Raw genomic sequence first — 114,094 nt, 5'->3', positions numbered from 1 at the left:
CAATCGGATCAAGGTCATCAAACGGATGGCTTACGGCTACCGGGACAGCGAATTCTTCTTCATGAAGATCAAGAATGACTTTCCCGGCAATCCGTGAAGAACCTTTTTTTTACTCCTGCAGTTGCAGGTTGGCCTGCTGGCGCAAGGTCGCGCCCAGGAAGTAGGCCGGTGCACGCCAACGTGACAGCACCATCAGAACGATCCCCAGCGCCGAGATGATCGCCGCGATCACGAACACCAGACCAAGCCCGGCGACGTGCGAGCCGCTGCCGAAGTCCGGCGACGCGCTGTCGATTGCGGTGCGCACGAAGATGATCGACAGGATCACGCCCCCCACCAGCGGGCACAGGCCGCGCATGAAGAAGTGACGCAGGCTGCCGAACAGGCTGTGGCGGAAGTACCAGACACAGGCATAGGCCGTCAGCGAGTAGTAGAAGCAGATCATCATGCCCAGCGCGGTGATGGTGTCAGCCAGCACGTTCTCGCTCAGGGTACGCATGGTCACGTAGAACAGACCAGCAGCGACACCGGCGCAGATGGTGGCATAGCGCGGGGTCTGCGAGCGCGGGCAGACGCTGGCAAAGCGTTGCGGCACGGCACCGTAGTAACCCATCGCGAGCAGGGTCCGCGCCGGCGACACGAAGGTCGACTGCAAGGACGCGGCGGTGCTCGCCAGCACGGCGATGGACATCAGGATCGCCAACGGCCCCATGACCGGGCCGGCCAGGTGTGCGAAGACGTTCTCCTGGATACGCGGATTGCCCAGGCCCAGGCCGACATCGCTGATCCCAGCGAACTGCAGGGTGGCGATGGCGGTAACCAAGTACAGACCCAGGATCAGCAACACCGTCCAGGTGGCCGCCTTGCCCGGGACTTCGTCACTGCCGATCGACTCTTCGCTCACGGTCAGGCACACGTCCCAACCCCAGAAGATGAAGATCGACAACGACAAGCCTGCGGCGAACGCCGAGAACGACTCCACGCCAAACGGGTTGAACCAGGCCAGGTCGAATGCCAGCGGTGGCGGTGCGGTGGTCTCGCTGAAGGCGGCGAACGCAAAGCCGATCAGCACCAGCAACTGCAAAGCCACCAGGCCATACTGCACGGTCATCGTCGTGCCCATGCCGCGGCAGCAGATCCACACCGCCAGGGCGATGAACACACAACAGGTGGCGATGTTCACCAGCAAGTTGTCCGCCAATGCCGCCAGCTCCTGCTGGCCGGTGATCTGCGCAATGAAGAGGTAGAAGAAATCGACGGCCACACCCGCCAGGTTGGACAACACGATGGTGGTGGCCACGACCAGCCCCCAACCACCGATCCAGCCGATCATCGGCCCGAAGGCCCGTGCCGACCAGGTAAACGAGGTGCCACTGTCCGGCTCCGCGGCATTGAGCTCGCGATAGCCCAGCGCGACCAGCAACATGGGCAAGAAGCCAACGATGAAAACGGCGGGAAGGTGGGCGCCCACCTCACGCACGGTGGGGCCAAGGGCACCGGTCAGGGTGTAGACAGGTGCAATCGTGGAGATGCCCAGTACCACGCTGGCCAGCAGGCCCAAACGGCCTTTTGCCAGGCCTTTGCTGGCGCGCTGGGTGTTGCCTGCGTCGGTCGCCACATCGGGTGGGCGGCCGGCTTCGGTGTATTCGCTCATGAGTCTTTGCCGTAACTATTGGTATTGTTTTCACGGACCTTGCGAACAAGGCCCGCTTTCACTCATTGAAAGCTGTTGCAGGGAGCGGGTCATCCAAGACCTTCGGGTAACGTCAGAGTGTTTTCTGGCGTGAACCCTCCCGTGCAGCGTGGGCAATGCAGGCCTCACGGAATGCCTGGAACAGGCTCCGCGAGACCGGGTTTTCGGCGAAACGCCATTCCGGGTGCCACTGCACGCCGAGCACGAAACCCGGCGCATCAGGCATGGACACCGCTTCGATCAGGCCATCCGGGGCCCGTGCCTCGACGCGCAGGCCAGGGGCCAAACGGTCGATGCCCTGGCTGTGCAGCGAGTTGACCTCGAACTGCTCAGCCAGGCCCAAGCGCTCGAACAGCCCTCCCGGCGCAACGCCGACGGGGTGTCGAGGGCTGTATTGCACCTCAAGCGGTGCATCCTCAGGTTCTCGGTGGTCCAGGTAGCCGGGCAGCTCCTGCACGCGCTGGTGCAGGGTGCCGCCGAGGGCGACGTTCAGTTCCTGGAAACCACGGCAGATACAGAACACCGGAATACCGGCGGCAATGGCTGCCTGCAGCAACGGCAAGGTCAGGCGGTCACGCGCGACGTCGTGCCGGGTCCCTTCCACGCTGGGGGCGCCATTGTAATGATGCGGCTCGACATTAGAAGGCGAGCCGGTAAAAAGAATGCCATCGAGCCGAGCCAGCAGCGCCTGTGTATCGCTGCCGCCGTCACGGGCCGGCAAGATCAGCGGCAGCCCCGCGAAGCCGGCCGCCTCCACGTACTTGTCGCCCACTGTGTGCGACGAGTTCTTCCCCTCCTGCTGGCGGCAGGCGCTGACACCGATCAGAGGGACCGCATTTGCGCTCATGGGCTTATACCGTGTGCAGGTACCAGTTGTACTCGAGGTCGGAGATCGACACTTCGAACTCGGCCAGCTCGCTTTCCTTGCAGGCCACGAAGATATCGATGTAGTCCGGGCTGATGTATTGGTTGAGGACTTCGCTGTCGTCCAGCGCACGCAAGGCGTCGCGCAGGTTGTTCGGCAGGCTCTGTTCCAACTGCTCGTACGAGTTGCCTTCGATCGGCTCACCCGGCTCGACCTGGTTGGTCAGACCGTGATGGATGCCAGCCAGGATGGCGGCGAGCATCAGGTACGGGTTGGCGTCGGCGCCAGCCACGCGGTGCTCGATGCGCACGTTCTCGCTGCTGTCGGTCGGCACACGCAGGGCGACGGTGCGGTTGTCCAGGCCCCAGCTCGGTGCGTTCGGCACGTAGAACTGCGCGCCGAATCGGCGGTAGGAGTTGATGTTCGGGCAGAGGAACGCCATCGATGCCGGCATGGTTTCCAGCACACCGCCAATGGCGTGGCGCAACGCATCGCTCTGGAGCGGGTCTTCGTTGGCGAAGATGTTCTTGCCGGTCTTCTTGTCCAGCAGCGAGATGTGCACGTGCAGGCCGTTGCCCGCCTGGCCCGGGTAGGGCTTGGCCATGAAGGTGGTGTCCATTTCATGGTCGTAGGCGATGTTCTTGATCAAGCGCTTGAGCAGGATCGCGTAGTCACAAGCCTTGAGTGGGTCGGCGACGTGATGCAGGTTGACCTCGAACTGGGCCGGGGCACTTTCCTTGACGATGGCGTCGGCCGGAATGCCTTGCTCCTTGGCCGCTTCCAGCATGTCCTGCAGGCAGTCGGCGTACTCGTCCAGATCGTCGATCAGGTACACCTGGGTCGACTGCGGACGCTTACCGGAGATCGGTGAGCGCGGTGGCTGTGGGCGACCGTTGAGGTTGTCCTGGTCGATCAGGTAGAACTCGAGCTCGAAGGCTGCGCAGATATCCAGGCCCAGTTCGTCGAACTTGGCGATCACCTGGCGCAGCACTTCACGCGGGTCGGCGAAGAACGGGGCGCCGTCCAGCTCATGCATGGTCATCAGCAGTTGGGCGGTAGGGCGCTTCTGCCAAGGCTCGTCGGACAAAGTGCCAGGGATCGGGTAGCAGATGCGGTCGGCATCGCCGATGTCCAGGCCAAGGCCAGTGCTCTCCACGGTCGAACCGTTGATATCCAGGGCAAACAACGACGCCGGCAGATTGATGCCTTTCTCGTAGACCTTGTGCAGGCTGGCGCGCTCGATGCGCTTGCCGCGTACCACACCGTTCATGTCGGAAATCAGCAGATCGACGAACTGCGTGTCCGGATGAGCCTCTAGGAATTCATTCATCTCGCTGGAAGAACTGGCGCACGGGATTACCGACGTCATGGCTGTACATCCTTTGATTCGGGGCGGCGATGTGGAGGGAGGCTGCTGGCGCCTCGCGGGCGGCGATGGTTGCTACTGTTGTTCTTTTCACTGTCCCATCGTGGGGATAGGGTGCGACCCGGTGTGCATTGATTCCCGGGGGCCGTTCCACTATAAAATGGCCTCAACGCAACAGACATTGGCATTTCGGCAAGCAGAGCGTGCATCGATGCAATATCAGATTACCCATGCCGACCTTTCCCTGGTCCTGGCCCTGGAACGTGGTCGCTCGCTGGCCAAAGCCGCCGAACTGCTCAAGGTAGACGTCTCGACGGTGTTTCGCTCGATTCGCCGACTGGAGTCGGCGCTGGGCACGGCGCTGTTCGTCAAGAGCCGCAAAGGCTACCTGCCCACCGACACCGCCCAGGCCCTGGCAGAGCAGGCCGAGCGCGCCGAGCAGGCGCTCGATGCCGCGCGCATCGCCCTGACCAGCGGGGAACAGGTGGTCAGCGGTACCGTTCGTCTGACCTGCACCGAAGCCGTGATGCACAGCCTGCTATTGCCAGCGCTGGCCGACTTCATGTCGAACTACCCTGCTTTGTCGCTGGAACTGGGCACCTCCAACACGTTCGCCAACCTCAGCCGACGCGATGCCGACATCGCCCTGCGTCTGACCAACACACCGCCCGAGCACCTTGTCGGCCGCTGCCTGGGCTCCACGTCCTACGTGGTCTGCGGCCAGCCTCAGTGGCGCGAACGCCTGGGCGAGTCGCACAACAGCGTACCGTGGATCGCCCCGGACGATTCGATGCAGGACCACCCCACGGTGGTCTGGCGCAACCAGCAGTACCCAGGCCTGAATCCACGCTACCAGTGCAGCAGCATGTCGACCATCGCTCAGCTCGTGAGCACCGGCCTGGGCGTGGCGGCGTTGCCGGACTACATGGTCGACGCGCTGCCTGAGGTCGAGGCCCTGAGCGGCCCCCTGCCCGGCTGCGACACCCAGCTGTGGCTGCTGACCCGCCCGGATTGCCGGGCCCTGCGCTCGGTACAGACGCTGTTCGAAGAACTGACCCCACGTCTTCGCGACGCCATGTTGTGAGAACGCGCCACGCAGGCTTGTGTCCAGTCACGGCCTCCCGTTATCGTCAGACTCAAGCGTGCCGGTGTCTGCTCCGGCGCTTTCGCGGGTAAACCCGCACCCACAAAAGACAGCGCCGCGTCTCTATGGGGTTACCCGCGAAGCAGCCAACACAGCCCCGACAGACCACCACCTGACAAAACAGCGCTTCCCTATTGGCTGGTGATTTTTTAAACTATCGAGTCCGCCTGCCCACTCTGGGCTGCACGCCTAACGCATTTGCTACTGAGGAAGACCATGGCCCGCGTAACTGTTGAAGACTGCCTGGAACACGTGGATAACCGCTTTGAGCTGGTCATGCTCTCGACCAAGCGCGCCCGTCAGCTGGCCACCGGCGGCAAAGAGCCGCGCGTTGCATGGGAAAACGACAAGCCGACCGTCGTCGCCCTGCGCGAAATCGCTGAAGGTATCGTCACTCCTGAGTTCATCGCCGCCGAAGAGATCGTCACCGAAGATCCGGTCTTCGCAGCGTTCGAGGACGAGAACAACGAGGCTGTCTGATCCATGCCCGGTCGACATCGTGCGGCACAAGGCCTTCTCCCTCGGCCGGAGGTGAATCCATGCCGGGTATAGAAGCCCTCGCCGAACGGCTGTCGACCTACCTCGGCCCCGACCAGGTCAATCTGGTCCGCCGGGCCTATTTCTACGCCGAACAGGCGCACGATGGTCAACGCCGCCGTAGCGGCGAGCCCTACGTGACCCACCCGCTGGCCGTGGCCAGCATCCTGGCCGACATGCACATGGACCATCAGAGCCTGATGGCCGCTATGCTGCACGATGTGATCGAAGACACCGGCATCGCCAAGGAAGCCCTCTGCCAGCAATTCGGCGAGACTGTCGCCGAGCTGGTCGACGGGGTCAGCAAGCTGACCCAGATGAACTTCGAGACCAAGGCCGAAGCCCAGGCCGAAAACTTCCAGAAGATGGCCATGGCCATGGCCCGCGACATCCGCGTGATCCTGGTCAAACTGGCCGACCGCCTGCACAACATGCGCACCCTGGAAGTGCTCTCTGGCGAAAAACGCCGGCGCATCGCCAAGGAAACCCTCGAGATCTACGCCCCCATCGCCAACCGGCTGGGCATGCACAACGTGCGTGTGGAGTTCGAAGACCTCGGCTTCAAGGCGATGCACCCGATGCGCTCCTCGCTGATCCACCGCGCGGTCAAGAGCGCCCGTGGCAACCGCAAGGAGATCGTCGCCAAGATCGAGCAGTCGCTGGCCAACTGCCTGGCTGCGGATGGCATCGAAGGCGAGGTCAGCGGCCGGCAGAAACACCTCTATGGCATCTACAAGAAGATGCGCGGCAAGCGCCGCGCCTTCAACGAGATCATGGACGTGTATGCCTTCCGCATCATCGTCGACAAGGTCGACACCTGCTACCGCGTGCTCGGCGCCGTACACAACCTGTACAAGCCACTGCCCGGTCGCTTCAAGGACTACATCGCGATTCCCAAGGCCAACGGCTACCAGTCCCTGCATACGACGCTGTTCGGCATGCATGGCGTACCCATCGAGATCCAGATCCGCACCCGCGAAATGGAAGAGATGGCCAACAACGGGATCGCTGCGCACTGGCTGTACAAGTCAAACGAGGATGAACAGCCCAAGGGCAACCATGCCCGCGCCCGCCAGTGGGTCAAGGGCATCCTCGAGCTGCAGCAGCGTGCCGGCAACTCCCTGGAGTTCATCGAAAGCGTCAAGATCGACCTCTTCCCGGACGAGGTCTACGTCTTCACGCCCAAGGGCCGGATCATGGAGCTGCCCAAAGGTTCCACCGCCGTCGACTTCGCTTACGCGGTGCACACCGACGTCGGCAACAGTTGCATCGCCTGCCGTATCAATCGCCGCCTGGCGCCGCTGTCCGAACCGCTGCAAAGCGGCTCGACGGTGGAAATCGTCAGCGCGCCGGGTGCCCGCCCGAACCCCGCATGGCTCAACTTCGTGGTCACCGGCAAGGCGCGCACGCATATTCGCCATGCACTCAAGCAACAGCGCCGGTCCGAGTCGATCAGCCTGGGTGAACGCCTGCTGAACAAGGTCCTCACCGGCTTCGACAGCAGCCTGGAGAAGATTCCGCCGGAGCGCATCCAGTCGATTCTCAGCGAGTACCGCCTGGAGCTGCTCGAGGATCTGCTCGAAGACATCGGCCTGGGCAATCGCATGGCCTACGTCGTGGCCCGTCGCCTGTTGTCCGCCGAAGGCGAGCAACTGCCCGCACCGGAAGGCCCGCTGGCCATCCGCGGCACCGAAGGCCTGGTGCTCAGCTATGCCAAGTGCTGCACCCCGATCCCGGGTGACCCGATCGTCGGCCACTTGTCGGCGGGCAAAGGCATGGTCGTGCACCTGGAGAACTGCCGCAACATCAGTGAAATCCGCCACAACCCGGAAAAATGCGTGCAGCTTTCCTGGGCCAAGGACATCACCGGTGAGTTCAATGTCGAACTGCGAGTCGAGCTGGAGCACCAGCGTGGCCTGATCGCCCTGCTGGCCAGCAGCGTCAACGCCGCCGACGGCAATATCGAAAAAATCAGCATGGACGAACGCGACGGCCGTATCAGCGTGGTCCAACTGGTGGTCAGCGTGCGCGATCGCGTGCACCTGGCCCGCGTGATCAAGAAGTTGCGTACCCTGACCGGCGTGGTCCGCATCACCCGCATGCGTACGTAGTCCGTCAACCAAGGAGTCATCATGACCAAGACCGTCATCAACAGCGACAAGGCCCCAGCCGCCATCGGCACCTACTCCCAGGCGATCAAGGCCGGCAATACCGTATACATGTCCGGCCAGATCCCGCTGGACCCGAAAACCATGGAACTGGTCGAAGGCTTCGAAGCCCAGACCGTCCAGGTCTTCGAGAACCTCAAGGCCGTTGCCGAGGCCGCTGGCGGTTCGTTCAAGGACATCGTCAAGCTGAACATCTTCCTCACCGACCTGAGCCACTTCGCCAAGGTCAACGAGATCATGGGTCGTTACTTCGAGCAGCCTTACCCAGCGCGCGCCGCTATCGGCGTTGCCGCTCTGCCGAAAGGCTCCCAGGTCGAGATGGACGCGATCCTGGTCATCGAGTGATGCCTCCGGTGGCGGGCGCCATGCCCGTCACCTTCCCTGCCCCAAGGTTTTACACCATGCGCCATGCCCTGCCCCTTGCACTGGCAGCCCTGCTCCTGGGCGGCTGTGCCAGTCACAAACCCGAAGACTACAACGGCACCTGGATCAACCAGGACGCCATCGATGCCGCCGACGGTGGCAGCCTGCACGAGGCCCTGAGCAAAAAGGGGCCGGTTCTCGAATGGAAAATCGACACCGCCAACCAGCAAGCCAGCTACAGCAACGGCTTCGAGGCAGTCGATGGTTACCTGAGCGCGAAAGAAGACCAGTGGCAGGCCAGCTTCACCGGCGGCCAGACCGAGCAACTGAGCCTAAGTGGCGACAAACTGCGCGTCACCTCGCAAACCGGCGACAAACAGACCTTCGTGAAAGCGCCGGCGGCTCCCGCCAATGCACCACTTGGCGGCAGCTTTGAAAAGGCGCTGTATACCGCCTATCTGGGCGGCGAATGGAAGATCGTCGAGGGCCCGGGCAAAGGTGCAACGGTGCGCTTCGCCGACAACGGCAGCGTGACCGGCCTGCCCAACCTCGATCGCTATGCCCTGTGCCTGGCGGGCGATTGCGCCGACATGGGCGGCGGCAATGACAGCCTGTGGCTGGAGCGCAACCAGCGCGGCGCGCCGTGGGTATTCAAGCGCGATGGCGACACGCTGGAGATCCTTCAAGCGGTCAATCGTGCCCAGCCAGACGAAAAGCCACAGCTGGCGCCGGGTGCGCGGCAGTGGGTGCTTGAGCGCGACTGATACAACCCCGCAAACCCTCTCCCGCAGGTTCTTCGGTGTCCTCGACAACACCGCAGTACCTGTGGGGTTCAGCTGCAACAGGCCCAAGGCAGCCTAGCAAGAAGCTGCTCCGATAAAGGCCTAACCCTTCAAGATCGCGGCATACCCTTCCTTGTAGCTTGGATACTGCGGTGCCCACCCCAGCGCACGTGCCCGCGCATTGCTGCAGCGCTTGCTGCCGGTGCGCCGCACGCGTTGCTCGTCCGACCACTCACTTACACCCATGTACTCACGCAACCAGCCAACGACCGAGGCCAAGGGCGCAGGGTCGTCGTCGACGCCGATATAGCAGTCGTCCAGCGCCTCACCCCGGGCATCGGCTTGCAGCAGGAACGCGATCAGCCCCGCGGCATCCTCGGCGTGGATGCGATTACCGTACAGCGGTGGCGCCTCGGCCACGCGGTAGCCCTGGCGCACCTGGCTTAGCAGCCATTCGCGCCCCGGCCCATAGATGCCGGTCAGACGAACGATGGTTGCTGGCAGCCCACTGTGCAGCGCCAACTGCTCGGCCTCCAGCATTACCCGCCCCGAATAGCCTAGGGGCTCGGTGGCCGCACGCTCGTCGATCCATTCGCCATCGGCCTGCCCATACACGCTGCTGCTGGACACGAACACTATCCGCCGTGGCCGTTGCCCACGTTCCGCCAGCCAACCCAGCACATGGCGCAACCCTTCGACATAAGCGGCCTGGTAGCCAGCCTCATCGTGCTGGCTGGCGGCCACGCAATACACCAGGTAATCAGGCGAACGTGCAGGCCAGGCTGCAGGAATGGCCGCCTCGGACAGATCGGCGGCAACCGGCAGCACCCCCGCAGGCAACTGCCCAACCGAACGTCGCAGCCCACTGACCTGCCAGCCATGGTCGAGCAGCTGGCGAGCTAAGCGACCGCCGACATCACCACAACCCACGATCATTACGGACGGTTCTGACATCTCTCAACTCCCTGCGCCAATGGTCACGCTAGCCGGACTAATCGATAGGCGGCTAGACGATGGTTAAAAAAGGCAACATTATTACTTCTGCTAACAAGAATTACTTGCAATAATGGCGCCCTATTCTGTTCTCGGCCTGCCTCGAGGCCTTGGAGAACGTCACCTCATTTTCTTCATCAGGTCCGGCCAGCATGACACGTACTCAACCCTCCGCTTCGCCAACCACATCGCGCGCATGGCGCGCCATCGCCGCGCTGACCCTCAGCCTGGTGCTGGCCCCAGCCGCCATGGCCGATGAGCCTGCCACCCCGGCCACCAATACCCCGGCCGCGGCGACCGCACCAGCAGCACCTGCCGCCCCGGCCGCGGCCGGTGAAGCCCAGACCCCCGCCGATGCTGCCAATGCTCAGGCACCTGCGGACGAAAACGTTCAGGCCCTGGTCGAAGACACTTCCCTGGGCATGGCCCACGACCTGTCCCCTTGGGGCATGTACAAGAACGCCGACGTGGTCGTCAAAGCCGTGATGATCGGCCTGGCCATCGCCTCGCTGATCACCTGGACCATCTGGATCGCCAAGGGCTTCGAGCTGATGGGCGCCAAGCGTCGCCTGCGTGGCGAGATCGCCCTGCTGAAGAAAGCCGCCAGCCTCAAGGATGCCAGCGACGTCGCCAACAAGGCAGGCACCCTGGCCCACACCTTGGTCCATGATGCGCTGGACGAAATGCGCCTCTCGGCCAATGCCCGCGAGAAGGAAGGCATCAAAGAGCGTGTCAGCTTCCGCCTGGAGCGTCTGGTCGCCGCCAGCGGCCGCAGCATGAGCACCGGCACCGGCGTCCTCGCCACCATCGGCTCCACCGCGCCCTTCGTCGGTCTGTTCGGTACCGTCTGGGGCATCATGAACAGCTTCATCGGCATCGCCAAGACCCAAACCACCAACCTGGCCGTAGTCGCCCCCGGCATCGCCGAAGCCCTGCTGGCCACCGCCCTGGGCCTGGTCGCGGCTATTCCGGCCGTGGTCATCTACAACGTCTTCGCCCGCTCCATCGCCGGCTATAAGGCCCAGGTTTCCGATGCCTCGGCCCAGGTACTGCTGCTGGTCAGCCGCGACCTGGACCACCAGGGTGGCGAGCGTGTCGCCCCGCACATGGTGAAAGTGGGGTAAGCCATGGGCCTGCATCTCAACGAAGGTGGCGACGATCTCGCCGAAAACCACGAAATCAACGTCACGCCTTTCATCGACGTCATGCTGGTGCTGCTGATCATCTTCATGGTTGCAGCCCCCCTGGCTACCGTCGACATCAAGGTCGACTTGCCCGCCTCGACCGCCAAGCCGGCGCCGAGGCCCGAGAAGCCGGTGTTCGTCAGCGTCAAGACCGACAAGAAGCTCTATGTCGGTGATGACGAGGTGGCCCAGCGTGAACAGCTCGGCGCGATGCTCGACGCCAAGACCAAGGGCGACAAGGAAACCACGATCTTCTTCCAGGCCGACAAGGGTGTTGATTACGGCGACCTGATGGAAGTCATGAACACCATGCGCGCCGCCGGCTACCTCAAGGTCGGCCTGGTCGGTCTCGAAACGGCAGCCAAGCAATGACAACGACACGGTCCAACCTGGCGCGCTACGGCGTCAGCCTGGCGATCGTGCTGGGCGTGCACGTACTGGCAGTGCTGCTGACCCTGAACTGGTCGGTGCCCCAGGCCGTGGAACTGCCGCCGGCGGCCATGATGGTCGAGCTGGCGCCGCTGCCCGCACCGGCGCCACCACCACCGCCCAAGGCCGCACCACAGCCGCCAGCACCGGTTGAAGAACCGCCGCTGCCCAAGCTGGTGGAAGCGCCCAAGCCGAAGATCGCCATCCCCAAGCCACCCAAGCCCAAGGCCAAGCCTCAACCGCCCAAGCCTGAGAAACAGCCCGAGCCGCCAAAGGATCTGCCACCGGCCAAGGAACAAGTCGCGGACACGCCGCCAAGCAACACACCACCGCAAAAATCGGCGGCACCGGCACCGAGCATCGCGTCCAACAGCAATGCCCTGCCGACCTGGCAGAGCGACTTGCTGCGTCACCTGGCCAAGTACAAGCGGTACCCGGAAGACGCTCGCCGCCGAGGCCTGCAAGGGATCAACCGGCTGCGCTTCGTGGTCGATGCCGAGGGCAAGGTGCTGTCGTTCGCGCTGGCCGGTGGTTCGGGCAGCGCAGCGCTGGATCGGGCGACCCTGGAGATGATCCGCCGGGCGCAGCCAGTACCCAAGCCGCCGAAGGAATTGCTGAACAATGGTCAGATCGAAGTCGTGGCGCCGTTCGTCTACTCGCTGGACCGTCGCTGATACTTTTGTTTCTGTCACAAAACAGCAAGTCTGATAACGTGCGTCTATCGATTGCAGCCGCTATGCTGGGGCCGCAACTTCATGGACGCACGTTATGACCCTCACAGAATTACGCTACATCGTCACACTCGCCCAGGAGCAGCATTTCGGCCACGCTGCCGAGCGTTGCCATGTCAGCCAGCCGACCCTGTCGGTCGGTGTGAAGAAACTCGAGGACGAGCTTGGCGTGCTGATCTTCGAGCGCAGCAAGAGCGCGGTGCGCCTGACCCCGGTCGGCGAAAGCATCGTCGCCCAGGCGCAGAAGGTCCTGGAGCAGGCCCAGGGTATTCGCGAACTCGCCCAGGCCGGCAAGAACCAGCTCACCGCGCCGCTCAAAGTCGGTGCCATCTATACCGTCGGTCCCTACCTCTTCCCGCACCTCATTCCGCAGTTGCACCGGGTCGCCCCGCAGATGCCGCTGTACATCGAGGAGAACTTCACTCACGTACTGCGCGAGAAGCTGCGCAACGGCGAGCTGGACGCCGTGATCATCGCCCTGCCGTTCAACGAGGCTGACGTACTGACGCTGCCGCTGTACGACGAGCCGTTCTACGCGCTGATGCCCGCCGATCACCCCTGGACCGCCAAGAAGACCATCGACACGGCCATGCTCAATGACAAGAGCCTGCTGCTGCTCGGCGAAGGTCACTGCTTCCGCGACCAGGTACTGGAGGCCTGCCCGACCATCAACAAGGGTGGCGAAGGCTCCAAGCACACCACGGTCGAGTCCAGCTCGCTGGAAACCATCCGCCACATGGTCGCCTCCGGCCTTGGCGTGTCGATCCTGCCGCTCTCGGCCGTACACAGCCACCATTACGCCCCGGGCGTGATCGAAGTGCGCCCGCTCACGGCGCCTTCGCCATTCCGCACCGTGGCCATCGCCTGGCGCGCCAGCTTCCCGCGGCCCAAGGCCATCGAGATCCTCGCCGACTCGATTCGCCTCTGCTCGGTAGCCAAGCCGCCTGCGGAAAAATCGGCCTGACCCATGACCGAGCTGTCGACTGTCCCGGTGACCACCCTCAAGGGTGTCGGCGACGCCATGGCCGAGAAGCTGGCCAAGGTCGGTCTGGAAAATCTTCAGGACCTGCTGTTCCACCTGCCGCTGCGCTACCAGGACCGCACCCGCGTGGTGCCGATCGGAGCCTTGCGCCCGGGCCAGGATGCGGTGATCGAAGGGGTGGTCAGCGGCGCCGACGTGACCATGGGCAAGCGCCGCAGCCTGGTGGTGCGCCTGGGAGACGGCACCGGCGTGCTGAGCCTGCGCTTCTACCACTTCAGCAATGCCCAGAAAGAAGGCCTCAAGCGTGGCACCCATTTGCGCTGCTATGGCGAGGCCCGCCCCGGTGCCTCAGGGCTTGAGATCTATCACCCGGAGTACCGCGCGCTCAATGGCAGCGAACCCGCGCCGCCCGTCGAACAGACCCTGACGCCCATCTACCCGAGCACCGAAGGCCTGACCCAGCAACGCCTGCGCCTGCTGTGCCAGCAGAGCCTGGCCATGCTCGGCCCGCGCAGCCTGCCAGACTGGCTGCCCGACGAATTGGCCCGGGATTACCATCTGGCGCCGCTGGACGATGCGATCCGCTACCTGCACAACCCACCTGCCGACGCTGACCTCGACGAACTCGCCGAAGGCCAGCATTGGGCCCAGCACCGCCTGGCCTTCGAAGAGCTGCTGACCCATCAGCTTTCCCAACAACGCCTGCGTGAGAGCCTGCGCGCCCTGCGGGCCCCGGTGTTGCCCAAGGCCAGCCGCCTGCCGGCGCAGTATCTGGCCAACCTGGGCTTCAGCCCCACCGGCGCGCAGCAGCGCGTCGGCAACGAGATCGCCTACGACCTCAGCCAGCCTGAGCCGATGATGCGTCTGGTTCAGGGCGACGTGGGCGCGGGCAAGACCGTGGTCGCCGCCCTCGCCGCCTTGCAGGCCCTGGAAGCTGGCTATCAGGTGGCCCTGATGGCACCCACCGAGATTCTCGCCGAGCAGCATTACCTGACCTTCAAACGCTGGCTCGAGCCCTTGGGCATCGAGGTGGCCTGGCTGGCCGGCAAGCTCAAGGGCAAGGCCCGCGCCAGCGCCCTGGAACAGATCGCCAGCGGCGTGCCGATGGTGGTCGGTACCCATGCGCTGTTCCAGGAGGAAGTGAAATTCCGCCGCCTGGCCCTGGCGATCATCGACGAGCAACACCGGTTTGGCGTCCAGCAGCGCCTGGCCTTGCGCCAAAAAGGCGTGGACGGCGCGCTGTGCCCGCACCAGTTGATCATGACCGCCACCCCGATTCCTCGCACATTGGCCATGAGTGCCTATGCCGACCTGGACACGTCCATCCTCGACGAACTGCCCCCTGGCCGTACGCCGGTCAACACCGTGCTGGTAGCTGACAGCCGGCGCTTCGAAGTGGTCGAGCGGGTCCGAGCGGCCTGCGCCGAAGGGCGCCAGGCATATTGGGTCTGTACCCTGATCGAAGAGTCGGAGGAGCTGACCTGCCAGGCGGCCGAAAGCACCTTCGAGGAACTGGGCAGCGCCCTGGGCGAGCTACGTGTCGGCCTGATCCATGGGCGCATGAAACCGGTGGAAAAAGCCGCAGTGATGGCCGAGTTCAAGGCCGGCAACCTCCAACTGCTGGTGGCGACTACCGTGATCGAGGTCGGCGTGGACGTCCCCAATGCCAGCCTGATGATCATCGAGAACCCCGAGCGCCTGGGCCTTGCCCAGTTGCACCAGCTACGCGGCCGGGTGGGCCGGGGCAGCGCGGTCAGCCATTGTGTGCTGCTCTATCACCCGCCCCTGTCGCAGATCGGCCGCGAGCGCCTGGGCATCATGCGCGAAACCAACGACGGCTTCGTCATCGCCGAGAAGGACCTGGAGCTGCGCGGCCCCGGCGAAATGCTTGGCACCCGTCAGACCGGCCTGCTGCAGTTCAAGGTCGCCGACCTCATGCGTGACGCGGATCTGCTCCCTGCCGTACGTGACGCAGCCCAGGCCCTGCTGGCCCGTTGGCCCGACCATGTCAGCCCATTGCTGGATCGCTGGCTGCGCCATGGCCAGCAGTATGGACAGGTGTGATACCGATCACGAAATGCACCCAAACCCGCGAGGCTGTTTTGCAGCCTCGCGCTGCCTGAGCCACCATCCACGCATAATGGATCCAGTTATCGCGCCGGATGGTTATACTCCGCGTTTAAAAGAAAACCTTGGACTCAGACCATGACTGAAGTTGCCCTGGATACTTCGACCCCACACGCACCCTCTGTCATTCGGCTGTTGCTCGACAAGCTCGGCGTGCCGTACCGCGAAGTGCCCGAGCATGCACGGCTGCCGGCCGACGCACGAGTCCAGGCCATTCTTCTCGACGACGAAGTCGGCGCCTTGATGGTGCTGTTTCCGCAGAGCCAGTTGCTGGACCTGAACCGCCTGGCCGAACTCACCGGCCGCAAGCTGGTGGCCGTGCCGGTCGCACGCCTCGCGCACATGCTCGACAAGCATGCCCTCAAGACCCTGCCGGGGATCCCGGCACTGACCAGCTACCCGTGCCTCTATGAAGCCAGCCTGCTGAAAGTCGACAACCTGCTGATCCAGTCTGGTGAGCCCGGCTTGCTGCTGGAGATTCCACGCGATGCGTTCAAAGGCATGTTGAACAAAGCCAGCGCAGGCAACTTCGGCGAACAGACCCACGACATCCGCCCCAACCTTGACCGACCGGATGATGACCCCAAGGAAATCACCCAGGCCGTCCAAGCCTTTACCGCACGACGCATCCAGCAACGCCTGGAACAGACCATCGAGATCCCACCGCTGGCGGACACCGCGCAGAAGATCATCAAACTGCGCGTCGACCCCAATGCCAGCATCGATGACATCACCGGCGTCGTGGAAACCGACCCTGCCCTGGCCGCCCAAGTGGTCAGTTGGGCGGCATCGCCTTATTACGCCTCACCCGGCAAGATCCGTTCGGTGGAAGACGCCATCGTTCGCGTGCTGGGCTTCGACCTGGTGATCAACCTCGCCCTGGGCCTGGCGCTGGGCAAGACTTTGAGCCTGCCCAAGGATCACCCGCAGCAAGCCACGCCTTACTGGCAACAGTCGATCTACACCGCCGCGGTGATCGAAGGCCTGACCCGCGCCATGCCTCGGGCCGAACGTCCGGAGGCAGGGCTGACCTACCTTGCGGGCCTTCTGCACAATTTCGGCTATCTGTTGCTGGCGCATGTGTTTCCGCCGCACTTCTCGCTGATCTGCCGCCACCTGGAGGTCAACCCGCACCTGTGCCACACCTATGTGGAGCAACACCTGCTGGGTATCAGCCGCGAACAGATCGGCGCCTGGCTGATGAAGCTGTGGGACATGCCCGAGGAGCTGTGCACGGCGCTGCGCTTCCAGCACGACCCGAGCTATGAGGGTGAGAACTCGGCGTTCCCCAACCTGGTGTGCCTGGCGATTCGCCTGTTGCGCGCACGCGGGATCGGTTCGGGCCCTCAGGAGGAGATTCCCGAGGCTCTGCTGGAACGGCTGAGCCTGACCCGGGAAAAAGCCGACGATGTGGTGAACAAGGTGCTGGAGGCCGAGGCGCTGCTGCGCGAACTGGCCTCGCAGTTCCACGCCCCGCAGTAAACGCACAGCCCTATTCGCGGGCAAACCCGCTCCCACCTGGCCCACGGCAGCCCTGTGGGAGCGGGGTTACCCGCGAAGAAGACACCACCGGGCAAGACCGTTGCTCCCACTCAGGTACAGGCCGAATCAGCCCTTCTTCTTGGGCTTGAGGTATTTCATCAGGCCTTGGAACCAGATGACCAAGGCTGGATTGCCCTTGATCTGAATGCTCTTGTCCTGAATCCCCTGCATGAAGGCCAGTTGCTTGTTGCTGGCCTGGAGCGTCGCGAAACCGTACGCGGCGTCCTTGAAGGCGATGGCGAAGGCCGGCTGCGGGTGCAGGCCCCCTTTGCTGCTGACACGCTCGCCGCTGACGATGAAATGCCGGCCGATCCGACCATCGAGCGTCTGCATCTGGAACACCAGGTCCTTGTCGCGCAATTGTTGCTGGAACGCTGGATTGTTGCGGCTGGCCCTGGCCATCAGCAGGCCCATGGCCCAGAGCAGGAAGCGAAACTTCATCAACACGCCTCGACTAAAAAGTGACTGAGCGGCGCAGTTTATCCTTTTATCGGTCGCGAAATACAAATCTGCTGTTTCGACGATTTTCCTGGCGCCTGAATGCACAACGGGCGCCCAGGGCGCCCGTTTGGATAACCGTTGTTATCGATGAGGGGTCATTTGCCTTTCTTGGCGGGCTTGGCGGGCTGATTGACGCTGTCGCGCAGGTTCTTGCCGGGCTTGAAGGCAACGGTGTTGCTGGCTTTGATCTTGACGGGCTGACCGGTCTGCGGGTTCTTGCCGGTGCGGGCACCACGATGACGTTTTTCAAAAGTACCGAAACCGACCAGGGTGACAGTGTCCTTGTCCAGCGCACCGGTGATGCTGTCGAGGATCGCATTCAAGACCTGGTTGGCCTTTTCCTTGGTCAGGTCGGCCTTTTCGGCGATAACAGCGGCGAGTTCTGGTTTACGCATAGTGAAGCCTCTTGTACGGGATTTCTTGTTGTTATTGCCGTGCCGCTTCGCGAAGCAGCGTTCAAGGCACCGCAGGCTCTAATCTGCGGCAGACGGGAGTGAGGATGGCACGCTCACCGAAGCCGCGCCAGTACTTGGGTGGCCATTGTCGCTTCAAGAACAGGGCATACCCGACAGAGCGCCAGCTATTTACGCCATCAGGGGCGGTAACTGCCGATTCAGCGCCAACTTCTCCATCACCGCCGTCCCGGTCAGCGCGTAGCCCAGCAGTTGGCCGGCAGCATCGTGGCAGAGCACCTTGAGGTCGGCGCCCTGCCCCTCGACCTGCCAAACACCTTCGCGCCCTGGCGGGGGCGGTGAGACCACCAGCGGACAGGCCGGCGTCTTGACGGTCACGGGCATCGGCCCATAGGCGACAGCGGTAGGGTTGCCAGCGAGGGTCTGGGCCAAGGCCCTGGCGCTGGTCATCAAAGGCATGACATAGAGCAGGTTGATACCGTCGACCTCAGCGCAATCACCCAGGGCGAAGATGTTGTCGTGGGACGTGCGCAACTGCCGGTCCACGACCACACCCCGGTTCGTCTGCAGGCCCGCGGCAGCGGCAAGGTCTGTGCGCGGGCGCAACCCGATGGCCGATACCACCAGATCGCAGGCGATCGCCTGGCCATCGGACAGGTGCGCCTGCAGGCCTTGCTCGTCACGCTGCAGGCGGGTCAGCACCGGCCCCAGGTGAAAGCGCACGCCCAGACCTTCCAGGCCCGCCTGCACCGCACCGGCCGCAGCCGGGTGCAGCAGGGTTGGCATCACCTGCTCACAAGGCGCGACCACATCGACTTCGAAGCCGCCAAGGCTCATGTCATTGGCGAACTCGCAACCGATCAGACCCGCACCGAGAATCAGCACTCGGCGCTTGCCTGCTGCTGCGGCGCGAAAGCGCGCGTAGTCCTCGAGGTCATTGATCGGGAAGACCAGCTCGGCCGCATCGCCCTCGATCGGCACCTGCACGGTCTGAGCGCCCCACGCCAGGACCAGATCGCGGTATTCGACCGCCTCTTCACCGATCCACAGGCGCTTGTGGCCTGGGTCGATACCACTGATGGTGGTATGGGTGCGGATCTCGGCCTTGAGCTGCTCGGCCATGGCGCCTGGCTCGGCCATGCACAGGCCATCGGCATCCTTCTGCTTGGCAAAGCCGGTGGAAAGCATGGGCTTGGAGTAGGAGCGGCCGTCGTCGGCGGTGATCAGCAACAACGGCGTGTCGCCGTCGAGCTTGCGAAACTCGCGGGCCAGGTTGTAGCCCGCAAGGCCAGTACCGATGATCACCACAGGGGACGTCATGTCGTGCTCCTCTCGTTGAACAGGGGGTGATCAGCCGATGGCGATCATTTCGAAGTCACTCTTGCCGACACCACAGTCGGGGCACAGCCAGTCTTCCGGCACATCTTCCCAGCGGGTGCCCGGGGCGATGCCGTCGTCCGGCCAGCCTTCGGCCTCGTCGTAGATCAGGCCACAGACAATGCACTGCCACTTCTTCATGGGGTCGTTCCTCGGTACAGACTCAGGCGTTCGTCATAGCGGGCAGCCCCGGGATACCTCGAACCACCGCGAAGGGCTACCGCGCAATTCGTGGGGGCTTTGTACTGGCCCTGCGACCAGTATGCAAGCAGTCGGGGCAATCATGCTAAGCTCGCCGCCTCTCTGGCTGTAACAAGCATACCGACGTGCCGTACGAAACCCCGCAAGCAGCCGCTGTCGCGTGGCTGCCGTATTCACAGCTTGCTGCCGGCATCGAACCGTCGATTCTCGACTGGCTCTTCGACGAAGGCTCCCTGACCCGCCGCCTGACCCACCTCTCCCGCGATCACTTCGCCGTCACCCCGTTGTTCGAGGGCTGGCAGCCCCTGCGTGACGATGAATGCCAAGCCCTGGGCCTGGCGCCTGGGGAGCAAGGCTGGGTGCGCGAAGTCTACCTGCGCGGCCATGGCCAGCCTTGGGTGTTCGCCCGCAGCGTGGCCAGTCGCAGCGCCCTGGAGCGCGGCGGCCTGGATCTCGAGACGTTGGGCAGCCGCTCGCTGGGCGAGCTACTGTTCTGCGATCAGGCCTTCACGCGCCACCCCATCGAAGTCTGTGGTTATCCACAGGCCTGGCTGCCGCCCGAAGCGCGCCATGCCAACTTGTGGGGGCGGCGTTCGCGTTTTGCCCGCGATGGCCTGAACCTGCTGGTGGCCGAGGTGTTCCTGCCGGCCCTGTGGCAAGCGGCCAAGGAGGAAACCCGCTGATGTACCTGCAACTGCTCAAGTCATTCAACCGCCTGCACCCCCGGGCCTGGGACTTCATCCAGCTCAGCCGCATGGACCGTCCGATCGGCATCTACCTGCTGCTGTGGCCCACCCTTTCGGCGGTGTGGATCGCCGGCAACGGCTCACCGACGCTGGCCAACGTGTTGATCTTCGGCCTTGGCGTGGTACTGATGCGCGCCGCCGGCTGCTGCATCAACGACTTCGCCGACCGCAAGGTCGATGGCCATGTCAAACGCACCGCTGACCGGCCGTTGGCCAGTGGCCGGGTGAGGCCTCGCGAAGCCGTGATGCTGTTCGCCATCTTGGTCGGGGTCAGTTTCCTGCTGGTGCTGTGCACCAATGCCCGTACAGTGTGGTTCTCGTTCGGCGCGGTGGCGCTGGCATTCTGTTACCCGTTCATGAAGCGCTACACCTACTACCCCCAGGTAGTGCTGGGCGCGGCCTATTCCTGGGGCATTCCCATGGCGTTCACCGCCGCGGGGGGCGAGCTGCCGGCCAGCGCCTGGCTGCTCTACATCGCCAACTTGCTGTGGACCGTGGGCTATGACACCTACTACGCGATGGTGGACCGCGACGACGACCTGAAGATCGGTGTGAAATCCACGGCGATCCTCTTCGGCGAGGCCGACCGGACGATCATCCTGACCCTGCAGATGCTGTCACTGGGTTGCCTGCTGCTGGCGGGCAGCCGTTTCGACATGGGCGGGTGGTTCCATCTGGGCCTGCTGGCCGCTGCCGTGTGCTTTGTCTGGGAATACTGGTCGACGCGCAAGCTGGACCGGGAATCGTGCTTCAAGGCATTCCTGCACAATCACTGGGCGGGGCTGCTGATCTTCATCGGCGTGGTGCTGGACTACGCGTTGCGCTGAGCCCTGCCCCCTGTGGGAGTGGGTTTACCCGCGAATCGAGAGTGACTGCACCTTCGCATTCGCGGGCAACCCCGCTCCCACAGGTTGTCCAGCATCCTTCAATCAGCTGTACGTTTCAGGGCTTGGCGATATGCCAGACGTCCTTCACACCGTCACCGGTCTTGTCCCCGGCTTTCTTGTCCTTGATGAAGGTGTACAGCGGCTTGCCGTCATAGGCCCACTGCTTGGTCCCGTCATCCCGGGTGACCTGGGTCCATTTGTCCTTGGCGGCCTCGTCCTCGGCCTTGACCATCAGCGGCGGCCAGTTCTTGGCGCACTCGCCGTTGCACATGGATTTGCCATCGGCATCCTTGTCGAAGGTGTAGAGGGTCATGCCAGCATGATCGACCCACATGCCGTCCTTTTCCATTGCGTGGTGGGCCGATGCCACCCCCGGTAGCGCCAGCGCAGCGAAAAGGGCCATCCAGCTCAGCGTATGTCGTGTCATTGGAATCACCATGGTTCGGGGGGTGTAGTGGGTTTACCTACCGCCTGGGCGGCCCGTTAAAGCCTAGTCCAGTCATGGAATGTCGCCAGAATCGCCAATGTCCTGTCACACAGCTGCAATAATTCCGTTATCTAATGCGGGCCAAGACACAGTTCCTGGGAGAGGTTTTAAGCAATGGTTGGCAGAAACATTCTGATCGTCGACGACGAAGCGCCCATTCGCGAGATGATCGCCGTTGCATTGGAAATGGCCGGCTATGACTGCCTGGAGGCCGAAAATTCCCAGCAAGCCCACGCCATCATCGTCGACCGCAAGCCGGACCTCATCCTGCTCGACTGGATGCTGCCTGGCACATCGGGCATCGAGTTGGCCCGTCGCCTGAAGCGCGACGAACTGACCGGCGACATCCCGATCATCATGCTCACCGCCAAGGGTGAAGAAGACAACAAGATCCAGGGCCTGGAAGTCGGCGCCGACGACTACATCACCAAGCCGTTCTCGCCTCGCGAGCTGGTGGCGCGCCTGAAGGCCGTGCTGCGCCGCACTGGCCCGAGCGACAGCGAAGCCCCCATCGAAGTGGGCGGCCTGCTGCTCGATCCGATCAGCCACCGCGTGACCATCGACGGCAAGCCTGCCGAAATGGGCCCCACCGAATACCGCCTGCTGCAGTTCTTCATGACTCACCAGGAGCGCGCCTACACCCGTGGCCAGTTGCTCGACCAAGTCTGGGGCGGCAATGTCTACGTCGAGGAGCGCACCGTCGACGTGCATATCCGTCGCCTGCGCAAGGCGTTGGGTGAAGCCTACGAAAATCTGGTACAAACCGTCCGAGGCACCGGCTACCGCTTCTCGACCAAGAGCTAAGAGCAGCTGAAAGCCTCCAGCCTCAAGCTGCAAGATGAAGCAGGCAGCGTCAGGCCGAAAAATGGACTTAAAGCACCACCGATCCGCTTCTTTTTGCCGCGCGTAGCGTGCAACTTGCAGCCGGATCCGAAGGATCCCCTCAATTGAACCAGAACTGGCACGCGACCCTGATTCGCCACATGCTGCTGCTGATCACCGTCTGCCTGATCGGCGGCTTGGTCAGCGGCTACTACGGCTGGAGCCTGGCCATCGGCCTTGCGCTCTACCTGGGTTGGACCCTCAAGCAACTGCTGCGCCTGCACGATTGGCTGCGCAACCATCAGCCCGACGAAGCCCCGCCCGATGGCTATGGCCTGTGGGGCGAGGTGTTCGACAGCATCTATCACCTGCAACGTCGCGACCAGCGCGTGCGCGGACGCCTGCAGGCGGTGATCGACCGGGTCCAGGAGTCCACTGCGGCCCTGCGCGATGCGGTGATCATGCTCGACAGCGAAGGCAACCTCGAGTGGTGGAACCGCGCTGCCGAAACCCTGCTGGGCTTCAAGACCCCACAGGATGGCGGTCAGCCGGTGACCAATCTGGTACGCCACCCGCGCTTCAAGGAGTACTTCGAGTCGGAGAACTACCTCGAGCCGCTGGAGATCCCCTCCCCGATCAACGACCGCATGCGGGTCCAACTGCACATCACCCGCTATGGCAACAACGAGCACTTGATGTTGGTACGCGACGTCACCCGCATCCATCAGCTCGAGCAGATGCGCAAGGACTTCGTCGCCAACGTCTCCCATGAGCTGCGCACGCCCCTGACGGTCATCACCGGGTATCTGGAAACCCTGCTGGACAACGTCGAGGACGTGAACCCGCGTTGGGGCCGGGCGCTCCAGCAGATGAGCCAGCAAGGCGCGCGCATGCAGACACTGCTCAACGACCTGCTGCTATTGGCCAAGCTCGAGGCCACCGACTACCCCTCCGACAACCAGCCCGTGGCCGTCGAGGCCCTACTGCAATCGATCAAGGGCGACGCTCAGGCGCTGTCCGGCCCACGCAACCAGCGCATCACGCTGGAGGCAGCGCCTGGCGTGCGCCTCAAGGGCAGCGAGTCGGAACTGCGCAGCGCCTTCTCCAACCTGGTGTTCAACGCCGTGAAGTACACCCAGGACGAAGGCAACATCCGCATTCGCTGGTGGGCGGACGAACAAGGCGCCCACCTGTCGGTGCAGGACTCCGGCATCGGCATCGACGCCAAGCACTTGCCACGCCTGACCGAGCGCTTCTACCGGGTCGACTCCAGCCGCGCCTCCAACACCGGCGGTACGGGCCTTGGCCTGGCGATCGTCAAGCATGTACTGCTGCGCCATCGCGCACGTCTGGAAATCAGCAGCGTGCCAGGCCATGGCAGCACCTTCACCTGCCATTTCGCACCCGCTCAGGTGGTGACGAACAAAGCCTGAACGTGGGGTTGCCTGCGAACACCGGTGCATCGGTGCCACACCTGGTTCGCGGGTAAACCCGCTCCACAAGGTGCGTGCCAGGCGTACACGTGGGGTTGCCCGCGACGGGGTGATACCGCGCCCTTTGCTTTTGCAGCTTCAGCCGCTACATTGGATCCCCTGTGCCAGCCAACGCTGGCACTTTTTTTCTTCCTAATTCAAAGACGGACCCTGTAAAAACTCCATCATGGACCCTTCCCCTGGTTTCAGCTTCATCTCCCTTTTTGCCGACTTCGGCATGATTCTCTTTGCCTTCCTTCTGGTGCTGCTCAACGGCTTCTTCGTTGCCGCCGAGTTCGCCATGGTCAAGTTGCGTGCAACCCGCGTCGAATCGATCGCCGAACTGCACGGTTGGCGCGGCAGCATCCTGCGCAAGGTTCACAACCAGCTGGACGCCTACCTGTCGGCCTGCCAGCTGGGCATCACCCTGGCCTCCCTGGGCTTGGGCTGGGTCGGTGAGCCGGCCTTCGCCCACTTGCTCGAGCCGCTGTTGGCTGCAGTGGGGGTCGATACGCCTGAGCTGGTCAAGGCGATCTCGTTCTTCGTCGCCTTCTTCGTGATCTCCTACCTGCACATCGTGGTCGGCGAACTGGCGCCCAAGTCCTGGGCGATCCGCAAACCCGAGCTGCTGTCGCTGTGGACGGCGGTGCCGCTGTACCTGTTCTACTGGATGATGTACCCCGCGATCTACCTGCTCAATGCCAGCGCCAACACCATCCTGCGCATCGCCGGCCAAGGCGAGCCTGGGCCGCATCATGAGCATCACTACAGCCGCGAAGAACTCAAGCTGATCCTGCACTCCAGCCGTGGCCAGGACCCGAGCGACCAAGGCATGCGCGTGCTGGCCTCGGCCGTGGAGATGGGCGAACTGGAAGTGGTCGACTGGGCCAACTCCCGCGAGGACATGGTCAGCCTCGATGCCAAGGCGCCGCTCAAGGAAATCCTGGCGATGTTCCGTCGCCACAAGTTCAGCCGCTACCCGGTCTACGATGCCGAGCGCGAAGAGTTCATCGGCCTGCTGCACATCAAGGATCTGCTGCTGGAGCTGGCCGAGATGGACCACTTCCCTGAGACCCTGGATCTGGACGACCTGGCCCGCCCGCTGGAACGCGTCTCGCGGCACATGCCGCTGTCCCAGTTGCTGGAGCAGTTCCGCAAGGGCGGCGCGCATTTCGTGCTGGTCGAAGAGGCCGACGGCAAGGTGATCGGCTACCTGACCATGGAAGACGTGCTGGAAGTGCTGGTCGGCGACATCCAGGACGAGCACCGCAAGACCGAGCGCGGCATCCTCGCCTACCAGCCGGGCAAGCTGCTGGTACGTGGCGACACGCCGCTGTTCAAGGTCGAGCGACTGCTGGGGGTGGACCTGGACCACATCGAGGCCGAGACCCTGGCGGGGTTGGTCTATGAAACGCTCAAGCGCGTACCCGAGGAAGAGGAAGTGCTGGAAGTCGAAGGCCTGCGCATCATCATCAAGAAGATGAAAGGGCCGAAGATCGTGCTGGCCAAGGTGCTCAAGCTCGTCTGACCAGCCTGGGGCGCTCTGCGCCCCATCGCAGGCTCCCACCGGGATTGCGTCGTACCTAAGACTTACGTGGTCCTGTGGGGGCGGTTGTACCCGCGAAGAATGCAATGCGGTGGATGGCACCGGCTTTGCCGGTGTTCGGACGAAGCCTGCGAAAGGCTGCGACGCAGCCCCAGCGCTATCACGGGTTCCCCGCCGTGAAGTCAGGCATCCCGCCAATCGGCCGGTCGAACTGGTAGGGAATGGACTCCAACGCCAACCCCACGTTGCGCTGCACCACGAAATGTAAATGCGGCCCGCTGCTGTTGCCGGTGTTGCCTGACTTCGCCAACGGCGCCCCCTGCAGCACTCGCTGCCCTTCGCTGACCACCACCGACCCGCGCATCAGATGCAGGTAGACGCCCATGGTGCCGTCCGGGTGCAGGATCCTGACGAAGTTGCCCGCCGGGTTGTTGCCACGGCCTGTCTGGTTGTTCTCGATCTTCACCACCACCCCGCCCCGCGCCGCGACAATCGGCGTGCCCTCAGGCATGGCGATATCCATGGCGTAGCGCCCTTTGGGCCCGAAGTGGCTGAAACGTCCATTCGGGCCCTGGCTCAGGCGGAACGGCCCCCCTCGCCAGGGGAATGGATATTGGAACGCCTGTGGCCGTCGGGCTGGGTCGCCCAAGGCATAGCGCAGTTTCGACTCGTACTTCACCTGCTCGCCGGGCAGTGCCGCCAACACGGTCAGGACCTGGGTCGAACGCGGCGGCACCACACGCCGGACGATCCGTGGCGCGTTACCGCCCTGGGCGTTGGCCAGGCGCTGCAAGCGCAATTCGACCTCCACGGGTGCGAACAGGTCATTACGTGCGAAGAAACGCGTTCCGCCCGCAAAATCCACGGTACGCAAGCGCACCTGGCGCTCCAGGCGCTCGAACATCGGCTCGCGCAGCACGAACGCTTTGGCGCCAGGGCTTGGCTGTTCGGAGTAGGAGACCACACCGTAGGAATCGGTGGTCTTGTAGAGGGTCATGCCCACGCTCGACGCCGAGACCGTGAGCAAGGCACAGAACAGCATCAGACGAGTTGGCATGGCGGTGGCTTTTTGACAGTTATTATGTCTGCAAGCCTAGCAGTCGGATTTCTAAGGGGTATTGCAGTTGGTCGGGAAATGAGCAATTGGCCATCTCTGACGCCTTGCTTCACCGGCCAACACGGGCAACGCCCGCATCCTCCATCGAGGTGGCTGCTTCGCGGGTAAACCCCACAGGGATTGCCCAAGCCTTGAGAGCAGTGCAGTCCCGATGGGCTGGCATAGCCCGCGATGGGCTGCGGGTATTCGCGAGGACGCCACGGAGCAAGTCAGTGGCGCCCCGGACTGGCGATCTAGGCGCCGGGGGTGAAGTGCTTCTGCGCGGTGCCGCGGGCAATCAGGCGCGACAGGTAGTCGAGCTTCTGCGCGTCCTGGTCGACGAACTTGAACGTCAGTTGCAGCCAGTCGCTTTCAGGCTTGGGCTCCAGAGCGGCAATGGCGTGCAGATAGCCATTGAGCCGCGCAACCTCGGCGCTCTCGCCCTGCTCCAGGTCCAGCACCGCGCCCTCTAGCACCTGCGGCAGGGTCGTGCTGCGGCGAACCACCAGCAGCGCTTCCTTGAGGCTAAGGGCCTTGATCACGCAGGGCTGGGTACCGCTGGCCAAACGCAGCTGGCCCTGGCCACGCCCGCTCTGGGATGCGGCGGCGGCGGTCTTGGGCGTCGGGGCATTGATCAGCGGCTTGCCAGGTGCAGGCGCAGCGGCAGCCACCGGCGCCTTGACTGCCTCGGGGCGACCGCCGGTCAAGGCACTGAGCGAGTCATTGGCAAATGCCGAATTGACCCGCGCTGGCGCACTGGCCATCAGGCTGTCGAGCTTGCCAAGCTTGGTCAGGGACTTCTTCACCTTGGTCAGCAGTTGCTCATTGGTGAACGGCTTGCCGACGAAGTCCGAGACGCCGGCCTGGATGGCCTGAATCACGTTTTCCTTGTCACCACGGCTGGTCACCATGATGAACTGCAGGTCCTTGTACTCTGGCTGCTGCCGGCACCAGGTGAGCAGTTCCAGGCCTGACATCTCTGGCATTTCCCAATCGCACAGGACCAGGTCGAACCGCTCCTTGCCCAGCATGGCCATGGCCTTGCGACCGTTGACCGCGTCTTCGATGACCATGCCTGGGAAGGCATTGCGCAGACACTTCCTCACCAGGTCACGAATGAATGGCGCATCATCCACGACCAGCACATTGACCTTACTCATCGATACTCCTCTTGAACCCCGACTAGCATACCGCTGACTGATGGCCATTTGCCAAACCACTGGTCACGCCGGGACTTCTCTGATCATTCGCGGGTGCCTGCTGGCTGCTCGACCGCAAACGAAAACGCCCGGCCGGAGCCGGGCGTCGATGCTCGGAGCAATCTTATTTATCGTCCGATTCGGCCGGAACATTAGCGATTTCAGCATCGTCGCCCGTTTCGCCGAGCACTTCGGCCTTCATGCGCTTGAGGCCCATGTGGCGTACGTCGGTACCGCGCACCAGGTAGATCACCAGTTCCGAGATGTTGCGCGCATGGTCGCCAATACGCTCCAGCGAACGCAGGGCCCAGATCACACTCAGCACGCGGGAAATCGAACGCGGATCTTCCATCATGTAGGTGACCAGCTCGCGCAGTGCTGTCTTGTACTCGCGGTCGATGGTCTTGTCGTACTGGGCCACCGAGAGGGCGAGATCCGCATCGAAGCGGGCAAAGGCATCCAGGGCATCGCGCACCATGTTGCGGACCTGGTCGCCGATGTGGCGCACCTCGACGTAGCCGCGTGGTGACTCGCCTTCCTCGCACAGCTGGATGGCGCGGCGGGCGATCTTGGTCGATTCGTCGCCGATGCGCTCCAGATCGATCACAGACTTGGAGATGCTGATGATCAGACGCAGGTCGGAGGCCGCCGGCTGACGACGGGCGAGGATGCGCACGCACTCCTCGTCGATGTTGCGCTCCATCTGGTTGATCTGCTCGTCGACTTCACGCACTTGCTGGGCCAGGCCCGAGTCTGCCTCGATCAGTGCAGTGACGGCGTCGTTGACCTGCTTCTCGACCAGGCCGCCCATCGCCAGGAGGTGGCTGCGAACCTCCTCGAGCTCGGCGTTGAACTGCTGGGAGATGTGATGGGTAAGGCTTTCTTTGTTGATCATCGTTTCGCTCCGCGAAGAAGCTGCAAGCTTCAAGTAGTTCGTATCGTTCCCTGGCTTTCCGGCCTCGCCTGTACCTGTGGGAGCGGGTTCACCCGCGAAACAGGCACTGCGCTGCAGGGCACCGGCTTGGCCGGTACTCACGGGTAAACCCGCGCCCACAGCGGCCCCAATGCTCCTCAAGAGCAAGGATTAGCCGTAACGACCGGTGATGTAGTCTTCGGTCTGCTTCTTCGCCGGGTTGGTGAACAAGGTGTCGGTATCACCGAATTCGACCAGTTTGCCCATGTACATGAAGGCGGTGTAGTCCGAGACGCGCGCCGCCTGCTGCATGTTGTGGGTCACGATGACGATGGTGTACTTGGATTTCAATTCGTAGATCAGTTCTTCGACCTTCAAGGTCGAGATCGGGTCCAAGGCCGAGCAGGGTTCGTCGAGCAGCAGTACTTCCGGCTCCACGGCGATGGTACGGGCGATGACCAGACGCTGCTGCTGACCACCGGACAGGCCCAGGGCCGAGTCGTGCAGGCGGTCCTTGACTTCATCCCACAAGGCCGCGCCCTTGAGGGCCCACTCGACGGCTTCATCGAGCACGCGTTTTTTGTTGATGCCCTGGATACGCAGGCCATAGACCACGTTTTCATAGATGGTCTTGGGGAACGGGTTAGGCTTCTGGAACACCATGCCGACGCGGCGGCGCAGCTCGGCCACGTCCTCGCCCTTGCGGTAGATGTTGTTGCCATACAGGTTGATCGCGCCCTCGACACGGCAACCGTCGACCAGGTCGTTCATGCGGTTGAAGGTACGCAGCAGGGTCGACTTGCCGCAGCCGGACGGGCCGATGAAAGCGGTCACGCGCTGCTTGGGGATGTTCATCTTCACGTCGTACAGCGCTTGCTTGTCACCGTAGAACAGGGACAGGCCGGGGACTTCGATGGCCACGGTTTCTTCGGCCAGGCGCAGGCTCTGCTTGTCGCGGCCAAGGGCAGACATGTCGATGCCGTGGGCATGAGTTTCGTGTTGCATGTTCTCACTCCATTTGAAGCTGCGAGCTTCAAGCTGCTAGCTGCAAGTTTGGGCAAAGCGGCAATCTGCTTGGAGCTTGCCGCTTATGGCTTAATGCTTAATTAGCTGTCGAGGGCCTTGTACTTCTCGCGCAGGTGGTTACGGATCCACACCGCCGAGAGGTTGAGGGTCGCGATCACCAGCACCAGCAGCAGCGCCGTGGCGTACACCAGCGGCCGCGCGGCCTCGACGTTGGGGCTCTGGAAGCCGACGTCGTAGATGTGGAAGCCCAGGTGCATGATCTTCTGGTCCAAGTGCAGATACGGGTAGTTACCGTCCACCGGCAGCGATGGCGCCAGCTTCACCACACCGACCAGCATCAGCGGCGCCACTTCGCCCGCGGCGCGGGCCACGGCGAGGATCATGCCGGTCATCATGGCCGGGCTGGCCATGGGCAGAACGATCTTCCACAGGGTCTCGGCCTTGGTCGCGCCAAGGGCCAAGGAGCCCTCGCGCACGGTACGCGGGATACGCGCCAGGCCTTCTTCGGTGGCCACGATCACCACCGGCACCGCCAGCAGCGCCAGGGTCAGCGAAGCCCACAGCAGGCCCGGGGTACCAAGGGTCGGAGCCGGCAGGGCCTCAGGGAAGAACAAGCGGTCGATCGAGCCACCCAGCACATAGACGAAGAAGCCCAGGCCGAACACGCCGTAGACGATCGCCGGAACGCCCGCCAGGTTGTTCACCGCGATGCGGATCAGGCGAGTCACCGGGCCCTGCTTGGCGTATTCACGCAGGTAGACCGCCGCCAGTACGCCGAACGGGGTGACGATCACGGCCATGATCAGCGTCATCATCACGGTGCCGAAGATCGCCGGGAAGATACCGCCCTCGGTGTTGGCCTCACGCGGGTCGTCGCTCAGGAACTCCCACACCTTGCTGAAGTACACACCCAGCTTGGTCACGATGGACATGCCGTTGGGCTGGTAGGCGTGTACCACCTTGCTCAGGTTGATCTCCACTTCGCGGCCATTGCCATCGCGAGCCACCAGGCTGTCGCGGGCGAATGCCTGGTGCAGGCCGGTCAGACGCTCCTCGATGGCCTTGTAGCGAGCATTGAGCTCGGCGCGCTCGGCGTCCATGTCCGCCTGGGCGGCGGCGTCCAGCTTGCCGTCCAGCTCCAGTTTGCGAGCGTGCAGACGCAGGCGCTCCAGACCATGGTTGATGGCACCGATGTCTTTCTTTTCCAGCGATTGCAGCTCACGGGCCAACTGGTCGGCACGCTTGAGGCGGGTCTGCAGCTCGGCCCAGGCAGCCGGGCCTTCGGCGACCACACGGCCCTCTTCCTTGACGCTCGCCAGGTAGCCGTAGAAGTTGCCCCATTCGCGGCGTTCCAAGGCGATCAGGTCGGCCGGTTTCTGCTGGTCGACCAGCCAGTCGCCGACCACCCAGGTGAAGTCGCTGCCATTGAGGTCGCGGTTACCCACCTTGACCAGCTCACGGGTCATGAACTCCGGGCCTTCGTCAGGCACCGGCAGGCCGGCACCCTTGAGGCGGGCGCGTGGCACTTCTTCCTTCTGCACCACCTCACCGATGATCACATGATCACCCTGGCCAGGCACCTTGTAGGTGGCCTGGATCAGGTCGGCCGGCCAGAAGTGGCCCAGGCCGCGGACGGCGATCACGGCGAGCAGGCCGACGGTCATGATCACCGCCATGGCGACCGCGCCACCGCTGATCCAGACGCCAGGGGCGCCGCTCTTGAACCAGCCTTTGAGGGAATCCTTTTTCACGGATCTCTACCTTTCTATCAAAGCGACGAGTATTTCTTGCGCAGACGCTGGCGAATCAGCTCGGCCAAGGTGTTCATGATGAAGGTGAACATCAGCAGCACGAGGGCGGCGAGGAACAGCACACGGTAATGGCTGCCACCGACTTCGGATTCGGGCATTTCCACCGCCACGTTGGCGGCCAGGGTGCGCATGCCTTCGAACAGGTTCAGCTCCATGACCGGGGTGTTGCCGGTGGCCATGAGCACGATCATGGTCTCGCCCACCGCACGGCCCATGCCGATCATCAGCGCCGAGAAGATGCCGGGGCTTGCGGTGAGGATGACTACGCGGGTCAGGGTCTGCCAGGGCGTCGCACCCAGGGCCAGCGAGCCCAGGGTCAGGCTGCGCGGCACGCTGAACACGGCGTCTTCGGCGATGGAGTAGATGTTCGGGATCACGGCGAAGCCCATGGCGATGCCGACCACCAGGGCGTTGCGCTGGTCGTAGGTGATCCCCAGATCGTTGGTGATCCACAGGCGCATGTCGCCGCCGAAGAACCAGTTCTCCATGAATGGGCTCATGAACAAGGCGAACCAACCGATCACCAGGATCACCGGGATCAGGATCGCCGCTTCCCAGCCATCCGGGATACGCAGGCGGATCGACTCCGGCAGACGGCTCCAGGCAAAGCCTGCGGCAAGGATGCCGATCGGCAGGATCAACAGCAGGCTGAACACGCCTGGCAGGTGGCCTTCCAAGTATGGTGCCAGGAACAGGCCGGCGAAGAAGCCGAGGATCACCGTCGGCATCGCTTCCATCAGCTCGATGACCGGCTTGACCTTGCGACGCATGCCCGGGGCCATGAAGTAGGCGGTGTAGATCGCGGCGGCAATGGCCAGGGGCGCAGCCAGGATCATCGCGTAGAAGGCAGCCTTAAGGGTGCCGAAGGTCAACGGCGACAGGCTCAGCTTGGGCTCGAAGTCAGTGTTGGAGGCCGTGGACTGCCAGACGTACTTCGGCTCATCGTAGTTCTCATACCAGACCTTGCCCCACAGCGCGCTGAAGGAAACCTCCGGGTGCGGGTTCTTCAGGCTCAGGGGCAACAGCTTGCCGCCTTGCTCGATGATGATGCGGTTGGCACGTGGCGACAGGGCCAGCACACCGGCGCCTTCTGCGACCGGCTCGACCAGCAGGGTGCGGTGGGCAGTGCTGTGGAACACGCCCAGCTTGCCTTCGCTGTCCAGGGCGATGAAGCCCTTGCGGCGCTCTTCAGCATCGATCTGCACGATCGGCGCCTTGCCCAGCTGGAAACTGCGGATCAGCTTGAACCGCGATTCGCCGTCCGGATCGCGGGCCATGAACCACTGGCTCAGGCCACCTTTGGAGTCACCGAAGATCAGCGAGATACCGCCGACCAGCTGAGTGCTGGCGGTGATTTCGGTGTCGCCATCTTCAGACAGCTTGTAGCGCCCGTTCAGGCTCTTGTCGCGCAGGCTGAACACATCGGCGATGGCACGACCGTTGACCACGTACAGCCACTGCTGGCGTGGGTCGACGAAGATGGCCTTCACCGGCTCGGTCATCTGCGGCAGCTCGATGCGGTTCTGCTCGGTGGTGACTTCGCCGGTCATCATATTTTCCTGGCGAGTCAGCTCGGTCACGTGCAGTTGCGAACCGGTGGAGCCGGCCAGCAGCAAGGTGTCGCCGTTGACGTTGACACTCACGTGCTCCAGCGCGCGGCCCTGTGGGTCCAGGGCGAAAGGCGCCTGACCATAGGGGTAGTCGATACCCGCATCGATGGTCTTCTTGTTGTCTGGGTAGGTGATCTTGTAGGTGTGGTGGAACACCAGCGCCTGGCCGTTGGACAGACCCAGGACCACCAGCGGGCTACCCGGCTGGTCGGCGCTGATCGAGGTCACTTGGGTGCCTGCCGGCAGCGGCAAGTCGACGTGCTCGACTTCGTTACCGGTCTTGGCATCGAAGAACAGCGCCTGGCCTTTATCGGAAACACGCATGCCCACGAGGTTCTGCTCCTCGAGGGCGATCATCAGCGGCTTGCCGGCATCCTGTTGCAGCCAGGTCGGCTCCAGCGCCTTCTTGCTGGTCAACTCGGCGCCCTGGAACAGGGGCAGGACCACGTAGGCCAGGTAGAAGAAGATGAGGGTGATGGCTGCCAGCACGGCAAGCCCGCCCACCAGGACATACCAGCGGGTCAGGCGATCCTTCAGCGCACGCAGACGACGCTTGCGTTGCAGCTCGGGCGTATTGAAGTCAATCCGCACGGGGGGAGAATTTTGGGTCATTGTGGAGTTGGCCAGATCATTCATGCGCACACCCTAGCGGTCCCGTATGACAAAAACATGACAATGCAGTGACGCAAAAAAGCCCGCCGCTCAGGAGCCCTGGCTTCGGACGAGGAATTCGTGGAGGAGGCCGGGCATTTGGCACCGGCCTCTTCCTCAGTTACTTATTTCTTTGCAACGTTACCGGCGTGGGACAGGCCCAGGTCAGCCAGGGTCTTGTCGACCACTTTGGCCGGCAGCGGGATGTAGCCGTCCTTCACCACGACCTGCTGGCCAGCCTGGGACAGGACCAGCTTCACGAACTCGGCTTCCAGCGGGGCCAGAGGCTTGTTCGGGGCCTTGTTGACGTAGACGTACAGGAAGCGCGACAGCGGGTAAGTGCCGTTCAGTGCGTTGGCTTCGTTGTCCTCGACGAAGGCGCCGCCTTCTTTCTTGGCCAGAGGCACGGTCTTGACGCTGGCGGTCTTGTAGCCGATGCCCGAGTAGCCGATGCCGTTCAGCGAGCTGCTGATCGACTGCACGACCGAAGCCGAGCCAGGCTGTTCGTTGACGTTAGGCTTGAAGTCGCCTTTGCACAGGGCTTCTTCCTTGAAGTAGCCGTAGGTGCCGGATACCGAGTTGCGGCCGAACAGCTGGATTGGCTTGTTGGCCAGATCGCCGGTCACGCCCACGTCGGCCCAGGTCTTGACGTCGGCTTTGCCGCCGCACAGACGGGTGGAGGAGAAGATGGCGTCGACCTGAGCCATGGTCAGGCCCTTGATCGGGTTGTCCTTGTGGACGAAGACAGCCAGGGCGTCGACGGCGACCGGGATGGCGGTCGGCTTGTAGCCGTACTTCTGCTCGAAGGCCTGCAGCTCGACGTCCTTCATCTTGCGGCTCATCGGGCCGAGGTTGGCGGTGCCTTCGGTCAGCGCGGGTGGCGCGGTGGAAGAGCCGGCAGCCTGGATCTGGATGTTTACGTTCGGGTATTCCTTCTTGTAGGCCTCGGCCCACAGAGTCATCAGGTTCGCCAGGGTATCGGAACCGACGCTGGAGAGGTTGCCCGATACGCCAGTGGTCTTGGTGTAGGTCGGGATTGCAGGATCGACGGCGGCAACCGCATTGGCGGTGGCTACGCCAGCGGCGGCGAACGTGAGGGCCGCCATCAAACGCTTCAGTTTCATGCCTAACTCCTAGCAGGAATATTTGGGGTGTGAGATGGATCGGGCCCAAGTATCTGCAGGCCGCATGAACACTCTATGACTTGAATATGACAATTGGATGAAAGGCCATCACGGTCGCCCGGGATGGCCTTTACAGGATGTTGCGGCACGGGAAGAAGGGGCCTGGGGTAAACCCGCTCGCGCTTTCCGCACGGGCCCTTGGAGCGGGCTCACCCGCGAACAGAGCCGCCGCCGATCAGCGCTTGTTCGCCAGCAGGTACACACCCACCACCAGACCAACGGCACACAGGCAGGCCACGTAATAGGCCGGCGCCATGGGGCTGAACTTGAGCAGCGCGGTAACCACCATCGGCGTCAGCCCGCCAAAGATGGCGTAAGCCAGGTTGTAGGAGAACGACAGGCCACTGAAGCGCACCACCGGCGGGAACGCCTTGACCATCACATAGGGCACCGCGCCGACGATGCCCACGAACAGGCCGGTCAGCGCATACAGCGGGAACAGCAGGTCCGGCCGTGTCGGCAGGCTGTGGTAGAAGGCCCAGGACGACGCCAGCAACGCCAGGCTGCCGACGATGAACACACGCCCGGCGCCGAAGCGATCGGCCAGGCTGCCAGCCCCCACGCAGCCAAAGCTGAGCAGGACGATGGCCAGGCTGTTGGCCTTCAGCGAGTCGGTGGGGCTGACGTGATAGAGGCTCTGCAGCAGCGCCGGGGTCATGAGGATCACCACCACGATGCCCGCCGACAACAGCCAGGTCAGCAGCATCGAGAGAATGATCGCACCACGATGATCCCGCAGCACCGCACGCAGCGGCAGTTCTTCAGCCAGGGCTTTGCGCTGCTGCATTTCGGCGAACACCGGCGTCTCGTGCAGCCAGCGGCGCAGGTACACGGCGAACAGGCCGAACACACCCCCGAGGAGGAATGGAATACGCCAGGCATAGTCCGCCACTTCGTCGGCGCTATAGAGGGTATTGATCAAGGTCGCCACGAGCGAGCCGAGCAGGATGCCCGACGTCAGGCCAGCGGTGAGGGTGCCGCAGGCATAGCCGGTGTTGCGCGCCGGCACATGCTCGGAGACGAATACCCAGGCCCCTGGCACTTCCCCACCAATGGCCGCTCCTTGCACGACACGCATGAGAAGCAAAAGCACCGGCGCCCACAGGCCGATCTGCGCATAGGTCGGCAGCAGGCCCATGACCAGGGTCGGCAGCGCCATCATGAAGATGCTCAGGGTGAACATCTTCTTGCGCCCGAGCAGGTCGCCGAAGTGGGCCATGATGATGCCGCCCAGCGGCCGAGCCAGGTAGCCGGCGGCGAAGATGCCGAAGGTCTGCATCAGGCGCAGCCATTCGGGCATGTCGGCGGGGAAGAACAACTTGCCGACTACCGTGGCAAAGAACACGAAGATGATGAAGTCGTAGAATTCCAGTGCTCCGCCGAGGGCGGACAGTGAAAGGGTCTTGTAGTCACTGCGGGTCAGCGGCCGCGACGGCTGCTCGATACTGCTCTGCACGGAAGTCATGGGATGTTCTCTTATTGGACTTGCAGGCCGTTGGTCATGCGGCTTCTGGCTCAGTAGCCAGCGAAGATAACAAATTGCCGCGTCCGCCTCATAGCGGTACAAAATCCATACAGATATTCACGAATGCGCGGTCGTCGCTGGCTGTGCAGGTCTATATACTGACCGTTCGTAGGAAAAGGTTGAGCAACACGTGGGATGCTGTGCGAAAACGTCGGTCAATGTTGCAGGCGGTTTCGCAGAGTCTCCCTTGGCCGCCCTCCAAAGCGAAATCAGCGTAGTATGTTTCAAGCTGAATCGTTTTCCCGGCGTCCGTCATTTGCGCCAACCAACGAAGCGTCACGGGTCCGAGGCCCCACCGCATGATTGAGCTCGAACAAGAAGATCCTATCCCACAGGGCGACCTGGCCCTTCAGATCACTGCCCTGCCCCGTGAAACCAACGGTTTCGGCGATATTTTCGGCGGTTGGCTGGTCGCCCAGATGGACCTGGCCGGCACCGCCATGGCCAGCCGCGTCGCGGGCGGCCGGGTTGCCACCGTCGCGATCGACCGCATGGCCTTTCTGGTGCCGGTGGCCGTGGGCGCACAGCTTTCTTTCTATACCCAGACCCTCGAGATCGGCCGCAGCTCCATCCAAATGATGGTGGAAGTGTGGAGCGACGACCCGCTGTCCAGCGAATGGCGCAAGGTCACCGAGGCCGTGTTCGTCTTCGTCGCCATCGACGGCAGTGGCCGTACCCGCTCCGTCCCTCGTCGCTGAGCCAGGGGCGCGGTAAACTCGTTGCAAGGCATGAGGTCCAAGGCCTGATATGCACCACGACGAGACAAGCGCATGGCTACCTTCCAGGTCGAAACGGAACAACACGGCGAACTCAACTGCTGGCGTATCACCAGCAATCACGCCGAACTGCTGATCGCCCAACAGGGCGCACAGGTCCTGAGCTACCAGCGGCTGGGCGAACCGCCTCTGCTGTGGCTGAGCGACCAGGCCATCTTCCGCCAGGGCAAGTCCGTGCGCGCCGGAGTACCGGTGTGCTGGCCCTGGTTCGGTAACTTGCAGCGCAACCCGCAGGCCGTGCAGGCCATGTACCACGGCGAACAGGCACCGGCCCATGGTTTGGCGCGCACCCGTGATTGGCAACTGCTGGGTATCGAGGAGGCCGCAGAAGGCCTGCGCATCGAGTTCAGCCTGCCGCAGGCCCTGGGCGATCTGCCCGGCTGGCCCCATGAGGTCGAGCTCAAGCTGCTGATCGAAATGGGTACACAACTGAAGATGACCTTGAGCAGCCTCAACCAGGGCAATGACAGCGTCACCATCAGCCAGGCCCTGCACAGTTACTTCGCGGTCAGCGATGTGCGACAGGCACGGGTCGAGGGTGTGGATAACCTCGGCTACATCGAGACCCTCGCCGACTGGGAACTGCGCCAGCAGCATGGCGCTCTCGGCTTTGCCGGTGAGACCGACCGGATCTACCTGCAGACGCCCGATCTGCTCAAGATTGTCGACCCGCAATGGAACCGGCGCATCACGCTGCACAGCACAGGTTCACGCTCGGCGGTGATCTGGAACCCCTGGACCGAACGTGCCCGGGAGCTGACAGACATGGCGGACGACGGCTGGCAGCGAATGCTGTGCATCGAAACGGCGAATGTGTGGGATGACGCGGTGACCCTGGCGCCGGGGGCGAGTCATTCGCTGAGCGTTACCATCGCCAGTGAAGCACTCTGATCCTTTTCGCGGAAAAACCCGCCACCGGGATTGCGCAAGTCTTCAGAGCGGCGCAATCCCGGTGGGAAGGGGCCGACAAGGCCCTCGTCAGAGGTCCGCGTCCTCCACCACCCTCACCTTCCCTGCCTCCAGCGCATAGGCCGCATCGGCCAGGTCATTGCTGACCTTCTCCACCTTCAACGTGCCACTGACCCACAGCGGCGTGTAGATGTCGTCGATCTTCATCCCTTTGGGATAGCGCACCAGCACCAGCTGGTTGGGCGGTGGCGGTGGCACGTGGATGCAGGCGCCGGGGTATGGCACGAGGAAGAACAAGGTGCTGTTGCCCTTGGCATCGCTCTCCAGCGGCACCGGATAGCCGCCCAGGCGGATCTGTTTGCCGTTCATGGCGGCCACTGTCTTGGTGGAATACATCACCGCGGGCAAACCCTTGGCCTGCTTGAGCCCACCCTTGTCGGTAAAGGTGCCCATGGCTTCGGGAGAGTTGTGATCGATCTCGGGCATCTGCTCGAGCGCCTTCTGGTCCGACTTGGGCATCAGCTCCAGCCAGTCGGTTTCGGGCAGTTCGGCATGGGCCAGCGCGCTGGCCAGGAGCAAGGGAACAAGGAAAAACGCACGCATGAAAATGCTCGGCAACTCAGGTGAATTGCCGAGCATTCTAAACCAGTCATCCGCGTTTCTTGATGAATCCGTAGATCACCAGAAGGATGATGGCTCCGACCAGGGCACCAAAGAAACCTGCGGCCTGCCCCGCCTGGTAGATACCCAGCGCCTGCCCGCCATAGGTTGCGGCCAGGGATCCGGCGATACCTAGAAGAATGGTCATGATCCAGCCCATGCTGTCGTCCCCTGGTTTGAGGAAACGGGCCAGCAGGCCGACGATCAGGCCGATGAAGATGGTTCCAATGATACCCATGGCAATCCCTCTGCTTTGAAGATGGAACAAGCCAAAGCCTAGACAGCACTTTGGCTTGTTGCCATTTCAGAGGGCCTGCACAGGGCAGAGGTTCAATCAGCCGGCGATCAACGCTTCGACGTCGGCGATCTTGGCCTTGAGGGTAGCCATGTCGGCGCAGCGCAGGGTGGCGTGGCCCACCTTGCGGCCGGCCTTGAAGGCCTTGCCGTAGTGGTGCAGGTGGCAGTCATCGATGGCCACGACCTTGTCCACCGCCGGCACTTCGCCGATGAAGTTCAGCATGGCGCTCTCGCCGACCTTGGCAGTCGAGCCCAGTGGCAGGCCGGCAACGGCGCGCAGATGGTTCTCGAACTGGCTGCACTCGGCCCCTTCGATGGTCCAGTGCCCGGAGTTGTGAACCCGCGGAGCGATTTCGTTGGCCTTCAGGCCACCGTCGACCTCGAAGAACTCGAAGGCCATCACGCCCACGTAGTCGAGCTTCTGCAGCACACGACCCACGTAGTCTTCGGCCAGTGCCTGCAGCGGGTGCGCATCGCTCGCCACAGACAGACGCAGGATGCCGCTCTCGTGGGTGTTGTGCACCAGCGGGTAGAAGCGGGTTTCGCCATCACGTCCACGCACGGCCACCAGCGAGACCTCTCCGGTGAACGGCACGAAGCCTTCGAGCAGGCAAGGCACGCTGCCCAGCTCGGCGAAGGTGCCAACGACATCCTCGGCACTGCGCAGGACTTTCTGGCCCTTGCCGTCATAGCCCAGGGTACGGGTCTTGAGCACCGCCGGCAGGCCGATGCTGGCCACGGCAGCGTCCAGGTCTTCCTGGGAGAGGATGTCAGCGAACGCCGGCGTCGGGATGCCCAGGTCGCGGAACATGCTCTTTTCGAATAGGCGGTCACGGGCGATGCGCAGGGCCTCGGCACTGGGGTAGACCGGAACGAACTGCGACAGGAAAGCCACGGTTTCGGCCGGAACGCTTTCGAACTCGAACGTCACCAGGTCGACTTCGTCGGCCAGCTGACGCAGGTGGTCCTGATCGCCGTAGTCGGCGCGCAGGTGCTCGCCCAGGGCTGCCGCGCAGGCATCCGGGGCCGGGTCGAGGAAAGCGAAGTTCATGCCCAGCGGAGTCCCCGCCAAGGCCAGCATGCGGCCGAGCTGGCCACCACCGATTACACCGATCTTCATGTTTATAGCCTCAGGCCTGGCGCGGGTCCGGATTGTCCAGGACGGTTTCGGTCTGCTCCGTGCGGAACTGCTTGAGCGCCGCGTGGTATTGCGGGTACTTGGCACCCAGGATACTGGCCGAGAGCAGCGCCGCGTTGATGGCGCCCGCCTTGCCGATGGCCAAGGTGGCGACCGGCACGCCCGCAGGCATCTGCACGATCGACAGCAGCGAATCGACACCCGAGAGCATCGAGGACTGCACCGGCACGCCCAGGACCGGCAGGTGGGTCTTGGCGGCGCACATGCCTGGCAGGTGGGCAGCACCGCCGGCACCGGCGATGATCACCTCGATGCCGCGGCCTTCGGCCTCTTCGGCATACTGGAACAGCAGATCCGGCGTACGGTGGGCGGAAACCACCTTCACCTCGTAGGGAATGCCGAGTTTTTCCAGCATATCGGCGGTGTGGCTAAGGGTGGACCAATCGGACTTGGAGCCCATGATCACGCCAACCAGTGCACTCATCGTCGAGCCTCTTCGCTTGTGCGCCCTTGGGCGCGTCAAAAAACAACAAGCCACGCGGGACGACCGGCGTGGCTTGTTTGCTGATCATGGCCGGATCGATCCGGCCTGGGGGCCGCGAAGTATAACGTAACGCGAGGCCATCCAGGCACCCCCGGCGACCAACTGTCGGCCTTATTTTTCGGGGCTTTGGCTGACTTTCGAGTCAACAGGTGCGGTCGTCGTGCCGCCCTCCAGTTTGCGCCAGAGCAGACGCACGTTGGCCTTGCGGACCAAGGCACAGCGATAGAGACGAATTTCCAGCGGCACGTGCCACTGGCTGCCCCCGCAGATCACCAGTTCGCCACGCTCCAGCTCGCCGCGCATCGACAACCGCGGCACCCAGGCGATCCCCATGCCTTCAAGGGCCATGCTCTTGAGACTGTCGGCCATGGCCGTTTCATAGACAGTGGTATAGCGCAGGTTGCGCTGGCGCAGCAGCAGGTTGACCGAGCGACCGAGGAAGGCCCCGGCGCTGTAGGCCAGCAACGGCACGCTGCTCTCGCCCTCAAGATCGAACAGCGGCTTGCCGTCGCTGCCCACGGCGCACACTGGCAGCATCTCGGTGGTACCCATGTGCAGCGAGGGGAAGATTTCGGCATCCATCTGCAAGGCCGCATCCGGGTCATAGAACGCCAGCATCAGGTCACAGCCCCCCTCACGCAGGGCATGCACGGCATCGCCCACGTTGGTGGCCACCAGGCGGGTGGCGATGTTCAGACCATCGTTGCGCAACTGGGCCACCCACCGCGGGAAGAACCCCGACGCCAGGGAGTGCGCAGCGGCCACCTGGACGACCTCACCCTGCCCGCCTTCGAGGTGATGTAAATGGCGGAGAACTTCGCTCAACTGGTCGACAACGGTGCGCGCAGTGACCAGAAACAGCTGCCCAGCCTCGGTCAGTTCGATCGGTGTGCGGGAACGATTCACCAAGGTCAGCCCCAGCGCCGCTTCCAGGCTGCGAATGCGCCTGCTGAACGCCGGCTGGGTGACGAAACGGCGCTCCGCCGCCTGGGAAAAACTACGGGTGGCGGCCAGGGCGCTGAAGTCTTCCAGCCACTTGCTTTCGAGGTTCATGAAGCGGGTCTCCCAGCGCGCACCAAAATGGAACACGCTCGTTTGTCAATTGGCGTCACATGAATCGGTATGCCGTTTGTGCATAGGTTAGCGTGCAACAGCATTGGCCGCAAAATCCGGGCAGGCCTAGGATTGGCGGCATTCCGGCAGGTGCCGGGTTTAAATCGAGATGATATCCGTCATGTCCTCCGCTGCATCGTTCCGCGTCGAAAAAGACCTGCTTGGTACCCTTGAAGTCCCTGCCGATGCCTACTACGGCATCCAGACCCTGCGCGCTGCCAACAACTTCCACCTCTCCGGTGTTCCGCTGTCGCACTACCCGAAGCTGGTCGTGGCCCTGGCCATGGTCAAGCAGGCCGCTGCCGACGCCAACCGTGAGCTGGGCCACCTGAGCGATGCCAAACACGCCGCCATCAGCGAGGCCTGCGCCCGTCTGATCCGTGGCGAGTTCCACGACCAGTTCGTTGTGGACATGATCCAAGGTGGTGCGGGTACCTCCACCAACATGAACGCCAACGAAGTCATCGCCAACGTCGCGCTGGAGGTCATGGGCCACCAGAAGGGTGAGTACCAGCACCTGCACCCGAACAACGACGTGAACATGGCGCAGTCGACCAACGACGCCTACCCGACCGCGATCCGCCTGGGTCTGCTGCTGGGTCACGACGCCCTGCTGGCCAGCCTCGACAGCCTGATCCAGGCCTTCGCGGCCAAAGGCAAGGAATTCGACCACGTACTGAAGATGGGTCGTACCCAGCTGCAGGACGCCGTGCCGATGACCCTGGGCCAGGAATTCCGTGCTTTCGCCACCACCATGACCGAAGACCTGCAGCGCCTGCGCTCGCTGGCTCCGGAACTGCTGACCGAAATCAACCTGGGCGGTACCGCCATCGGCACCGGCATCAACGCCGACCCTGGCTACCAAGCTCTGGCCGTGCAGCGCCTGGCGGCCATCAGCGGCCAGCCACTGGTCCCGGCTGCCGACCTGATCGAAGCCACCTCCGACATGGGCGCCTTCGTGCTGTTCTCCGGCATGCTCAAGCGCACCGCGGTCAAGCTGTCGAAGATCTGCAACGACCTGCGCCTGCTGTCCAGCGGCCCGCGCACCGGCATCAACGAGATCAACCTGCCGGCGCGTCAGCCAGGCAGCTCGATCATGCCAGGCAAGGTCAACCCGGTTATTCCGGAAGCCGTCAACCAGGTGGCCTTCGCCATCATGGGCAACGACCTGGCCCTGACCGTCGCCGCCGAAGGTGGCCAGCTGCAGCTGAACGTCATGGAACCGCTGATCGCCTACAAGATCTTCGACTCCATCCGCCTGCTCCAGCGCGCCATGGACATGCTGCGCGAGCACTGCATCGTCGGCATCACTGCCAACGAACAGCGCTGCCGTGAACTGGTCGAGCACTCGATCGGCCTGGTCACCGCACTGAACCCGTACATCGGCTACGAAAACGCCACCCGTATCGCCCGCGTTGCCCTGGAAACCGGCCGCGGCGTACTGGAACTGGTGCGTGAAGAGAAGCTGCTGGACGACGCGATGCTAGACGACATCCTGCGTCCGGAAAACATGATCGCTCCACGTCTGGTTCCGCTGAAGGCATAACCAGGCTGCTGTAAAACGTCTCACCAGGTCGAGGGACTAGACACCTCTCAACCTTTCAAGGGCCCGAGCGCACGCGACGGGCCCTTTTTTTATGCGCAAAACCACAAGGGGCCGCTTCATGGCCTGTGCCGCGAAAGGGCTGCTCAACAGCCCGAAGGACCCAACCGGGCACACAACTTGCTCCATAATGCTCCCCAGCCCCACGGGATACCGAGCATGCTGCACAGCCACCTGACCACCCTCAACGCAGTTTCGCTGATTCTCAAAGTCTTCCAGGAAGAAGGCTGCGACGCCGAGCGGCTGCTTTGCGGCAGCGGCATTGGTGCAGCGGACCTGGGCCATGCCGATGCCCGCATCACGACCCAGCAAGAACTGCAGGTGTGCGCCAATGCCGTGGCCCTTCGCGAAGAGATCGGTCTGGAGCTGGGCCGGCGCATGCATGTGTCGTGCTACGGGATGCTCGGTTACGCCCTGCTCTCCAGTGCCACTTTGGGTGACGCCCTGCGCTTGGCACTGCGCTATCCCGCACTGCTGGGCACAGCCTTTCAGTTGCGCCTGGAGGATGACGGCCAGCGAATCTGGTTCAGCGCCAGCGACTACCAGGACAGCCCGGCGCTGGCGGCCTTCAATGCCGAATTCTGCCTGGTGTCGTTGAAGGTCATCTGCGACGACCTGCTGGGCCGCACCCTGCCGCTGCTCGCGGCGCGCTTCGAGCATCCTCGGCCCGACTACCACGCGCTCTATGCCGATGCGTTCCAGTGCCCCCTGGGTTTCGAGGCCAACGACAATGCCTTTGCCTTCGAGCGCCGCTGGCTCGACATGCCCCTGCCCTTGGCCGATCCCATCACCCACAAGGCCATGGCCGAACGCTGTCGCCAGCTGAACCTGGAGTTCACGGGGCGTCAGGCATGGCTGGGGCGCATTCGCCAACTGCTGATCAAGCAGCTCGACGCCGCCCCCGGGCTCGAAGGCCTGGCCCGCCAGATGAACTGCTCCTCGCGCACTTTGCGCCGGCACCTACAGGCCTTGGGCTGCAGCTACCAGCAGTTGCTCGACGAGCTGCGCTTCGAGCGGGCCAAGCAGCTGCTGGCCGAGGATCAGATGCCGATCTACCGCATCGCCGAGACACTCGGCTTCAGCGAGACCGCAAGCTTTCGCCATGCCTTCCAGCGCTGGAGTGGCGTGGCGCCCAGTCATTTTCGCGGCTGACCGGTGCCGGCCTTCTCGCGGGTAAACCCCCTCCCACAGGTTTTGCGCTGAATTCAAAATCAGCGGGATACCTGCGGATTTACCTCGAACAAGACCACACACCGGACACTGTCTTTGGCCACATCGATCCCCTTTTGGCCGTTTGCGTCGTTCTCCACCGGCACGCCCCCTCACACAATGAGGCACGCCAGTAAACCCGGAGAATAAAAATGCTGACGATCTATTCCGATGATCATCGCCTGCACCACGGCCGCTGCGAGCTTATCGACGGCAAGTTGATGCCTTGCTTCGAGATGCCTTCGCGCGCCGACCATGTCCTGGAGCGAGTCAAGAAGCGCAACCTCGGCCCCGTCGAAGGGCCACGTGATTTTGGCCGCGCACCTTTGCTGCGGGTCCACGGCGCCGACTACCTGGACTTCTTCGAAGGGGCCTGGGCGCGCTGGGCGCAGATGGGCCAGGAAGGTGACCTGCTGCCCTTTACCTGGCCAGCCCGCACGCTGCGCAAGGTCAAGCCGACCGGCCTGCATGGCGAGCTTGGCTACTACAGCTTCGATGCCGGCGCGCCGATCACCGCCGGTACCTGGCAGGCCGCCTACAGCGCCGCCCAAGTCGCCCTCACCGCCCAGGCCGCGATCCAGCAAGGCGCCCATTCGGCATTCGCTCTGTGCCGCCCACCAGGACACCACGCGGCGGCCGAAGTGATGGGTGGCTACTGCTACCTCAACAACGCCGCCATCGCTGCCCAGGCATTCCTTGACCAAGGCCATCGCAAAGTCGCCATCCTCGACGTCGATTACCACCACGGCAACGGCACCCAGGACATCTTCTATCAGCGCGGCGATGTGTTCTTCGCCTCGATCCACGGCGACCCGCAGGATGAGTTCCCGTTCTTCCTGGGTTATGCCGACGAAACCGGCGAAGGCGCAGGCGAAGGCTGCAACATCAACTATCCATTGCCCGCCGGCAGCGACTGGGCCGCCTGGAGCGCGGCCCTCGAAGATGCCTGCCAGCGCATCGATGCCTACGCACCGGACGTGGTGGTGGTGTCCCTGGGTGTGGATACCTTCAAGGATGACCCGATCTCCCAGTTCAAGCTGGACAGCCCGGACTACCTGGAAATGGGCAAGCGTATCGGCCAGCTCGGCAAGCCGACCTTGTTCGTGATGGAAGGTGGCTACGCTGTTGAAGAAATCGGTATCAACGCAGTCAACGTGCTGGAAGGCTTCCAGCATGCCCAGCCAGGAGCCCGGTAATGGTCCGACTCAAGCGTCTGCTAGCCCCGTTCATCGCTGCCACCCTGTTCACCGGTGCCCTCCAGGCCCAGGCCGAACAGCGCACCCTGCGTGTGTACAACTGGTTCGACTACATCACGCCGCAGACCTTGACGGACTTCCAGAAGGACAGCGGCGTCAAGCTGATCTACGACATCTTCGACACCAACGAAGCCCTGGAAGCCAAGCTGCTCACCGGTAACTCAGGCTACGACGTGGTCGTGCCGTCCAACGTGTTCCTTGCCAAACAGATCGAGGCCGGTGTCTTCCAACCCCTGGACCGCGCCAAGTTGCCCAACTGGCAGCACCTGGACCCGGCGCTGATGAAGCTGATCGAAGCCAACGACCCAGGCAACAAGTTCGCCGTGCCGTACATGTACGGCACCGTGCTGATTGGCTTCAACCCGGACAAGGTCAAGGCGGTGCTTGGCGACAAGGCGCCTGTGGACAGCTGGGACCTGATCTTCAAGGAAGAGAACATCGCCAAGCTCAAGCAGTGCGGCGTCGCACTGCTCGACTCGCCGTCGGAGATCCTGCCCCTGGCCTTGCAGTACCTGGGGCTGCCACCGAACAGCGAGAAGCCGGCTGACTACAAGAAAGCCGAGGAGCTGATGCTCAAGATCCGCCCGCACATCACCTACTTCCATTCCTCGAAGTACATGGCCGACATCGCCAACGGCGATATCTGCGTGGCGGTGGGATATTCGGGTAGCTTCTCCCAGGCCGCCAACCGCGCACGCGATGCCAAGAATGGCGTAGTGGTGGACATGCGCCTGCCCAAGGAAGGTGCACCGATCTGGTTCGACATGCTGGCGATCCCCAAGAACGCCGCCAATCCTGGGGATGCACATACGTTCATCAACTACCTGCTGCGCCCTGAAGTGATCGCACCGATCAGCGACTTCGTCGGCTACCCCAACCCGAACAAGGACGCCACCGACAAAGTCAGCCCGGCGATCCGCAACAACCCGAACCTGTACCCGACCGCCGAGGCAATGGCCAAGCTGTACACCCTCAAGCCACTGCCCCGCGAGGCGGAACGGGCGCGTACCCGGGCCTGGACACGCATCAAGTCCGGGACTTGAGTGGGATGCTTCGCGGGTAAACCCCCTCCTACAGGGCTGGCGGTGATCCTTGTGGGAGCAGGTTTACCCGCGAAGAGGCCGCCAAGCCCTGCGCAACCGCATCAGTGCATCCGCAATCTGCGCTTCAGGCACCGCTGCGAATCCCAGCACCAGTCCGGCGCGCTTATCCACAGGCACATTACCGTCCTCGAGCCAGTAGCTGCTCAGCGGGTTGACCTCAACGCCCACCGCCTCTGCCAGGGCCACCAATTCTTGCTCACGGGCAAGGTTATCCACAGCCACCTTCACATGCAGTCCTGCCGCCACTTCCGGCATGCCACCCAGCCCTGGCACATCCTCGGGCCACCCGGCCTTCAGGACATTGCGCCGCGCCAGCGCCGCCTTGCGCATGCGCCGGATATGCCGTTGAAAGTGCCCCTGGGCCATGAACTGCGCCATGACGCACTGGGTGCCGACCTCTGAATGGCGCACCGCCAGTGCCCGCCCCTGGCTGAACGCCTCCACCAACTGCCGAGGCAGCACCAGGTAACCCAGGCGCAGGGCCGGAAAGGCGATCTTGCCGAACGTGCCCACGTAGAGCACCCGCCCCTGCCGGTCCAAGGAGGCCAAGGGTGCCAGCGGCGCGCCGCTATAGCGGTACTCGCCGTCGTAGTCGTCTTCGATGATCCAGCCATCCTGGCGCTGCGCCCAGTCCAGCAAGGACAGGCGCCGGGCCAGGCTCATGGTGACGCCGGTGGGATACTGGTGCGCCGGCGTGACATAGGCCATCCGAAAATCGGGAAGCTGCGCCAGCTGCTCGCAATCCAGGCCTTCATCGTCCACCGGCACACCCCTGACCTTCGCCCCCGCCAGCGCGAAGGTGTGGCCAGCCGCCCGATACCCCGGGTTTTCCACAGCCACCCCATCGCCCGGCTGCAACAGCAACTGTGCACAAAGGCTGATGGCTTGCTGGGCACCACTGGTGATCACAATTTGTTCAGCGCCACACGAGAGCCCACGTGAACGGCGCAAATAGGCAGCGATAAGTTCGCGCAGTTGCGGCTCCCCCGCCGGGTCGCCGTAACCCAACAAGGCAGGGTCGGGATTTCGCCAGAAACCCGCTTGCAGCCTGGCCCAGACCTCGAACGGGAACAAATCGAACGCCGGCACGCCGACACGAAAAGCGCGCGGAGTGCCGGCCTTGGGGGGCGGAAGATGGTTGTTTTTCAAGCGCTGCAAAGGTTCGCTCGAGCGCTCTGAACTGGATAAATCCTCAGTATCAGATGATGAAAATGTGGATAACCGTGTTGATAACCCCAGGGATAACCCTGTGGATACTTGTGTGGATAGTTTAGGCAGCTGGCTGACGTAGGTCCCGTCGCCGACTCGGCTTTCGATATAGCCCTCGGCATACAACTGGTCGTAGGCCCGCACCACGCTGTTGCGCGACAGCGACAACATGCCGGCCAAGTCTCGGGTGGCAGGCAAGCGCGTGCCGCTGCCCAGGCGGCCATCCAGCACCCGAGCCCGCAACGCTTGGTAAAGCTGCTGGCTCAGCCCGCGCCGACGATCGAGCACGATACCAGTGGGGTCGAAGGGCAACGCGAGGGCACGTTCGTTCATGGCATTGGACCTATAAAAAGAGTCTGTATTGGCTCTTACCGAGTACCAATAGCCTGCCTAGGATGGAGCCATTGGACAAGGAACCTCGCATGTACAACGCCAAACCCCACCAGGAACATGACCTCGGGCGCCTGCACCAGCAGATGCGTGAAACCCGTCTCGCCGTCCTGGTCAGCCATGGCGAACACGGTTTGCTGGCGACCCATCTACCTGTGCTGCTCGATGCCACTGAAGGCGAATACGGCACCGTCTATGCCCACCTGGCCCGGGCCAACCCCCAGTGGCAGGTCCTGCAACAGGGCGGCGAAGCCTTGCTGGTGTTCCCTGGCGCGGATGCCTATGTCAGCCCGAGCTATTACCCCAGCAAGGCCGATAATCCCAAGGTCGTGCCCACCTGGAACTACCTGGCCGTGCATGCCTACGGCGCAGTGCAGGTGATCCATGACGCCCCACGCTTGCTGGAGATCGTCAGCCGCCTGAGCGATCGACACGAGCAAGGCCGCACCGAGCCCTGGAAAGTGAGCGACGCACCCAGCGACTACATCGACGGCATGCTGCGCGCCATCGTCGGCATCCGCATGCCCATCGCCCGCCTGCAAGGCGCGCGCAAGCTCAGCCAGAACCGCTCGGCGCAAGACATCGCCGGCGTACGTGACGGCCTGGGCAGCAGCACCGATTACCTGGACAACCAACTCGCGGCGCACATGCGCCCACTCTGAAGGAAAAGACCATGCCCAGCGTTACCCTGCGCCCCGTGAGCGCCAACGACCATGCCGCCTGGCTCGCCCTCTGGCAGGCCTACCTGCGCTTCTACGAAACCGAATTGGCCGATGAGGTCAGCGCCAGCACCTGGCAGCGCCTGCTGGATGCGAACGAACCCACTCATTCGGCCCTGGCCTGGGTCGATGGCAAGGCGGTGGGGATGGTCAACTGGATCTATCATCGCTCCAACTGGAGCATCGAGAACGCCTGCTACCTGCAGGATTTGTACGTCAACACAGACCAGCGTGGCCTGGGCATCGGTCGCCAACTGATCGAGCACGTCTATGGGGTCGCCAAGGCAGCCAACTGCATCAAGGTGCACTGGCTGACCCATGAAACCAATGCCACCGCCATCCGCCTGTACGAACAGGTCGCCGAACGGCCGGGCTTCATTCAATTTCGCAAAGGGTTGTAGGCCCATGTCCGACGCACTGAACTGGAAACCTGCGGCAACGCCAAAGACCGAGCCCATCGAAGGGCGTTTCATCCGCCTGGAAAAGCTCGACCCGGCCCGCCACGGCGACGACCTCTGGGAGGTATTGCAAGGCCCCGGCTCGGACCCGGTGCTGTGGGACTACCTACCCTATGGGCCCTTCACCGAGCGCTCGAACTTCGACCGCTGGCTCGAAGGCAACGCCGCCGGCCGCGACCCGCTGTTCTACAGCGTCATCGACCGCGCCAACGGCCAGGTCCAGGGCATCCTGAGCTACATGTCGATCGTCCCCGAACAGGGCCGCTTCGAGATCGGCCACATCGCCTTCGGCGCCGCCATGCAACGCACACCTCGGGGCACCGAGGCCGTCTACTTGCTGAGCCAACTCGGTTTTGCCCTGGGCAATCGTCGTCTGGAGTGGAAGTGCAACAACGCCAACGCCCGCTCCAAACGCGCCGCCGAACGCTTCGGCTTTGTCTTCGAAGGGGTGTTTCGCAAACACATGGTGGTCAAGGATCACAACCGGGATACGGCCTGGTACTCGATCACCGATGATGAGTGGCCAAGCGTGGCGGCCGGCTTCGAGCGCTGGTTGAGCGCAGAGAACCAACAGCCCGAGGGGCAAGTGAAGACCTTGGAGGCCTGCCGTAAAGGCTGAGAATGCCGGCGGTACACCCACTCCCACGGGGATGCGTTATCCCTCTGGGAGCGGGCCTGCTCGCGAGAGAGCTCGACAAATCCAGAACAAAAAAAGGGGAGCCTATCGCTCCCCATGAGGTAAACCGCTTGTAGTCGAAGGCTTCGATCAGCCTTCGATCTCGATCAGGATCTCGCCCGGCGTGACGCGATCGCCCTTGGCCACATGGATGGCAGTGACCTTGCCGGCAATCGGGGCCTGCACTTCGGTCTCCATCTTCATGGCTTCGGTGATCAGCACCGGCTGGCCAGCCTTGACGGTGTCACCTTCCTTGACCAGCACATCGACGATGTTGCCCGGCATGGTGGTGCTCACATGGCCTGGGCCGCTGGCCTGTTTGCGCTTGCTGCCGCCGCCGCTGACGAACTCGTTGAGCGGTTCGAACACCACTTCTTCCGGCATGCCGTCGATGGACAGGTAGAAGTGGCGCTTGCCTTCGGCCTTGACGCCCACGCCGGTGATGTCGACGCGGTAGGTCTCGCCGTGCACGTCGATGACGAACTCGGTCGGCACACCTTCGCCGCCCGGGCCTGCCACAGCGCCAGCTTCCGGGATCGGCAGCAGGGCTTCAGGGGTCAGGGTGCCGGCTTCACGCTCCTCGAGGAATTTGCGACCGATGTCCGGGAACATCGCGAAGGTCAGCACGTCTTCCTCGCAGCGGGCCAGGTTGCCGATATCGGCACGCAGCTTGGCCATTTCCGGCTTGAGCAGATCGGCCGGGCGCACGTCGATCACTTCTTCGCTGCCGATCGCCTGGCGACGCAGTTGTTCGTTGACCACGCCTGGCGCCTTGCCGTAGCCGCCCTGCAGGTACAGTTTCACCTCGTTGGTGATGGTCTTGTAGCGCTCGCCAGCCAGCACGTTGAAGAACGCCTGGGTGCCGACGATCTGCGAGGTCGGGGTCACCAGCGGCGGGAAGCCGAGGTCTTCACGCACGCGCGGGATCTCCGCCAGCACTTCGTTCATGCGGCTGAGTGCGCCCTGTTCCTTGAGCTGGTTGGCCAGATTGGAAATCATGCCGCCTGGCACCTGGTTGACCTGAACGCGGGTGTCCACCGCAGTGAACTCGCTTTCGAACTGGTGGTACTTCTTGCGCACGGCGTAGAAGTACAGGCCGATCTCCTGCAGCAGCTCCAGGTCCAGGCCCGTGTCGAACTCGGTGCCCTTGAGCGCGGCGACCATCGACTCGGTACCCGGGTGGCTGGTACCCCAAGCGAAGCTGGAGATCGCGGTGTCGATATGGTCGGCACCGTTTTCCACGGCCTTGAGCTGGCACATGGCGGCCAGGCCAGCAGTGTCGTGGGAATGGATGAACACCGGCAGCGACTGCTCGGCCTTCAGCGCCTTGACCAGTTCGCCAGTGGCGAACGGGGTCAGCAGGCCGGCCATGTCCTTGATCGCCACCGAGTCGCAACCCATGGCTTCCATCTGCTTGGCCTGGGCGACGAAGGCGTCGATGGTGTGCACGGGACTGGTGGTGTAGGCGATGGTGCCCTGGGCGTGCTTGCCGGCAGCCTTGACCGCTTCGATGGCCACACGCAGGTTACGCACGTCGTTCATGGCGTCGAAGATGCGGAACACGTCGATGCCATTGACCGCAGCCTTGGCGACGAAGGCCTTGACCACATCGTCGCTGTAATGGCGGTAGCCCAGCAGGTTCTGGCCACGCAGCAGCATCTGCAGGCGGGTGTTGGGCAGTGCGGCGCGCAGCTTGCGCAGACGCTCCCACGGGTCTTCCTTGAGGAAGCGCACACAGGCGTCGAAGGTCGCGCCACCCCAGACTTCCAGGGACCAGTAGCCCACCTTGTCGAGCTTGTCGCAGATCGGCAGCATGTCTTCGGTGCGCATGCGGGTGGCCAGCAGGGACTGGTGGGCGTCGCGCAGGATTGTGTCGGTTACATGGATTTTCTTGGACATTATGGGGTTCCTCACAGGCCTGCGTGGGCGGCGATGGCGGCGGCGATGGCCAGGGCCAGCTCTTCGGGTTTGCGCTTGATCGAGTAGTTGGTCAGTTCCGGGTGGCTTTCCACGAAGCTGGTGTTGAACTGGCCGCTACGGAATTCCGGATTGCGCAGGATCTCCTGGTAATACGCGGCGGTGGTCTTCACACCTTGCACGCGCATGTCGTCCAGGGCTCGCAGGCCGCGGTCCATGGCTTCTTCCCAGGTCAACGCCCAGACCACCAGTTTCAGGCACATGGAGTCGTAGAACGGCGGAATGGTGTAGCCGGTGTAGATCGCGGTGTCGGTACGCACGCCTGGGCCGCCGGGCGCGTAGTAACGGGTGATCTTGCCGAAGCTGGGCAGGAAGTTGTTCTTCGGGTCTTCGGCGTTGATACGGAACTGCAACGCGTAGCCCCGGTGCTGGATGTCTTCCTGCTTGACCGACAGAGGCAGGCCCGAGGCGATGCGGATCTGCTCGCGCACGATGTCGATGCCAGTGATTTCCTCGGTGATGGTGTGTTCCACCTGCACACGGGTGTTCATCTCCATGAAGTACACCTCGCCATCGGCGAGCAGGAACTCCACGGTACCGGCGTTCTCGTAGTTCACGGCCTTGGCCGCGCGGACCGCCAGGTCGCCGATGTAGGCGCGCTGCTCCGGGGTCAGTTGCGGACTTGGGGCGATCTCGATGAGCTTCTGGTTACGGCGCTGGATCGAGCAGTCACGCTCGAACAGGTGCACCACGTTGCCGAAGCTGTCACCCAGGATCTGCGCCTCGATGTGCTTGGGATTGACGATGCATTTTTCCAGGAACACTTCCGCCGAGCCGAAGGCCTTGGTGGCCTCGGAAATCACACGGGGGAAGGCTTGCTCCAGCTCCTCGCGGCTGTTGCAGCGACGGATACCGCGCCCACCACCACCGGAAGTGGCCTTGAGCATCACTGGGTAACCGATGCGGTCACCCTCGGCCAGCGCTTCGTGGATGTCGGCGACGTTGCCTTCGGTACCGGGGGTTACCGGTACACCGGCCTGGATCATGGTGCGGCGCGCTTCGGTCTTGTCGCCCATGCGGCGAATGACGTCGGCGGCAGGGCCGATGAACTTGATGCCACGCTCGGCACAGATTTCCGCCAGCTCGGCGTTTTCCGACAGGAAGCCGTAACCTGGATGCAGGGCATCACAGCCGGTTTCCACGGCCAGGTTGACCAGCTTACGCGGGTTCAGATAACCGGCCAGAGGCTCGGCACCGATGCTGTAGGCCTCGTCGGCGCGCTTGACGTGCAAGGCATGACGGTCGGCGTCGGAATAGATCGCCACAGAGCGAATGCCCATCTCGGCGCAGGCACGCACGATCCGAACTGCGATTTCACCCCGGTTGGCGATCAGGATTTTTTTTATCACTGGAGTCTTCCCAAAGCCGATGGAACACACGAGCCGGTTTTACCGGTCGGCGCGTGGCCAGAGGTTGCTGGCCAGTCGCAAACCAACCCTATCGCTGTAGGTTGATAAACAAAAATCAATATTTGTTAGGGTCGACATAAGCAAAAGCTTATAGTGCCGTAACAAGGTTTTGCGAAGGCTGGGGAGAAAATGCGTAAGTCATTGATGCGTATGACATTGCGTCAGTTGCAGATCTTCAATGAGGTGTGTGATCTGCGCTCCTATAGCCGGGCGGCGGAGGAGATGGCGTTGACGCAACCCGCCGTAAGTCTACAGATCCGCCAGCTCGAAGAGCTGGTCGGCCAGCCGTTGTTCGAGTACGTGGGCAAGAAGCTCTACCTGACCGAAGCGGCCGAAGCCCTGCAGCGTGCCAGCCGGGACATCTTCGGGCGTCTGGAAAACCTCGACATGCAGCTCTCGGACATGCAGGGGTCACTGCAGGGCCAGCTCAAACTTGCGATCGAGTCCAGCGCCAAATACTTCGTGCCCCACCTGTTCGCCGCCTTCAAGCAACGTCACCCGGAGGTCAACCTGACCCTGACGGTGGTCAACCGGGCCCAGGCGATCCGCCGGCTCTCGGATAACCGCGACGACCTGATCATCATGTCCATGGTGCCCCAGGACATGGGCCTTGAGTTCATGCCGTTCCTGAACAACCCGATTGTGGCCGTGGCGCCACCCGATCATCCTCTGTGCAAGCTGGAGACACTGCGCCTGCAGGATCTCGAGCCTCACACGCTGCTGATCCGCGAGCAGGGTTCGGGCACCCGCAAGGCCTGTGAGGAATACTTCAAGGACAAGCGCGTGCACTTCACCCAGACGCTGGAAGTCGCCTCGGCCGATGCCCAGCGCGAATGTGTGATCGCCGGCCTGGGTATCGCCCTGCTCACGCGCCATGCGCTGAACCTGGAGCTGGCCACCGGCGTGCTCAAGGAGCTGCCGGTGGAGGAACTGCCGCTTTACCGCAGTTGGTGCGTGGTGCAGTCCAAAGCCAAGCGACAATCACCCGTAGCGTTGGCGTTCCTTGCGTTCATTCGCAACGAACGGGCGAAAATCAGCGGGCTTGTGGAGCGATTTTCGGGGAAGATGCCGCCGATACCTGCCAAACCGTGATGTCCCGCAGGTCGGGGTAGTCGGTGATTTCGCGCAGTAACTGACGCTGGTCGCAGTAGCTTTCGATCGCGCGGCGAAACTCCATGCGGCGCTGGTCCTTTTCCTGCTGCTTGCGAGCTTTGGCGGTGGGTTGGAACGAACCGTCATGATCACGTGCCATTGCCTGTCTCCCAGTTAGGATGCGGGGAGCTTCAGGTTGGCCGCAGGGGTTTACGGTTTGGCTGTGGATTGGTGACAAAACCGTGAAATTTGCTTTGCCTGCTCTGGCCCTTTCGCGGGTAAACCCGCACCCACAGGGTTCGCGCTGATGCCTGATAGGAGCGGGTTTACCCGCGAACAAGCCAGCGCAAACAGTGTGTCAGTCGTCGGTCGCCTTGATCGACTTGGGCGACAGGCGCAGGCTACGCAAGCTGCGTTTCACGCTCTTGAGGTGGTTCACCAGGCTTGGCCCGCGGGCCATGGCCACGCCCATGGCCAATACGTCGATCACGACCAGGTGAGCGATGCGAGAGGTCAGGGGGGTGTAGATTTCGGTGTCTTCGTGCACGTCGATGGCCAGGTTGACGGTGGACAACTCGGCCAAGGGCGTCTGGCTCGGGCACAGAGTGATCAGGTTGGCGCCGCTTTCGCGCACCAGGTTGGCGGTGATCAACAGGTCCTTGGAACGGCCCGACTGGGAAATGCACACCGCTACGTCGCCAGGCTTGAGGGTCACCGCCGACATGGCCTGCATGTGCGGGTCGGAATACGCCGCTGCGCTGAGCAATAGACGGAAGAACTTGTGCTGGGCGTCGGCGGCCACCGCGCCGGAGGCACCGAAACCATAGAACTCCACGCGCTGGGCCTGGGCCATGGCCGTCACCGCCTGCTGCAGGGCCTGGGGGTTGAGGTGCTCGCGCACTTCCATCAGGGTGTGCAGGGTGGTATCGAAGATCTTCAGGCTGTAGTCGGCGACCGAGTCGTCTTCATGGATGGCGAACTGGCCAAAACTGGCGCCTGCGGCCAGGCTCTGGGCCAGCTTGAGCTTGAGGTCCTGAAAGCCTGAGCAACCGATCGCGCGGCAGAAGCGCACGATGGTCGGTTCGCTGATCCCCACGCTGTGGGCGAGATCGGCCATGGAGCTGTGCATGACGGCAGCCGGATCGAGCAGCACATGGTCGGCCACTTTCAGTTCCGATTTGCGCAGCAAATGGCGCGATTGGGCGATATGTTGCAACAGATTCACAGGCTGGACTCGGTTATGATCGGCTGGCCGGGATGTAGCTTTCTTGTAGTTATACTACATGACCAGCGACCCGCCCAGCTAAACCAATGTGGAGAGTGGTGGTTTTGACTATTCCTTGCGACATCCTGGTCTTCGGCGGTACGGGCGATCTGGCCCTGCACAAGCTACTGCCGGCGCTCTACCACCTGTATCGCGAGGCCCGCCTGCACAATGCCGTGAGGATCATCGCCCTGGCGCGGCGCAACCTTCCCCGGGACGAATACCTCAAGCTCGCCGAACGCAACTGCCGGGCGCAGATCGCCCGCCAGGATTTCGACGAGGAGGTCTGGCGACGCTTCTGCGCGCGCCTGGACTACTTCGCCATGGATGCTTCGCAAAGTGCCGACTTCGTTCGCCTGGCACGCTTTCTGGGCGAGCCTGGAGGCTTGGCGCGCATCTACTACCTGGCGACCGCGCCCAACCTGTTCGTGCCCATCGCCAACCATCTGCGCATCGCAGGCCTGGCCGACAGCGAGGCGCGCATCGTGCTGGAAAAGCCCATCGGTCACTCCCTCGAGTCGGCCACAGCCATCAACGAGGCGATCGGCGCGGTGTTCGACGAGTCCCAGGTGTTTCGCATCGACCATTACCTGGGCAAGGAGACCGTGCAGAACCTCATGGCGCTGCGCTTTGCCAATGCCCTGCTGGAGCCGGTATGGCGCAATGGCCAGGTCGACCATGTGCAGATCAGCGTCTGCGAGACATTGGGCGTAGAAAACCGCGGCGCCTACTACGACCGTGCGGGCGCGACCCGCGACATGCTGCAGAACCACCTGCTGCAGCTGCTGTGCCTGGTGGCCATGGAGCCACCGGCGCAGTTCGAGGCCGAGGCGGTGCGTGACGAGAAAGTGAAGATTCTGCGTGCCCTCAAGCCGATCACCGGCCAGGACGTGCAGGACAAGACCGTGCGCGGGCAATATGGCGTCGGTCGGATCGGCGGCCAGGAAGTGCCGGCGTATTACTTCGAAAAGGACGTGGACAACGACAGCGACACCGAGACCTTCGTCGCGGTGCAGGCACAGATCGACAACTGGCGCTGGGCTGGCGTGCCCTTTTACCTGCGTACCGGAAAGCGCATGGCGCGACGCTCCTCGCAGATCGTCATCCAGTTCAAACCCGTGCCTCACGAGCTGTTCAGTGGCGGACAGGTCAATCAGTTGCTGATCCAGCTACAACCCGATGAACGCATCAGCCTGCGCATGATGACCAAGAGCCCGGGCAAAGGCATGCGCCTGGAGCCGGTGGAGCTGGACCTGAACCTGGCCCAGGTGTTCGGCCAGACCCGTCGCTGGGAAGCCTACGAACGGCTGCTGCTGGATGTGCTCGCGGGCGACTCGACGTTGTTCATGCGTCGCGACGAGGTCGAAGCCGCCTGGGCCTGGATCGACCCGATCCTGCAAGGCTGGGAGGAGCACTTCCAGGCGCCGCGCCCCTACCCCGCCGGCAGCAACGGCCCGGAGCAGGCCAATAGCCTGCTGGCCCACCAGGGCAGGCATTGGCATAGCTGAAAACGATCAGGTCATCAGAATGCTGGGGGATTGCTCCAGCAAGGCCTCGAACGCCTCTGCATCCAGCGGCCTGCTGATCAGATAACCCTGCGCTTCATCGCACCCATGGTCGTGCAGGAATGCCAGCTGCTCCTGGGTTTCCACCCCTTCGGCCACGACCTTCAGGCCCAGGCTCTTGGCCATGGCGATGATCGCGCGGATGATCGCCGCATCCTGACTGCCCTCCTGCAAGCCGCGAATGAACGCCTGGTCGATCTTCACGTAGTCCACCGGGAAGCGCTTGAGGTAGCTCAGCGAGGAGTAGCCTGTGCCGAAGTCATCGATCGCCAGCTTGACCCCCAGCTCATGCAGTTGCTGGAACGTCGAGATGATGTGTTCGACACTGTCGAGCAATTGGCTTTCGGTCAGCTCCAGCTCCAGCAATTGCGGCGCAAGCCCCGTCTCTGTCAGCACCTGGCGCACCAGGCTGACGATCTTGCCCTGGCGCAGTTGATAGCCTGAGAGATTCACCGACACCCGCACGCTCATGCCCTGGCGACGCCATTCACAGGCCTGCCAGCACGCTTCACGCAAGACGAACTCGCCCATCGGCCCGATCAACCCGGTCTCCTCGGCAAGGCCAATGAAGTCGCCTGGCGGCACCATCCCCCACTGCGGGTGCTGCCACCGCACCAGCGCTTCGGCGGCAAGCAAGCGGCCGCTGCGCAGGCACAGCTTGGGTTGGTAGTAGACCAGCAACTGGCCTTCATCGATGGCCTTGCGCAAGTGATTTTCCAGCTGCAGGCGCTCCAGGGTGCTGGCACGCAGGCTTTCGGTATAGAACTGGAAGTTATCGCCACCCAGGTGCTTGGCATGCTGCTTGGCCATGTCGGCCTGGCTGAGCAATGCATTGAGGTCGAAACTGGGGTCTGACAGCAAACTGATGCCGACCGAGGCGCTGATCACCAGCTCATGCCCGCCCAGACGCTGCGGGACGCGCAGTTTGTCGAGCAATCGGGTGGTCACCCGCACCAGGCTGGAAAGGTTGCTGTAGCCATCGAAGAGCACGACGAATTCATCGCCGGACAGACGTGCGACAGTGTCCGCCTCGGGCACCGCGTTGGCGATGCGCAGGGCCATCTTCTTCAACAGCTGATCGGCCAATTCGTGGCCAAGGCTCTCGTTGAGCAACTTGAAGCGGTCCAGATCGATGTGCAGCAACGCCAGGCTGCGCCCGTTCACCCGCACCCGCTGCCCGGCCTCGTGCAGGCGCAGACGGAACAAGGCCCGGTTGGCAAGGCCGGTGAGATCGTCGTAGTGGGCCAGATAGCGCAGCCGCTCCTCCGACTCCCGTCGGGCCGACAGGTCAGTGAAGAAGCCCACGATATTGCTGATGTTACCCCGCGCGTCACGCACGCCATTGAGCTGCAACCACTGGGGGTAGAGCTCGCCGTTGCGTCGTGCCTCGACCAGCTCGCCCTGCCAGCGCCCCTGGTGCTCCAGGGCCTGACTGATCGCCTGGCTGTGGCGCCGGGCGTCGCGGCTGCAGGGCAGCTCCAGGGCATTGCGCTGCAAGAGCTCTTCCCGGTCGAAGCCTGTGATCTGACAAAAAGCCTGGTTGACGGCCAGCAACTGGAAGCCCGCATCGAGGATCGCGATACCTTCACTGGCCGCTTCGAACACCGTCGCCGCCAGCCGCTGTTGTTCTTCCTGCTCCTTTTGCCCGGTGATGTCGCGCCGCGTGCCAAGCATGCGCAGGACACGGCCGTCGGCGGCATGCTCCACAGCCCGGCCACGGTCTTCGATCCAACGCCAATCCCCTTGGGTATGCCGGATGCGGTATTCGACCCGGTAATCCTCGGTGCGGCCCTTGAGGTGTTCGACCAGCGTTCTGCGCAGCAACGGCAGATCGTCCGGGTGCAGGCGCGGCTTGAGGTCAGCGCGTACCGAGCGGACCTGCTCGGGGTCCAGGCCGAACAACGCGTGCAGCTGCGTGTGGTGGACTTCGTCGGTGAGCAGGTTCCAATCCCACAGTCCCAGCTCACTGGCCTCCAGCGCCAGGGCCAAGCGCTGTTCGCTCTTGCCCAGGGCTTGGTTGGCCAGGTCCAGCTCATGACTGCGCTGAAGCACGCGTTGCTCCAGCCCAGCCTGGGCCTGGCGCAGTTGCTCTTCAGCGTGACGACGCTGACGCACTTCGACGAGCAACGCCTGGTTCAGTTGCTCGCCACGCTGCTGGGCGCTCTGCAGGTGTTCGATCAGTGCCTGGTTCTGGAAACGACGCAACAAGCTGCGCTCGATCAGACGGTTCACCTGCCAGGCCACCACCATCAATGCCCCCAGCAAAATCAGGCCGAGCCAGCCCCAGCCGCGCTGAGCGCCGGCGTCGAAGTAGAACAGGAACACAATCGGCGGCAGCAGACAGGGCAAGGCAAAACTGAGAAACGCCGACAGACTCACGGCATAGGCGACACTGGCCGACAACGCCGCCGCTCCCAGTAGCCCGAACACCCAGGCCTGCTGCACGAAGTCGTCCACCGGCACCAGGGCGATCGCCGCGCAGGCCAAGGTCAGGCCGCTGAAGGCCGAGCCGGACAGGAACATGTGCTGCCAGGACGCCTTGGCCTGACGTGCCGGCGTCGCCGCATCGAAGGCCGCGACCTGAATCACCCGCAGCGCCACCAGCGCCAGCAGCCAGGCCAGCCACACACTGACCAGCAAATAGCGCTCAGGACTCCACAGCAGCCAGGCGCACAGCAGGCCGTTGATCAGCATCAGCAGGGTGGGCAGCAATGAGCCCTGATAGAGAAGACGGGTGCGCTCGATGGAGAGCTGGGTCGCAAATTGCCTGCGCACACTCCTTGCCGTCTCCGGCGATGCTCCGATCGCCGCGAAATCCTGGGTCATAGGGTCGTGTTCTTGTTGTGTTTTTGTATTGGCAGACCGCAAAAGTGCAGGGAGCATACACAAGCCATGGCCTGGGCCAAACTGCTCTACGTCATCTTTTCAAAAATACCTGCGCTCATTTACCCAGACCGCTCAAGAACAAGCCTCTGCCCAGGCAGCCGATGAACGGCCTGGCACGACCCGCAAGATTTCTCCTGGGGCCGTTTGCCCCTGCCCCCTGCGCGGCCCTAGAATGGCCGGATGCGCAATGATGACCTCTCCCTCCTGCTGAACTCCCTCAACGATGCCCAACGCCAGGCCGTAGCGGCCCCGCTGGGGCGTCAATTGGTGCTTGCCGGCGCCGGCTCGGGCAAGACCCGCGTGCTGGTGCATCGTATCGCCTGGCTGATCCAGGTCGAACAGGCCTCCCCCCACTCGATCCTGTCGGTGACCTTCACCAACAAGGCCGCGGCGGAAATGCGCCAGCGGATCGAGCAATTGCTGGGCATCAATCCGGCCGGCATGTGGGTGGGGACCTTCCACGGCCTGGCTCACCGCCTGCTGCGCGCCCACTGGCAGGAAGCCCGGTTGGTGCAGAACTTCCAGATCCTGGACAGCGACGACCAGCAGCGCCTGATCAAGCGGGTGATCCGCGAGCTCGGCCTCGACGAGCAGCGCTGGCCGGCCCGCCAGGCCCAATGGTTCATCAATGGCCAGAAGGACGAAGGCCTGCGCCCACAACATATCCAGGCCGGTGGTGACCTGTTCCTGGGCACCATGCGCAGCATCTACGAGGCCTATGAACAGGCGTGTGAGCGCGCCGGCGTCATCGACTTCTCCGAATTGCTGCTGCGCGCCCTGGACCTGTGGCGCGACCACCCTGGCCTGCTCGAACACTACCAGCGGCGCTTCCGCCACCTGCTGGTGGACGAGTTCCAGGACACCAACGCCGTGCAGTACGCCTGGCTGCGCCTGCTCGCCGCTGGCGGCAGCAGCCTGATGGCGGTGGGCGACGATGACCAGTCGATCTACGGCTGGCGCGGCGCCAAGATCGAGAACATCCACCAGTACACCGCAGACTTCCCCGACGCCGAGCTGATTCGCCTGGAGCAAAACTACCGGTCAACCGGCGGCATCCTCAAGGCGGCCAACGCCCTGATCGCCAACAACAGCGGGCGCCTGGGCAAAGAGCTGTGGACCGACATGGGCGAAGGCGAGCCGCTGACCCTCTATGCCGCCTACAACGAGCATGACGAAGCGCGCTACGTGGTGGAAACCATCGAGAGCTTCATCAAGCAGGGCAATGCCCGCAGCGATGTGGCCATTTTGTATCGTTCCAACGCCCAGTCGCGGGTGCTCGAAGAAGCCCTGCTGCGCGAGCGCATTCCCTATCGGATCTATGGCGGCCAACGCTTCTTCGAGCGCGCCGAGATCAAGAACGCCATGGCCTACCTGCGCCTGCTCGAAGGGCGCGGCAACGATGCCGCCCTGGAGCGGGTGATCAACGTGCCGCCGCGCGGCATCGGCGAAAAGACCGTCGAGGCGATCCGCGAACATGCCCGGCACAGCCAGCTGTCGATGTGGGAAGCCATGTGTCAGCTGTTGGCGGCCAAGGCCCTCAAAGGCCGTGCCGCCAGCGCCCTGGGCGCTTTCATCGAGTTGATCGAGAATCTGGCGGCCAAGGTCTTGGAAATGCCCCTGCACCTGATGACCCAAACCGTCATCGAGCAGTCCGGTCTGATCCTCTATCACCAGGAAGAAAAAGGCGAAAAGGGCCAGGCAAGGGTAGAAAACCTCGAGGAATTGGTCAGCGCAGCGCGCAACTTCGAGACCAGCGAGGACGACGCCGACCTGTCCCCGCTCTCCGCCTTCCTGGGTCACGCCTCGCTGGAGGCTGGCGACGCCCAAGCCGACGAGCACGAGGACAGCATCCAGCTGATGACACTGCACAGTGCCAAGGGCCTGGAGTTCCCCTACGTGTTCCTGGTGGGCATGGAAGAAGGCCTGTTCCCCCACAAGATGAGCCTGGAAGAACCTGGCCGTCTCGAGGAAGAGCGTCGCTTGGCCTATGTGGGCATCACCCGGGCCATGCGCCAACTGATCATGACCTATGCCGAAACCCGCCGCCTATATGGCAGCGAGACCTACAACAAGGTGTCGCGTTTCGTAAGGGAAATTCCGGCAGGTCTGGTTCAGGAGGTGCGCCTGTCCAACTCGGTCAGCCGTCCCTTCGGCGGTAAGCAAAGCCAAGCGAGCAGCCTGTTCGCCAACGCCAGCATCCCACAGACCGCGTTCACCCTGGGCCAGCGCGTACAACACTCGGTGTTCGGCGAAGGTGTGATCCTCAACTTCGAAGGCTCCGGCGCCCAGGCACGGGTGCAGGTCAACTTCGACGAAGGCAGCAAATGGCTGATGCTGGGGTATGCCAAGCTGGAAGCGATCTGAGGCCCACAGGCGCTGGATCCCTCCGAGATCGAGTACAACCTGTTCAGAAATGGGGCCGCTGAGCGGCCTCTCGCAGGCTTCCACAGGTTCCGTGCCACCCTACCAGCCGACTCTTACAGATGTTGACGAATGGTCCCACACCCCAATCAGGCGTGTCTCAGACCACTCAGGCAAAAGCTGGAAACATTATGGCGCTGGTCATGTCTCCTACAACATGTGCAACATGACGCGCGTGCAATCCACCCACAGGGGATATCCCATCTATGCAACGTTTTCTTAGCATCGTACTGGCGCTGTGCGTCGGCCTGACGCTGAGCCTGGATGCCAACGCCAAGCGTTTCGGCGGCGGCAAGAGCTCGGGCTCCGCGCCTATCCACCAGACCCGCCAGGCTGCGCCAACCACCCCAGCCGCCGCGCCGACCGCTCCTGGCCGCGCACCGGCCGCCGCCAGCGGTGCTTCGCGCTGGCTGGGCCCTCTGGCCGGTATCGCCGCTGGCGGTCTGCTGGCCTCCATGTTCATGGGCGACGGCTTCCAGGGCATGCAGATCTTCGACTTCCTGATCATGGGCCTGATCGCCTTCCTGGTGTTCCGCTTCATCGCAGCTCGCCGCCGCCAGCAGCAGCCGCAGATGGCCGGCGCCAGCCATGCGCCGTACCAGCGTGAAACCCATGCCCAACCAGCCCAGCCGTCGGTCTTCGGTGGTGCTTCGGCAGCTGCCGCCGCCCCGGTCATCAATGCCCCGGCCTGGTTCAACGAGCAAAGCTTCCTGTCCGCTGCCCGCACCCACTTCATGTCGCTGCAGCAGCACTGGGATGCCAACGAAATGGACAAGATCGCCGAGTTCGTCACCCCGCAGATGCTCGACTTCCTCAAGCGTGAGCGTGCCGACCTGGGTGATGGCTTCCAGTCCACCTACATCGACAACCTCGATGTGCAGCTCGAAGGCGTCGACGACCGTGCCGACAAGACTGTCGCCACCCTGACCTTCCACGGTGTATCGAAGACCTCGCGCTTCGACCAGGGTGAAGCCTTCAGCGAAAGCTGGCACATGGAGCGTGCCCAGGGCGAAAACCAACCTTGGCTGCTCGCCGGTATCCGCCAGAACGGCTGATCCACCACGTTGTACAAAACCCCGGGCTTGCCCGGGGTTTTGCTTTTGGCAGAGTGGGCTACTAGGGTATAAACCGCAGCGTTGTCATCAAGGCCAGAGGATGTAAGCCGTGGAAGAAGTGATCGATCAGCTCCGTGAAGCCAATGAACCCGTACCGGTGCCGCTGGAATTGCCCGACGAGGACCTGTTGGTAGAGATCGAGGAAGAATTGCTGATCAACATGCCGTTCGGCCTGCGTGAATTCCTACTGACGGTCAGCGACGTGGTCTACGGTAGCCTGGAGCCGGTAACCGTCACCGATCCTCAGTCCCACACCTACCTGCCCGAAGTTGCTGCCAACGCCTGGGACGCCGGCGTGCCACGCGACCTGGTCCCGCTCTGCCAGGACGGCGACAACTACTACTGTGTCGAAGAAGACGGCACTGTGGTGCTGTGGGAGGCTGAGGAAGAAGCGATCAGCGAAGACAACTGGGAAACCGTCTGGCACTGGGTCCGGGACGTGTGGTTGGAAAGCTGAGTCTCCTGGCTGACAAACCGCCTGCCCCCCGGTGCAATAGGATTTTCTGCACCCATAGGTGGCTCATGGCCATCACTCAACGTAGAATCGCCAGGCGTTCTGCGCCTGGCGGCGGCGTTACCGTTCCATCCCCTCGGACTGCGACGTCGCCTTGCGCAGAGTGCGCAAGCCCTCAGTGGGACTGATCCCGGTTGTTTTCCAACGTCTCCAGCAAGGCGATCTGCATGCGGGTATGCACCCGAATGAACCATCGCCACAGCAAGGCCACCACCACCGCTGCAACGACCGCGATGACCAACAGCAACTCGTTGGTCGGCAGGATGCTTGCCGAAAGCGCCGACAGCAGCAGGAAGATCACCAGCAGCGACAGCAACGGAATCACCTCGGCAATCACCCGACGGACACGTTGAGTGTGCCGTCCAGCCATCTCCGGCTTCACGCCCATCTCCGCCAACAGCATCGATAGCGCCTTGAGCTTGCGGTAGGCCGCAATCAGGAAAGGCAGCGACAGCAACAGTGCAGCCCCCCATATCAACGCCTTCTGCTGGCTGACATCGCTGACCCATTCGCTCAACCAGTTGCCGATGCGCCCTGCAAAATAACCGCCGCTGAAGAAAATCGCGATAACCAGCGCCAGGTTAACCCCCACCTGCAGCAGGATGCGCCGGATCATCGCCGCGACCATCGCCCCCTCCCCATGGGGCTGGATGCTGCGCAGCCATTCCCCGTACAACGACAGCACCCGCGCCAGGCGCCCGGGCACCACTTTGCCGAGCTTGAGCGAGAGCGGATCGGCGGCGCGAATCAGATAGGGCGTCAGCAAGGTGGTGATGGCCGACACGGCCACCGCCACCGGATAGAGAAAGTCGCTGGTGACCTGCAAGGTCATCCCCAAGGCGGCGATGATGAAAGAAAACTCGCCGATCTGTGAAAGCCCCATGCCAACACGCAGTGAGGTGCGTCCGTCATTGCCGGCGATGAAGGCCCCCATGCCGCACGACAGCATCTTGCCCAGCACCACCGCCAGGGTGATCACCGCGATGGGCCAGGCGTAGTCGACCAGCACGCGCGGGTCGATCATCAGGCCGATCGCGACGAAGAAGATGGCGCTGAACAGGTCGCGTACCGGTTCGATCAGGCTTTCTATCTTCAGCAGTTGCCGGGATTCGGCCATGATCGCGCCGATCAGGAACGCGCCCAGGACCATGCTGTATTCGAGCTTGACCACCAGCAGGCAGAAGCCGAAGCAAAGCCCCAATACCGTGATGAGCAACATCTCGTTGCTTTCGAACTTCGCCACGTAGGCCAACAGCCGCGGGACCAGCAAAATGCCGATCACCAGGGCGACAATCATGAACAGTGACAGCTTGCCGACCGTGGAAAACACTTCGCCGGAGCTGACCGTTCCGCTGACGGCAATGCCCGACAGCAGTGCGATGATGCCGATGCCCAGGATGTCCTCGACGATCAGCACGCCGAAGATCAACTGGGCGAAGCGCTCGTTCTTCATTTTCAGGTCATTGAGCGCCTTGACGATGATGGTGGTCGAAGAGATGGCCAGGATCGCTCCCAGGAACAGCGAGTCCATGGTGTTCCAGCCAAACCAGCGGCCAATCTCGAAGCCGATCCAGATCATCAGGACGATTTCCAGGAAAGCCGCGATGAACGCCGTGGCGCCGACCTTGAACAACTTGCGCAGGCTGAACTCCAGGCCCAGGCAGAACATCAGGAAGATCACCCCAAGCTCAGCCAGGGTCTTGATGGTGTCTTCGTCATGGATCAGGCCAAAGGGCGGTGTATGCGGCCCAATGATGAAACCCGCAACGATGTAGCCCAGCACCACCGGCTGCTTGAATCGGTGGAAAAGAATGGTGACTACCCCGGCGACCAGCATGATCACGGCCAGATCCTGGATGAAACTGATGGCATGCATGGCGAGGTACTCCTTTTCTCGTTGCCCGGGCAGACCGCTCCTCTGCCAAGGCAAACCCGAGCGAGCAGCACGTACATACTGTGTTCAAAGCAGGAAAGCCCATGTTGCATGGGCTTGCTCAGGTTAACATCGCGCCTTTGCGTGAATAGCCGATGCAATATGCAGAAACAGATCGGCGATTTTGCTGCCATTGATGGCACGATCCGCGTGACGACAGCGCGTCAGGCGACGTCCCGTACCAGGATGGGAAACCATATGAGGGGGAAATAGAAGTGTCCGCAGATACCCGCCCCGTTTCAGCGCAACCAACCCGTGAGCACACTATGGAACCTGGAAACGCCCAGCTGACGATGACCGTCCTGATGACCCCGGACATGGCCAATTTTTCCGGCAACGTCCATGGCGGCACCCTGCTCAAGTACCTCGACGAGGTCGCCTATGCCTGCGCCAGCCGCTATGCCGGTAGCTATGTGGTCACCCTGTCGGTGGACCAGGTGATCTTCCGCGAGCCTGTGCATGTGGGCGAATTGGTGACCTTCCTCGCCTCGGTCAACTACACCGGCAATACGTCCATGGAAGTGGGCATCAAGGTCGTGACCGAAAACATCCGCGAGCGCTCCGTACGACACTCCAACAGCTGTTTCTTCACCATGGTCGCGGTCGACGACAACCGCCGCCCGGTGCAGGTCCCGCCACGCCAGCCCCAGAGCAGCGAAGAGAAGCGCCGTTTCCTGCAGGGGCAGCAGCGTCGGCAGATCCGTCAGGAACTGGAACAGCGCTACCAGAACCTCAAGACCGATTCGATTTAAACACCGAGCGACCGACAGGGCTGCGCAACAGCCCTTTCAAGGTACTAGCCCGCCAACCGCTGCGCCTCGAAGCGCACGCGCGGGTGGGCGATGCGATCCTGTGCCCTGATCGGTTGCAGTTCATAACTGGCACAGGCCTGGGTCTCCAGCAACACCTCGTGCACTGCCGCGGCGGTGAACTCGAATGCCTGGACCCAGCTATCACCCAGCAGCACCCGGGCCAGGAACAGGCCGGAAGTCAGGTCACCGACCCCTACCGGCTGACGCGGGAAGGCCAGCAACGGGCGGCGCAGATGCCAGCTCTGCTCCCGGGTCACCAGCAGCATCTCGAAAGCATCCTCGGCGCGCCCTGGATAGGACAGGTGCTTGACCAGTACCACCTGGGGACCGCGCTCGAGCAGGCCACGCGCCATGGCCACGCAATCGTCCAGGGACTCCGCCCGACGACCACAGAAACTGTCCAGCTCGAGCTGATTGGGGCACAGGATATCCGCCACCGACGCCGCTTCCTCCAAGAGGAATTCGCTGACTTCGACCGGCACGATGCAGCCCTTTTCCGCATGCCCCATGACTGGATCGCACAGATACAACGCCTTGGGATTCACCGCCTTGATCCGCTGGACCCCCGCCAGGATCGCCCGGCCCTGTTCGGCGCTGCCCAGGTAACCGGAAAGCACGGCGTCACAATGGCCCAGCTCACCGATGTTGGAAATGCCTTCCACCAATGCAGGAATTTGCGCCGGAGCAAGCACTTCGCCGGCCCACTGTCCATACTGGGTATGGTTGGAGAACTGCACAGTGTTCAGCGGCCAGACATTGACCCCGACCCGCTGCATGGGAAACACCGCAGCGCTGTTTCCGGCGTGGCCGAAGACCACGTGGGATTGGATAGCAAGCAGATGCGGCGTACGTTTCATGCGGAAAATCCCAAAGCTGTTTCAATAAGTGTGCGCCGCGCAGTATGAACCCGTTTGCCACCTGTACGACAGGCCAGGGACACAGTTAAGCTGGATCTACCGTTTTGGAGCATATGCAAATGTTGACCCTGGAGAACCTCTTCGTCCTGATGGTGGTGGCAACCGCCGGTGCCTGGTTGTGGCACAACCATGGGCTGCGCGAAAAGGCCCTTGAGCGGGTCAAGCAGCATTGCACCAAGCTTGATCTTGCACTGCTCGACGACAACGTCGCGCTCAAGCGCATTGCCTTCGTGCGCGACGCCAATGGGCGCAAGCGCCTGGCGCGGGTGTATGGGTTCGAGTTCACCGTGACCGGCGAGCAACGCCACCCGGGGACGGTGACGCAGTTCGGTGCCCACACCATGCAGATCGAACTGGCGCCCTACCCGTTCGAAATCAAGGTGCCGCCAAAAGCGGACAACGTCATCGAGATGCAGCAGTGGCGCCAGGAGCACAACCGCTGGCGCAACTGATCAATCCTCCAGGCGGCAGGCGACCAAGGCAGCCTGTAGGGTGTCCACAGGCTGCGGCTGATCGAAGATCAATTCAAGACGTGAATCCTTGCGCCATTCGCTCGGCTGCCAGACCAACGCCTCGCCTTCCAGAGCATTGAAGGACTGCCAGCCACCCTCACTGTGGATAACCCCTTTTGCCCGGCGCCATGGCCAGCTTTGAAGCCTTTCCAGCAACCGCATTGCGTCGAAACGTTGCGAGGGGTGCCAGCGCCAGCCAACGCTCCAGCCACCTTCGCCTTGCTGGGCGAGGCAGATCGGCTGCCGAGGATCTGTCCACAGGGCGCCAGCGGGGTTCGCTGGCGACTCTCGCGGCAGGTTGTCCACAGCCTCGAGCAGGGTTGCGCGAGTTGTGACGGGCAACTGGTCGACCGACACACGCCCCTGATCTGTCCACAGGTGCGCCACGGCAGGGAACTGTGCGGTTATCAACAAGCGCTGTGCTTCATCCACAGCCCCGGATTTGTTGAAGACAACCAGCGCCGCCGCAGGCAACGCCTGCTGTTGCGCGTCGGGCAACGCCTCGCCACGGGCCAGGGCCTGGGCGTCCAGCACCATCACCAACGGTTGCACGGTTAGCACGCCCAGCCAGGGCGCCTGGCCAAGTTGGGCCAGCAATGACTGGGGATGGCCCAGACCGGACGGCTCGATGAACACCCGATCAGGCCGCACTTTGCGCAACAAGCGGCCCAGACCGACCTGGAACGGCATGCCGTTGACGCAGCACAGGCAGCCCCCGGCCACTTCCCCAATGGCGATGCCATCCTCGTCGCGGCTGAGCAACGCCGCATCCAGGCCAATCTGGCCGAACTCGTTGATCAGGACCGCCCAGCGCTCACCTGGCGGGCGCTGGGCCAGCAACTGACGAATCAGGCTGGTCTTGCCGGCGCCCAGTGGGCCTGCGATCACGTGAGTCGGGATGTTCTGGAGCATGGGCCACACCTTGGAAATGGCCTCCAACTATGCGCCCTCGTATCCACCCGTCAAGGTGCGAATGTTATCCACAGCCTCACGCCACCTCTTCGTACCAAGGCCCGAACGGATCGGGAAGACGCAGCCAAGCCATCTCGCCCTGTGCCCATTCCTCGTCGTTCAGCAGGCATGCATCCAGCTCTGTGGATAACTGCGCGAAATCGATGTTCTGCCCAATGAACACCAGTTCCTGCCGGCAATCGCCGCTCTCCTGTGTCCAGTGGCTGAGAATTGCCTGAGTGCTCTCGGCATCTTGCGGCCACTGCTCCTGCGGTACGAAACGCCACCAGCGGCCGGCGAAGCCATAGCGCATCATGCCGCCCGCCTGGGACCAGCTTCCGGCGTCCTGAAACTTGCTGGCCAGCCAGAAAAACCCCTTCGAACGCAGCAACCTGCCATTGCTCCAGGACTTGTGGATAAAATCGTGGAAGCGCTGCGGATGCAGGGGGCGACGGGCCTGCCATGTCACTGCGGTGATCCCATATTCCTCCGTTTCCGGCACGTGCTCGCCGCGCATTTCCTGCAACCAGCCCGGCGCCTGGGCAGCTTGCTCGAAGTCGAAAAGGCCGGTATTGAGAATGCGCGCCAGCGGCACCTGGCCCATGACCATCGGCACGATGTGCGCCCGCGGGTTAAGGCTGCGCAGGATGGCCGTCAGTTCATCTCGATCATGCTGGCTGACCAGGTCGATCTTGCTCAGCAGCAATACGTCGGCGAACTCCACTTGCTCGATCAACAGATCGGTGATGGACCGCTCGTCCTCTTCGCCCAAGGACTCACCCCGGCTGGCCAGGCTGTCGGCGGCCTGGTAGTCACGGAGAAAATTGAGCGCATCGACTACCGTCACCATGGTGTCAAGACGCGCCATGTCCGACAGGCTGCGGCCCTGCTCGTCACGGAAGGTGAACGTCTCGGCCACCGGCAAGGGTTCGGAAATACCCGTGGACTCTATCAGCAGATAATCGAAGCGCCCATCGCGTGCCAGCCGCGCGACTTCCTCGAGCAGGTCCTCTCGGAGCGTGCAGCAGATACAGCCGTTGCTCATCTCCACCAGCTTTTCTTCTGCTCGATTGAGGCTGACGTTGCGCTGCACTTCACTCGCATCGATGTTGATGTCGCTCATGTCGTTGACGATCACAGCGACGCGCAGGTCTTCGCGATTACGCAGGACGTAATTGAGCAACGTGCTCTTTCCGGCTCCCAGGAAGCCGGAAAGCACGGTGACAGGTAAACGGTTGGGCATGGTCGATCCTCGGCAGGCAAACGCATTCGAAACGATGCATTGCGCATCGTTATAATATAACAATACAATTTCGCCAAGCCGCGTTTGTCGACCCTTCCCCGAGAATCCATGATGACCAGCCTGACGCTTCCTGACATTGCTACCCAGTCCCATCCGCACGCCATCCACTTGGACTGGGTTGGCATGTGCGGCCTCGCAGTGCCATTGCGATTGGAAGGGCGCACCGTCCGTGCGCAAGCCGATGCTGGCGTCAATCTCGAGGCGGCCTCCGCACGCGGAATCCACATGTCGCGGCTGTACCTGGCATTGGAAACGATGGAAAACACGGAGCTCAGCCCACTGCTGCTACGACAGTTGCTGATGCGTTTCCTCGATACTCATGGCGGGCTCTCTTCAGCGGCACAGGTAAGTTTCCGCTTCGAGCATCTGCTGAAAAGGCCTGCGCTAGTCAGCCCTTTGGCCGGCTGGAAAAGCTATCCCGTCACCTTGGATGCAAAGCTCGAACGTGAAATGTTCCACGTGGAACTTTCCGTAGCGGTCCCCTACTCCTCGACCTGCCCGTGCTCCGCCGCGCTAGCCCGACAGTTGATTCAGCAGCAGTTCCTCAAGGATTTTCCAGAGCAGGTGCCCGATCAATCAACCCTGTTGGAATGGCTCGGCAGCAGCCAGGGTATCGTCGCCACGCCGCATAGTCAGCGCAGCCATGCCCACGTTCAGGTGCGACTACAAGACAATCTGCAACACTTACCGATCACCGAACTTATCGACAACATGGAGAGTGCCTTGGGAACGGCGGTGCAAACAGCAGTGAAGCGCGCAGACGAACAGGCGTTCGCCCTGGCCAATGGACAGAATCTGATGTTCTGTGAGGACGCCGCCAGGCGCCTTCATCAGGCGCTGCGGGAGGTGGAATGGGTAGAAGGATTCAGCCTGCGCGTGGAACATGCAGAAAGTCTGCATGCCCACGATGCAGTGGCAATCAGTCGCTATCGGTTATGACACCTCAACTGCGAGGCTTTACCGAACCGCAGTCATTGCCCAACCAGACCGCCTTGGTGTTCATGCTGCCCTGTTGCTGAACCCCTGAGGCGTTGAACGTGCCGCTGACCTGGGTATGAAACTCACGGTCACTGAGGAAGGTCGCCTGGCCAGTGCCCTGGGCACGAGGGCAGCTGAACTGGAACTTCCACACATTGCCGGTGCGGTCGGTGATTTTCTGCGTACAGCCGGACTGAGGGTCCTGCAGCGGAATATCATTGGTCCGGACCTGCTCCGGAGTCAGGCAGGAGCGCACACCCTTGCCTCCCACGGTGATGCCCTGCTTGGCCAGCATGCCTTCCATCATGGCGCGTTGCTCAGGCGGCAGGTTCTTCAATTGCCCGAGCATGAACTCCATGTCCGGTAATGGCTTGCCATCGACCTGCATGTTGCTGGTGGTCAGCTCCCACAAGCCCGGTTGCAGCATCTGCGCATGTACCAATGGTGCGCTCAGGCCCAATGCCAGCGCCAGCAGTGGCAGACGAATCTTCATGGATAAATGCTCCTCGATATACCGGCTACCGGCCGGTTGAGCCTTAGACGCTATTTCCGCTTCCGGGTTGCAAGGCGGGTCATGAACATGCTCTGTTATCGCCAGGCTCTCAGCAAGCAGGATGCATATGGATTACCACAGCCCCTACTTCTTCGGCTATGTGCTCGGTCTGATTCATCTATTGGGCATCATTGCCGCATTGCATGCGGTGTTCACCGTACGTACTGCCCAAGGGGCCATCGCCTGGGCGATGTCCTTGATCTTCATCCCCTACTTCACACTCATCCCCTACCTGATCTTCGGCGCTCGCTCCTTCTATGCCTATATCCAGGCCAGGCGCCAGGCCAACCAGGAAATGCACGTGGCCATGGCCAACCTCAACTGGCGCCCCTGGGTCGAAGAGGCACTGACAGCGAGGGAATCAGAGAGCTATGCCGCCCTGCGAGCCATGCCGAAACTGGGGCGCATGCCCTGCTTGGCCAACAACGAAGTGAAGTTGCTGATCAATGGCCAGGCCACCTTCGACGCCATCTTCGCGGCGATCGCCGATGCCCGTCAGGCCGTGCTGGTGCAGTTCTTCATCATCCATGACGACGACATCGGCAAGAAACTGCAGCAACTGCTGCTGCGCAAGGCAGCGGAGGGGGTGCAGGTCTTCGTGCTGTATGACCGGGTGGGTAGCCATGCGCTGCCCGCCAGTTACAGCCAGACCCTGCGCGAAGGTGGTGTGCAGATCCATGCCTTTGCCACACGCCGTGGATGGTTCAACCGCTTCCAGGTGAACTTCCGCAACCACCGCAAGATCGTCGTGGTCGATGGACTGCTGGGTTTTCTAGGCGGGCACAACGTGGGGGACGAGTACCTCGGTGGCCACCCTCGCCTGTCGCCTTGGCGCGACACCCATGTCCAGGTCAGCGGCCCGGTGCTTGCCTGCTTGCAGGAATCGTTCGCCGAAGACTGGTACTGGGCCACCCGCCAACTGCCGCCGTTGATCCTGCCCGACACCTATCCGGACAACGGCGTGCTTTGCCAGGCATTGGCCAGCGGCCCGGCAGATCCTCAGGAAACCTGCGCGCTGTTCTTCCTGGAAGCCATCCATTCCGCCACGCAGCGCGTGTGGATCACCAGCCCGTATTTCATTCCCGATGAGGCGATCTTCGCCGCCCTGCGCCTGGCGGTGTTGCGCGGCGTCGATGTGCGAATTCTCATTCCTTCGCGGCCGGACCACCGCATCGTCTATGCCGCGTCCAGTCTGTTCGCCTTCGAAGCGGTACGGGCCGGGGTGAGGATGTTCCGCTATCAGCCAGGGTTCCTGCACCAGAAGGTGGTGCTGGTGGATGACGAGGTGAGTGCGATCGGCAGTGCCAACTTGGACAACCGTTCGTTCCGCCTGAACTTCGAGATCACCTTGCTGACTGTCGACCGGACCTTCGCCGACCACGTCGAGTCGATGCTGCTCGACGACTTTGCCCAAGCCCGGGAGATCACTGCCGAGGACAGCCGCGACACGCATCGCCTGCAACAACTCGGGATGCGTATCGCCCGGCTGATATCCCCGATCCTTTGAGTCAGCGGTAGAGGTCCTCGCGGGTCCAGGGCAGGTCATGGTGCCCATCGGCGTAGGGCTTCACCGCCAGGATCTGGTGCAAGTTGATCCACCCCTTGGAGAAGGCATAGGCGCACCCGGCCAGGTACAGGCGCCAGATGCGCAGGGTTTTCTCCGGCACCAGCGTGGCGGCCTTGTGCAGCTGGTTCTCGAGATTTTCGCTCCAGTGATTGAGCGTCTTGGCGTAGTGCAGGCGTAGGCTTTCGACGTCCACCACCTCCAACCCTGCTTCACAGATGCTCGCCGTGATCATCGACAGGTGGGGCAGTTCGCCATGGGGGAAAACATAGCGGTCGATGAAGTCGCCCGCACCTCGCCCGACCGGACGGCCATCGACATGCCTGGCCGTGATGCCGTGGTTCATCACCAAGCCGCCTTCACGCACTGCACCGAACAGCTTCTGGCAATACAGCGCCAGATTGGCATGGCCAACGTGCTCGAACATACCGACACTCACGACCTTGTCGAAGCGGCCATCCTGAGGCAGGTCGCGGTAATCCAGAATCCGCAGTTCGACCTGATCGGTCAGCCCCTCGTCCTTGACCCGCTCGCGGCCCAACTTGAGCTGCTCCTTGCTCAGGGTGATGCCGAACACCTTGGCGCCATACTCACGCGCGGCGAAACGCGCCAAACCACCCCAGCCGCAGCCCACATCCAGCAAGTAATCCCCGGCCTGCAGGCGCAGCTTGCGGCACAGGTGATCGAACTTGTTCTGCTGGGCTTCGTCGAGGGTGTTGTCCGGTTCGCGGAAGTAGCCGCAGGAATAGGCCATGTCCTGGTCAAGCCACAGCTGGTAGAACTCGTTGGACAGGTCGTAGTGGTAGGAAATGGCTTCGGCGTCCGTGGCTTTGTCATGCGAAATTCGCTCTGGCGATACTTCATCGTCGTCCTCGACCAAGGCTTCGCTGAGCTCGTCGCAGACGCGGATGACTTCCCCGATATCGCCTTCCAGGTCCAGCTTGCCTTCGACAAAAGCGACACCCAGTTCATCCAGGCTCGGATGGGTCAGCTGGCTGATCAGCTGCGGCTCCTTGACCAGGATGGTGACCTGCGGGCTCGGCCCCAGATCGAACTGGTTGCCATCCCACAGCTTCAGACGCAAAGGCAAGTGCAGGCTCTGCAACGCAGGTGGAAGTTGCGCAAGCATGAATGTCCCTCCCTTCAGGTGTTCCGGACGCCTCATCTCATATTTGGGACGTCACCGGGGCAAGGGTAGTTCATTCACCAGAAGTTTCCGTTTATCAAGACCATGGTCTAGAGCTATTCAGTACGAATTGCACTCAAGATTGTATACAACCTTGATTTCGCAGACTAATCTTGTGCCCCTCTTGCGCTTCTTCACTCCTGGAGTAAAACCCATGAAATCCTATGATGTGGTGATCATCGGCGGTGGCCCCGGCGGCTACAACGCAGCGATCCGCGCCGGCCAGCTGGGCATGAGCGTCGCCTGCGTCGAAGGCCGCTCGACCCTCGGCGGTACCTGCCTGAACGTTGGGTGCATGCCATCCAAAGCCTTGCTGCACGCCTCGGAGCTCTACGAGGCTGCCAGCGGCGAGGAATTCGCCCATCTGGGTATCGAGGTCAAGCCAACGCTGAATCTGGCCCAGATGATGAAGCAGAAGGACGAAAGCGTGACCGGCCTGACCAAGGGCATCGAGTACCTGTTCCGCAAGAACAAGGTCGACTGGGTCAAGGGTTGGGGCCGTCTCGACGGCGTGGGCAAGGTGATCGTCAAGGCCGAGGACGGCAGCGAGACCACCCTGCAAGCCAAGGACATCGTCATCGCCACCGGTTCCGAGCCGACGCCGCTGCCCGGCGTGACCATCGACAACAAGCGCATCATCGACTCCACTGGCGCCCTGTCCCTGCCCCAGGTGCCCAAGCATCTGGTGGTGATCGGCGCTGGCGTGATCGGCCTGGAACTGGGCTCGGTCTGGCGTCGTCTGGGCGCCGAGGTCACTGTGATCGAGTACCTCGACCGCATCTGCCCTGGCACCGACGAAGAAACTGCCAAGACCCTGCAGAAGGCCCTGGCCAAGCAAGGCATGACCTTCAAGCTCGGCAGCAAGGTGACCCAAGCCACGCCGTCCGCCGACAGCGTCAGCCTGACCCTCGAGCCTGCCGCCGGTGGTGCTGCCGAGACCCTGCAAGCCGACTACGTGCTGGTAGCGATCGGCCGTCGCCCCTATACCCAAGGCCTGAACCTGGAAAGCGCAGGCCTTGCCACCGACAAGCGCGGCATGTTGGCCAACGACCACCATCGCTCCTCGGTGCCCGGCATCTGGGTGATCGGCGACGTCACCTCCGGTCCGATGCTGGCGCACAAGGCCGAAGACGAAGCGGTATCGTGCATCGAGCGCATCGCTGGCAAGGCCCACGAGGTCAACTACAACCTGATCCCGGGCGTCATCTATACCCGTCCGGAGCTGGCCAGCGTCGGCAAGACCGAGGAGCAGCTCAAGGCCGAGGGCCGCGCCTACAAGGTCGGCAAGTTCCCCTTCACCGCCAACAGCCGCGCCAAGATCAACCACGAGACCGAAGGCTTCGCCAAGGTCATCGCCGATGCCAATACCGATGAAGTGCTCGGCGTGCACCTGGTCGGGCCAAGCGTGAGCGAGATGATCGGCGAGTTCTGCGTGGCCATGGAGTTCTCGGCCTCGGCCGAAGACATCGCCCTCACCTGCCACCCGCACCCGACCCGCTCCGAGGCCTTGCGCCAGGCGGCAATGAACGTCGACGGGATGGCGATGCAGATCTGACGACAAACAGATCGCGTCAACCGGTAGACGAGAAAAGGGCGAACATCACTGTTCGCCCTTTTCCTTTTTTAGCTGCGCTTTGCCTACGAACGGATCAGAACGGCTTGGTCGGCAGGTACTTGCCGTCCAGGGTGATCACCGCGCGGGAGCCACCTTCTGGATCTTCGACCTTCTTCACGTCCAGCTTGAAGTTGATGGCGCTGATGATGCCATCGCCGAACTTCTCATGGACCAGTGCTTTCAGGGTGGTGCCGTAGACCTGCAGCATCTCGTAGAAGCGGTAGATGGTCGGGTCGGTGGGTACGCGATTTTCGATGCTGCCGCGCAGCGGAATGGTCTGCAGCAGCGCCACGGCGTCGGCGTCGAGGCCCAACTTGTCACCCACAACCTGGGCAGCGTCCGCAGGCAGCGGGTGCTGGCCGAGCAGCGCGGCGGTGACGAACGCTTCGGACAGGCCGGTGCCTTCGGAGATCTGGGCGAAGGACAGATCCTTGCGAGCCTTGGACAGAAGGATGACTTCGGTCAGGACAACGCGGGCATTCTGGCTGACTTGAGACTGGATCATGGTGATATCTCCGTGGTGGATGTAAGGAATTCACACAGCGCGCTGCAGCTGAGGAGCGACGGCGCGAACATTGGGGTTGCTGGCGAGGGAAACGAACCGGCCGGTATGGCCATCGAAGGCGTCGATGCAGCCGCTCTCGATGTCGTAGATCCAGCCATGCAGCGCCACACGCCCCTCTTCCAGGGCCAGGCGCACGGATGGGTGGGTCTGGATGTTGGCCAATTGGGCAATCACGTTCTCGCGCACCATGGCCTCGACCTTCGTCTGGGGATCCTTGTGGCTGCGCGCCTCGTTCACCACTCGGGCGGAGTCGGCGTAGCGCAGCCAGCCGGCCACGGCTGGCATGTGGTCCAGGCATTTGCAGGTGGCGATGGCCGTCATGGCGCCGCAATCGGAGTGGCCACAAATCACGATGTCCGAGACCTGCAAGGCGGCGACGGCATATTCCACCGAAGCCGACACACCACCAGGCTCAGGGCCATAAGAAGGCACGATGTTACCGGCGTTGCGGATGACGAACAGATCACCCGGCTCGCGCTGAGTGACCAGCTCCGGTACCAGCCGGCTGTCCGAGCAAGAGATGAACAGCGCCCGCGGGTTCTGCTGGGTGGCCAAGTTCTTGAACAGGCTTACACGCTCGGGAAAGGCGTCTCGCTGGAATTTCAGAAAACCGTCGATGATGTCTTTCATGGCTGACTCCTCAGGTCGCGATGCGATGAGGCAGAGGTTACGCAGCCCATTTGATAAGGTAAAAGTCTCATTTATGATGCACAGCATCAGAAAATCTTATGAGATCGACACATGCTGGCTCGGCACATTCAGTACTTTCTAGCCGTGGCACAACACCGGAGCTTCACCCGCGCTGCCGCAGCCCTGCATGTTTCACAGCCGGCCCTGTCGCAGCAGGTCAGGCAGTTGGAAGAAAGCCTCGGTGCGCTGTTGTTCGACCGCTCTGGCCGCACGACCCGGCTGACCGACGCCGGAGAGGTCTATCTGCGTTATGCACAAAAGGCATCTGAGCAATTGCAGGAAGGTAAGCGCGCCATTCATGACGTGGCTGATCTGAGCCGAGGTTCGCTGCGGGTGGCCGTCACGCCGACCTTCACCACCTACTTGGTGGGCCCATTGGTCGAAGCCTTCCACAGCCGCTATCCGAACATCACCTTGAACGTGCGCGAAATCGCCCAGGAGCACATGGAAGAACGCCTGCTGGCCGACGAGCTTGATGTGGGAATCGCCTTCGAAGAAGTGCATGCCCAGGACATCGAAGCCTACCCGCTGCTGGTCGAAACCCTCGCCCTGGTGGTGGGTGAAAAGCATCCCCTGGCCGGGCAACGCGCCATCGGGCCTGAGGCCTTGAATGCTGAATCGCTGATCTTGCTCAGCAGCGAGTTCGCCACCCGCGAACAGATCGACCGCTACTGCCGCCAGCACGGCATTCACCCTCGCGTGTTGATGGAGGCCAACGCCATCAGCGCGGTCATCGAAGTGGTCCGTCGGACAACGCTATCCACCCTGCTGCCCGCCACCATCGCCCTCGCCCACGGCGATTTGATCGCCCTCGAGCTGGACCCGCTGCGACTCCAGCGCACCGCCGTGCTCATGCAGCGCAAGGGCGCCTACCAGAGCGCGGCAGCACGGGCGTTCATCGAACTGGCCAAGGCGGTGGCCGGAGGCTTGGAAAAGCACGCGAGTTAGGGCCAGCTCGATCAAGGACGTGAAGGTGGCTGATTGCTTCATGAAGCCCTCTGCTGGTTTTCTGCTGACACTGGTTCCTTTCCATATGTCTTCGACGTAGCCTCTGAAACTGTAGGACTGCGTTCAATCGTTCCCAGCGAGCCGGGAGATCATTCGAGTGTCAGTAGAAAAATCATCATGAACAGCCATTCGTCCTTACCGCCCCTTAACGCGCTAAGGGTCTTTGAAGTGGTGACCCGCCATTTGAATTTCCGGCTGGCCGCCGAGGAACTGGGAGTGACGCAGGCTGCTGTGGCGCAGCAAATTCGAGGGCTTGAGGCGATGCTCGAGCTGAAGCTGTTCGAGCGACTGCCCCGGGGGTTGCGTATGACGAATCCGGGCAGGACCTACAGCATTGCCATTCGTGAGGCCTTCGCCTTGATCAGCACAGCTACTGAGGCGCTCAAACCAGATGATCAGGATCTGACGGTGAGTGTCACGCCTACGTTTGCGGCGAAGTGGCTGATACCTAGACTGTCTTCGTTCTCAGCTGTGTACCCTCAGATCAATTTGCAGGTATTAGCCACTGACCGAATTTCGCACTTCCGACCTGATGGAGCGGACCTCGCTGTCCGTTACGGGCGAGCGCCTTTCGAGAACATGCTCAATGCCGAACTTCTCTTGCCTGAGCGTATCGTTGCGGTAGGTAGTCCGGCATTAATTGAAAAACTCGGTAGTCCGGAGAGCGTAGAGAAGCTCCAGGAATACACCCTGCTGCATGACGCACACAATTTTTGGCCAGCGTTCATTGAACAGGCCTTCGAAAGTGCCTTGCCCCTGCCCTTCAGAAATATGCGGTTCAATCAGACGGTATTAGCTATCGAGGCAGCAGCAGCAGGACAAGGGTTGGCCTTGGCTAGCTACTACTTTGTCAAAGACGATATAGAAGCAGGCAGATTAGCGCTGGCGACGACTCATCAGATGAGTTTGGAGAAAGCCTACTACTTGATCTGGCCACGAAACGCCCATCAGCCGGCGGCCCTTGAAACGGTGCGGGAATGGCTCATGGAGCAAGCCAGCCTATAAAAAATCTACTGAATCGAAGAAGCGTTGATGTCTCTCTGCTGAGTGCTGGGCGGTGCTAGTCTCCATTCACCAACCACCCATCCACGCCTCACTCAGGAGGATGTATGTCAGTAGAAAAAGTAGCAATCGTCACGGCCGGTGGCAGCGGCATGGGAGCAGCAGCAGCCCGTCGACTGGCTGCTGACGGCTTCAAGGTCGGTATCCTTTCATCCTCAGGCAAAGGGGAAGCATTGGCGCAAGAACTGGGAGGTATTGGGATAACCGGTAGTAACCAGTCGAATGAAGACCTGCAACGCCTGGTCGACGCAGTCATTCATAAATGGGGTCGTATTGACGTACTGGTAAACAGCGCCGGTCACGGCCCTCGTGCGCCGATTCTCGAGATCAGCGATGAGGATTGGCATAAGGGTATGGAAACATACCTGCTCAATGTGATCCGCCCTACGCGACTGGTGACGCCATACATGCAGCGTCAAAACGGCGGTGCGATCATCAATATTTCTACTGCCTGGGTGTTCGAGCCAAGCGAACTCTTCCCCACTTCGGCGGTATTCCGTGCCGGCCTGGCATCGTTTAGCAAAATCTTTGCTGACAAGTATGCGGCCGACAACATTCGCATCAACAACGTGCTGCCTGGTTGGATCGACAGCCTCCCAGCGACAGAGGAACGCCGTGACGGTGTGCCGCTCAAGCGCTATGGCACCAGCGAGGAAATCGCCGCCACTATCGCCTTCCTTGCGAGCGAAGGGGCCGCCTACATTACCGGCCAGAACATCAAGGTCGACGGCGGGGTTACCCGCAGCGTCTGATGGCCTCAGGGTCGTGTGCATTACGCGACCCTTCTTAATTCATCGGGATCGTCATGTTAGATCTGATTCTGGCCAAGGTATGGTCGGATTTATCTATCCCTGTGGGTAATAGTCCGAATCCGTTTCGCTTGATACAACTGGCCACGGTTGATGCCGACGGGCAACCCAAGGTAAGCACTGTTGTTTTGCGTGATGCGGATACGTTAACCAGGTCGATCTTTTTTTATGTGGACAAACGGTCGGCGAAGTACACAGAGATGCTTGCTGAACCTCGAGTCGGCATCGCTTCCATTGACCCCACAGGCAAGCTCCAGCTTCGGTGTGAGGGCCTAGCCGAACCTTTAAGGGATACCTCGTTGCTTGCCCAGCACTGGGTGCACGCGCGTGACAGGACTCAAGCGCTCTTTCGGCATGGGAACATACCAGGCGAGTCGATCCCTTTACCGTCAACTGCGTATGAAACTCACAGGGACGGTTTTGAAAACTTTGCTGTGGTGGCCGTCCACCTGAATAAAGTCGAGTGGCTCGACCTTACCCAGGATATCCACCAGCGGGCACGCTTCATTTGGCAAGGCGAGCATTGGCAGGCAGGTTGGATCGCCCCCTAAGACAGGATCAATTCTAATGAGCAGAATCGCTATCTACAGTGATCAGGCGCCGAAAGCTATCGGCCCGTATTCGCAAGCAGTCCACATGGGGGATTTGGTTTTCCTGACAGGGCAAATCGCGCTTCATCCTGAAAAGATGGAGTTGGCTCAGGGGATTGAAGCCCAAACCATTCAGGTGCTCGAGAACCTCCAGGCCGTAGCACAAGCCGCCGGCGGTAGTTTCTCGGACGTTGGAAAACTCACTATTTACCTCACGGACCTCTCGCACTTCGGGGTCGTGAACGAAATCATGAGCCGCTATTTCGAGGCACCTTTCCCCGCACGCGCTACCGTGGGGGTTTCCGCCCTCGCGTTGAATGCATTTGTTGCAATGGATGCAATTCTGGTACTTCCTCAAAAAACTGGATAGTCCTCCAGCGCTCCTCCGAACAACGACCGCATCTTGAGCGTGGATCTTCGCGAGCACAGCGCGGCTGTGTAACGGCTGCTCGTTTATCTTGAGATCCGAACCAACGGTTAGACCCAGAAACGGAAAGCCCCCGTAGATACGGGGGCTTACGCGTTGTGTAAAACATCCTTCCACACAGCCATGCGCCGCAAACGCGTGGAACGCCTTACTCCACCGTCACCGACTTGGCCAGGTTACGCGGCTGGTCGACGTCAGTGCCTTTGAGCACGGCCACGTAGTACGACAGCAACTGCAGCGGGATGGTATAGACGATCGGCGCCAGCGCATCGATGACGTGCGGCACTTTGATCACATGGGTGCCTTCGCCGTTGCTCATGCCGGCGTTCTCATCAGCGAACACGACCAGCTGGCCGCCGCGGGCGCGGACTTCCTGCAGGTTGGACTTGAGCTTTTCCAGCAGCTCGTTGTTCGGCGCCACGGTCACCACAGGCATGTCGTTGTCGACCAGGGCCAACGGACCGTGCTTGAGTTCACCGGCCGGGTAGGACTCGGCGTGGATGTAGGAGATTTCCTTGAGCTTGAGCGCCCCTTCCATGGCCACCGGATACTGGGCGCCACGGCCCAGGAATAGGGTGTGGTGCTTGTCGGCGAACAGCTCGGCGGTCTTTTCGACGATGCTGTCCATCGCCAAGGCTTCACCCAGGCGGGTCGGCAGGCGGCGCAGTTCTTCCACCAGCTCGGCCTCGACGCCCGTCGGCAAGGTGCCACGCACCTGGCCCAGGGCCAGGGTCAGCAGCATCAACGAAACCAGCTGGGTGGTGAAGGCCTTGGTCGAGGCCACGCCGATTTCCGGGCCAGCCAGGGTCAGCAGGGTCAGGTCCGACTCGCGCACCAGCGAGCTGATGCCCACGTTGCAAATCGCCAGGCTCCCCAGGAAGCCCAGTTCCTTGGCGTTGCGCAGGGCGGCCAGGGTATCGGCGGTTTCACCGGACTGGGAGATGGAGACGAACAAAGTGTCCGGCTGCACCACTACCTTGCGGTAGCGGAACTCGCTGGCGACTTCGACCTGGCACGGGATGCCGGCCAGCTCTTCGAGCCAGTAACGGGCGACCATGCCGGCGTGGTAGCTGGTACCGCAGGCGACGATCTGGACATTGCGAACCTTGGCGAACAGCTCGGCGGCTTGCGGACCGAAAGCCTGGACCATGACGTGGTCCTTGCCCAGGCGACCTTCCAGCGTGCGCTGGACGACGCTCGGCTGCTCGTGGATCTCCTTGAGCATGAAGTGGCGGTAAGCGCCTTTGTCCGCGGCCTCGGCCCCTTCGTGATACTGCACCGTCTCACGCTGAACCTTGTGGCCGGCCTGGTCCCAGATGCTCACCTGGTCACGGCGGATCTCGGCGATGTCGCCTTCTTCCAGGTACATGAAGCGGTCAGTGACCTGGCGCAGCGCCAGTTGGTCGGAGGCCAGGAAGTTTTCACCCAGGCCCAGGCCGATCACCAGCGGGCTGCCACTGCGGGCGGCGACCAGGCGATCCGGCTGGTGCTTGCTGATCAGCGCCAGGCCGTAGGCACCGTGCAGGCGCTGGACAGCGGCCTTGAGGGCGTCGGTAATGTCAGGGACGGATTTCAGGATGTGGTGAATCAGGTGCACGATGACTTCGGTATCGGTTTCCGATGCGAAGACATAGCCCAGGCCCTTGAGTTCTTCACGCAGGGCTTCATGGTTCTCGATGATGCCGTTGTGAACAACCGCCACATCGTCGCCGGAGAAGTGTGGGTGGGCGTTGTGTTCGGTCGGCGCACCGTGGGTAGCCCAGCGGGTGTGGGCAATCCCGAGTTGGCCTGCCAAAGGGTCGGCGGCAACAGCGGCTTCAAGCTCGCTGACCTTGCCGATACGCCGACGACGCTCGAGAACGCCTTGGGCAGTCAGAACCGCCAGGCCCGCGCTGTCGTACCCGCGGTACTCCAGGCGCTTGAGGCCCTCGATGAGGATGGCAGTGATATTACGCTCGGCTACGGCACCGACGATTCCACACATGATTATTGCTCCTGGCTGATCGCGGCGCAGATCAGGTTGATGCCGCGGGCTTGAATCTGTTCGCGTGCCTCCAGCGGCAGGCGATCATCTGTAATAAGGGTGTTGACGCTGCCCCAGGGCAGCTCGAGGTTGGGGATCTTGCGCCCGACTTTGTCCGACTCGACCATCACGATCACTTCCCGGGCGACTTCAGCCATGACCCGGCTCAGGCCCAGCAGTTCATTGAAGGTCGTGGTGCCACGGGTGAGGTCGATGCCATCGGCGCCGATGAACAACTGGTCGAAATCGTAGGAGCGCAGAACCTGCTCGGCAACCTGGCCCTGGAAGGATTCGGAATGAGGATCCCAAGTACCCCCAGTCATCAGCAGCACCGGCTCATGCTCCAGTTCGCTGATGGCACGAGCGACGTTCAGGGAGTTGGTCATCACCACCAGGCCGGGCTGACGCCCCAGCTGCGGGATCATGGCAGCGGTGGTGCTGCCGCTGTCGATGATGATGCGCGCGTGTTCACGGATCCGCCCTACCGCCGCCTTGGCAATCGCCTGCTTGTAGCTCGACACAGGCTGCACGGTCTCGACGAGCATTTCCTGTGGCACAGGGATGGCGCCGCCATAGCGACGCAGCAACAGCCCGTTGGATTCGAGCGCTGCCAAGTCCTTGCGAATGGTGACTTCCGAGGTTTCGAAACGCTTGGCCAGGGCGTCCACGCTCACCTCGCCTTGCTCGTTGAGCAAAGCCAGGATGTTGTGACGGCGCTGAGGAGTGTTTCGTTTCGACATTAGCGGTTTAAGTTTCGGTTCGAAAGATAATGGTTGCAATCAAAACCTAAGCCTAACGATTCGTCAAGCACTGCCCGCGGTATTCTGTCGGCCAGTTGAATGGCCCATCGTTTTCCACAGACAGAAAAAAAGCCGGCTTATTCACATAAGCCGGCTTGTGCATAACTGTTTGTGGATAAATCAGCTCTTCTTGATTTTCTCAGGGCGTTTCCAGCCATCGATATTGCGTTGGCGCGCGCGGGCCACCGCCAACTGCTTGGCTTCGACGGTTTGGGTGATGGTCGAACCCGCTGCGGTGGTGGCACCCGCCTGGATTTCCACAGGAGCGACCAAGGAGTTGTTGGACCCGATGAACACGTCTTCGCCCATCACGGTCTTGAACTTGTTGGCGCCATCATAGTTGCAGGTGATGGTGCCTGCGCCGATGTTGGTACGCGCACCGATCTCGGCGTCACCCAGATAGGTCAGGTGGCCGGCCTTGGCGCCTTCGCCCAGGCGGGCGTTCTTGAGTTCGACAAAGTTACCCACATGGGCCTTGGCGTCGAGCACACTGCCAGGGCGCAGGCGAGCGAACGGGCCGGCATCGCTGCCCTCCCCCATCACGGCCCCCTCGATATGGCTGTTGGCCTTGATGATCGCGCCCTTGCGCAGGGTGCTGTCCTTGATCACGCAGTTGGGGCCGATCTGCACATCATCCTCGATGACCACCTTGCCTTCGAGGATCACGTTGATGTCGATCAGCACATCGCGGCCAACCGTTACTTCACCACGGACATCGAAGCGCGACGGGTCACGCAGGGTCACGCCCTGGGCCATCAGGCGGCGCCCTTCGCGCAGTTGATAATGACGCTCGAGCTCCGACAGCTGGCGCCGGTCGTTGGCGCCCTGCACTTCCATCGGGTCGTGAGGCTGCTCGGTGGCCACCACCAGGCCATCGGCCACGGCCATGGCAATCACGTCGGTGAGGTAGTACTCGCCCTGGGCGTTGTTGTTGGACAAACGGCCCATCCAGTCATTCAGGCGTGCCGCCGGCATGGCCAGGATGCCGGTGTTGCCTTCCTTAATTGCTTTCTGCGCATCGCTGGCGTCCTTGTGCTCCACGATGGCCGTCACCTGGCCCTGGGCATCGCGAACGATACGGCCATATCCGGTCGGGTCCTCGAGATCGACCGTCAGCAGGCCCAGCTGATTGGCGTTGACCTTGGCCAGCAGACGCTGGAGGGTCTCGACCTCGATCAACGGCACATCGCCATAGAGCACCAGTACGGTATCGGCGGTGATCGCTGGCAGCGCCTGGGCAACGGCATGGCCGGTGCCCAGCTGTTTGTCCTGCATCACGAAGTTCAGGTCACTGGCGGCCAGACGCTCACGCACCAACTCCGCACCATGGCCGATGACCACATGAATGCCCGTCGGCTTCAGCTGCCGGGCGCTGTGGATAACATGGCCCAGCATGGAATTGCCAGCAACCGGATGCAGCACCTTTGGCAGTGCCGAACGCATGCGGGTACCTTGGCCTGCGGCGAGAATAACGATATCGAGAGACATTGACTGGCTACCAATCCTGGGCGGTCAGTGACATGACCGGTATATGAGGGACAAAAAGAAAAAGGGTAGCCGATGGCTACCCTTTTTCTCAATCTGCATGAAGCCTGCGGTATCAGCCGCCGAACTTCTTGCGGATCTGCTGGACGGTACGCAGCTGGGCTGCGGCCTCGGCCAGACGTGCGGATGCGGCACTGTAGTCGAAATCCGCGCCTTTCTCATGCAGGGCCTTCTCAGCAGCCTTGACGGCATCCTGAGCGGAGGCTTCGTCCAGGTCGGCGGCACGTTGCACGGTATCGGCGAGTACCTTGACCATGTTCGGCTGCACTTCCAGGAAACCACCGGAGATGTAGAACACCTCGCGATCGCCACCCTGCTTGGTCAGCGTGATCGGACCTGGTTTCAGATTGGTGATCAGCGGCGCGTGGCCTGGAGCGATACCCAGATCGCCCAGGTTGCCGTGCGCAACCACCATCTCGACCAGACCGGAGAAGATTTCTCCTTCCGCGCTGACGATATCGCAATGGACTGTCATAGCCATCTGCTTGCCTCAACCTGATTAGCGCCCCTTTCGGGGCGCCGGGATTACAGTTTCTTGGCTTTCTCGATCGCTTCGTCGATGCTGCCGACCATGTAGAACGCTTGTTCTGGCAGGTGGTCGTAGTCACCTTTGAGGATGCCGCTGAAGCCAGCGATGGTGTCTTTCAGGGAAACGTACTTGCCTGGCGAACCGGTGAAGACTTCGGCCACGAAGAACGGCTGCGACAGGAAGCGCTGGATCTTACGAGCGCGGGCAACCAGTTGCTTGTCGGCTTCGGACAGTTCGTCCATACCCAGGATCGCGATGATGTCCTTCAGCTCTTTGTAGCGCTGCAGAACATACTGAACCTGGCGGGCAGTTTCGTAGTGCTCGTTGCCGATCACGTTCGGGTCCAGCTGGCGCGAAGTCGAGTCCAGTGGGTCGACCGCTGGGTAGATACCCAGGGAGGCGATGTCACGGGACAGAACGACGGTGGCGTCCAAGTGGGCGAAGGTAGTGGCTGGAGACGGGTCGGTCAGGTCGTCCGCAGGTACGTATACGGCCTGGATCGAGGTGATCGAACCTTCTTTGGTCGAAGTAATACGCTCTTGCAGAACGCCCATCTCTTCGGCCAGGGTCGGCTGGTAACCTACTGCCGAAGGCATACGGCCCAGCAGTGCGGATACTTCGGTACCGGCCAGGGTGTAACGATAGATGTTGTCGACGAACAGCAGAACGTCGTTACCTTCGTCACGGAACTTCTCAGCCATGGTCAGGCCGGTCAGCGCTACGCGCAGACGGTTTCCTGGTGGCTCGTTCATCTGACCGTAGACCAGCGCTACTTTGTCGAGAACGTTGGAGTCCTTCATCTCGTGGTAGAAGTCGTTACCCTCACGAGTACGCTCACCCACACCGGCGAACACGGAATAACCGCTGTGCTCGATGGCGATGTTACGGATCAGTTCCATCATGTTAACGGTCTTGCCGACGCCGGCACCACCGAACAGACCAACCTTACCACCCTTGGCGAACGGGCAGACCAGGTCGATTACCTTGATGCCGGTTTCCAGCAGGTCGTTGCCGCCTGCCTGGTCAGCGAACGAAGGCGCCTTCTGGTGGATACCACGACGCTCTTCCTCGCCGATCGGACCCGCTTCGTCGATCGGGTTGCCCAGAACGTCCATGATACGGCCCAGGGTGGCCTTACCAACTGGAACGGAAATGGCAGCGCCGGTGTCGACGACATCCAGACCGCGCTTCAGGCCTTCGGTGGAGCCCATCGCAATGGTACGAACCACGCCGTCGCCCAGCTGCTGCTGAACTTCCAGGGTGGTTTCCGCGCCTTGTACTTTCAGCGCGTTGTAAACACTCGGCACGACGTCACGTGGGAATTCCACGTCGATGACGGCGCCGATGATTTGAACGATACGTCCGCTACTCATAGCTGGATCCTCTGAATATTTGAACCGTTAAACCGCGGCAGCGCCGCCGACGATTTCCGAGATCTCCTGGGTGATCGCAGCCTGACGCGCCTTGTTGTAGATCAGCTGGAGTTCGCTGATCAAATCACCGGCGTTGTCTGTGGCGTTCTTCATGGCGATCATCCGGGCCGCTTGTTCAGCAGCGTTGTTCTCGACCACCGCCTGGTACACCTGCGACTCCACGTAACGCACCATCAAGCCGTCCAGCAGCTCTTTTGCGTCGGGTTCGTACAGGTAATCCCAGTGATGCTTGAGATCTTGATCCGGGGTTGCCACCAACGGTACCAATTGCTCGACCGTCGGTTTTTGGGTCATGGTGTTGATGAACTTGTTCGAAACCACGGAGAGGCGATCGATACGGCCGTCCAGGTAGGCGTCCAGCATCACTTTGACGGAGCCGATCAGATCGTTGATCGATGGCTCTTCGCCCAGGTGGCTGATCGCGGCTACGACGTTGCCGCCAAAGATGCGGAAGAAAGTCGCACCCTTGCTGCCGATCACGCACAGGTCGATTTCAACGCCCTGTTCGCGGTTTTCGTTCATGTCCTTGACCAGGGCCTTGAACAGGTTGGTGTTCAAGCCACCGCACAGACCACGGTCACTGCTCACCACGATATAACCGGCGCGCTTTACAGGGCGCTCGATCATGAACGGGTGGCGGTATTCCGGGTTGGCGTTGGCCAGATGACCGATCACCTGGCGGATACGCTCCGCGTAAGGACGGCTAGCAGCCATGCGCAGTTGTGCCTTGCGCATCTTGCTGACCGCCACTTTCTCCATGGCGCTGGTAATTTTTTGCGTGCTTTTGATGCTCGCAATCTTACTGCGAATCTCTTTTGCGCCTGCCATGTATCACCTATCAGGTTAGCAAGCGGGGGCCGGAGCCCCCGCTGCGGCTTACCAGGTCTGGGTGGCCTTGAACTTCTCGATACCGGCTTTCATGCCAGCGTCGATTTCGTCGTTGAAGTCACCCTTCACGTTGATCTTGGCCATCAGTTCGGCGTGATCACGGTTGAAGTAGGCGATCAGTGCTTGCTCGAAGCTACCGACCTTGGAGACTTCTACGTCGGTCAGGAAGCCACGCTCAGCGGCGTACAGCGACAGCGCCATGTCCGCGATGGACATCGGAGCGTACTGCTTCTGCTTCATCAGCTCGGTAACGCGCTGACCATGCTCCAGCTGCTTGCGGGTCGCTTCGTCCAGGTCAGAAGCGAACTGGGCGAATGCAGCCAGTTCACGGTACTGAGCCAGAGCGGTACGGATACCACCGGACAGCTTCTTGATGATCTTGGTCTGAGCGGCACCACCAACACGGGATACCGAAACACCGGCGTTAACTGCAGGGCGGATGCCCGAGTTGAACATGGCCGATTCCAGGAAGATCTGACCGTCGGTGATCGAGATCACGTTGGTCGGAACGAACGCGGAAACGTCGCCAGCCTGGGTTTCGATGATCGGCAGAGCGGTCAGGGAACCGGTCTTGCCAGTCACGGCACCGTTGGTGAACTTCTCGACGTACTCTTCGGAAACGCGCGAAGCACGCTCCAGCAGACGGGAGTGGAGATAGAACACGTCGCCTGGGTACGCTTCACGTCCTGGTGGACGGCGCAGCAGCAGGGAGATCTGACGGTAAGCAACGGCCTGCTTGGACAGGTCATCGTAAACGATCAGCGCGTCTTCACCGCGGTCACGGAAGTATTCGCCCATGGTGCAACCGGCGTACGGAGCCAGGAACTGCAGTGCGGCGGATTCCGAGGCGCTGGCGGCAACAACGATGGTGTTGGCCAGGGCGCCGGCTTCTTCCAGCTTGCGAACGACGTTGGCGATGGTCGACTGCTTCTGGCCAACGGCCACGTAGACGCAGAAGATGCCGCTGTCTTTCTGGTTGATGATCGCGTCGACCGCCATGGCGGTCTTACCGATCTGACGGTCACCGATGATCAGCTCGCGCTGGCCACGGCCAACCGGGATCATGGCGTCGACCGACTTGTAACCAGTCTGTACAGGCTGGTCTACCGACTTACGCCAGATAACGCCCGGAGCGACCTTTTCAACCGCGTCGGTTTCGGTGGTGGTCAGAGGACCTTTACCATCGATCGGGTTGCCCAGCGCGTCAACGACGCGGCCCAGCAGGCCCTTGCCGACCGGCACTTCGAGGATGCGACCGGTGCACTTGGCGCTCATGCCCTCAGCGAGGGAGGTGTACGCACCCAGTACCACTGCACCGACGGAGTCTTGCTCCAGGTTCAGTGCCATACCGTATACGCCGCCCGGGAACTCGATCATTTCGCCGTACATAGCGTCGGCCAGACCGTGGATCCGCACGATACCGTCGGAAACACTTACGACGGTACCTTCGTTACGGGCTTGGGAGCCGACATCGAGCTTCTCGATGCGACCCTTGATGATTTCACTAATTTCGGAAGGATTGAGTTGCTGCATTGCTCTGCTGCCCCTTCAAACTCAAGATTTCAATGCTTCGGCCAGTTTCGCGATCTTGCCGCGAACCGAGCCATCGATTACCAGGTCGCCGGCGCGGATGACGACGCCGCCGATCAGGCTGGCATCCTCCGACGCGTGCAGGCGCACTTCCCGGCTGAGCCGTGCACTGAGAACCTTGGCGAGTTTGTCTTGCTGTTCTTGGTTCAACGCAAAAGCACTGGTGACTTCCACGTCCACGGATTTCTCTTGCTCGGCCTTGTACAGGTCGAACAGAGCGGCAATCTCCGGCAGGAGCAGGAGACGGTCGTTTTCCGCGGCAACATGAATGAAATTCTGTGCCTGTGCATCGAACTTGTCACCGCACACTTCAATGAATGCGGCGGCCTTTTCTGCGCTTGTCAGTCGCGGGGCCTTGAGCAGGCGCTGCATGGTGTCGTCTTCCGACACCGCAGCAGCCAGGCCGAGCATGGCTGACCAATTGGCCAGTTGCTGATGGGCCTGGGCGTGCTCAAAGGCAGCCTTAGCGTAAGGTCGGGCCAACGTGGTCAGTTCTGCCATGATCGCCCTCGCTTAAATTTCAGCGGCCAGTTTGTTAACCAGCTCCGCATGCGCGTTTTGATCGATTGTGGCGCCAAGGATCTTTTCAGCACCGCCAACGGCCAGGGCACCCACTTGGGCACGCAGGGCGTCTTTGACGCTGTTGAGTTCCTGTTCGATCTCGGCTTGAGCCTGAGCCTTCACACGGTCAGCTTCGACGCGAGCCTGTTCACGGGCTTCCTCGACAAGCTGAGCAGCGCGTTTCTTGCTTTGCTCAATGATTTCGGCTGCCTGTGCCTTTGCTTCACGCAGTTGCTGACCCACTTTCTCTTGGGCCAGCTCCAGGTCGCGAGCTGCGCGGTTGGCAGCGTCCAAGCCGTCGGCAATCTTCTTTTGGCGCTCTTGCAGAGCAGTGATGACCGGAGGCCATACGTACTTCATGCAGAAGAGCACAAAAATCAGGAAAGCAACGGATTGGCCAATCAGGGTTGCATTAATGTTCACGCCAACACCTCGCTCGGTCTTTGTCCATCACACCAATCAACTCGTAGAAACGAGTGATTAGCCGGCGATCTGACCAACGAAGGGGTTCGCGAAGGTGAAGAACAGAGCGATACCAACACCGATCATGGTTACGGCGTCGAGCAGACCGGCAACGATGAACATTTTGACCTGCAGCATCGGAACCATCTCAGGCTGACGAGCAGCGCCTTCCAGGAACTTGCCGCCCAGCAGGCCGAAACCAATGGCGGTACCCAGAGCACCCAGGCCGATCAGCAGAGCAACAGCGATAGCGGTCAGACCAACTACAGTTTCCATCTTTCCTCCCGACTTTTACGTCGTATTGGTTAGGTTTTTAGTTTGAAGCGGTAAAACAAATCGTTTGGTACAGCGGTGCCCTTGCGGACGTTTTCAGCCTTCCCCCCAAACAGGCAGGGAAGGCTATCAGACACGCCAGGCGGTCTTAATGGTTATCTTCGTGAGCCATCGACAGGTAGACGATGGTGAGCATCATGAAGATGAAGGCTTGCAGGGTGATGATCAGGATGTGGAACACAGCCCACGCCCACTGCAGCACCACACCCAGGCCGCTGAGCCACAGGATGCCGGCGCCGAACATCACGGCGATCAGGATGAACACCAGTTCGCCGGCATACATGTTGCCGAACAGACGCAGTGCCAGCGAGATCGGCTTGGCGATCAGGGTGACGAATTCCAGCAGGAAGTTCACAGGGATCAGCAGAATCTGAACGAAGATGTTCTTGCTGCCGAACGGGTGCAGGGTCAGCTCACCGATGAAGCCGCCCAGGCCCTTGACCTTGATGCTGTAGAAGATGATGAGCGCGAACACGCAGAAGGCCATGGCCAGGGTGGCGTTCGGGTCGGTGGTCGACACGGCACGGAACGGAATGTGCGGGTCGCCGGAGATCAGGATCGCCAGTTGTGGGATCCAGTCGACCGGAACCAGGTCGATGGCGTTCATCAGGAACACCCAGACGAAAATGGTCAGCGCCAGTGGGGCGATCACCGGGCTACGGCCGTGGAAGGAATCCTTCACGCTGCCGTTGACGAAGTCCACCAGCACTTCAACGAAGTTCTGCAGACCGCCAGGCTGGCCGGAAGTCGCCTTCTTGGCTGCCATGCGGAAGATGAACAGGAAGATCAGACCCAGCGCGACGGACCAACCCAGGGTGTCCAGGTGGAACGCCCAGAAGCCCATTGCCTTGGCTTCTGCAGCCGAATGGGCGAAGCCCCAGCTGCCGTCTGGTAGTTGACCGTAGGTCAGGTTCTGCAAGTGGTGCTGGATATAGCCCGAAGCGGTTTCTGCTGCCATGGTTGCCTCAAACGCCCTAAGGTCTCGAAAGTCTTTTATTCATCAGCAGGGGCGCGAACCAGCTGACCAGTAGGGTCAGCAGGAAGACGCCGAATACTGCTAACGGCGCCAATGGCTTCACTCCTGCGAAGGTCAGTGCAAAAAGCACTGCCGTCAAAATCAATTTGCCTGCCTCGCCTGCGTAGAACGACTTGACGATGGCCTGCGCTGCCCTGGCCCCGCTATAGCGAAAAGCCTTCCAGGCGAAATACACATTGGGCAACCAGCCAATCAGCCCTCCGCAGAGACCTGAATAACCGCTGACCGCCCCTTGCCACTGCCACAACACCAGAGTTGCCAGCAGAAACACGATACATTGAGCCAGCAGTACCGGAAAAACCGCCCAGCGATGGAAAGGCAAGCGGTTTGGCGTGCGGATTTCCATCACAACTGCTCCTCGAAAGTCGACCGTCAAGTCAGCAATGACTTGGCATAATTTGTGCCGACAAAATGCGCGCAGAGTATAGGGGTGGTTTAACCCCTATTCAACTCTTCGGTAGTGATTTCCGACTGCGCGCTACAACAGGAAGTGTTTCAGCGAATGTGAGCGAGTACGCCTTGTAACTCATCAAGAGAGTTGTAACGAATTACAAGTTGGCCTTTGCCCTTGTTGCCATGGCGTATCTGAACCGCCGAGCCCAGGCGCTCTGCCAGACGCTGTTCAAGGCGTGCGATATCCGGATCAGGTTTGCTCGGCTCGACCGGATCAGATTTGCCATTGAGCCATTGACGCACCAATGCCTCGGTCTGGCGCACGGTGAGGCCACGTGCGACAACATGCCGCGCCCCCTCTTCCTGGCGATCTTCTTCCAGGCCAAGCAACGCACGGGCATGGCCCATCTCCAAATCGCCATGGGCAAGCATGGTCTTGATCGCTTCAGGCAGCGAGATCAGACGCAACAGGTTGGCCACGGTGACGCGCGACTTGCCGACGGCATCGGCGACCTGTTGCTGGGTCAGCTCGAACTCCTGCTGCAGACGCTGCAGCGCCAGGGCCTCTTCCAGCGGGTTAAGGTCCTCGCGCTGGATGTTCTCGATCAACGCCATGGCAATGGCGGCTTCGTCCGGCACTTCGCGGACCATGGCCGGAATGGTGTCCAGGCCAGCCTGCTGGGTGGCGCGCCAGCGGCGCTCACCGGCGATGATTTCGTAGCGGTTTTCGCCGATCGGGCGGACCACGATCGGTTGCATTACGCCCTGGTTGCGAATCGAGTGCGCCAGCTCTTCGAGCGCTTCGGGGTCCATGTCGCGGCGTGGCTGATACTTGCCGCGCTGGATCAGTTCGACGGGCAGGTGTTGCAGTTCTTTCTGGTCCACCTTCACAGCCTGCTCTTCGAGCGCGCCAACGGAAGGACCACTGAGCAGTGCATCCAACCCACGTCCGAGACCCCGTTTCTTAACGGCCATGCGGATTCCTTAAGTTGTCTGTGCAGTGCGTGATTGACGACGTTGACGGCGTACCAGTTCCCCGGCCAGTGCCAGGTAGGCCAGTGCGCCACGCGATTGTTTGTCGTAGGCCAGGGCCGGCATGCCGAAACTCGGTGCCTCGGCCAAGCGGATGTTGCGCGGGATGACCGTATCGTACAGCTGGTCGCCGAAGTGCTCCTTGAGCTGGGCCGAAACATCGTTGTTCAGGCTCAGGCGCGGGTCGTACATGGTCCGCAGCAGGCCTTCGATCTTCAGCTCCGGGTTCAGGCGCGCAGCGATGCGCTTGATGTTATCCACAAGGTCGCTGAGACCTTCGAGTGCGTAGTACTCGCACTGCATCGGGATGATCACGCCATCGGAGGCGACCAGAGCATTGAGGGTCAGCATCGACAGCGAGGGTGGGCAGTCGATGAGGATGAAATCGTAGTTCTCGCGGATCGGCGCCAACGCGTTGCGCAGGCGGCTCTCCTTCATCTGCATCTCCAGCAGCACCACTTCCGCGGCGGTGAGATCGCGGTTGGCCGGCAGCAGTTGGAAGCCGCCGTGCTCGGAGTAGTGCATGGCCTGGGCCAGGTCGCATTCCCCGATCAGCAGGTCATAGACCGAATGCTCCAGGACGTGCTTGTCCACACCACTGCCCATGGTGGCGTTGCCCTGTGGATCGAGGTCGATCAGCAACACGCGACGCTTGGTCGCGGCCAGCGATGCGGCGAGATTGATACAGGTGGTGGTCTTGCCCACACCACCTTTCTGGTTCGCGATTGCGAATACCTTAGCCATTGTTGCGTGTGTTCCCAGTCATGCCTTGCGGCGCAGTATCAGCAGATGGCGCTGGCCCTGGCAACCCGGAACGGTCAGGGCCTGCTCGCTTTCCACTGTGAAGTCTGCGGGCAATGCTACCAGTTCATCGGCCGGATGCAGCCCCTTCATTGCAAGCCATTGCGTCCGGGTGTCGCCCAAGTGGCGCGTCCAATTGGTGAAGTTCTCCATGCTGCTGAATGCACGGGAGATGATGCCGCAGAACGGCTGTGTTGGCTGGAACGCTTCGACCCGGCTGTGGATAACCTGCAGGTTGTCCAGCTTGAGCTCCATCTTCACCTGGGTGAGGAAGCGAGTCTTCTTGCCGTTGCTGTCGAGCAACGTCACTTGTTTGTTCGGATGCAGAATGGCCAGCGGGATGCCAGGCATGCCGCCGCCGCTGCCGACATCCAGCCAGCTTTGGGTGTCATTGTGGATAAACGACATGACACTGAGGCTGTCGAGCAGGTGACGCGACACCATCTCGTCCGGGTCGCGCACTGCGGTCAAGTTGTAGGCCTTGTTCCATTTGATCAACAGGGCCAGGTAACCCAGCAGTTTTTCATGCTGCTGCGGGCTCAGTTCGACACCGAGCTGGCGCGCACCTGTGGACAACTCTTCTGCGTGTTGCGGGGTGACCAGGGAACTCAAGCGCTTTGCTCCAATTCGCGACCTGCGCCGCGTTTTTTCAGATGAATCAGCAACAGGGAAATCGCCGCCGGTGTCACGCCCGGAATCCGCGAAGCCTGTCCTAAGGTCTCAGGGCGAGTCTGGCCAAGCTTGCTCTGGATCTCCTTGGACAGCCCAGAGATCGTGGTGTAGTCGATATCCACAGGCAGGCGGGTATCTTCACTGGCACGCAGACGGGCGATTTCTTCCTGCTGGCGGTCGATGTAACCGGCGTACTTGGTCTTGATCTCGACTTGTTCGGCCACCTGTGGATCGATTTGTTCCCCACCAGTCGCTTCGATCAACCCGGCATAGTCGATTTCAGGACGCGCCAGCAGGTTGAGCAAGTTGTACTCGTGGCTCAGCGGCGTTCCGAACTTGTCCACAACTGCCTGGCCTTCGGGTGTTCCCGGACGGATCCAAGTCGACTTCAAGCGCTGCTCCTCGCGCTCGATGCCTTCACGCTTGGCACAGAAAGCGGCCCAGCGGGCGTCGTCGATCAGCCCCAGCTCGCGGCCCTTTTCGGTCAGGCGCAGGTCGGCGTTGTCTTCGCGCAGGATCAGCCGGTACTCGGCACGCGAAGTGAACATGCGGTACGGCTCCTGGGTGCCGAGGGTGATCAGGTCGTCGACCAGCACGCCGATGTAGGCCTCGTCGCGACGCGGGCACCAGCTGTCACGGCCCTGCGCGCGCAGCGCGGCGTTGGTACCGGCCAGCAGGCCTTGGGCGCCAGCCTCTTCGTAGCCGGTGGTGCCGTTGATCTGCCCGGCGAAGAACAACCCGCCGATGACCTTGGTCTCCAGGCTGTATTTGAGGTCGCGCGGATCGAAATAGTCGTACTCGATGGCATAGCCCGGGCGGACGATGTGGGCGTTTTCCATGCCGCGGATCGATCGAACGATATCCAGCTGCACGTCGAATGGCAGCGAAGTGGAGATGCCGTTGGGATACAGCTCGTGGGTGGTCAGGCCTTCCGGCTCGATGAACACCTGATGGCTTTCCTTGTCGGCGAAGCGATGGATCTTGTCTTCGATCGAAGGGCAGTAGCGTGGTCCGACGCCTTCGATGACACCCGAGTACATCGGCGAACGGTCGAGGTTCGAGGCGATGATCTCGTGAGTGCGAGCATTGGTGTGGGTGATCCAGCAGCTCACCTGACGCGGGTGCATGTCGGCATTGCCCATGAACGACATCACCGGAATCGGCGTATCGCCCGGTTGTTCGGTCATTACCGAAAAGTCCACGGAACGGCCATCGATTCGTGGCGGGGTGCCAGTCTTCAGGCGGCCAACGCGTAGCGGCAGTTCACGCAGGCGGTGGGCCAAGGCAATCGCGGGTGGATCGCCGGCGCGACCGCCGGAATAGTTCTGCAGACCGATGTGGATAAGTCCACCGAGGAAGGTACCTGTGGTCAGTACCACCGAGTCGGCAAAGAAGCGCAGACCCATCTGGGTGATCACACCTTTGACCTGGTCCTGCTCGACGATCAGGTCGTCGCAGGACTGCTGGAATATCCACAGGTTCGGCTGGTTTTCCAGGATCTCGCGAACCACAGCCTTGTAGATGGCACGGTCGGCCTGGGCTCGGGTCGCGCGGACGGCCGGGCCTTTGCGGTTGTTCAGGATGCGGAACTGGATGCCGCTCTTGTCGGTGGCCAGCGCCATGGCGCCGCCGAGCGCATCGATTTCCTTGACCAGGTGACTTTTGCCGATGCCACCGATGGCCGGGTTGCAGCTCATGTGACCGAGGGTTTCCACGTTATGGGTCAGCAGCAGGGTTTTTACACCCATGCGTGCGGACGCAAGCGCAGCCTCGGTACCGGCATGGCCGCCGCCGATGACGATCACTTCAAAACGGGAAGGGAAATCCACCACGCACCTCGTGCCTGTTTTGCGAATAGAGAAGGTAAGCGGACAAGTATAGGGACTTCACCCCCTTCAAAGAAACCATCTGAGCAAAATTTGACCAGGCTGTGGATGAATGGCAGGTAAAAGAAAACAAAGAGGAAAAATTTAAAAAAGCTTTGTTTTTATGTTTATTCTTAGGACCCCATGCCTCTGTGGATAAATCCATACAGCCCAGTATTCATAATGCTTTGGAGAATTCAAAACCCTGTGCTTGAAGGGCCATGAGGGTTCTGGATAACGGCGTTTAACCTGTGGATTAAAGTGGCTCTTACCCACAGGTCGGTTTGTCCTCAACAAAAAAGCCGGGTTATCAACGGTGCTGAACCCGACTTTTCCACAGAGCTCATCCGCCCGGGTTTGCGTCTGTTGATGATTTTTTTCGCGACGGCGCTGCCTGTCCGGTCTTTCCACAGGCAAAAAAAAACCGCTCCCTGTGGAGCGGCTCTGTGTGAAAGAACGACGCAGTGTTATTTACCGATACAGAAGCTCGAGAAGATGCGTCCCAGCAGGTCGTCAGAACTGAATGCCCCAGTGATCTCCCCCAACGCCTGCTGTGCCTGACGCAGGTCTTCGGCCAGCAGCTCACCCGCGCCCGCCAGCGTCAGTTGCGCACGACCGTGCTCCAGGTGCGTCTCGGCTTGGCGCAAGGCCTCCAGATGACGACGACGGGCGCTGAAGCTGCTTTCGGCAGTCTGCTCATAGCCCATGCAGGCCTTGAGATGGTCACGCAACAAGTCCAGCCCACAGTCTTCGCCCTTCGCGCTGAGGGTGATGGTCACGTGGCCATCTTCGCACTGCTCCATGGCGATCGATTCACCACTGAGGTCGGCCTTGTTGCGAATCAGTGTGACCTTGGCCGGATCTGGCCGTTGATCGAGAAATTCTGGCCACAAGGCGAACGGATCGCTCGCCTCCGGCGCGGTAGAGTCCACCACCAGCAGCACCCGATCTGCTTCATTGATGGCCTTCAGTGCACGTTCCACACCGATCTTTTCCACATGATCGTCGGTGTCGCGCAGACCAGCGGTGTCCACCACGTGCAGCGGCATGCCATCGATGTGGATATGTTCACGCAGGATATCCCGCGTGGTGCCGGCGATATCCGTGACAATGGCCGCTTCTCGGCCGGCCAGGCGGTTGAGCAGGCTGGATTTGCCAGCGTTCGGACGTCCGGCGATGACGACCGTCATACCATCGCGCAGCAAAGCACCCTGTCCGGCTTCGCGCTGCACTGTGGACAACTCGCTGCGTACGATATCGAGCATCGCCAGCACATGCCCATCGGCCAGAAAATCGATCTCCTCTTCAGGAAAGTCGATGGCCGCCTCGACGTAGATGCGCAAGGCGATCAACGCTTCGGTGAGGCTATGTACACGCTTGGAGAAAGCCCCCTGCAGCGAGCGCAGGGCATTGCGCGCAGCCTGGGTGGAGCTGGCTTCGATCAAGTCGGCGATCGCCTCGGCCTGGGCAAGGTCGAGCTTGTCGTTGAGAAAGGCCCGCTCGCTGAACTCACCTGGGCGTGCCAGGCGGCAGCCTAACTGCAAACAGCGCTGCAGGAGCATGTCCATGACCACCGGCCCACCATGGCCCTGGAGCTCCAAGACGTCCTCGCCGGTGAACGAATTCGGCCCGGGGAAGAACAAGGCGATGCCTTCGTCCAGCACCAAGCCATCGTTGTCACGGAACGGGCCATAGTGGGCGTGGCGCGGCGTCAGGGTACGGCCGGTGATAGCCTGCCCTGCCTGGCTGGCCAGGGGACCGGACAAACGAACGATGCCAACGCCTCCCCGCCCTGGGGCGGTGGCGATGGCGGCGATGGTTTCACGCACAGTGTTCATGCTCGAAAACCTCTACGGAAAATACACAGATAGCAAAAACGCCCCACGAGGGGGCGTTTTTATTCACAGACCGTCAGCCGTTCTTCAAGCAGCGGCTTTTTTGGTCGCGGCTTCGATGCTACGGGTGATGTACCACTGCTGTGCGATCGACAGGCAGTTGTTCACAACCCAGTACAGCACGAGGCCGGCCGGGAACCACAGGAAGAAGAAGGTGAAGATGATCGGCATCAGCTTCATGACCTTGGCCTGCATCGGATCCGGCGGCGTCGGGTTCAGGCGCTGCTGGATGAACATGGTGGCACCCATGATGATCGGCAGGATGAAGAATGGATCCTTGATCGACAGGTCGGTGATCCACAGCATCCAGGGGGCCTGGCGCATCTCGACGCTTTCCAGCAGTACCCAGTACAGGGCCAGGAACACGGGCATCTGGACCAGGATCGGCAGGCAGCCACCCAGCGGGTTGATCTTCTCTTTCTTGTACAGCTCCATCATCGCCTGGGACATCTTCTGGCGATCGTCACCGAAGCGTTCCTTGAGCTGGGCCAGTTTCGGCGCAACGGCACGCATACGCGCCATCGAACGGTAGCTGGCAGCCGAAAGCGGGAAGAACAGACCCTTGATGAGCATGGTCAGGACAATGATCGACCAGCCCCAGTTACCCAGCAGGCTGTGGATATGTTGCAGCAGCCAGAAGATCGGCTGGGCAATGAACCACAGGAAGCCGTAGTCGACAGTCAGTTCCAGGCCTGGGGACAGTTCCTTGAGCTTGGACTGGATCTTCGGACCGGCATACAGCATGGCGCTGGTCTCAGCCTTGGCGCCAGCAGGGACGTTCAGGGCTGGACCGGTATAACCGATGATGTAGTTGCCCTGGCTGTCCTTGCGGGTCTGGACGACATTGTTGTCCGACTTGCTCGGGATCCAGGCGGTCACGAAGTAGTGCTGCAGCCAGGCGACCCAGCCACCGGACACATTTTCTTTCAAACTGCCTTTGTCGATGTCTTTCATCGACACTTTCTTGTACGGCTCCGAAGCTGTCCACAGGGCTGCGCCCAGGTAGGTCGCGGTGCCGGTGGCAGTGCTCGATGAAGGATCGGAGCTGGCGTCACGCTTGAGCTGGGCAAACAGGTTGCCGTTCCACGCCTGGCCGCTCTGGTTGTCGATCAGGTAGCTGACGGTCAGGTCGTACTCACCGCGCTTGAAGCTGAAGCGCTTGATGTAGTTGACGCCGTTCTCGCTGAACTTCAGGTCCACGACCAGTTGGTCCTGGCCGTCAGCCAGCTGGTAGCTCTTGCTGTCGGAAGCGTACAGCGGGCGACCGCTGGAACGGGCATCCGGGCCGTTGCTGCCAGTCAGACCGCTCTGGGCCAGATAGACGCGCTCGCCGCCGTTGTCGAACAGCTGGAACGGAATGTCTGGATGGTCCTGACGACGCGGGTATTTCGGCAGGGTCAGCTGGACGATGTCACCACCTACCGGGTCGATAGCCAGGTTCAGGACATCAGTCTTGATCCGGATCAGGTCCTTGCTGACAGCGACCGGGGCCAGCTCGGCTGGGCTGGCTTCAGCATTGGTGCTCGGCACATCGGCGCTGGCGCCGTTGTTGCCGGCCGGCACGGTGTCCGGCAGCGCCGGGGCCACATTGCTGGCAGCAGTATTCTGAGTCGGCAAGGCAGCCTGACCGTAGTCCTGGTTCCATTTCAGGACCATGACGTAGGACACGATTGCCAGGGCGACGATCAGGATCGTGCGTTTAATATCCATGATTACTCGGCTATCGAAGAAGTTCGGGAGGAAGGAGCGGGTGGAACGGGATCGAAACCACCGTCGTTCCACGGATGACAACGCCCCAGGCGACGAACGGCCAGCCACCCACCACGCAAGAGGCCATGGTTTTCAATGGCTTCATAAGCGTAACAGGAGCAACTGGGGTAGAAACGACAGTGACTGGCCATCAGTGGACTAATGGCATAACGGTAAAACTGGATCGGAACGAGTGCCAGTTTACGCATCGTGACTGTCTACCCCTGCGGAATCGGCATTAGCCGCTGGAGAGGGCCGACTGCGAATCAGTCGCTTCCAGAGCTTGCCAAAGTGTTGGTGCAATTCTGGGTTTTCAATCTCGCCCAATCCCTTGCGCGCGACGATCACGATGTCCAATCCAGCGAGCAGCTGCTGATTCAGACGGAACGAATCGCGCATCAAGCGCTTGAGACGATTGCGTTGAACGGCGAGCTTGACGCTCTTCTTGCCGATCACCAAGCCGAGGCGCGGATGATCGAGGCCGTTCTCGCGAGCAAGGATAAGCAGGTTTTTCCCTGGAACCTTGCCGGTTGGGGAGTCGAAGACCGCTTTGAAATGCCGGGGTGTAAGCAGTCGCTTATCCCGACTGAAGTCCTGACTCACCACCTGTGCCGAAAAATCAAATTGCCAGACGCTTACGGCCTTTGGCACGACGACGCGACAGAACAGCGCGGCCGTTCTTGGTAGCCATACGGGCACGGAAGCCGTGGGTGCGCGCGCGCTTGATGGTGCTTGGTTGGAAAGTACGTTTCATGGCGTGTTACCTGGGTTTGTCGACAACGGGCCGGAATGGCCCCCTTTTTAAGAGACCGGCGATTCTAGAGAAAGCAAGCCCATAGGTCAATTTCCAACCAGCTTTTGCCTTATAGAGCAGATGAAGGGGCCGAAGGTCGTCACGTGGCTTGATCGGACGTAGACGAGAAGACAACATGAAAAAAAAGAAGGACATATAAAAAGCTTTTCTGAAGAACTTATAGATCTTTAGTGGATAACCTTCTGTGGATAACTGTCGTTAGGCCTTTATCCATGGTGCCTACGGCGAATCATAACCTTGTCGGTAAGCCGTGCCTTCACTGTGCTGATGACGCGCAAAACCTGTGGATCGAATGACCTGTTATCCACAGTCGAGTTATCAACAGGCTTGACGCCGGGGTTGTGCATAGCCCTCATGCCCGGTTATCCACAAAGCTTATTCACAGTGCGAGAAGGGTATTTGGGGAGCCTTTTGGCCGATTTGGCACTGTGCAAGTCGATGCCACATGTGGATAAGTACTCGACCTCCCGGTACAATGGCGGTTTGTTTTTGCCTCATCCGGCTTTCAACTCAGGGGATATCCGTGTCAGTGGAACTTTGGCAGCAGTGCGTGGAGCTTCTGCGCGATGAACTGCCTGCCCAGCAATTCAACACCTGGATCCGTCCGCTACAGGTCGAAGCCGAAGGCGACGAGTTGCGCGTCTATGCGCCCAACCGTTTCGTTCTCGATTGGGTCAACGAAAAGTACCTGGGTCGTCTGCTCGAGCTGTTGGGCGAGCGTGGCAACGGCATTGCGCCTGCCCTTTCCTTATTAATAGGCAGCCGTCGCAGTTCAGCTCCGCGTGCGGCTCCCAATGCGCCAGTCAGTGCCGCGGTCGCTGCATCGATGGCCCAGCAGACTCAAGTCCAGCAGGCTGCACAGGTCGTGCAACCGAGTGAGCCGGTCGTTGAACCTGCTCTCGAGCTGGCGCCTGCGCTCGAGATCGAAGAGCCGTCTTCGCGCGACAGTTTCGATGCCATGGGCGAGCCGGCGTCTGCGCCAGCCACCACACGCACCGAGCAACGCACGGTTCAGGTCGAAGGGGCGCTCAAGCACACCAGCTATCTCAACCGCACCTTTACCTTCGAAACCTTCGTCGAAGGTAAGTCCAACCAGTTGGCTCGCGCCGCAGCCTGGCAGGTTGCCGACAACCCCAAGCATGGTTACAACCCACTATTCCTTTATGGTGGTGTGGGCTTGGGTAAGACTCACCTGATGCATGCTGTGGGTAACCACCTGCTGAAGAAGAACCCGAATGCCAAGGTGGTCTACCTGCATTCCGAGCGTTTCGTCGCCGACATGGTCAAGGCGCTGCAGCTCAATGCAATCAATGAATTCAAGCGCTTCTATCGTTCGGTCGATGCACTGCTGATCGACGATATCCAGTTCTTCGCGCGCAAGGAGCGTTCCCAGGAGGAGTTTTTCCACACCTTCAACGCTCTGCTCGAGGGCGGTCAGCAGGTCATTCTCACCAGCGACCGTTACCCGAAGGAAATCGAAGGCCTGGAAGAGCGTCTGAAGTCGCGCTTCGGTTGGGGCCTGACGGTTGCCGTAGAGCCACCGGAGCTCGAAACCCGCGTGGCGATCCTCATGAAGAAGGCCGACCAGGCGAAGGTAGAATTGCCCCACGATGCGGCATTCTTCATCGCCCAGCGCATCCGCTCCAACGTGCGTGAGCTGGAGGGGGCCCTGAAACGCGTGATTGCCCATTCCCACTTCATGGGACGGGATATCACCATCGAGCTGATTCGTGAGTCCCTCAAGGATTTGCTGGCGCTGCAAGACAAGCTCGTGAGTGTGGATAACATTCAGCGCACTGTGGCCGAGTACTACAAGATCAAGATCGCCGATCTGTTGTCCAAACGGCGTTCGCGCTCGGTCGCTCGTCCACGTCAGGTGGCCATGGCGTTGTCCAAGGAGCTGACCAACCACAGTCTGCCGGAGATCGGCGACATGTTTGGCGGCCGGGATCACACCACTGTGCTGCACGCCTGCCGCAAGATCAACGAACTGAAAGAATCCGATGCGGACATCCGCGAGGACTACAAGAACCTGCTGCGTACGCTGACGACCTGATGAACGTCGGTGCAGCTAATTGAAGGCAAGGGACTAGACCATGCATTTCACCATTCAACGCGAAGCCCTGTTGAAACCCCTGCAACTGGTCGCAGGCGTCGTCGAGCGCCGCCAGACCTTGCCGGTCCTGTCCAATGTGCTGTTGGTCGTGCAAGGCCAGCAACTGTCGTTGACCGGTACCGACCTGGAAGTCGAGCTGGTTGGCCGTGTGCAACTGGAAGAGCCGGCCGAGCCGGGGGAGATCACTGTCCCGGCGCGTAAGCTGATGGATATCTGCAAGAGCCTGCCGAGCGACGTTCTGATCGACATCAAGGTCGACGAGCAGAAGCTGCTGGTCAAGGCCGGTCGCAGCCGTTTCACGCTATCGACGCTGCCGGCCAATGATTTCCCGACCGTCGAAGAAGGTCCTGGCTCGCTGACCTGCAACCTGGAGCAAAGCAAGCTGCGTCGCCTGATCGAACGCACCAGCTTCGCCATGGCCCAGCAGGACGTGCGTTACTACCTCAACGGCATGCTGCTGGAGGTTTCCACCGATACCCTGCGTGCTGTTGCCACCGACGGTCACCGTCTGGCGCTGTGCTCCATGCAGGCCGCCATTGGCCAAGCCGAGCGCCACCAGGTGATCGTGCCACGCAAAGGTATCCTCGAGCTGGCACGTCTGCTGACCGATCCGGAAGGTATGGTCAGCATCGTTCTGGGTCAGCATCACATTCGTGCGACCACTGGCGAGTTCACCTTCACCTCCAAACTGGTGGATGGCAAGTTCCCCGACTACGAGCGTGTACTGCCAAAAGGTGGTGACAAACTGGTGATCGGTGATCGCCAGGCGCTGCGTGAGGCCTTCAGCCGTACCGCGATCCTCTCCAACGAGAAGTACCGTGGTATCCGTTTGCAGCTGGCTTCCGGCCAGTTGAAGATCCAGGCAAACAACCCCGAGCAGGAAGAAGCCGAAGAAGAGATCAGCGTCGATTACAGCGGCAGCTCTCTGGAGATCGGTTTCAACGTGAGCTACTTGCTGGATGTATTGGGCGTTATGACCACCGAGCAGGTTCGCCTGATCCTGTCCGACTCCAACAGCAGCGCCCTGCTTCAGGAAGCCGGCAACGATGACTCTTCCTACGTCGTCATGCCGATGCGTCTGTAACCTGTAGCAGGCCAAATGTCACTTCGACGTATCATGGTCACCGCGGTGCGCAACTTGCACCCGGTGACTCTCTCCCCCTCCCCCCGCATCAACATCCTTTACGGCGCCAATGGCAGCGGCAAGACCAGCGTGTTGGAAGCTGTCCATCTGTTGGGGCTCGCCCGCTCCTTTCGCAGCACACGTCTGAATCCGGTCATCCAATACGAGCAGCCAACCTGCACGGTATTCGGTGAGGTTCAGCTCGTTGAGGGCGGGACCAGTAACCTGGGTATATCGCGGGATCGCCAGGGGGATTTCACTATCCGGATTGATGGGCAGAATGCTCGCAGCACAGCCCAGTTGGCTGAGCTGTTGCCGCTGCAACTTATCAACCCGGACAGCTTCCGCCTGCTTGAAGGCGCTCCCAAGGTGCGTCGGCAGTTTCTGGATTGGGGAGTGTTCCACGTGGAACCTCGATTCATGACTGCTTGGCAGCGTCTGCAGAAGGCGCTGAGGCAGCGGAACTCATGGTTGCGTCATGGTACACTTGACGCTGCTTCGCAAGCCGCCTGGGACAGGGAGTTATGCCTGGCCAGTGCGGAGATAGATGAATACCGTCGCAATTACATCAAGGCCTTGAAGCCTGTCTTCGAGCGAACCCTGAGCGAACTGGTTGAGCTGGACGGGTTAACCCTGAGCTACTACCGAGGCTGGGACAAGGACCGGGAACTCAACGAAGTACTCGCCTCCTCTCTTCTTCGCGATCAGCAAATCGGGCACACCCAGGCGGGTCCGCAGCGTGCTGATTTGCGTCTTCGATTGGGCGCAAACAATGCCGCCGACATTTTGTCCCGAGGTCAGCAGAAACTTGTGGTCTGCGCCTTGCGGATTGCCCAGGGCCACCTCGTCAGTCAGGCACGCCGCGGTCACTGTATTTATCTCGTTGATGACTTGCCGTCCGAATTGGATGAGCAGCATCGTCTCGCGCTTTGTCGCTTGCTTGAAGAATTACGCTGCCAGGTTTTTATCACCTGTGTAGATCACGAATTACTGAGGGAAGGCTGGCAGACGGAAACGCCAGTTGCCTTGTTCCACGTGGAACAAGGCCGTATCACCCAGACCCACGACCATCGGGAGTGAAGGCATGAGCGAAAATCAAACGTACGACTCCTCCAGCATCAAGGTGCTGAAAGGGCTGGATGCCGTGCGCAAACGCCCCGGCATGTACATTGGCGACACCGATGATGGCAGCGGCCTGCACCACATGGTCTTCGAGGTGGTCGACAACTCGATCGACGAAGCCCTCGCGGGTCATTGCGACGACATCACCGTCATCATTCACCCGGACGAATCCATCAGTGTTCGCGACAATGGTCGCGGCATTCCCGTCGATGTGCACAAAGAAGAAGGTGTTTCGGCGGCCGAGGTCATCATGACCGTCCTCCACGCGGGCGGTAAGTTCGACGACAACTCCTATAAGGTTTCTGGCGGTCTGCACGGTGTAGGTGTATCCGTTGTGAACGCCCTGTCCGAGAAGCTGGTACTGACCGTCCGCCGTAGTGGCAAGATCTGGGAGCAGACTTACGTTCACGGTGTTCCACAAGCCCCGATGGCGGTGGTCGGCGAGAGCGAAACTACCGGCACTCACATCCACTTCAAGCCTTCGGCGGAAACCTTCAAGAACATCCACTTCAGCTGGGACATCCTCGCCAAGCGTATTCGCGAGCTGTCGTTCCTGAACTCGGGCGTCGGCATCCTGCTCAAGGATGAACGCAGCGGCAAGGAAGAGTTCTTCAAGTACGAAGGTGGCCTGCGCGCGTTCGTTGAATACCTGAACACCAACAAGACGCCGGTCAACTCCCAGGTGTTTCACTTCAATGTTCAGCGTGACGATGGCGTCGGTGTCGAAGTCGCCCTGCAGTGGAACGATAGCTTCAACGAGAACCTGCTGTGCTTCACCAACAACATTCCGCAGCGTGACGGTGGTACCCACCTGGTCGGCTTCCGCTCCTCGCTTACCCGTAGCCTGAACAACTACATCGAGCAGGAAGGTCTGGCCAAGAAGAACAAGGTCGCGACCACTGGCGATGATGCCCGTGAGGGCCTGACCGCGATCATCTCGGTCAAGGTGCCGGATCCGAAGTTCAGCTCGCAGACCAAAGACAAGTTGGTTTCCTCGGAGGTGAAGACCGCCGTGGAACAAGAGATGAACAAGTACTTCGCCGACTTCCTGTTGGAAAACCCCAACGAAGCCAAGGCGGTTGTCGGCAAGATGATCGATGCTGCCCGTGCCCGTGAAGCGGCACGCAAGGCGCGCGAGATGACTCGCCGTAAGGGTGCACTGGACATCGCTGGCCTGCCGGGCAAACTTGCCGACTGCCAGGAAAAGGACCCTGCCCTTTCCGAACTGTACCTGGTGGAGGGTGACTCCGCGGGTGGCTCGGCCAAGCAAGGTCGTAACCGTCGCACCCAGGCGATCCTGCCGCTCAAGGGCAAGATCCTCAACGTCGAGAAAGCGCGTTTCGACAAGATGATCTCGTCCCAGGAAGTGGGCACACTGATCACCGCCCTGGGCTGTGGCATTGGCCGTGAAGAGTACAACATCGACAAACTGCGTTATCACAACATCATCATCATGACCGATGCTGACGTTGACGGTTCGCACATCCGTACCCTGCTGCTGACGTTCTTCTTCCGCCAATTGCCGGAGCTGGTCGAGCGTGGCTACATCTATATTGCCCAGCCGCCGCTGTACAAAGTGAAGAAAGGCAAGCAGGAGCAGTACATCAAGGACGACGACGCCATGGAAGAGTACATGACGCAGTCGGCCCTGGAAGATGCCAGCCTGCATCTGGACGAAGCGGCTCCGGCGGTTTCAGGCGTTCAGCTTGAAAGCCTGGTGAACGAATTCCGTTCCGTGATGAAAACGCTCAAGCGTCTGTCGCGTCTGTATCCGGAAGAACTCACCGAGCACTTCATCTACCTGCCTGAAGTCACCCTGGAGCAATTGGCCAACCAGGCCGCCATGCAAGATTGGCTGGGCAAACTCCAGGAGCGCCTGAGCAACAGCCAGAAGTCTGGCCTCACCTACCAGACCAGCCTGCGCGAAGACAAGGAACGCAACCTTTGGCTGCCGGAAGTGGAAATCACCTCCCATGGCCTGGCCAGCTACGTCACCTTCAACCGTGACTTCTTCGGCAGCAACGATTACCGCACGGTAGTCGCCATCGGCGCCAAGCTCAGCACCCTGTTGGGCGAAGGTGCCTACGTGCAGCGTGGCGAGCGTCGCAAGGCGGTCACTGAGTTCAAGGAAGCCCTGGACTGGCTGATGAACGAAACCACCAAGCGTCACACCATCCAGCGATACAAAGGTCTGGGTGAGATGAACCCGGATCAGCTGTGGGAAACCACCATGGACCCAACCGTGCGCCGCATGCTGAAGGTGACCATCGAAGATGCGATCGCTGCCGACCAGCTGTTCAACACCCTGATGGGTGATGCGGTCGAGCCGCGTCGTGACTTCATCGAGAGCAATGCCCTGTCGGTGTCCAACCTGGACTTCTGATCAGCACTCGCACAAACAAAAAGCCCCGGCATTGCCGGGGCTTTTTGTTATGGGCGCCTAATAAATCAAAGGCCCAGTTCACGTAGGCGTCGATACAGCGTCCGCTCACTCATGCCTAGATGGCGGGCCAACTCACTGCGTGACCCGTGGAAGTTTTCCAAGGCCTGCGCCAGGTCGCCCAGTTCATTGCGACCACGATGACGTCGGCCCTGGGGAGTCGATGGATCGATGTCTTCCGGCAGGTGCTCAGGGCGAATCACACCTTCATCGGCAAACAGACGTGCTCGCTCGAGGATGTTGCGCAGCTCACGGATGTTCCCGGGGAAGGGATGCAGGCTCAGTCGTTCGAGGGTTTCGGGCAGCAGTTTCGGTGATTGTTTGCCCATGCGCTGCAGCAGGCTTTCGGCCAGCAACGGCAAGTCTTCTACTCGCTCCCGCAGTGCGGGCAAGCGGATCGGAAAGCCGCTGATGCGGTAGTACAGGTCTTCGCGGAAGGTACCGGCGGCGGCCATTTCCTTCAGGGGCTTATGGGTCGCCGAGACCAGACGGAAATCGGAGTGGACCGTACGGGTACTGCCCACGGGCCGGAAGCTGCCGGACTCGATCAGGCGCAACAGTTTAACCTGCATCGTCAGCGGCACTTCGCCAATTTCGTCGAGGAACAAGGTACCGCCATGGGCTGCTTCAGCCAGACCGATCTTGCGCTGGGTGGCGCCGGTGAAGGCGCCCTTTTCGTAACCGAACAGCTCGCTCTCGAACAGTGATTCGGTGAGGCCCGTGCAATCGACCACCACCAGTGGCCCGTTGGCCCGAGGGCTGCCCAGGTGCAAGGCACGGGCGAACAGCTCCTTGCCGGTACCGGATTCGCCCTGCAGCAGTACCGGGATCTGCGCTGGTGCCGCTCGCTGCAGGCTTGCCAGGGCTGTCTTGAATGCTGCGCAGCGGCCGACCAGCCCTTGCTGCTGAGGTTGCGCCGAGGCGAGTGTCACGCTGGTGAGCCGTTCGACGAAGGCCACCACGCTGCCCTCGTCATCGAGGATCGGTCGCAGTTCCACATCCACATGCTCAGGTCCGCGTGGGGTGTGATGGATGTGCAGCACGCGCTCCGGCACCTTGCTGTCCCAAGCCTTGCGCAGGGGGCAATGCTCACCGGCCTGGTCACACGGCACCGCATAGTGGTGGGACACCCGGTGGCATTTTTCACCTACAGGGGCGTGGTCATCCGTGCCGAACTGGCGGCGGTACGCGGCATTGGCAGCCAGGATGTTGTAGTCGGTGTCCAGGATGATGCTGGGCAGCACATCGTGTTCCAGGTAGGACACCAGGGCGAGGATGGCGGGATGCTGGGATGACACACAAAGCGCGGACATGACGGTGACCGATGGAAAGTACCCGGCGAGGTTAACAGGGACTGCCAAACACTGCCATTGACTGACAGTCGACTGCCAGGCAGTGCTGCCACAGAGGCTTTTGGCAGCGTCAGTGAGAATGGCCTTGAGGCGGCTCTACGACGCAAGGCCACGCCTGCGGGGCGCCCGTATGCCAATGAAACCAGGCCCTCAAGGGCGTGTCCCGCGCCGGGGTGGGTGGCGATCTGGAGCCCTTCAAAGCCGGCTGTTTGGATGAAGAACGCTGGCATGCATCTTGATAAACCTCCAAACACTGCCTACGCCTCTAGAAGGCGCGGTGGATAAATCTGGAGACGTGAAATGATCATTGGCAGCAACCTTCACGTGGAAGCCTTGTACGACAAGGTAACCTCGACCATCAGTTACCTCGTCCTGGACCGAAGCTCAGGTCAGTGCGCGCTGATTGACAGCGTATTGGACTACGACCCCAAGTCGGGCCGCACCAGTACCGAATCGGCCGATGCCTTGATCGCCCGGGTACAGGCGTTGGGCGCCAAGGTCCAATGGATTCTGGAAACCCACGTTCACGCCGACCACCTTTCGGCAGCGGCCTATCTCAAGGGAAAGCTTGGCGGCCACGTGGCCATCGGCGCGCTCATCACCCAGGTGCAGAAAACTTTCGGTGAACTGTTCAACGAAGCGCCGGGCTTTGCCCGCGATGGCAGCCAGTTCGACGTCCTGCTCGAAGATGAAGAGATCTTCCTGATCGGCAACCTGCGCGCCCGTGCTTTGCACACGCCGGGTCATACCCCGGCCTGCATGAGCTATGTGGTCGAGGACAGCGGCGAGATGGCGGTGTTCGTGGGCGACACGCTATTCATGCCGGACTATGGCACCGCGCGCTGTGACTTCCCCGGTGCCGATGCGCGCATGCTGTATCGCTCGATCCGCCGCCTGCTGGCTTTCCCCGACCAGACTCAGCTGTTCATGTGCCACGACTACCTGCCAGGCGGCCGGGAGATGCGCTTTGTCACGACCGTGGCCGAACAGCGCGCCCACAACATTCATATCCATCAGGGCATCAGCGAGGATGACTTCGTGGCCATGCGCGAAGCCCGTGACGCCACCCTCGACATGCCCGTGCTGATCCTGCCCTCGGTGCAGGTCAACATGCGCAGCGGCCAGTTCCCTGAGCCTGAGGGCAATGGCGTGAGCTACCTGAAGATTCCGCTGAACGCGCTCTGAACACATAACGACTATTCCAAGGAAACACCGCCATGCCTGCCTTGCAGTCCCCTGCCGATTCTTCATCCGCCGATCACCATAAAGTGGTCATCGTCGGTGCCGGCGCCGCCGGTATCGCCACCGCCTCCAGCCTGATCAGCCGTGACCCCTCCCTGGACGTTGTCGTGATCGATCCCGCCGATGTGCATTACTACCAGCCTGGCTGGACGATGGTCGGAGCTGGCGTGTTCAATGCACCGAGCACGGCCCGGACCATGGCCTCGACCATTCCGCGCGGCGTCCGCTGGATCAAGGCGCGGGTCGAGGGTTTCGATCCCCAGGCACAACTGGTCATGCTCGAGGACGGTCGCGCCGTCAGCTATGAGCAGCTGGTGGTTTGCCCGGGCCTCAAGCTCGACTGGAACGCCATCGAAGGCCTCAGCGATACCCTGGGCCGCAATGGCGTCACCTCCAATTACCGCTATGACTTGGCTCCCTACACCTGGCAGCTGGTGCAGAACCTGAAACAAGGCCGTGCCCTCTTCACCCAGCCGCCGATGCCGATCAAGTGTGCCGGTGCGCCGCAGAAGGCGTTGTACCTCTCCTGCGACCACTGGTTGCGTCAAGGCCACCTTGGGGCGATCAAGGCCAGCTTCTTCAATGCGGGGGCGGTGCTGTTCGGCGTGCCCGACTATGTGCCGGCCCTGATGGCCTACATCGACAAGTACGGCGTGGACCTCAACTACACCCATCGCCTGGTGGCAGTGGATGGCCCCGCCAAGCGTGCGACCTTCGTGCGCACCTTGCCCGATGGCAGCACCGAGACTCGCGTCGAGGCCTTCGACATGCTGCATGTGGTACCGCCGCAAGTCGCGCCGGATTTCATTCGTCAGAGCCCGCTGGTCGATGCCGCCGGTTGGGTCGATGTGGACCCTGCCACCCTGCGCCATCGCCAGTTCCCCAACATCCATGCACTGGGCGATGTAACCAACACCACCAATGCCAAGACCGCCGCGGCGGCGCGCAAGCAGGCACCGGTGGTGGCCAATAATGTGCTGGTGGCGCTGGGTCGCCTGCCTACGCTTGCCCAGTACGATGGCTATGGCTCCTGCCCGCTGACTGTCGAGCGTGGAAAAATCGTGCTCGCCGAGTTCACCTACGGCGGCAAGGTGGCGCCGAGCTTCCCGCGTTGGTTGCTCGACGGTCGCCAGCCCACTCGCCTGGCCTGGTTGCTCAAGGCACAGATACTCCCGCCGCTGTACTGGAAGGGCATGCTCAAGGGCCGTGAATGGCTGGCTCGACCCCAACCGTTGGTGGCCGAGGTCGGGCAGTGATTGAACATCAACTGATCGGAGCGGGGCTCGGCGCGATCATTGGTGCCGTGCTGGCGCTCACCGGCGCCGGCGGGGGCATTCTTGCCGTGCCCCTGCTGGTGTTCGGCCTCGGCCTGTCGATGGTCGAAGCGGCGCCCATCGGTTTGCTCGCCGTGGGTTTGGCTGCCGGGGTCGGTGCCGTGCTGGGGCTGCGCAAGGGGGTGGTACGTTACCGCGCGGCGTTGTTCATCGCGGCCATCGGTGTGGCTGCGGCGCCCTTGGGGCTGATGTTGGCGCACCGTCTGCCCAATACCCCATTGTCGTTGGTGTTCGCTGCCGTGCTGGTCTACGCCTGCCTGCGCATCTGGCGCAAGGCCAGCCGTGAACTGCGCGGCGAGTCGGCCTGCGGTGATCGTCAGATCATGCCCTGCGTGCTCAACCCATTGCAGGGGCGGCTGCGCTGGACCCTGCCCTGCGCTCGCGCGCTGGCGTTTACCGGCATGCTGTCGGGGTTGCTGTCCGGCCTACTGGGCGTGGGGGGTGGGTTCGTCATCATCCCGGCCTTGAACCGCTACACCAATTTGGACATGAAGAGCATCGTCGCCACTTCCCTGGCGGTGATCGCTTTGGTGTCTACCGGTAGTGTGGTCAGCGCCAGCCTGGCCGGTGTCATGCACTGGACAGTCGGCGCCCCATTTGCCGTCGGTGCCGTGCTCGGTCTGCTGCTGGCCCGCCCGCTGGCGAGCAAGCTGGCCGGGCCACGCCTGCAGCAGTTGTTTGCCGTGACCGGTATGGGGGCTGCGCTGCTGTTGGCGGGCAAGGCGCTACTCGGCTAGCAGCTCGGCCTGCTCCGCATTGCACACGGCCAGCAGGTAGTCCCAGACCACTCGCA

The 114,094-nt window shown here is 61.7% G+C and carries 107 protein-coding genes (1 of these 107 only partly in view); 48 read left to right on the top strand and 59 right to left on the bottom strand.

The window, feature by feature from the left end; translation table 11 throughout:
- A partial coding sequence (locus ACNFCH_RS10330; protein WP_416742713.1) for a transposase occupies positions 1–97 on the top strand: 97 nt, incomplete at its 5' end.
- Between the two features lie 12 nt (positions 98–109).
- Here ACNFCH_RS10330 and ACNFCH_RS10325 read toward each other — a convergent pair.
- The 3 genes from ACNFCH_RS10325 to ACNFCH_RS10315 all read right to left on the bottom strand — a co-directional run bounded on the left by ACNFCH_RS10325 (position 110) and on the right by ACNFCH_RS10315 (position 3,927).
- Positions 110–1,654: an APC family permease gene (locus ACNFCH_RS10325; protein ID WP_337157661.1), complete on the bottom strand. Its 1,545-nt coding sequence runs from the start codon at positions 1,652–1,654 to the stop codon at positions 110–112.
- Between the two features lie 112 nt (positions 1,655–1,766).
- Positions 1,767–2,540 carry a gamma-glutamyl-gamma-aminobutyrate hydrolase family protein gene (locus ACNFCH_RS10320; protein ID WP_416742711.1) on the bottom strand — a complete coding sequence of 258 codons (774 nt, stop codon included), beginning with the start codon at positions 2,538–2,540 and terminating at the stop codon, positions 1,767–1,769.
- A 4-nt stretch (positions 2,541–2,544) separates the two neighbouring features.
- On the bottom strand, positions 2,545–3,927 hold the full coding sequence (locus ACNFCH_RS10315; RefSeq protein ID WP_196163176.1) for a glutamine synthetase family protein: 1,383 nt from the start codon (positions 3,925–3,927) through the stop codon (positions 2,545–2,547).
- Positions 3,928–4,135: 208 nt separating this feature from the next.
- On the opposite strand from ACNFCH_RS10315, the gene ACNFCH_RS10310 reads away from it, so the two are divergent.
- The 5 genes from ACNFCH_RS10310 (at position 4,136) to ACNFCH_RS10290 (ending at position 8,900) form a co-directional block, all read left to right on the top strand.
- Positions 4,136–5,008 carry a LysR family transcriptional regulator gene (locus tag ACNFCH_RS10310; protein ID WP_337157663.1) on the top strand — a complete coding sequence of 291 codons (873 nt, stop codon included), beginning with the start codon at positions 4,136–4,138 and terminating at the stop codon, positions 5,006–5,008.
- Positions 5,009–5,284: 276 nt separating this feature from the next.
- Complete coding sequence (rpoZ, locus tag ACNFCH_RS10305) at positions 5,285–5,548, top strand: DNA-directed RNA polymerase subunit omega (protein WP_008091595.1); 264 nt, start codon at positions 5,285–5,287, stop codon at positions 5,546–5,548.
- A gap of 59 nt (positions 5,549–5,607) precedes the next feature.
- Positions 5,608–7,716 carry a bifunctional GTP diphosphokinase/guanosine-3',5'-bis pyrophosphate 3'-pyrophosphohydrolase gene (spoT, locus tag ACNFCH_RS10300; RefSeq protein ID WP_337157664.1) on the top strand — a complete coding sequence of 703 codons (2,109 nt, stop codon included), beginning with the start codon at positions 5,608–5,610 and terminating at the stop codon, positions 7,714–7,716.
- A 21-nt stretch (positions 7,717–7,737) separates the two neighbouring features.
- The gene (locus tag ACNFCH_RS10295) at positions 7,738–8,118 is read left to right on the top strand and encodes a RidA family protein (RefSeq protein ID WP_043209898.1); all 381 of its coding nucleotides are present in this window, start codon (positions 7,738–7,740) and stop codon (positions 8,116–8,118) included.
- A gap of 56 nt (positions 8,119–8,174) precedes the next feature.
- Positions 8,175–8,900 carry a hypothetical protein gene (locus ACNFCH_RS10290; protein WP_337157665.1) on the top strand — a complete coding sequence of 242 codons (726 nt, stop codon included), beginning with the start codon at positions 8,175–8,177 and terminating at the stop codon, positions 8,898–8,900.
- 120 nt (positions 8,901–9,020) lie between these two features.
- Here the strand turns inward: ACNFCH_RS10290 and ACNFCH_RS10285 are convergent, their stop codons facing one another.
- On the bottom strand, positions 9,021–9,872 hold the full coding sequence (locus tag ACNFCH_RS10285; RefSeq protein WP_337157666.1) for an SDR family oxidoreductase: 852 nt from the start codon (positions 9,870–9,872) through the stop codon (positions 9,021–9,023).
- 191 nt (positions 9,873–10,063) lie between these two features.
- Between ACNFCH_RS10285 and exbB the strand changes: the two genes are divergently transcribed.
- The 6 genes from exbB (at position 10,064) to ACNFCH_RS10255 (ending at position 16,846) form a co-directional block, all read left to right on the top strand.
- Positions 10,064–11,035 carry a tonB-system energizer ExbB gene (gene exbB / locus ACNFCH_RS10280; RefSeq protein WP_416742710.1) on the top strand — a complete coding sequence of 324 codons (972 nt, stop codon included), beginning with the start codon at positions 10,064–10,066 and terminating at the stop codon, positions 11,033–11,035.
- A gap of 3 nt (positions 11,036–11,038) precedes the next feature.
- Entirely contained in the window at positions 11,039–11,467 is a 429-nt protein-coding gene (exbD, locus tag ACNFCH_RS10275) for a TonB system transport protein ExbD (RefSeq protein ID WP_337157668.1), read from the top strand.
- Complete coding sequence (locus ACNFCH_RS10270) at positions 11,464–12,198, top strand: energy transducer TonB (RefSeq protein WP_337157669.1); 735 nt, start codon at positions 11,464–11,466, stop codon at positions 12,196–12,198. The genes exbD and ACNFCH_RS10270 overlap by 4 nt, the downstream gene beginning before the upstream one ends.
- Before the next feature lie 94 nt (positions 12,199–12,292).
- Positions 12,293–13,219: a hydrogen peroxide-inducible genes activator gene (locus ACNFCH_RS10265; RefSeq protein ID WP_043209907.1), complete on the top strand. Its 927-nt coding sequence runs from the start codon at positions 12,293–12,295 to the stop codon at positions 13,217–13,219.
- 3 nt (positions 13,220–13,222) lie between these two features.
- The gene (recG, locus tag ACNFCH_RS10260) at positions 13,223–15,301 is read left to right on the top strand and encodes an ATP-dependent DNA helicase RecG (protein ID WP_416742709.1); all 2,079 of its coding nucleotides are present in this window, start codon (positions 13,223–13,225) and stop codon (positions 15,299–15,301) included.
- Between the two features lie 141 nt (positions 15,302–15,442).
- Positions 15,443–16,846 carry an HDOD domain-containing protein gene (locus tag ACNFCH_RS10255; RefSeq protein WP_416742708.1) on the top strand — a complete coding sequence of 468 codons (1,404 nt, stop codon included), beginning with the start codon at positions 15,443–15,445 and terminating at the stop codon, positions 16,844–16,846.
- Positions 16,847–16,972: 126 nt separating this feature from the next.
- On the opposite strand, the gene ACNFCH_RS10250 is transcribed toward ACNFCH_RS10255, so the two are convergent.
- The 4 genes from ACNFCH_RS10250 to ACNFCH_RS10235 form a co-directional block, all read right to left on the bottom strand.
- A complete protein-coding gene (locus ACNFCH_RS10250; RefSeq protein ID WP_337157672.1) occupies positions 16,973–17,347 on the bottom strand; it encodes a helicase in 375 nt (124 codons plus the stop codon).
- Between the two features lie 155 nt (positions 17,348–17,502).
- Entirely contained in the window at positions 17,503–17,802 is a 300-nt protein-coding gene (locus ACNFCH_RS10245; protein ID WP_043209915.1) for an HU family DNA-binding protein, read from the bottom strand.
- Between the two features lie 189 nt (positions 17,803–17,991).
- On the bottom strand, positions 17,992–19,140 hold the full coding sequence (locus tag ACNFCH_RS10240) for an NAD(P)/FAD-dependent oxidoreductase (protein WP_337157673.1): 1,149 nt from the start codon (positions 19,138–19,140) through the stop codon (positions 17,992–17,994).
- A gap of 30 nt (positions 19,141–19,170) precedes the next feature.
- Positions 19,171–19,338 (bottom strand): rubredoxin, encoded by a 168-nt coding sequence (locus ACNFCH_RS10235; protein WP_011536423.1) that lies wholly within the window; start codon positions 19,336–19,338, stop codon positions 19,171–19,173.
- A gap of 185 nt (positions 19,339–19,523) precedes the next feature.
- Between ACNFCH_RS10235 and ACNFCH_RS10230 the strand changes: the two genes are divergently transcribed.
- Both ACNFCH_RS10230 and ubiA read left to right on the top strand, forming a co-directional pair.
- A complete protein-coding gene (locus tag ACNFCH_RS10230) occupies positions 19,524–20,081 on the top strand; it encodes a chorismate--pyruvate lyase family protein (protein WP_416742707.1) in 558 nt (185 codons plus the stop codon).
- Positions 20,081–20,971, top strand: a complete 891-nt coding sequence (gene ubiA, locus ACNFCH_RS10225; protein WP_337157675.1) for a 4-hydroxybenzoate octaprenyltransferase — start codon at positions 20,081–20,083, stop codon at positions 20,969–20,971. Before ACNFCH_RS10230 ends, ubiA begins: the two co-directional genes overlap by 1 nt.
- A gap of 115 nt (positions 20,972–21,086) precedes the next feature.
- On the opposite strand, the gene ACNFCH_RS10220 is transcribed toward ubiA, so the two are convergent.
- Positions 21,087–21,458, bottom strand: coding sequence for a hypothetical protein (locus ACNFCH_RS10220; protein ID WP_070093397.1), 372 nt, complete (start codon positions 21,456–21,458; stop codon positions 21,087–21,089).
- Between the two features lie 174 nt (positions 21,459–21,632).
- Between ACNFCH_RS10220 and phoB the strand changes: the two genes are divergently transcribed.
- The 3 genes from phoB (at position 21,633) to ACNFCH_RS10205 (ending at position 25,340) form a co-directional block, all read left to right on the top strand.
- Entirely contained in the window at positions 21,633–22,322 is a 690-nt protein-coding gene (gene phoB / locus ACNFCH_RS10215) for a phosphate regulon transcriptional regulator PhoB (protein WP_003253341.1), read from the top strand.
- Positions 22,323–22,501: 179 nt separating this feature from the next.
- On the top strand, positions 22,502–23,773 hold the full coding sequence (phoR, locus tag ACNFCH_RS10210) for a phosphate regulon sensor histidine kinase PhoR (RefSeq protein WP_337157714.1): 1,272 nt from the start codon (positions 22,502–22,504) through the stop codon (positions 23,771–23,773).
- A 226-nt stretch (positions 23,774–23,999) separates the two neighbouring features.
- Positions 24,000–25,340: a hemolysin family protein gene (locus ACNFCH_RS10205; RefSeq protein WP_416742706.1), complete on the top strand. Its 1,341-nt coding sequence runs from the start codon at positions 24,000–24,002 to the stop codon at positions 25,338–25,340.
- A gap of 178 nt (positions 25,341–25,518) precedes the next feature.
- On the opposite strand, the gene ACNFCH_RS10200 is transcribed toward ACNFCH_RS10205, so the two are convergent.
- The 8 genes from ACNFCH_RS10200 to ACNFCH_RS10165 form a co-directional block, all read right to left on the bottom strand.
- Positions 25,519–26,415, bottom strand: coding sequence for a peptidoglycan DD-metalloendopeptidase family protein (locus ACNFCH_RS10200; RefSeq protein WP_416742705.1), 897 nt, complete (start codon positions 26,413–26,415; stop codon positions 25,519–25,521).
- Positions 26,416–26,708: 293 nt separating this feature from the next.
- Positions 26,709–27,614, bottom strand: coding sequence for a response regulator (locus tag ACNFCH_RS10195; protein WP_196165499.1), 906 nt, complete (start codon positions 27,612–27,614; stop codon positions 26,709–26,711).
- Between the two features lie 163 nt (positions 27,615–27,777).
- Positions 27,778–28,548, bottom strand: coding sequence for a phosphate signaling complex protein PhoU (gene phoU, locus ACNFCH_RS10190; RefSeq protein ID WP_070093402.1), 771 nt, complete (start codon positions 28,546–28,548; stop codon positions 27,778–27,780).
- Positions 28,549–28,737: 189 nt separating this feature from the next.
- Entirely contained in the window at positions 28,738–29,571 is an 834-nt protein-coding gene (gene pstB, locus ACNFCH_RS10185) for a phosphate ABC transporter ATP-binding protein PstB (RefSeq protein WP_337157678.1), read from the bottom strand.
- 101 nt (positions 29,572–29,672) lie between these two features.
- Entirely contained in the window at positions 29,673–31,343 is a 1,671-nt protein-coding gene (gene pstA, locus ACNFCH_RS10180; RefSeq protein WP_196165497.1) for a phosphate ABC transporter permease PstA, read from the bottom strand.
- A 17-nt stretch (positions 31,344–31,360) separates the two neighbouring features.
- Positions 31,361–33,649, bottom strand: coding sequence for an ABC transporter permease subunit (locus ACNFCH_RS10175; RefSeq protein ID WP_196165496.1), 2,289 nt, complete (start codon positions 33,647–33,649; stop codon positions 31,361–31,363).
- 140 nt (positions 33,650–33,789) lie between these two features.
- The gene (locus ACNFCH_RS10170; RefSeq protein WP_070093406.1) at positions 33,790–34,788 is read right to left on the bottom strand and encodes a phosphate ABC transporter substrate-binding protein PstS; all 999 of its coding nucleotides are present in this window, start codon (positions 34,786–34,788) and stop codon (positions 33,790–33,792) included.
- A 235-nt stretch (positions 34,789–35,023) separates the two neighbouring features.
- Positions 35,024–36,313, bottom strand: a complete 1,290-nt coding sequence (locus ACNFCH_RS10165) for an MFS transporter (RefSeq protein ID WP_337157679.1) — start codon at positions 36,311–36,313, stop codon at positions 35,024–35,026.
- Between the two features lie 359 nt (positions 36,314–36,672).
- On the opposite strand from ACNFCH_RS10165, the gene ACNFCH_RS10160 reads away from it, so the two are divergent.
- Positions 36,673–37,071: an acyl-CoA thioesterase gene (locus ACNFCH_RS10160; RefSeq protein WP_003253317.1), complete on the top strand. Its 399-nt coding sequence runs from the start codon at positions 36,673–36,675 to the stop codon at positions 37,069–37,071.
- Between the two features lie 72 nt (positions 37,072–37,143).
- Entirely contained in the window at positions 37,144–38,040 is an 897-nt protein-coding gene (locus tag ACNFCH_RS10155; protein WP_416742704.1) for a D-hexose-6-phosphate mutarotase, read from the top strand.
- A gap of 87 nt (positions 38,041–38,127) precedes the next feature.
- Here ACNFCH_RS10155 and ACNFCH_RS10150 read toward each other — a convergent pair whose 3' ends face one another.
- From ACNFCH_RS10150 to ACNFCH_RS10130, 5 genes are all read right to left on the bottom strand, one after another.
- Positions 38,128–38,661: a DUF3299 domain-containing protein gene (locus ACNFCH_RS10150; RefSeq protein WP_416742703.1), complete on the bottom strand. Its 534-nt coding sequence runs from the start codon at positions 38,659–38,661 to the stop codon at positions 38,128–38,130.
- A gap of 46 nt (positions 38,662–38,707) precedes the next feature.
- Positions 38,708–38,956 (bottom strand): GlsB/YeaQ/YmgE family stress response membrane protein, encoded by a 249-nt coding sequence (locus ACNFCH_RS10145; RefSeq protein ID WP_043209941.1) that lies wholly within the window; start codon positions 38,954–38,956, stop codon positions 38,708–38,710.
- 96 nt (positions 38,957–39,052) lie between these two features.
- Positions 39,053–40,135 (bottom strand): 5-(carboxyamino)imidazole ribonucleotide synthase, encoded by a 1,083-nt coding sequence (locus ACNFCH_RS10140; protein ID WP_196165492.1) that lies wholly within the window; start codon positions 40,133–40,135, stop codon positions 39,053–39,055.
- Positions 40,136–40,145: 10 nt separating this feature from the next.
- A complete protein-coding gene (purE, locus tag ACNFCH_RS10135) occupies positions 40,146–40,637 on the bottom strand; it encodes a 5-(carboxyamino)imidazole ribonucleotide mutase (protein ID WP_043209945.1) in 492 nt (163 codons plus the stop codon).
- A gap of 171 nt (positions 40,638–40,808) precedes the next feature.
- Positions 40,809–41,750, bottom strand: a complete 942-nt coding sequence (locus tag ACNFCH_RS10130) for a LysR substrate-binding domain-containing protein (protein WP_337157683.1) — start codon at positions 41,748–41,750, stop codon at positions 40,809–40,811.
- A gap of 181 nt (positions 41,751–41,931) precedes the next feature.
- On the opposite strand from ACNFCH_RS10130, the gene aspA reads away from it, so the two are divergent.
- From aspA to ACNFCH_RS10110, 4 genes are all read left to right on the top strand, one after another.
- A complete protein-coding gene (gene aspA, locus ACNFCH_RS10125) occupies positions 41,932–43,356 on the top strand; it encodes an aspartate ammonia-lyase (RefSeq protein ID WP_196165490.1) in 1,425 nt (474 codons plus the stop codon).
- 216 nt (positions 43,357–43,572) lie between these two features.
- Positions 43,573–44,565, top strand: a complete 993-nt coding sequence (locus ACNFCH_RS10120) for an AraC family transcriptional regulator (protein ID WP_196165489.1) — start codon at positions 43,573–43,575, stop codon at positions 44,563–44,565.
- 209 nt (positions 44,566–44,774) lie between these two features.
- Positions 44,775–45,818: a histone deacetylase family protein gene (locus tag ACNFCH_RS10115; RefSeq protein ID WP_416742702.1), complete on the top strand. Its 1,044-nt coding sequence runs from the start codon at positions 44,775–44,777 to the stop codon at positions 45,816–45,818.
- Positions 45,818–46,921 (top strand): polyamine ABC transporter substrate-binding protein, encoded by a 1,104-nt coding sequence (locus ACNFCH_RS10110; RefSeq protein WP_416742701.1) that lies wholly within the window; start codon positions 45,818–45,820, stop codon positions 46,919–46,921. The genes ACNFCH_RS10115 and ACNFCH_RS10110 overlap by 1 nt, the downstream gene beginning before the upstream one ends.
- A 63-nt stretch (positions 46,922–46,984) precedes the next feature.
- On the opposite strand, the gene ACNFCH_RS10105 is transcribed toward ACNFCH_RS10110, so the two are convergent.
- Positions 46,985–48,523, bottom strand: coding sequence for a PLP-dependent aminotransferase family protein (locus tag ACNFCH_RS10105; protein WP_416742700.1), 1,539 nt, complete (start codon positions 48,521–48,523; stop codon positions 46,985–46,987).
- An 89-nt stretch (positions 48,524–48,612) separates the two neighbouring features.
- Here ACNFCH_RS10105 and ACNFCH_RS10100 point away from each other — a divergent pair, with 89 nt between their 5' ends.
- From ACNFCH_RS10100 to ACNFCH_RS10090, 3 genes are read left to right on the top strand one after another with little or no spacing between them, the layout of a single operon-like run.
- Positions 48,613–49,242 (top strand): FMN-binding negative transcriptional regulator, encoded by a 630-nt coding sequence (locus ACNFCH_RS10100; protein ID WP_416742699.1) that lies wholly within the window; start codon positions 48,613–48,615, stop codon positions 49,240–49,242.
- Positions 49,243–49,253: 11 nt separating this feature from the next.
- A complete protein-coding gene (locus ACNFCH_RS10095; protein WP_416742698.1) occupies positions 49,254–49,700 on the top strand; it encodes a GNAT family N-acetyltransferase in 447 nt (148 codons plus the stop codon).
- Between the two features lie 4 nt (positions 49,701–49,704).
- Positions 49,705–50,376, top strand: a complete 672-nt coding sequence (locus ACNFCH_RS10090) for a GNAT family protein (protein WP_337157688.1) — start codon at positions 49,705–49,707, stop codon at positions 50,374–50,376.
- 147 nt (positions 50,377–50,523) lie between these two features.
- Here ACNFCH_RS10090 and oadA read toward each other — a convergent pair whose 3' ends face one another.
- Entirely contained in the window at positions 50,524–52,332 is a 1,809-nt protein-coding gene (gene oadA / locus ACNFCH_RS10085) for a sodium-extruding oxaloacetate decarboxylase subunit alpha (RefSeq protein ID WP_070093418.1), read from the bottom strand.
- A gap of 11 nt (positions 52,333–52,343) precedes the next feature.
- Positions 52,344–53,759 carry an acetyl-CoA carboxylase biotin carboxylase subunit gene (locus ACNFCH_RS10080; protein WP_070093419.1) on the bottom strand — a complete coding sequence of 472 codons (1,416 nt, stop codon included), beginning with the start codon at positions 53,757–53,759 and terminating at the stop codon, positions 52,344–52,346.
- A 189-nt stretch (positions 53,760–53,948) separates the two neighbouring features.
- On the opposite strand from ACNFCH_RS10080, the gene ACNFCH_RS10075 reads away from it, so the two are divergent.
- Positions 53,949–54,911 carry a LysR family transcriptional regulator gene (locus ACNFCH_RS10075; protein ID WP_070093420.1) on the top strand — a complete coding sequence of 321 codons (963 nt, stop codon included), beginning with the start codon at positions 53,949–53,951 and terminating at the stop codon, positions 54,909–54,911.
- Here ACNFCH_RS10075 and ACNFCH_RS10070 read toward each other — a convergent pair.
- Both ACNFCH_RS10070 and hexR read right to left on the bottom strand, forming a co-directional pair.
- Complete coding sequence (locus ACNFCH_RS10070) at positions 54,853–55,071, bottom strand: PA3496 family putative envelope integrity protein (protein ID WP_081337485.1); 219 nt, start codon at positions 55,069–55,071, stop codon at positions 54,853–54,855. The genes ACNFCH_RS10075 and ACNFCH_RS10070 overlap by 59 nt on opposite strands.
- Before the next feature lie 198 nt (positions 55,072–55,269).
- Positions 55,270–56,136 carry a transcriptional regulator HexR gene (hexR, locus tag ACNFCH_RS10065; RefSeq protein WP_043209971.1) on the bottom strand — a complete coding sequence of 289 codons (867 nt, stop codon included), beginning with the start codon at positions 56,134–56,136 and terminating at the stop codon, positions 55,270–55,272.
- 104 nt (positions 56,137–56,240) lie between these two features.
- Between hexR and zwf the strand changes: the two genes are divergently transcribed.
- On the top strand, positions 56,241–57,683 hold the full coding sequence (gene zwf, locus ACNFCH_RS10060; RefSeq protein ID WP_337157689.1) for a glucose-6-phosphate dehydrogenase: 1,443 nt from the start codon (positions 56,241–56,243) through the stop codon (positions 57,681–57,683).
- Positions 57,684–57,689: 6 nt separating this feature from the next.
- Here zwf and ACNFCH_RS10055 read toward each other — a convergent pair whose 3' ends face one another.
- A complete protein-coding gene (locus ACNFCH_RS10055; RefSeq protein WP_416742697.1) occupies positions 57,690–60,566 on the bottom strand; it encodes a putative bifunctional diguanylate cyclase/phosphodiesterase in 2,877 nt (958 codons plus the stop codon).
- Positions 60,567–60,806: 240 nt separating this feature from the next.
- On the opposite strand from ACNFCH_RS10055, the gene uvrD reads away from it, so the two are divergent.
- From uvrD to ACNFCH_RS10040, 3 genes are all read left to right on the top strand, one after another.
- Positions 60,807–62,990 (top strand): DNA helicase II, encoded by a 2,184-nt coding sequence (uvrD, locus tag ACNFCH_RS10050; RefSeq protein WP_196165480.1) that lies wholly within the window; start codon positions 60,807–60,809, stop codon positions 62,988–62,990.
- Between the two features lie 263 nt (positions 62,991–63,253).
- Positions 63,254–64,102: a Tim44 domain-containing protein gene (locus ACNFCH_RS10045; RefSeq protein WP_416742696.1), complete on the top strand. Its 849-nt coding sequence runs from the start codon at positions 63,254–63,256 to the stop codon at positions 64,100–64,102.
- Positions 64,103–64,211: 109 nt separating this feature from the next.
- The gene (locus ACNFCH_RS10040) at positions 64,212–64,619 is read left to right on the top strand and encodes an SMI1/KNR4 family protein (RefSeq protein WP_337157693.1); all 408 of its coding nucleotides are present in this window, start codon (positions 64,212–64,214) and stop codon (positions 64,617–64,619) included.
- 172 nt (positions 64,620–64,791) lie between these two features.
- Here ACNFCH_RS10040 and ACNFCH_RS10035 read toward each other — a convergent pair whose 3' ends face one another.
- Positions 64,792–66,552, bottom strand: a complete 1,761-nt coding sequence (locus ACNFCH_RS10035; protein ID WP_337157694.1) for a cation:proton antiporter — start codon at positions 66,550–66,552, stop codon at positions 64,792–64,794.
- A gap of 323 nt (positions 66,553–66,875) precedes the next feature.
- Between ACNFCH_RS10035 and ACNFCH_RS10030 the strand changes: the two genes are divergently transcribed.
- Entirely contained in the window at positions 66,876–67,361 is a 486-nt protein-coding gene (locus ACNFCH_RS10030) for an acyl-CoA thioesterase (protein WP_070093427.1), read from the top strand.
- Between the two features lie 44 nt (positions 67,362–67,405).
- Here the strand turns inward: ACNFCH_RS10030 and pdxY are convergent, their stop codons facing one another.
- On the bottom strand, positions 67,406–68,278 hold the full coding sequence (gene pdxY, locus ACNFCH_RS10025) for a pyridoxal kinase PdxY (protein ID WP_337157695.1): 873 nt from the start codon (positions 68,276–68,278) through the stop codon (positions 67,406–67,408).
- Between the two features lie 119 nt (positions 68,279–68,397).
- Between pdxY and ACNFCH_RS10020 the strand changes: the two genes are divergently transcribed.
- The gene (locus ACNFCH_RS10020) at positions 68,398–68,790 is read left to right on the top strand and encodes a DUF3301 domain-containing protein (protein WP_337157715.1); all 393 of its coding nucleotides are present in this window, start codon (positions 68,398–68,400) and stop codon (positions 68,788–68,790) included.
- On the opposite strand, the gene ACNFCH_RS10015 is transcribed toward ACNFCH_RS10020, so the two are convergent.
- On the bottom strand, positions 68,791–69,762 hold the full coding sequence (locus tag ACNFCH_RS10015) for a CobW family GTP-binding protein (protein ID WP_337157696.1): 972 nt from the start codon (positions 69,760–69,762) through the stop codon (positions 68,791–68,793).
- Between the two features lie 76 nt (positions 69,763–69,838).
- A complete protein-coding gene (gene zigA / locus ACNFCH_RS10010) occupies positions 69,839–71,044 on the bottom strand; it encodes a zinc metallochaperone GTPase ZigA (RefSeq protein ID WP_337157697.1) in 1,206 nt (401 codons plus the stop codon).
- A 111-nt stretch (positions 71,045–71,155) separates the two neighbouring features.
- On the opposite strand from zigA, the gene folE2 reads away from it, so the two are divergent.
- Positions 71,156–72,043, top strand: coding sequence for a GTP cyclohydrolase FolE2 (folE2, locus tag ACNFCH_RS10005; protein ID WP_337157716.1), 888 nt, complete (start codon positions 71,156–71,158; stop codon positions 72,041–72,043).
- Between the two features lie 4 nt (positions 72,044–72,047).
- Here folE2 and ACNFCH_RS10000 read toward each other — a convergent pair whose 3' ends face one another.
- On the bottom strand, positions 72,048–72,575 hold the full coding sequence (locus tag ACNFCH_RS10000) for a DUF3617 domain-containing protein (RefSeq protein ID WP_043209997.1): 528 nt from the start codon (positions 72,573–72,575) through the stop codon (positions 72,048–72,050).
- A gap of 127 nt (positions 72,576–72,702) precedes the next feature.
- Here ACNFCH_RS10000 and cls point away from each other — a divergent pair, with 127 nt between their 5' ends.
- Positions 72,703–74,142 (top strand): cardiolipin synthase, encoded by a 1,440-nt coding sequence (gene cls, locus ACNFCH_RS09995; protein ID WP_337157698.1) that lies wholly within the window; start codon positions 72,703–72,705, stop codon positions 74,140–74,142.
- Between the two features lies 1 nt (position 74,143).
- Here the strand turns inward: cls and cfaB are convergent, their stop codons facing one another.
- Complete coding sequence (gene cfaB / locus ACNFCH_RS09990; protein ID WP_337157699.1) at positions 74,144–75,328, bottom strand: C17 cyclopropane fatty acid synthase CfaB; 1,185 nt, start codon at positions 75,326–75,328, stop codon at positions 74,144–74,146.
- Positions 75,329–75,539: 211 nt separating this feature from the next.
- Between cfaB and lpdA the strand changes: the two genes are divergently transcribed.
- Positions 75,540–76,940 carry a dihydrolipoyl dehydrogenase gene (gene lpdA, locus ACNFCH_RS09985; protein ID WP_196165471.1) on the top strand — a complete coding sequence of 467 codons (1,401 nt, stop codon included), beginning with the start codon at positions 75,540–75,542 and terminating at the stop codon, positions 76,938–76,940.
- Positions 76,941–77,034: 94 nt separating this feature from the next.
- On the opposite strand, the gene cynS is transcribed toward lpdA, so the two are convergent.
- Positions 77,035–77,505, bottom strand: a complete 471-nt coding sequence (gene cynS, locus ACNFCH_RS09980) for a cyanase (RefSeq protein WP_337157700.1) — start codon at positions 77,503–77,505, stop codon at positions 77,035–77,037.
- A gap of 30 nt (positions 77,506–77,535) precedes the next feature.
- Positions 77,536–78,195, bottom strand: a complete 660-nt coding sequence (locus tag ACNFCH_RS09975; RefSeq protein ID WP_196165469.1) for a carbonic anhydrase — start codon at positions 78,193–78,195, stop codon at positions 77,536–77,538.
- Positions 78,196–78,306: 111 nt separating this feature from the next.
- Here ACNFCH_RS09975 and cynR point away from each other — a divergent pair, with 111 nt between their 5' ends.
- From cynR to ACNFCH_RS09950, 5 genes are all read left to right on the top strand, one after another.
- Positions 78,307–79,203 (top strand): transcriptional regulator CynR, encoded by an 897-nt coding sequence (gene cynR, locus ACNFCH_RS09970; protein ID WP_337157701.1) that lies wholly within the window; start codon positions 78,307–78,309, stop codon positions 79,201–79,203.
- A gap of 174 nt (positions 79,204–79,377) precedes the next feature.
- Positions 79,378–80,268 carry a LysR substrate-binding domain-containing protein gene (locus ACNFCH_RS09965; RefSeq protein WP_416742712.1) on the top strand — a complete coding sequence of 297 codons (891 nt, stop codon included), beginning with the start codon at positions 79,378–79,380 and terminating at the stop codon, positions 80,266–80,268.
- A 104-nt stretch (positions 80,269–80,372) separates the two neighbouring features.
- On the top strand, positions 80,373–81,077 hold the full coding sequence (locus ACNFCH_RS09960) for an SDR family oxidoreductase (protein ID WP_196165466.1): 705 nt from the start codon (positions 80,373–80,375) through the stop codon (positions 81,075–81,077).
- A gap of 53 nt (positions 81,078–81,130) precedes the next feature.
- Positions 81,131–81,685, top strand: a complete 555-nt coding sequence (locus ACNFCH_RS09955) for a pyridoxamine 5'-phosphate oxidase family protein (RefSeq protein ID WP_416742695.1) — start codon at positions 81,131–81,133, stop codon at positions 81,683–81,685.
- A gap of 16 nt (positions 81,686–81,701) precedes the next feature.
- Positions 81,702–82,094, top strand: coding sequence for a Rid family detoxifying hydrolase (locus ACNFCH_RS09950; RefSeq protein ID WP_416742694.1), 393 nt, complete (start codon positions 81,702–81,704; stop codon positions 82,092–82,094).
- Positions 82,095–82,299: 205 nt separating this feature from the next.
- Here the strand turns inward: ACNFCH_RS09950 and glmS are convergent, their stop codons facing one another.
- The 21 genes from glmS to rpmH all read right to left on the bottom strand — a co-directional run bounded on the left by glmS (position 82,300) and on the right by rpmH (position 102,512).
- Positions 82,300–84,135 carry a glutamine--fructose-6-phosphate transaminase (isomerizing) gene (glmS, locus tag ACNFCH_RS09945; protein ID WP_416742693.1) on the bottom strand — a complete coding sequence of 612 codons (1,836 nt, stop codon included), beginning with the start codon at positions 84,133–84,135 and terminating at the stop codon, positions 82,300–82,302.
- A gap of 2 nt (positions 84,136–84,137) precedes the next feature.
- Complete coding sequence (locus ACNFCH_RS09940) at positions 84,138–84,914, bottom strand: DeoR/GlpR family DNA-binding transcription regulator (RefSeq protein ID WP_070574410.1); 777 nt, start codon at positions 84,912–84,914, stop codon at positions 84,138–84,140.
- A gap of 180 nt (positions 84,915–85,094) precedes the next feature.
- Positions 85,095–86,462, bottom strand: coding sequence for a bifunctional UDP-N-acetylglucosamine diphosphorylase/glucosamine-1-phosphate N-acetyltransferase GlmU (glmU, locus tag ACNFCH_RS09935; RefSeq protein ID WP_337157706.1), 1,368 nt, complete (start codon positions 86,460–86,462; stop codon positions 85,095–85,097).
- A gap of 112 nt (positions 86,463–86,574) precedes the next feature.
- Positions 86,575–87,000 carry a F0F1 ATP synthase subunit epsilon gene (locus ACNFCH_RS09930; RefSeq protein ID WP_043214185.1) on the bottom strand — a complete coding sequence of 142 codons (426 nt, stop codon included), beginning with the start codon at positions 86,998–87,000 and terminating at the stop codon, positions 86,575–86,577.
- 44 nt (positions 87,001–87,044) lie between these two features.
- Entirely contained in the window at positions 87,045–88,421 is a 1,377-nt protein-coding gene (gene atpD / locus ACNFCH_RS09925) for a F0F1 ATP synthase subunit beta (RefSeq protein ID WP_023383132.1), read from the bottom strand.
- 27 nt (positions 88,422–88,448) lie between these two features.
- Positions 88,449–89,309: a F0F1 ATP synthase subunit gamma gene (gene atpG / locus ACNFCH_RS09920; protein ID WP_023383133.1), complete on the bottom strand. Its 861-nt coding sequence runs from the start codon at positions 89,307–89,309 to the stop codon at positions 88,449–88,451.
- A 48-nt stretch (positions 89,310–89,357) separates the two neighbouring features.
- Positions 89,358–90,902, bottom strand: coding sequence for a F0F1 ATP synthase subunit alpha (gene atpA / locus ACNFCH_RS09915; protein ID WP_070091292.1), 1,545 nt, complete (start codon positions 90,900–90,902; stop codon positions 89,358–89,360).
- Positions 90,903–90,923: 21 nt separating this feature from the next.
- Complete coding sequence (locus ACNFCH_RS09910) at positions 90,924–91,460, bottom strand: F0F1 ATP synthase subunit delta (RefSeq protein ID WP_043214190.1); 537 nt, start codon at positions 91,458–91,460, stop codon at positions 90,924–90,926.
- A gap of 12 nt (positions 91,461–91,472) precedes the next feature.
- Positions 91,473–91,943 (bottom strand): F0F1 ATP synthase subunit B, encoded by a 471-nt coding sequence (locus ACNFCH_RS09905; RefSeq protein ID WP_102683388.1) that lies wholly within the window; start codon positions 91,941–91,943, stop codon positions 91,473–91,475.
- 57 nt (positions 91,944–92,000) lie between these two features.
- Entirely contained in the window at positions 92,001–92,258 is a 258-nt protein-coding gene (atpE, locus tag ACNFCH_RS09900; protein ID WP_003097235.1) for a F0F1 ATP synthase subunit C, read from the bottom strand.
- A gap of 145 nt (positions 92,259–92,403) precedes the next feature.
- A complete protein-coding gene (gene atpB, locus ACNFCH_RS09895) occupies positions 92,404–93,273 on the bottom strand; it encodes a F0F1 ATP synthase subunit A (protein ID WP_023383137.1) in 870 nt (289 codons plus the stop codon).
- Between the two features lie 16 nt (positions 93,274–93,289).
- A complete protein-coding gene (locus tag ACNFCH_RS09890) occupies positions 93,290–93,697 on the bottom strand; it encodes a F0F1 ATP synthase subunit I (RefSeq protein WP_043214193.1) in 408 nt (135 codons plus the stop codon).
- 149 nt (positions 93,698–93,846) lie between these two features.
- A complete protein-coding gene (locus ACNFCH_RS09885; protein WP_070091293.1) occupies positions 93,847–94,719 on the bottom strand; it encodes a ParB/RepB/Spo0J family partition protein in 873 nt (290 codons plus the stop codon).
- 9 nt (positions 94,720–94,728) lie between these two features.
- Positions 94,729–95,520: a ParA family protein gene (locus ACNFCH_RS09880; RefSeq protein ID WP_043214197.1), complete on the bottom strand. Its 792-nt coding sequence runs from the start codon at positions 95,518–95,520 to the stop codon at positions 94,729–94,731.
- Positions 95,521–95,538: 18 nt separating this feature from the next.
- The gene (gene rsmG, locus ACNFCH_RS09875) at positions 95,539–96,189 is read right to left on the bottom strand and encodes a 16S rRNA (guanine(527)-N(7))-methyltransferase RsmG (RefSeq protein WP_337157708.1); all 651 of its coding nucleotides are present in this window, start codon (positions 96,187–96,189) and stop codon (positions 95,539–95,541) included.
- Positions 96,186–98,078, bottom strand: a complete 1,893-nt coding sequence (gene mnmG, locus ACNFCH_RS09870) for a tRNA uridine-5-carboxymethylaminomethyl(34) synthesis enzyme MnmG (protein ID WP_043214202.1) — start codon at positions 98,076–98,078, stop codon at positions 96,186–96,188. The genes rsmG and mnmG overlap by 4 nt, the downstream gene beginning before the upstream one ends.
- Positions 98,079–98,581: 503 nt before the next feature.
- Positions 98,582–99,952 carry a tRNA uridine-5-carboxymethylaminomethyl(34) synthesis GTPase MnmE gene (gene mnmE / locus ACNFCH_RS09865; protein WP_337157709.1) on the bottom strand — a complete coding sequence of 457 codons (1,371 nt, stop codon included), beginning with the start codon at positions 99,950–99,952 and terminating at the stop codon, positions 98,582–98,584.
- An 84-nt stretch (positions 99,953–100,036) separates the two neighbouring features.
- Entirely contained in the window at positions 100,037–101,719 is a 1,683-nt protein-coding gene (gene yidC, locus ACNFCH_RS09860; protein WP_337157710.1) for a membrane protein insertase YidC, read from the bottom strand.
- Between the two features lie 2 nt (positions 101,720–101,721).
- Entirely contained in the window at positions 101,722–101,967 is a 246-nt protein-coding gene (gene yidD, locus ACNFCH_RS09855) for a membrane protein insertion efficiency factor YidD (RefSeq protein ID WP_011536514.1), read from the bottom strand.
- A complete protein-coding gene (rnpA, locus tag ACNFCH_RS09850) occupies positions 101,960–102,364 on the bottom strand; it encodes a ribonuclease P protein component (RefSeq protein WP_081337396.1) in 405 nt (134 codons plus the stop codon). Before rnpA ends, yidD begins: the two co-directional genes overlap by 8 nt.
- A 13-nt stretch (positions 102,365–102,377) precedes the next feature.
- Positions 102,378–102,512: a 50S ribosomal protein L34 gene (rpmH, locus tag ACNFCH_RS09845; protein ID WP_003253163.1), complete on the bottom strand. Its 135-nt coding sequence runs from the start codon at positions 102,510–102,512 to the stop codon at positions 102,378–102,380.
- Positions 102,513–103,095: 583 nt separating this feature from the next.
- Between rpmH and dnaA the strand changes: the two genes are divergently transcribed.
- The 4 genes from dnaA to gyrB are packed head-to-tail and all read left to right on the top strand — an operon-like array spanning position 103,096 to position 109,316.
- Entirely contained in the window at positions 103,096–104,628 is a 1,533-nt protein-coding gene (gene dnaA, locus ACNFCH_RS09840; RefSeq protein WP_070091298.1) for a chromosomal replication initiator protein DnaA, read from the top strand.
- 40 nt (positions 104,629–104,668) lie between these two features.
- Positions 104,669–105,772, top strand: coding sequence for a DNA polymerase III subunit beta (dnaN, locus tag ACNFCH_RS09835; protein ID WP_196168085.1), 1,104 nt, complete (start codon positions 104,669–104,671; stop codon positions 105,770–105,772).
- Between the two features lie 15 nt (positions 105,773–105,787).
- The gene (gene recF, locus ACNFCH_RS09830) at positions 105,788–106,891 is read left to right on the top strand and encodes a DNA replication/repair protein RecF (protein WP_416742692.1); all 1,104 of its coding nucleotides are present in this window, start codon (positions 105,788–105,790) and stop codon (positions 106,889–106,891) included.
- Between the two features lie 4 nt (positions 106,892–106,895).
- The gene (gene gyrB / locus ACNFCH_RS09825; RefSeq protein ID WP_337157712.1) at positions 106,896–109,316 is read left to right on the top strand and encodes a DNA topoisomerase (ATP-hydrolyzing) subunit B; all 2,421 of its coding nucleotides are present in this window, start codon (positions 106,896–106,898) and stop codon (positions 109,314–109,316) included.
- A gap of 65 nt (positions 109,317–109,381) precedes the next feature.
- On the opposite strand, the gene ACNFCH_RS09820 is transcribed toward gyrB, so the two are convergent.
- Positions 109,382–110,686, bottom strand: a complete 1,305-nt coding sequence (locus ACNFCH_RS09820) for a sigma-54 interaction domain-containing protein (RefSeq protein WP_416742691.1) — start codon at positions 110,684–110,686, stop codon at positions 109,382–109,384.
- Between the two features lie 339 nt (positions 110,687–111,025).
- Here ACNFCH_RS09820 and ACNFCH_RS09815 point away from each other — a divergent pair, with 339 nt between their 5' ends.
- The 3 genes from ACNFCH_RS09815 to ACNFCH_RS09805 are packed head-to-tail and all read left to right on the top strand — an operon-like array spanning position 111,026 to position 114,038.
- Positions 111,026–111,910, top strand: coding sequence for an MBL fold metallo-hydrolase (locus tag ACNFCH_RS09815; RefSeq protein WP_337159369.1), 885 nt, complete (start codon positions 111,026–111,028; stop codon positions 111,908–111,910).
- 32 nt (positions 111,911–111,942) lie between these two features.
- Positions 111,943–113,223 carry an FAD/NAD(P)-binding oxidoreductase gene (locus ACNFCH_RS09810; RefSeq protein ID WP_337159368.1) on the top strand — a complete coding sequence of 427 codons (1,281 nt, stop codon included), beginning with the start codon at positions 111,943–111,945 and terminating at the stop codon, positions 113,221–113,223.
- Complete coding sequence (locus tag ACNFCH_RS09805) at positions 113,220–114,038, top strand: sulfite exporter TauE/SafE family protein (protein WP_337159367.1); 819 nt, start codon at positions 113,220–113,222, stop codon at positions 114,036–114,038. Before ACNFCH_RS09810 ends, ACNFCH_RS09805 begins: the two co-directional genes overlap by 4 nt.
- On the opposite strand, the gene ACNFCH_RS09800 is transcribed toward ACNFCH_RS09805, so the two are convergent.
- Positions 114,027–114,094 carry the end of a LysR family transcriptional regulator gene (locus ACNFCH_RS09800; RefSeq protein ID WP_337159366.1) on the bottom strand. The gene runs 820 nt beyond the window's last position, so only the last 68 of its 888 coding nucleotides appear in the window; the start codon falls outside the window, past its right edge; its stop codon occupies positions 114,027–114,029. The two genes, ACNFCH_RS09805 and ACNFCH_RS09800, sit on opposite strands and share 12 nt — an antisense overlap.

Source organism: Pseudomonas sp. NY15354, from assembly GCF_048068075.1.
Lineage (GTDB): Bacteria > Pseudomonadota > Gammaproteobacteria > Pseudomonadales > Pseudomonadaceae > Aquipseudomonas > Aquipseudomonas guariconensis_C.
Note: the sequence above shows the minus strand (reverse complement) of the source record. Positions and strands in the feature narration are given on the sequence as shown.

Coding starts and splice junctions, on each gene's coding strand:
- ACNFCH_RS10325 (WP_337157661.1), bottom strand. CDS start 1,654: ATGAGCGAATACACCGAAGCCGGCCGCCCACCCGATGTGGCGACCGAC.
- ACNFCH_RS10320 (WP_416742711.1), bottom strand. CDS start 2,540: ATGAGCGCAAATGCGGTCCCTCTGATCGGTGTCAGCGCCTGCCGCCAG.
- ACNFCH_RS10315 (WP_196163176.1), bottom strand. CDS start 3,927: ATGACGTCGGTAATCCCGTGCGCCAGTTCTTCCAGCGAGATGAATGAA.
- ACNFCH_RS10310 (WP_337157663.1), top strand. CDS start 4,136: ATGCAATATCAGATTACCCATGCCGACCTTTCCCTGGTCCTGGCCCTG.
- rpoZ (WP_008091595.1), top strand. CDS start 5,285: ATGGCCCGCGTAACTGTTGAAGACTGCCTGGAACACGTGGATAACCGC.
- spoT (WP_337157664.1), top strand. CDS start 5,608: ATGCCGGGTATAGAAGCCCTCGCCGAACGGCTGTCGACCTACCTCGGC.
- ACNFCH_RS10295 (WP_043209898.1), top strand. CDS start 7,738: ATGACCAAGACCGTCATCAACAGCGACAAGGCCCCAGCCGCCATCGGC.
- ACNFCH_RS10290 (WP_337157665.1), top strand. CDS start 8,175: ATGCGCCATGCCCTGCCCCTTGCACTGGCAGCCCTGCTCCTGGGCGGC.
- ACNFCH_RS10285 (WP_337157666.1), bottom strand. CDS start 9,872: ATGTCAGAACCGTCCGTAATGATCGTGGGTTGTGGTGATGTCGGCGGT.
- exbB (WP_416742710.1), top strand. CDS start 10,064: ATGACACGTACTCAACCCTCCGCTTCGCCAACCACATCGCGCGCATGG.
- exbD (WP_337157668.1), top strand. CDS start 11,039: ATGGGCCTGCATCTCAACGAAGGTGGCGACGATCTCGCCGAAAACCAC.
- ACNFCH_RS10270 (WP_337157669.1), top strand. CDS start 11,464: ATGACAACGACACGGTCCAACCTGGCGCGCTACGGCGTCAGCCTGGCG.
- ACNFCH_RS10265 (WP_043209907.1), top strand. CDS start 12,293: ATGACCCTCACAGAATTACGCTACATCGTCACACTCGCCCAGGAGCAG.
- recG (WP_416742709.1), top strand. CDS start 13,223: ATGACCGAGCTGTCGACTGTCCCGGTGACCACCCTCAAGGGTGTCGGC.
- ACNFCH_RS10255 (WP_416742708.1), top strand. CDS start 15,443: ATGACTGAAGTTGCCCTGGATACTTCGACCCCACACGCACCCTCTGTC.
- ACNFCH_RS10250 (WP_337157672.1), bottom strand. CDS start 17,347: ATGAAGTTTCGCTTCCTGCTCTGGGCCATGGGCCTGCTGATGGCCAGG.
- ACNFCH_RS10245 (WP_043209915.1), bottom strand. CDS start 17,802: ATGCGTAAACCAGAACTCGCCGCTGTTATCGCCGAAAAGGCCGACCTG.
- ACNFCH_RS10240 (WP_337157673.1), bottom strand. CDS start 19,140: ATGACGTCCCCTGTGGTGATCATCGGTACTGGCCTTGCGGGCTACAAC.
- ACNFCH_RS10235 (WP_011536423.1), bottom strand. CDS start 19,338: ATGAAGAAGTGGCAGTGCATTGTCTGTGGCCTGATCTACGACGAGGCC.
- ubiA (WP_337157675.1), top strand. CDS start 20,081: ATGTACCTGCAACTGCTCAAGTCATTCAACCGCCTGCACCCCCGGGCC.
- ACNFCH_RS10220 (WP_070093397.1), bottom strand. CDS start 21,458: ATGACACGACATACGCTGAGCTGGATGGCCCTTTTCGCTGCGCTGGCG.
- phoB (WP_003253341.1), top strand. CDS start 21,633: ATGGTTGGCAGAAACATTCTGATCGTCGACGACGAAGCGCCCATTCGC.
- phoR (WP_337157714.1), top strand. CDS start 22,502: ATGCTGCTGCTGATCACCGTCTGCCTGATCGGCGGCTTGGTCAGCGGC.
- ACNFCH_RS10205 (WP_416742706.1), top strand. CDS start 24,000: ATGGACCCTTCCCCTGGTTTCAGCTTCATCTCCCTTTTTGCCGACTTC.
- ACNFCH_RS10200 (WP_416742705.1), bottom strand. CDS start 26,415: ATGCCAACTCGTCTGATGCTGTTCTGTGCCTTGCTCACGGTCTCGGCG.
- ACNFCH_RS10195 (WP_196165499.1), bottom strand. CDS start 27,614: ATGAGTAAGGTCAATGTGCTGGTCGTGGATGATGCGCCATTCATTCGT.
- phoU (WP_070093402.1), bottom strand. CDS start 28,548: ATGATCAACAAAGAAAGCCTTACCCATCACATCTCCCAGCAGTTCAAC.
- pstB (WP_337157678.1), bottom strand. CDS start 29,571: ATGCAACACGAAACTCATGCCCACGGCATCGACATGTCTGCCCTTGGC.
- ACNFCH_RS10175 (WP_196165496.1), bottom strand. CDS start 33,649: ATGAATGATCTGGCCAACTCCACAATGACCCAAAATTCTCCCCCCGTG.
- ACNFCH_RS10170 (WP_070093406.1), bottom strand. CDS start 34,788: ATGAAACTGAAGCGTTTGATGGCGGCCCTCACGTTCGCCGCCGCTGGC.
- ACNFCH_RS10165 (WP_337157679.1), bottom strand. CDS start 36,313: ATGACTTCCGTGCAGAGCAGTATCGAGCAGCCGTCGCGGCCGCTGACC.
- ACNFCH_RS10160 (WP_003253317.1), top strand. CDS start 36,673: ATGATTGAGCTCGAACAAGAAGATCCTATCCCACAGGGCGACCTGGCC.
- ACNFCH_RS10155 (WP_416742704.1), top strand. CDS start 37,144: ATGGCTACCTTCCAGGTCGAAACGGAACAACACGGCGAACTCAACTGC.
- ACNFCH_RS10150 (WP_416742703.1), bottom strand. CDS start 38,661: ATGCGTGCGTTTTTCCTTGTTCCCTTGCTCCTGGCCAGCGCGCTGGCC.
- ACNFCH_RS10145 (WP_043209941.1), bottom strand. CDS start 38,956: ATGGGTATCATTGGAACCATCTTCATCGGCCTGATCGTCGGCCTGCTG.
- ACNFCH_RS10140 (WP_196165492.1), bottom strand. CDS start 40,135: ATGAAGATCGGTGTAATCGGTGGTGGCCAGCTCGGCCGCATGCTGGCC.
- purE (WP_043209945.1), bottom strand. CDS start 40,637: ATGAGTGCACTGGTTGGCGTGATCATGGGCTCCAAGTCCGATTGGTCC.
- ACNFCH_RS10130 (WP_337157683.1), bottom strand. CDS start 41,750: ATGAACCTCGAAAGCAAGTGGCTGGAAGACTTCAGCGCCCTGGCCGCC.
- aspA (WP_196165490.1), top strand. CDS start 41,932: ATGTCCTCCGCTGCATCGTTCCGCGTCGAAAAAGACCTGCTTGGTACC.
- ACNFCH_RS10120 (WP_196165489.1), top strand. CDS start 43,573: ATGCTGCACAGCCACCTGACCACCCTCAACGCAGTTTCGCTGATTCTC.
- ACNFCH_RS10115 (WP_416742702.1), top strand. CDS start 44,775: ATGCTGACGATCTATTCCGATGATCATCGCCTGCACCACGGCCGCTGC.
- ACNFCH_RS10110 (WP_416742701.1), top strand. CDS start 45,818: ATGGTCCGACTCAAGCGTCTGCTAGCCCCGTTCATCGCTGCCACCCTG.
- ACNFCH_RS10105 (WP_416742700.1), bottom strand. CDS start 48,523: ATGAACGAACGTGCCCTCGCGTTGCCCTTCGACCCCACTGGTATCGTG.
- ACNFCH_RS10100 (WP_416742699.1), top strand. CDS start 48,613: ATGTACAACGCCAAACCCCACCAGGAACATGACCTCGGGCGCCTGCAC.
- ACNFCH_RS10095 (WP_416742698.1), top strand. CDS start 49,254: ATGCCCAGCGTTACCCTGCGCCCCGTGAGCGCCAACGACCATGCCGCC.
- ACNFCH_RS10090 (WP_337157688.1), top strand. CDS start 49,705: ATGTCCGACGCACTGAACTGGAAACCTGCGGCAACGCCAAAGACCGAG.
- oadA (WP_070093418.1), bottom strand. CDS start 52,332: ATGTCCAAGAAAATCCATGTAACCGACACAATCCTGCGCGACGCCCAC.
- ACNFCH_RS10075 (WP_070093420.1), top strand. CDS start 53,949: ATGCGTAAGTCATTGATGCGTATGACATTGCGTCAGTTGCAGATCTTC.
- ACNFCH_RS10070 (WP_081337485.1), bottom strand. CDS start 55,071: ATGGCACGTGATCATGACGGTTCGTTCCAACCCACCGCCAAAGCTCGC.
- ACNFCH_RS10055 (WP_416742697.1), bottom strand. CDS start 60,566: ATGACCCAGGATTTCGCGGCGATCGGAGCATCGCCGGAGACGGCAAGG.
- uvrD (WP_196165480.1), top strand. CDS start 60,807: ATGCGCAATGATGACCTCTCCCTCCTGCTGAACTCCCTCAACGATGCC.
- ACNFCH_RS10045 (WP_416742696.1), top strand. CDS start 63,254: ATGCAACGTTTTCTTAGCATCGTACTGGCGCTGTGCGTCGGCCTGACG.
- ACNFCH_RS10035 (WP_337157694.1), bottom strand. CDS start 66,552: ATGCATGCCATCAGTTTCATCCAGGATCTGGCCGTGATCATGCTGGTC.
- ACNFCH_RS10030 (WP_070093427.1), top strand. CDS start 66,876: ATGGAACCTGGAAACGCCCAGCTGACGATGACCGTCCTGATGACCCCG.
- pdxY (WP_337157695.1), bottom strand. CDS start 68,278: ATGAAACGTACGCCGCATCTGCTTGCTATCCAATCCCACGTGGTCTTC.
- ACNFCH_RS10020 (WP_337157715.1), top strand. CDS start 68,398: ATGTTGACCCTGGAGAACCTCTTCGTCCTGATGGTGGTGGCAACCGCC.
- ACNFCH_RS10015 (WP_337157696.1), bottom strand. CDS start 69,762: ATGCTCCAGAACATCCCGACTCACGTGATCGCAGGCCCACTGGGCGCC.
- zigA (WP_337157697.1), bottom strand. CDS start 71,044: ATGCCCAACCGTTTACCTGTCACCGTGCTTTCCGGCTTCCTGGGAGCC.
- folE2 (WP_337157716.1), top strand. CDS start 71,156: ATGACCAGCCTGACGCTTCCTGACATTGCTACCCAGTCCCATCCGCAC.
- ACNFCH_RS10000 (WP_043209997.1), bottom strand. CDS start 72,575: ATGAAGATTCGTCTGCCACTGCTGGCGCTGGCATTGGGCCTGAGCGCA.
- cls (WP_337157698.1), top strand. CDS start 72,703: ATGGATTACCACAGCCCCTACTTCTTCGGCTATGTGCTCGGTCTGATT.
- cfaB (WP_337157699.1), bottom strand. CDS start 75,328: ATGCTTGCGCAACTTCCACCTGCGTTGCAGAGCCTGCACTTGCCTTTG.
- lpdA (WP_196165471.1), top strand. CDS start 75,540: ATGAAATCCTATGATGTGGTGATCATCGGCGGTGGCCCCGGCGGCTAC.
- cynS (WP_337157700.1), bottom strand. CDS start 77,505: ATGATCCAGTCTCAAGTCAGCCAGAATGCCCGCGTTGTCCTGACCGAA.
- ACNFCH_RS09975 (WP_196165469.1), bottom strand. CDS start 78,195: ATGAAAGACATCATCGACGGTTTTCTGAAATTCCAGCGAGACGCCTTT.
- cynR (WP_337157701.1), top strand. CDS start 78,307: ATGCTGGCTCGGCACATTCAGTACTTTCTAGCCGTGGCACAACACCGG.
- ACNFCH_RS09960 (WP_196165466.1), top strand. CDS start 80,373: ATGTCAGTAGAAAAAGTAGCAATCGTCACGGCCGGTGGCAGCGGCATG.
- ACNFCH_RS09955 (WP_416742695.1), top strand. CDS start 81,131: ATGTTAGATCTGATTCTGGCCAAGGTATGGTCGGATTTATCTATCCCT.
- ACNFCH_RS09950 (WP_416742694.1), top strand. CDS start 81,702: ATGAGCAGAATCGCTATCTACAGTGATCAGGCGCCGAAAGCTATCGGC.
- glmS (WP_416742693.1), bottom strand. CDS start 84,135: ATGTGTGGAATCGTCGGTGCCGTAGCCGAGCGTAATATCACTGCCATC.
- ACNFCH_RS09940 (WP_070574410.1), bottom strand. CDS start 84,914: ATGTCGAAACGAAACACTCCTCAGCGCCGTCACAACATCCTGGCTTTG.
- glmU (WP_337157706.1), bottom strand. CDS start 86,462: ATGTCTCTCGATATCGTTATTCTCGCCGCAGGCCAAGGTACCCGCATG.
- ACNFCH_RS09930 (WP_043214185.1), bottom strand. CDS start 87,000: ATGGCTATGACAGTCCATTGCGATATCGTCAGCGCGGAAGGAGAAATC.
- atpD (WP_023383132.1), bottom strand. CDS start 88,421: ATGAGTAGCGGACGTATCGTTCAAATCATCGGCGCCGTCATCGACGTG.
- atpG (WP_023383133.1), bottom strand. CDS start 89,309: ATGGCAGGCGCAAAAGAGATTCGCAGTAAGATTGCGAGCATCAAAAGC.
- atpA (WP_070091292.1), bottom strand. CDS start 90,902: ATGCAGCAACTCAATCCTTCCGAAATTAGTGAAATCATCAAGGGTCGC.
- ACNFCH_RS09910 (WP_043214190.1), bottom strand. CDS start 91,460: ATGGCAGAACTGACCACGTTGGCCCGACCTTACGCTAAGGCTGCCTTT.
- atpE (WP_003097235.1), bottom strand. CDS start 92,258: ATGGAAACTGTAGTTGGTCTGACCGCTATCGCTGTTGCTCTGCTGATC.
- atpB (WP_023383137.1), bottom strand. CDS start 93,273: ATGGCAGCAGAAACCGCTTCGGGCTATATCCAGCACCACTTGCAGAAC.
- ACNFCH_RS09890 (WP_043214193.1), bottom strand. CDS start 93,697: ATGGAAATCCGCACGCCAAACCGCTTGCCTTTCCATCGCTGGGCGGTT.
- ACNFCH_RS09885 (WP_070091293.1), bottom strand. CDS start 94,719: ATGGCCGTTAAGAAACGGGGTCTCGGACGTGGGTTGGATGCACTGCTC.
- ACNFCH_RS09880 (WP_043214197.1), bottom strand. CDS start 95,520: ATGGCTAAGGTATTCGCAATCGCGAACCAGAAAGGTGGTGTGGGCAAG.
- mnmE (WP_337157709.1), bottom strand. CDS start 99,952: ATGAACACTGTGCGTGAAACCATCGCCGCCATCGCCACCGCCCCAGGG.
- yidC (WP_337157710.1), bottom strand. CDS start 101,719: ATGGATATTAAACGCACGATCCTGATCGTCGCCCTGGCAATCGTGTCC.
- yidD (WP_011536514.1), bottom strand. CDS start 101,967: ATGCGTAAACTGGCACTCGTTCCGATCCAGTTTTACCGTTATGCCATT.
- rpmH (WP_003253163.1), bottom strand. CDS start 102,512: ATGAAACGTACTTTCCAACCAAGCACCATCAAGCGCGCGCGCACCCAC.
- dnaN (WP_196168085.1), top strand. CDS start 104,669: ATGCATTTCACCATTCAACGCGAAGCCCTGTTGAAACCCCTGCAACTG.
- recF (WP_416742692.1), top strand. CDS start 105,788: ATGTCACTTCGACGTATCATGGTCACCGCGGTGCGCAACTTGCACCCG.
- gyrB (WP_337157712.1), top strand. CDS start 106,896: ATGAGCGAAAATCAAACGTACGACTCCTCCAGCATCAAGGTGCTGAAA.
- ACNFCH_RS09820 (WP_416742691.1), bottom strand. CDS start 110,686: ATGTCCGCGCTTTGTGTGTCATCCCAGCATCCCGCCATCCTCGCCCTG.
- ACNFCH_RS09815 (WP_337159369.1), top strand. CDS start 111,026: ATGATCATTGGCAGCAACCTTCACGTGGAAGCCTTGTACGACAAGGTA.
- ACNFCH_RS09810 (WP_337159368.1), top strand. CDS start 111,943: ATGCCTGCCTTGCAGTCCCCTGCCGATTCTTCATCCGCCGATCACCAT.